Here is a 114405-nt window from a genome sequence, read left to right on the forward strand (position 1 = left end):
CATCTCCGATGTCCTCGACGCGCCCGTGGTGCGCCCCATGGTCGCCGAGACCACCTGCCTCGGTGCCGCCTACGCCGCCGGGCTCGCCGTCGGCTTCTGGCCGGACACCGACGCGCTGCGCGCCAACTGGCGTCGCGCGGCCGAATGGACCCCCCGTATGGACGCGGCCGTGCGCGACCGCGAATACAAGAACTGGCTCAAGGCCGTCGACCGGACCATGGGCTGGATCGAAGAGGAGAACTGAGCGACATGAACACCATCCCGCAGAGCGTTCCGTCCCTCGGAGCGCATCCGGCTGCCGGTGCCAACCCGCGTCGCGCCGAGACCAGAGACGTGCTCGCCCGGGCGACGTACGACCTCCTCGTGATCGGCGGCGGCATTCTGGGCACCTCGGTCGCCTGGCACGCGGCCCAGTCGGGCCTGCGGGTGGCGATGGTGGACGCCGGCGACTTCGCCGGCGCCACCTCGTCCGCGTCCTCCAAGCTCGTCCACGGCGGTCTGCGCTACCTGCAGACGGGATCGGTCAAGCTGGTCGCGGAGAACCACCACGAGCGCCGCGTCCTGGCCAAGGACGTCGCCCCGCACCTGGTCAACCCGCTGACGTTCTACCTGCCCGTGTACAAGGGCGGGCCGCACGGCGCGGCGAAGCTGGGCGCGGGCGTGTTCGCCTACTCGGCGCTCTCGGCGTTCGGCGACGGCGTGGGCCGGGTCATATCCCCCGCCCGCGCCGCCGCCGACAACCCGGGGCTGCGCACGGACGACCTCAAGGCCGTCGCCGTCTACGGCGACCACCAGATGAACGACTCCCGGGTCGCCGTCATGACGGTGCGCGCCGCCGTGGCCTCCGGGGCCGTCGTCCTCAACCACGCCGAGGTCACCGGGCTGCGCTTCACCCGCGGCCGGGTGACCGGCGCCGAGCTCAGGGACCGCCTGGACGGGACCGAGTTCGGCGTGGACGCCCGGCTGGTGCTCAACGCCACCGGCCCGTGGGTCGACCACCTGCGCCGCATGGAGGACGCCGGGGCCGAGCCGAGCATCCGGCTGTCCAAGGGCGCCCACGTCGTCCTCAGGCGCAGGGCGCCGTGGCGCGCGGCCATGGCCACGCCGATCGACAAGTACCGGATCACCTTCGCCCTCCCCTGGGAGGACCAGCTCCTGCTGGGCACGACGGACGAGTCCTTCGAGGGCGACCCGGCCGAGGTGTCGGCCACCGAGGCGGACATCGCCCAGATCCTCGACGAGGCGGCCGTCTCCGTGCGGGACGAGCACCTCTCCCGGGATCTGATCACCTACGCCTTCGCCGGTCTGCGGGTGCTGCCCGGAGGGCCCGGCGGCGTCGAGTCGGCCAAGCGGGAGACGGTCGTCACCGAGGGCCGGGGCGGCATGCTGTCGGTGGCCGGCGGCAAGTGGACGACGTACCGGCACATCGGCCGCACGGTGATGAACCGGCTGGCGCGCCTGCCCGGACGCACGCTCACCGACGACATGCAGCCCGTCTCGCTGCTGCCGCGCCGGGTGCCGCTGCCGGGTGTCGCCAACCCGAACGCGGTCGCCCACCGGCTGCTCGTGGACCGGGAGCCGGGGACGCGCATCGACCCGCTGACCGCCCGTCACCTGGCGACGCACTACGGTGCGCTGTCCTTCGACATCGCCCGGCTGGCGACCGAGGACCCCGCCCTCGGCGAGCGCATCCACCCGGACGGCCCGGAGATCTGGGCCCAGGTCGTCTACGCCCGGGACCACGAGTGGGCCGCCACCGCCGAGGACGTCCTGCGCCGCCGCACCACGCTGACGGTGCGCGGCCTGGACACCCCCGAGGTGCGGTCCCGGGTGGAGGAGCTGCTGGGGCAGCGCCCCGCCTGACGGCCACCGTTCCCGACCCGGTGGCCCCGGCCCCTGTGGCAGAGTGCGCGGAAACGTGACGCCACAGGGGTCGAGGGGGGGTCGGGGCATGAGCGCACCGGGCGGGACGGACGGATCACACGCGGCGGACCGGACGCGCGAGGCGGAGACGGGGACGACGGAGGGCGCGGACGGCCGGGGGGCGTGGTCGCGACGGCTGCGCGCCCTGCGGGCACGGGTGCCGCGACGGCCGAAGCGGCGCACGGTGGTGTGGGCGGCGGTCGTGCTCGCCATGACGCTGCTGGTGCCGCCCGGCGCCGCGGCACTGGCCCTGCGGCTGGCCTACGCCGGGGACCTCGCGCCGGGCACGCACACCCGGGACCGGGACGCGATCTGGCTCGGCCACGCCTGGGTGGACGGCCGCAAGGACGACGCGGACCTCGCCGCCTTCGCGCGCCGCGTCGAGGGCACCGGAATCCGCGAGCTGTACGTGCACACCGGGCCGCTGGAGCGGGACGGGACGCTGTCCCCGGACAAGCACCCGCGCTCGCGCTGGCTGGTGGAGGCCGTGCACCGGGAACTGCCGGGGGTGCGGGTGCACTCGTTCCTCGGCAACGCCCTCGTCTACGGCCGGGAGGACGGCGCGTCGCTGCGGCTGGCGAACGCACGCTCCCGGGACGGGATCGTGGCCAGCGCCCGCGCGGTGATGGAGCTGGGATTCGACGGCGTCCATCTGGACCTGGAGCCGCTGCGCTCGGGGGACGAGGACTATCTGCGGCTGCTGGAGCGGCTGGGCACCGTGGTGCACGGGTACGACGGAGTGCTGTCGGTGGCGGCCCACCAGATCGACCCGCTGCCCGGACTGCACCGGGCGGCCCAGGCGCTGGCCGGGCGCGGGAAGTGGTGGTCGCAGTCGTATTTCGGCCAAGTAACGCGCAGGGTCGATCAGATCGCACTGATGTCGTACGACGCCCCCACGCCGGCCGAGTCGTTGTACGGCGGCTACGTGGCCCAGCAGACCCGGCTGGCGCTGGAGGTCACACCTCAGGACACGGTGCTGCTGATGGGGCTTCCGTTCTTCCACCCAAACGACCTGCTGCACCGGGCGGAGACGGTCGACGCCGCCGTCCGGGGCGTCCGGCTGGGTCTGGGCCGCGGGGACGCGGACCGAGAGCGGTTCGGCGTCGCCCTCTACGTCGACTTCGCGGCGACGGAGGAGGACTGGGCGGCCTACCGGCGCGGCTGGGTGGCGCCCGCCCGCAGGTAGATGCACCGTCGGCGGCGGCGACTGCGCCGCGACGCCGTAGGCTGAACTCGCGCAAGGACGACGAACGGCAGCCGGGGCGGTGGAGAGTCCCCGCCCGGGCATGAAGGAGGCGCTGGGTGATCGAGCTGGAGGGTGTTCCCGAGCTGGTCGACCCGGTCATGGTGGCCGCGTTCGAGGGCTGGAACGACGCCGGCGACGCCGCATCCAGCGCGGTCGGGCACCTGCACCGCGAGTGGAAGGGCGAGGTCTTCGCCGCGCTGGACGCCGAGGACTACTACGACTTCCAGGTCAACAGACCGCAGGTGTGGCTCGACGGCGGGGTGCGGAAGATCACGTGGCCCACGACCCGGCTGTCGGTGGTGCGGACCTCCGGCGAGCGGCCCCGCGACCTGGTGCTGGTGCGCGGCATCGAGCCCAGCATGCGCTGGCGCTCGTTCTGCAACGAACTGCTCGGGTTCGCACACGAGTTGGGCGTCGAGATGGTCGTCGTCCTGGGTGCGCTGCTGGGCGACACCCCGCACACCCGGCCGGTCCCCGTCACCGGGGTGACCTCCGACGCCGATCTGGCCCGGACGATGGACCTGGAGGAGTCCCGCTACGAGGGGCCCACCGGCATCGTCGGCATCCTTCAGGAGGCGTGCACCCACGCCGGCGTCCCGGCGGTGAGCCTGTGGGCGGCCGTGCCGCACTACGTCTCCCAGCCGCCGAACCCGAAGGCCACGCTGGCCCTGCTGAACCGGCTGGAGGACCTGCTGGACCTGCGGGTCCCGCTGGGCGAACTGGCCGAAGACGCCCGGGCCTGGCAGGTGGGGGTCGACCAGCTCGCGGCCGAGGACAGCGAGGTCGCCGAGTACGTCCAGTCGCTGGAGGAGGCCCGCGACACCGCGGAGCTGCCGGAGGCCTCCGGTGAGGCCATCGCCCGCGAGTTCGAGCGGTACCTGCGGCGGCGGGACGGCCAGCCGGGGGCGCCCGGCGGGACGGCGGCCGAGGGCCAGCTCGGGGCGGAGACCGGCGGCCCGGGGCCCTACCTGCGCGACCCGGGCAGCGGCCGGACCCGCCCGCGCGGGCGCGGCCGCGGCTCCGCGGAGCCTGAGGAGGCTCACGAGCCCGAGAAACCGGACGACACCGAGGACGGCGACGAGACCCGCGACGAGAGCGGCGACCACGCCGGCCGCGATCCCGGGGCCGAGCCCGGGTTCGAGTCCGAGTCCGAGTCCGAGTCCAGGTCCGAGGACGCCGCCGCGGAGGAGGGCACGAGGAAGCCGCCGCCCTCCCCCGGAGCGGCGGGCTCGGAGGAGGACGGCGGCGGGGACGAGCGCGGCGACGGCGGTACCCGGCCGTAGGCACGGCCGGGTACCGCCCGTCACCGGGCGGCGGTCGTCACAGCGCCACGCCGAGGAGGGCGTCCACGGCTCGGGAGACGAGCCCGGGGGCGCCCTCGTCCGTCCCGCCTCCGGCGTGTTGCGCCTCGGCCCAGCGGTCGACGGCCGCCAGCGCCGCGGGGGCGTCGAGGTCGTCGGCCAGAGCGGTGCGCATCTCCTCCACCAGCGCCTCGGCGGGCGGTCCGTCGGGGCGGGACACCGCCGAGCGCCAGCGGCCGAGCCGGGCCACGGCGGCGTCGAGCACCGCGTCGGTGTACTCCCAGTCGGCCCGGTAGTGGTGGGCCAGCAGGGCGAGCCGGATCGCGGCGGGGTCGGTGCCGTCCCGGCGCAGTGTGGAGACGAAGACCAGGTTGCCCCTGGACTTCGACATCTTCTCACCGTGCAGGCCGACCATTCCGGCGTGCACGTAGGTCTGCGCGAAGGGGTGCTCGCCGGTGAGGCTCTGGGCGTGCGAGGCACCCATCTCGTGGTGCGGGAAGGCCAGGTCGGAGCCGCCTCCCTGGACGTCGAACCCCATGCCGAGGTGGTCCAGGGCGATGGCCACGCACTCGATGTGCCAGCCGGGCCGGCCGGGGCCGAGCGACTTGCCGTCCCAGTGCGGTTCGCCGTCCCGAGCGGCGACCCACAGCATGGGGTCGAGCGGGTTCTTCTTCCCCGGGCGCTCCGGGTCTCCGCCCCGCTCGGCGGACAGCGCCCGCATGGTCGCGGCGTCGAGTCCGGAGACGCCGCCGAAGTGCGGATCGGTCTCGACGGAGAAGTAGACGTCGCCGTCGAGCTCGTAGGCCGCACCGGCCTCCAGCAGCTTCTCGATCATGGGAACGATCGAGGGTATCGACTCCACCGCTCCGATGTAGTGGCGCGGCGGGAGCATGCGCAGGGCGGTCATGTCCTCACGGAAGAGGGCCGTCTCCCGCTCGGCGATCTCGGTCCAGTCCTGGCCGGTGGCGACGGCCCGCTCCAACAGCGGATCGTCGATGTCGGTGACGTTCTGTACGTAGTGGACCTGCCGCTTGGTGTCGAGCCACACGCGCTGCACGAGGTCGAACGCGTTGTAGGTCGCCGCGTGCCCCAGGTGGGTGGCGTCGTACGGTGTGATGCCGCAGACGTAGAGGCGGGCGACGGGACCGGGGGTGAGGGTCACCCGACCGCCGGTCGCGGTGTCGTGGATCCTGAGGTCGCGGCCGGTGCCGGGCAGGGCGGGGACCTCGGATGCGGGCCAGGCATGCATGGTCAAGAGCCTAACCGGACGGGTGTTCAGCCATCGAACGGGACACGATCTCTGGCCGAATCTGCCCTCTTGCCCATCGGTGCGCGAAGCGCTAGACGCGCCGCCCGAGCGGGTCAGACGGGCGGCCAGGGGATGGCCGGCCACTGTCCGGAGGGGGCGGGGTGCCGGCCGGTGGCGAGCAGGTCGGCGGTGCGGCGTCGCAGCGCCTCCAGCTCCTCCGCGTCGAGCAGCACCGCGAGCCGGGCGGCCAGCGGCTCTCCGTCCTTCAGCGCCGGACCGAGCCGCCGCAGCGGCCCGAGGGCCTCCTCCGGCAGCGGTTCCCCGGACCAGCCCCACAGCAGCGTGCGCAGCTTGTCGTCCGTGTGGAAGGTGACGCCGTGGTCGATGGCGTAGAGGCGGCCGTCGGGCAGCGGCAGCAGGTGGCCGCCCTTGCGGTCGGCGTTGTTGATCACTGCGTCGAGCACGGCCAGCCGGCGCAGCCGGGCGTCGTCGGCGTGGACCAGCAGGGCCGTGCGCCCCGGCGCCGTCTCGGCGAAGCCCACGGCCTTCCAGCCCGGCTCCGGCTCGTCGCCGTCCACCAGGGCGAGCAGTTCGTCGGCGGCGCTGGGCGGCAGCTCCCCGGCGTCGGGCGCGGGGCCGATCCACTCCTGGCACATGCCCTCGCCGAAGGGCCCGTCGCGCAGCACGGTGGGCGGCACGAGCTCCCAGCCGAGGGCGCGGCACACCTCGTAGGCGGCGACCTCCCGGGCGGCCAGCGTGCCGCGGGGGAAGTCCCACAGGGGGCGCTCCCCGGCCACCGGCTTGTAGACGCAGGGCACGCTCGCGTCGCCGTCGGCGACGGTGGCGTACAGCACCGCGTTCGAGGCGTCGGCGATCCGCCCGACGACGGTCAGCTCACCGCGCGCCAGCAGGGCGGCCGTCGCCTCCGCGGTCCGCTCGCCCTGACCGGCCGGGCTCACGCTTCCCCGCGGCGGTATCCGTTCTGGCGCGGGCATACGTGTCCCTCCGGGTCGAGCGGGAGACTGCACAGCGGGCACGGCGGGCGCCCGGCGTTGACGACCTCCATGGCGCGCTTGGCGAAGGCCCGGGCCATGGAGCCGGTGATCCGCACCCGCAGCATGGGGGGCCCGTTCTCGTCGTCGTGGAGGAGCCGCTCCTCCGCCTCGGCGAGGGACTCGTCGGACTCCGCCTCCAGGGTCACCAGCGCCTGCGCCTCGACGACCATGCGCTCACTCTCGCCGTCCCAGGCGAGCGCCATGGTGCCCACGCGGAACTCCTCCTCGACGGGGCTCGTCAGCGGCTCGGTGTCGGACAGCTCGCTGGGCGCCACGGCCGGTACGGCGGTGCTGCCGCCGCTGCGGCGGACCACCTCGTCGAGCAGCTCGTCGATCCGCTCGGCGAGCGCTTCCACCTGGGCCTTCTCCAGCGCGACGCTCGTGGTGCGACCCGCCGAGGCAGCCTGGAGATAGAAGGTCCGCCGCCCGGGCAGGCCGACCGTGCCGGCGACGAATCGGTCCGGCGGGTCGTAGAGGAACACCTGACGGGACACGTCCTGCTCCATCGGTTTCGGCAACGGGGGTCAATGGCACCCTACTGCGCGCGGTGATCTACGCGCTCACGCACCGCCCCCGACCGCGGCGTTGCCGTCCTCGCCGGGCACGGTGGAGGTCCCGGCCCGCCCCTGTGAGGCCGACGCGGACGCCGCGGCGTCCGGCTCGCGCGGGGCGAGGGAGTCGAGCCGCCCGGTGTCGCCCAGCCGGACGAGGAAGGGGCGCAGGGTGGTGTAGCGGATCGCGGTCACCGAACCGGGTTCGACGCTCACGCGCTGGAACAGGTCCAGGTGCATGCCGAGGGCGTCGGCCACGACGGACTTGATGATGTCCCCGTGCGAGCACATGAGGTAGACGGCCTCGGGCCCGTGCTCGTCGGCCACCCGCTCGTTCCACTCCCGGACGGCGTCCACCGCCCGCTGCTGCATGCCGCGCATCGTCTCGCCGCCGGGGAACGCCACGGAGCCGGGATGCTGCTGCACGGCGGCCATGAGGGGCTCGTCGAGCAGCTCGCCGAGCTTGCGGTTGGTCCAGTCCCCGTAGTCGCACTCGGCGATGCGCTCGTCCTCGGTGACGGTGAGCTCCGGCCGCGCGGCGGCCAGCGGCCCGAGTGTCTGACGGCAGCGCAGCAGGGGGCTGCGGACGGCGGCGGCCAGCGGCACCGCCGCCAGCCGGACCGGGAGCGCGGCGGCCTGCGCCTCGCCCTTCTCGTCGAGGGCGACGCCGGGCGTGCGGCCGGCCAGGAGCCCGGAGGTGTTGGCCGTCGACCGGCCGTGGCGCACGAGAAGCAGCGTGGGCATGGCGCCCAGGGTAGGCCAGGCGGACGTGGAACGGCCGGGCCGTCCTCGAATCCGGCTCGACGGGCCGGCTTCCGGCCCCGGGCCGTAACCCGCGGCGGCCTCGCGCGTTGTGCGGAGTGACGGCCGTGGCGGGGTCGACCCCGAGCCCCCACCACGGCCGCAAGCATGCTCCCCTCCGGGCCTGGTCCGGAGGGCCCTCAGGCGGCGCCGGAGCGCTCCAGGGCCTCGACGCCCGCGCGCAGCGCGGTGATGCGCTCCTCGAGCGTGAGACCGGCGGGGGCCAGGGTGAGGGTGCCGACGCCCGCCTCGGCGTAGGCCCGCATCCGGTCGGCGATGCGGTCGACGCTGCCGAGGAGGGCGGTGGAGTCGATGAGCTTCCGGGGCACGGCCGCGGCGGCTCCGTCCTTGTCGCCCGCCAGGTACTTGTCCTGGATCTCGGCCGCCTCCTTCTCGTACCCCATGCGCTGGGCCAGGCGGTTGTAGAAGTTCTGCTTCCTGCTGCCCATGCCGCCGACGTAGAGGGCGGTGTAGGGGCGGAAGAAGTCGGCGAGGGCGCCGATGTCCCCGTCGTCCCCGAGGGCCAGGGGGACCGTCGGGCAGATGTCGAAGCCCTCGAGGTCCTTGCCGGCCTTCGCGCGCCCGGCACGGACGGACCCCAGCGTGGTCTCCTCCGCGTGCTCGGGAGCGAAGAATACGAGCAGGGCGCCGTCGGCGATCTCCCCCGTCTGCTCCAGGTTCTTCGGGCCGATGGCCGCGATGTAGAGCGGGATGCGCTCGCGCACGGGGTGGACGGTGAGCTTGATCGGCTTGCCGGGGCCGTCGGGCAGCGGCAGCGTCCAGTGCTGGCCCTGATGGGTGAGGCGCTCGCGGGACATGGCCTTGCGGACGATCTCGACGTACTCGCGGGTGCGGGCGAGCGGCTTGTCGAACCTGACGCCGTACCAGCCCTCGGAGACCTGCGGGCCCGAGACGCCGAGACCCAGCCGGAACCGGCCACCGGTCAGGGTGTCGAGGGTGGCCGCGGTCATCGCCGTCATCGCGGGGGTGCGGGCGGGGATCTGGAAGATCGCCGAGCCGACCTCGATGCGCTCGGTCTGCGCGGCCACCCAGGAGAGCACGGTGGGCGCGTCCGAGCCGTAGGCCTCGGCGGCCCAGCACACGGAGTAGCCCAGCCGGTCCGCCTCCTGGGCGACGGCGAGGTTGTCCTGGTCCATCCCGGCACCCCAGTAGCCGAGGTTGATTCCGAGCCGCATGAGCACTCCCCTTACTGACGAGTAACGCGCAGGTGCCCGGGACTGTACGCGAGGTGCGGAAGTACGCTCAACGGCCATGAAGCAACGGCAGCTCGGCCGCACCGGCCTGCGCGTGTCCCGGATCGGCCTCGGCACCCTCACCTGGGCCGGACATCCAGGAGAGCAGACGGCGGCCGAACGGCGGGCCGCCGACATGCTGAAACTCTTCTGGGACGCGGGCGGCACGCTCGTGGACACCGCCGACGTGTACGCGGACGGCGGCGCCGAGTACCTGCTCGGACGGCTGCTGGACGGCCTCGTCCCCCGCCGCGACCTGGTGATCGCGACCAAGTCCGGCGGCGTCGCCGAGCCGGACCGCCGTTTCGACGGCTCCCGCGGGCACCTGCTGGCCGCCCTCGACGCCTCACTGGCACGGCTGGGCACCGACTACGTCGACCTGTGGCAGATACACGGCTTCGACCCGCTGACGCCGCTGGAGGAGACGCTGCACGCGGTGGACCTCGCGGTCAGCAGCGGCCGGGCCCGGTACGCCGGCGTGGCCGGCTACCCGGCCCTCCCCGGGTGGCAGCTCGCCAAGGCGGCCACCTGGCAACTCGCCGCACCGGCCCGGCGCGTACGGCTGGCCGGTGCCCAGCTGGAGTACTCGCTCCTCCGGCGCGGGGTCGAGCGCGAGGTGCTCCCCGCCGTGCGGGACCTCGGCCTGGGACTGCTGCCCGCCTCTCCGCTCGGCCGCGGCGTGCTCAGCGGCAAGTACCGCGGGGGCGCCGCGCCGCCGGACTCCCGGGGCGCCTCCGAGCGGCTGGCGGGCTTCGTCGAGCCGTACCTGGGCGAGCGGGCGGAGCGCATCGTCGACGCGGTCGCCACCGCCGCCGACGGACTCGCCGTCAGCCCGCTCCAGGTGGCCCTGGCCTGGGTCCGGGACCGGCCCGGCGTGGCGGCCCCGCTGGTGGGGGCGCGCACCGCCGGACAGCTGGAGGAGGCGCTGTCAGTGGAGGCGCTTACGCTTCCCGAAGAGATCGACCGGGCGCTGGACGACGTCTCGGCCCCGGTGCACCACTACCCCGATCAGGACTGGAGTGCGCTGTGAACACCGGCCAGGGCACGGGCCCGGGCGGCAAGGCCGCCGAGCTGATGGCCGCCGTCCGGGCGGTGGAGAGTGGCGAGAAGTCCGCCGCCGAGTTCTACGCGGCGCCGGAGCCGGCGCCCGCCCGCCGCCCCGCCGCACCGGGTTCCGGGCCGGGCCCGGCGGGCGGCACGCGCCCCGGGTCCCTGGCGGCGGGGCCCGTCGCGGTACCGGACGCGCTGCGCGAGGTGCTGGTGGCCGGCGGGGCGCCGGAGGCGCTGGCCGTCCCCGTCGTCCTGGTCCTGGGCCCGCAGGCGGCCGACGAGCTGCGGGAGGACCCGTGGCGGCTGCTGGCCGTGCCGGGCGTGCGCCCCGAGCAGGCCGACGCGTTCGCCGCGGCACTCGGCGCCGCGGAGGCCGGTCCGGGCGAGCCGCGACGCGCCCGCGCGCTGGCCGGATGGCTGCTGGAGGGCGCCGCCCGCGCGGGCCACACCGTGCTGCCCTTCGAGTCCGTGGCCAAGGGGCTCGCGCGGTACGGGGTGCCCGCCCCGGACGAAGCCGTGCGGGACGCGGTCGACGCCGGCGCAGTGCTGGTCTTCCAGGGCGAGCCGGAGAGCGCCGACGGCGCGGAGGGGCACGCGGGCGCCGCCGCGCCCTCCGAGCCCTCCGAGCCCGGCGCGGCGGCCGGGGAGGACGCCGGGGAGGCGGTGCCGCTGCTCCTCGGGCTGGAGCGCTGGGCCGTGGCCGAGGAGGCGCTGGCCGACGGGCTGCAGCGGCTCGTCGGCACGTTCGGGCCACCGGGTGACGAGGAGGCGGCCGCGTGGTCGGCCGCCTCCGAGGCCGCGCCCTCCCCCTCGGCGGCCGAGCTGATCCGGGCCGCCGAGGGCCACGCGGTGGTCACGCACACCGGCGCGGAGGCGGCCCGCGCCGAACCCGCCGCGCTGGTGGCGGCCGCGGCTGCCGCCGGGCTGCGGGCGTGCCTCGCCACCCACGGAGAGAGTTCCAGGCTCCAGGCGGCCGCTCTGCTCGCCACGGGCCCCACGGACGAGCCCGACGCCGGGGACGGGGCCGCCGCGGGCGAGGAGGGGCCCGCGGTGGTGACCGTGACCGGGCTGCTGAGCGGCGCCGAGGGCCCCGTCCGGGAGGCCGACGGCACCTTCGCGCTGGACGTCCTGGCCGTGGTGGACGCCCCGCTGCTGGACACCGAGACGGCCGCCGCGCTCGTCGAGTCGCTGCCGGACGGCGCCCGGCTGGTGCTCAGCGGCGATCCCCACGTCCTCGGCGCGGCCGGGCCCGGGCAGGTGCCGGCCGACGTGGCGGCCGCGGCCATCGGCCCGCGGGTGGTCTCCCGGACGCCGGACCCGGGGCCGCTGGGCGAGCTTGTCTCCGGCATCGGTGTGGGTGAGCTGAACCGGGTGGAGACGCCCGGCAAGGAACTGGTCATCGTGCCGGTGCGGGAGCCGGCCGAGGCCGTCCACCGCACGGTGCAGCTCGTGGCGGACTCGGTGCCGCGCACCTTCGGCCTCCGGCCAGAGGACGTCCAGGTCATCACCCCCGCGCATGCGGGCGGGGCCGGCACGGAGGCGCTGAACGCCGCGCTGAAGGAGCGGTTCAACCCCGGCCCCGGCCGCTTCGGCGGCTTCGACCCGGGCGATCGCGTCATCTGCTCCCCCACGCCCGGCCGGCCGGTGTTCGCCACGGTGACGGGTGCGGACGAGGAAGGCCTGCGCCTGGCCGGGCCGAAGGGCCCGTTCCCGGTGGCGCGGGAGCGCGTCGCGACCACCGTGCGGCACGCCTGGGCCGTGACGGCCCACCAGGCGGCGGGTGCGCGCTGGCCCGCGGTGGTCGTCGTCCTTCCGGGGGACGCGGCCGGGGCGCTGGACCGGCGCTGGGTCTACACGGCGTTCGGCCGGGCCGAGCGCCACCTGTCCGTGGTGCACGGCGTGGCGGACGCCCTGCCCCGAGCCGTCGCCGAGCGCCCGGGGCCCGAGCGCACGACACGGCTGCGGGCACTGCTGCGCCCCCGCCCGGACCCGACGGCGGGCGGCGGCGCGGCCGGGGGCCTCGGTTAGGTCCGGGCCGGGAGCTCGGCCAGCGCGCCGGCGGGACGGGAGTCGCTCAGCGGGTGGAGAGGGCGGCTCCGTCCTCGTCCTCTTCGCGGGCGAGGCCTTCCTCCTCCTCGTCCTCGTCGAAGACGGAGCTGATGTCGTAGCGGCAGACGACACGCTCCGGGTCGGCTGTGTCGAAGGGCGCGTCCAGCCACTCCCCCGGCTCCGCGGGTTCCTCGTCGGCCAGGACCCACACCGTGGAGTCGCCCTCCTCAAGGCCGAACTCCCGGTGCCGGGTGGCGATCTCGTCCGGCTCGAACTCGCCGAAGAGCACCCCCAGCGCGGCATGGACGCTACTCCCGGCCGTCTCCGCGTCGCCCTGGGAGGGATCGACGGCGTCCGGGTCGAGATCGGTGATCCGCTGGGCCTGTGCCAGCAGCCGCAGCGGGTCGCTCACGGTGTAGTCCCGCCGCATGTACACGCTGAGCGCGGCGGGTTCGTCGGGGCCGAGGTAGACGGGACGGCTCTCGCCGCCCGGCACCTCGAACGGGGTGACCTCGTCATAGGCGTCGTACAGGAGCGAGTCGTACGCCTCCCCCGCGGCGGCGAGCTCGTTGAACGCCGAGTAGACCTCCGCGTCGGCGTCGGCATCGGCGGCGCCGGCTCCGTCGGCCCGGCGTTCGATGGCAGCGAGGTGGCGGTCCAGAGCGGACTTCAGCGCCTCGACGGAGGCGCGTACCTCGGCAGCGGTCGGCTGCGCAGCATCAGACATACTGCAGACGCTATCCGTAGAAGGCCCCTGTCCGCACAATAGATGCGATGCCGGAATATGAATTTCGCGATGTGTACGTGCCGCGCGGCGTGTCCCGCAGCGCCGCCGTACGTCTGCTGACCGACGAAGCCGAGTACGGATACTGGGAGCTGGACCGGCTGCGCCTGTTCCCGGACGGGAGCCGCCGGGTGCGCCTGCGGCGCAGGATCATCCGCCAGGTCCGCGCGACCTGGTGACGCGGCCGGTGTGCCGGGAGGCGCGCCGGCCGCGCACGGGGAATGGCGGGGCCCGTCGCGGGTCCCGCCATTCCGGTGCGCTGTGCCGTTCCGCGCTGTGGGGTCAGTTCTGCCCGACGCGCGCACGGCGGTAGAGCACGTAGCCGCCGAGCAGCATCGCGCCACCGGCCGGAATCACCGTGGTGATCGCGGAGGGGCCGCCGGTCTGGGCGAGTTGGGGCCGCTCGCCGCCCTGCGGGGCGGTCTCGTCACCGGGGGTCTCCGCGGACGGCTGCTCGCTGTCCGGCTTCTCGGGGCTCTTCGGCCCCTGCGGCTCCTCCGGCTCCTCGGGCTGCTCCGGGTGCGGGTGCTCCGGGTGCTGCCCGGGCCCGGAGTCGTTCACGCACTCGTTGCCGATGGCCGGGTTCAGCAGACCGATCACGTTCACGCTGTTGCCGCAGGCGTTCACCGGCACGTCGACCGGCGCCTGGACGTGGTTGCCGGAACCGACTCCGGGCGAGCCGACCGCCTCGCCCTCGGCGACGGCCCCGCCGCCGCCGTGGTGGCCGCCGCCGTGGTGGCCGCCGTCGCCGTTGCCCCCGTCCTGGTGGCCCCCGTCGCCGTTGCCCCCGTCCTGGTGGCCCCCGTCGCCGTTGCCGCCGTCGCCGTTGCCGCCGTCCTGGTGACCGCCGTCGTGGTGACCGCCGTCGTGACCGCCGCCGTCGGGGCCGTGGCCGCCGGAGTCGTTGACGCAGGTGTTGCCGATGGCAGGGTTGAGGGCGCCGGCGACGTTGACCGTGTTGCCACAGGCGTTCACCGGCACATGCACCGGGACCTGGACGTTGTTCCCCGAGAGCACCCCGGGGGAGCCGGTGGCCGCACCCTCGGCCTCCGCGTCGGCGAACGCCGCGCCGCCGCTGAGGGCGAGGGCGCCACTCGCGGCCACGACGGTGATCAGGCCCTTCCTGGTGACCTGTCGCATGGTTGCTTCCTGTCTTCGTTGCTTGCGGGACGGCGAGCGGGGTCCGCGCTACGCCGTGGGGCACGTACTCGCCCGGAACTGACGACCCCGGAGCGCGAGCGGCACTCCGGGGTCTGGCATCAAACCCTCACGGGCTCGGGCACGTGTCGTCAGTCGTTGACGCAGGTGTTGCCGAAGGTGGGGTTGAGCAGCGCGATGATGTCAACGGTGTTGCCGCAGACGTTCACGGGAACGTGCACCGGGACCTGGACCACGTTGCCGGACAGGACGCCCGGGGAACCGACGGCGGCGCCCTCGGCACCCGCGTCGGCAACGGCCACGCCCGCACCCGCGAGCACCAGACCACCGGTGGCAGCCGCGGCAGCGACGACCTTCTTGATCATTATTCCTCCTTGTTGGGATGCGGCCCCAGCCACGGACCGCACCCCGTGTAACGAGGAGTGTGGGGAGGGGCTACGACTCCCCACGTGCATTCACCCTTCCTGGCCAATCCCGCACGCGTGTACGAAGATTCAGTCTCGGATCCGGCCATCGGGCGACCGGCCCGAGGGTCGGCCGCCCGGAGCTCAGCTCTGCTCGATGAAGCGGTCCAGGACCCGCACGCCGAACGTCAGCCCGTCGACCGGGACCCGCTCGTCGACGCCGTGGAACATCCCCGCGAAGTCCAGCTCCGGGGGAAGCTTGAGCGGTGCGAAGCCGAAGCAGCGGATGCCCAGGTCGTCGAACTGCTTGGCGTCGGTACCGCCGGAGAGCATGTAGGGGACGGCGCGGGCGACCGGGTCCTCGGCCCGCAGCGACGCCTGCATGGCCTCCACCAGCGCGCCGTCGAAGGTGGTCTCCAGCGCCTTGTCGGCGTGTTCGTCGGTCCGCCGCACGCGCGGACCGAGGATGCGGTCGAGGTCGGCGAGGAACTCCTCCTCGTGGCCGGGCAGGAAGCGCCCGTCCACGTGTGCGGTGGCCTGGCCGGGGATGACGTTGACCTTGTACCCGGCACCGAGCTGCGTGGGCTGCGCCGTGTTCTGCAGGGTCGCACCGATGATCTTGGCGATGCCGCCCAGCCGGGCGAGCGTCTCCTCCATGTCCTCCGGGTCCAGCTCGACCCCGAGGGCGTCCGAGAGCTCGTCCAGGAAGGCCCGCACCGTCTTGGTGACGCGGACGGGGAACTTGTGGCGCCCCAACCGCCCGACGGCCTCGCACAGTTCGGTGATCGCGTTGTCCTCGTTGGTCATCGAGCCGTGGCCCGCGGTGCCGTCCACGGTCAGCCGCATCCAGTGCATGCCCTTCTGGGCCGTCTCGATGAGGTAGAGGCGCAGGTTCTCGTTGACGGTGAAGGAGAAGCCGCCGACCTCCCCGATCGCCTCGGTGACGCCTTCGAAGAGCTCGGGCTTGTGGTCGACGAGGTAGCGGGCGCCGTGGGCGCCGCCGGCCTCCTCGTCCGCCAGGAAGGCCAGCACGATGTCCCTCGGCGGCCTGCGCCCGCTGCGCATGCGGTCGCGGATGACGGCGAGCGTCATCGCGTCCATGTCCTTCATGTCCACGGCGCCGCGACCCCACACGCAGCCGTCGGCGATCTCGCCGGAGAACGGGTGATGGGTCCAGTCGTCGGCGTTGGCGGGGACGACGTCCAGGTGGCCGTGGATGAGCAGCGCCGGACGCGTGGGGTCGGCACCGGGGACCCGGACCACGGTGGACGCCCGGCCGGGCCGGGACTCGTAGATCCGCGGCTCCAGGCCGACGTCGGCGAGCTGCTCGGCGACGTACTCGGCCGCCTTGCGCTCGCCGGGGCCCCGGTCGTCGCCGTAGTTGCTCGTGTCGATCCGGATGAGGTCACGGCACAGGTCGACGACCTCGTCCTCGCCGGTGACGCCCCCGCCTGCCCCGTCTGCACCTCGGCCGCCTGCCGTGGTCGGGCTCGACTCGCTCACACTGCCTCCTGGTCGTGGACGGACTCGGCCTCCATCCTGGCGCCTCCGCGTCGCCACCCCAAGGCCCGCCCCGGGACCGGCGTGATCAGCCGCCCTCCATCCTTTGCTATCGTTGGCTGCGCGCCGGGCGGCCGAGGCCGCGCGGTCCACCGGGTCCGGGTGGCGGAATGGCAGACGCGCTAGCTTGAGGTGCTAGTGCCCTTTATCGGGCGTGGGGGTTCAAGTCCCCCCTCGGACACTCACAGACACCCCAGCCGAGCTGGGGTCTTTCTGTTTTCCGGGCGCCTGCGCGGGCAGCCCGGCCGACGGCGACGGGGCTTCGGTGCGGGCCCGTTGCTCCAGCGGCCCTCGCGGGCTGCCGAGCGTGCCCACCCCTGCTCCCCAGAGGCCACACGCGCGGCGTCTGCAGCGTTGCGTGCGCCGGGGCCGCAGGTGACAGGGTTGAGAGCGCTCTCGTAGGCTGGGAGGCCGATATCGTTCCGGCGTGCTGGACCCAGTCCGGCCGGTCCTTCACACCGTTCCCGAGGAGTGCCCGTGTCCGAAGTCACCGCAGGGGCTCGTCCCACCCTGGAGGCCGTCGCGGCCCGCGCCGGGGTCTCCCGGGCGACGGTCTCGCGGGTGGTGAACGGCGGAACCGGGGTGCGTCCCGCCCTGGTCGAGCGGGTGCGGCTGGCCGTGGAGGAGCTCGGCTACGTGCCGAACCACGCCGCGCGTTCCCTGGTCACCCGGCGCAACGGCGCCGTGGCCGTGATCATCGCCGAGCCCGAGCTGCGCATATTCACCGACCCCTACTTCGCCCAGCAGATTCGCGGCATCAGCCGGGAGCTGGCGACGCACGACTCCCAGCTCGTGCTGCTGTGGGCCGAGGGCGCGGAGGACTTCGAGCGGATCTCGCGCTATCTCACCGGCGGGCACGTCGACGGAGCGCTGGCGTTCTCCGTGCACAACGACGACGAACTGCCCTCGGCGATCCGCAACGCGCGGGTTCCGACGGTCTTCGGCGGCCGCCCGGGCTGGCCCGGCGCGGCACACGAGCCGCCCGTGCCCTACGTCGACGCCGACAACCGGGGCGGCGCCCGCGAGGCCGTCCGCCACCTCGTCTCGCTCGGGCGCACGCGCGTCGCGCACATCGCCGGGCCCGCGGACCTGACCTCGGCCACCGACCGCTTCGACGGCTACCGGGACGTCCTGCTGGACCCGGATCCCGCGCTGCTGGCGTGGGGCGACTTCACCGAGGCCGGCGGAGCAGCCGCCATGAGTCTGCTGTTGGAGCGGGCCCCGGACCTCGACGCCGTCTTCGCCGCCAGCGACCTCATGGCCTCCGGAGCCCTGCGCGTCCTGCGCGAGAACGGCCGCAGGGTGCCGGAGGACGTCGCCCTCGTCGGCTTCGACGACATGGTGCAGGTGGCCGAGGCCACCGATCCCCCGCTCACCACCGTGCGTCAGGACATCGAGGGCATGGGGCGGCTGATGGTCCGCCTGCTGATGCGGATGCTCGACCAGGACGCCGCCGACGGGCCGGGGACCCGCGCGCCGGGCTCGGTGATCACGCCGACCGAGCTGGTCCGGCGCGCCTCGGCGTGACGCCGTCCGGCGTGCGTGCGCCGGCGGGGAGCCGCGCCCGCTCCCGCAGCCGCGTGTGCCCCGGCGGACCGGGGTCCGCCGGGGCACACACTCAGCCGTCGTGGATGCGCTCCGGTCAGTCGTAGGGAATGACCAGGACGGAGCGGTCCGTGCCGGTCTCCAGCTGCGCGCTGCCGTTGCCGATGGCGGACCACACCTCCAGGCGGATGGTGCCGTCGCGCAGGTCGCCGAGGCTGCCCGTGGCGGATTTCAGCCCCCGGGCCTGCGTGTACTCCTCCCAGCCCGGCACCGGGTCGGTGGCGAAGTAGTGGTAGGTCTCGGTGCGTTCGAAGGTGCCGTCTCCCGTCAGGTCGTAGCTCACCCGGGCCTGCTGGCCCAGGGCCACCGTGGTGCCGGCGTCCACCGGGAGGGTGAACGCGGTGCTCGATCCGGACCGCAGCGTGCCGTTCACGCCGTGGGCCTCGTAGACCAGCGGCTGATACGGGGTGCCGTCGTGGTTGCCGCCGTCGGCCGAGGCGATCGTGTCACTGCCTGCCGCGGTGTCCGTGGCGGTGGTCAGGGTTCCCCCGCCGACCAGACGGAACGTGTCCCCGGTGGCGGGGGGCGGGTCCTCGGGCCCGCCGTCACCCGTGGTGGTGGCGGTGGAACGGGCCGGGACGGCGAGCTGAACCCCGTCGGAGAAGGTGACGGTGACGGGGGACGTGCCGTGGTTGTGTGCGGCGTAGGTCCGCACCGACCCGTCGTCGAAGACCGCCGAGGTGGGCAGGTCGCCCGTCACGGCGGTGTCGGGTGCCCCGAGGGCGTCGAGGGTCGCGAGCCAGTGGTACGTGTGGGCTTTGGACTCGCCTGCCTCCGGGGTGTAGGCGGAGTGGCCCGCGTCCCATTTCGCCTTGGCGGACGCGGGATCGGCCAGGGACTCGAACTCCCACAGGATGTCGCGCCATTCGACGGCCGGGCCGCCGTTCTCGCGCTCCATCTCGTCGAGGTTGCGGCGAATGGCGTCCGGCCGGGCACCGAGGTGGAGAGACCCACCGGTCACCGGGAGGACGTTGATGCCGTGGATCTCCTCCGGGTTGGCCGTCCACCAGGTGGCGTAGGCGGCGCCGCTGCCCCACACCATCCCGGCGGTGTCATGGGTGAAGGTGTCGGGGAAGACGTCCTGGTCGGCGTCGAACCAGTACTGGGAGATCGCCTCCGACTCGGTGGTCAGCAGGTAGAGACCCAGGTCGCGCAGCGCGGTGTCACCGGTGGCCGAGCCCCACAGCACCAGGCCCGCGCTGAGGTTGGCGGACTCCGAGGAGGACTCCTGGTTGTTGCCCGCGGCGAAGCCCTGGTGGCCGGAGGCCCAGCTGTGACCGGCGTAGACGTCGAAGCCGCGCAGGAAGGGGAAGGCGGACTCCCCGCGGGCGGGGTTGGCGGCGTCGCGGACGAGCATCTCCACCATGCCGCCCCAGGCGGACTCGGCGGCCCAGGCGGGGTCGTACTGCGCGACGACCGCCGCCGCGTAGACGAAGTAGGAGTAGTGGAAGTGGTGGTCGTTCAGCTCGGTGTCGCTGCCGTAGGAGGCGGGGTAGCCGGTCAGCGTGCGCCAGGCGGAGTCGTAGGAGAACCCGGCCTCGCCGCCCGCGCTGAACCACTCCTGCAGGCGGCCCTTGAGCAGCCCCAGCAGCTCGTCGCGGATGCCCGTCTCTCCGATCTGCTCGGCGACGGGGACGAGCTGGGCGAGCCGGCCGAGTGCCTTGCCGGTCCAGTAGGTGTCGGTGGCGCCGCTGAAGGGGTCGCCAGCCCCGACGACGTCCGCCAGATAGCCGCGCAGCCGGTCGGCGTCGACGCCGGAGGACTCCGGCAGGGCGGGCAGGACACCGGCCGCCCGCTGGCTGGTGGTGAAGGAGGTGTTCTCCACGACCTTCATGGTCCCGCGTGGTGAGACGTAGGTGTACGGGGTGAGCTGGTCGGTCGTGTTGAGCCACTGATGGCGGTAGAGAGCCTGCAGGGTCCCGGTCTCGGTGCCCTCCTGCGGCTCCGTGGTCAGACTGTAGGTGGCGCGGACGGTGCCGCCGTCGTACGCCCAGTCGACGCGGGATCCGGTGACGAAGCTGTAGGCGTAGCGCTCGTAGGTGTCCAGGGCCGACTGGTCGGGGAGCACGGCGACGGAGAAGTAGTCCTGGGCGCCGAGGCCCGCGGTGACGGTGCGCCCTCTGACGTTCCAGTCGCTCCCGGTCGGGGCGAACAGCGCGTAGTGGTGCCCGGAGACGGTGAGGCCGAGGACGCTACCCCGGTCGGCGAAGACGGTCGGCGGGGCTGCCGTGGTGACCTGCGCGTCGCCTCCGCTGCCCTTGGCGTACACGAAGGGCAGGCCGTGGCCGATGGTGGTGCGCAGCGTGCGGGTGCCGTCGGCCCAGTAGGGGGTGACGGTCCAGTCGGACCAGTCGTCGGCCTTCGTGTCGGGGGAGTTCAGGCCGGTGAGGCCGAGTGTGAGGTCGCGCTGGTGGGCGTACTCGTACTGGCGGCCCTCGCCGGTGATGGCCGGGGTGGTCGGGTAGCCGATGTCCAGCCCGGCGGAGGTGGCCTGGTAGGTGAGCGGGTGACCGTACATGGGGGTGGAGTACGGGTTGTCCGGGTAGCGCTGGAAGGCCAGTGAGGACCACCAGTCGTTGGTGGGCACCGGACGGTCGGCGGCGGCCGGGGTGACCTTCGGTGTGACCGGTGCTCCGGTGTTGTCGGAGGGCCCGGAGGCGCCGGGTGGCCGGGTGTCGGAGTAGCTGCCGGAGCCGACGGGGACGACGGCTGCCGCGGCCGGGGACGCGGCGGGGCCGGCGAGTCCGAGGGTCGCGGCCAGCGCGCCGGTGGCCAGCAGCGCGCCGGCTCTGCGCGGAAGAGGACGCCGGAGGCGTGCCCGGCGCCCGGCGGGTGGGGCTGTACGGGGGGTCGACATGGGGGGACACCTTTGGTTGGAGGTGATACACCGAACGCTTGAGAGCGCTCTCAGTGAATTGCCGGGACCGTAGGCTCGCAGGCATGGCATGTCAAGACGCTGCGCACCAGGCGCCGTTGCGCCCACGCAAACCGGGTTCCCAATCCGTTATCCACGGGGTCTTGACGCACGCCGGGACAGCGGGGCAACCTCACGACATGTTTCTGAGAGCGCTCTCATAGAGCAGCGGGCCTCACCCCGTCACCCCCCAAGGACGCTCGCAGCACACTCTCGTCGCCGTCTCGAAGCCAGGGAGGCTTCCCATGCGCAACCCCTCCACCCGACGCGCCGGTCTGCGGCTCGGCGCGTTGCTGCTCAGCGGCGCCCTGCTGGCCGCCTGCGGATCGGGGACCTCCGACGACTCATCCGGCGGCGACGTCACGCTGACCGTGGACCTCTTCGGCTCCTTCGGCTACGAGGAGGCCGGGCTGTACGAGGAGTACGAGAAGCTCAATCCCGGCATCACCATCAAGCAGACCGACACCCAGGACGAGCAGGACTACTGGAAATCCCTGCAGACCCGGCTGGCCGGCGGCGGCGGGCTCGCGGACGTGCAGGCCATCGAGGTCGGCCGGATCGCCTCCGTCACCCAGCAGCAGGCCGAGCGGTTCGAGGACCTGACGCAGTACGGGGCCGACACGCTGGAGGACGAGTTCGCGCCCGCCAAGTGGTCGGCGGCCACCACGGACGACGGGGCGGTGCTCGGCCTGGGCACCGACGTCGGCCCCCAGGCCATGTGCTACCGCACCGACCTGTTCGCGAAGGCCGGGCTGCCCACCGACCGCGAGGAGCTCGCAGCCGAGTGGACCACCTGGGACGGCTACCTGGACCTCGGCCGCCGGTACCTGGCGGAGGCCCCCGAGGGCAGCGCCTGGCTGGACAGCGTCGGCAGCCTCTACGCGGTCATGATGGGCCAGCACGAGGAGCGCTACTACGACGCATCCGGGAAGCTGATCTACGAGGACAGCCCCGCCGTGCGGACCGCGTGGAAGACCGCCGCCGAGGCGGCCGACGAGGGGCTCAGCGCCAAGCTCGACCAGTGGTCGCCCCAGTGGAACCAGGCCTTCTCCACCGGCTCGTTCGCCACCCTGCCGTGCCCCGCCTGGATGCTCGGCTACATCAAGGGCCAGGCCGGTGAGCAGGGAGCGGGCACTTGGGACGTCGCCACCCTCCCGGGCGACGGCGCGGGCAACTGGGGCGGCTCCTACCTCTCCATCCCCCGCGCGGCCAAGCACAAGAAGGAGGCCTACCGGCTCATCGAGTGGCTGACGGCCCCCGAGCAGCAGGCCAAGCTCTTCAAGGCGCAGGGCAACTTCCCCTCCTCCACCGGCGCCATCGCCCAGATCTCCGACGCGACCGACCCGTACTTCTCGGACGCGCCGGTCGGCCGGATCTTCGGCGAGGCCGCCAAGGAGGCGCCCGTGCAGGTGCTCGGCGTCCATGACAAGAGCATCGCCGACCAGATCACCAACGCGCTCAGCGAGATCGAGCGCAAGGGCACCTCGCCGGACAAGGCCTGGAAGAACGCACTCAAGGCCATCGACAACGTCCTGGGCTGAGCCCCGCACACACCGCAACAGTCCATGCTGAACCACGAAGGGCCATGATGACCCTGACCGCTCCGGCCGGTGGTGCCACCCGGGCCCACCGGCCGCCGGCGGCCCGCCGCGCCTGGCGGGCAGCCTCCCCGTACGCCTACATCGCCCCGTTCTTCACCCTCTTCGCCGCCTTCGGCCTCTTCCCGCTGATCTACACCGCCTTCGTCTCCCTCCACCGTGTGGAGCTGCAGAACCCCGGGGAGATGGAGTGGTACGCCCTCGACAACTACACCGCTCTGCTCACCGACGAGTTCTTCTGGACTGCGCTGCGCAACACGTTCACCATCGGCGTGCTCTCCACCGTTCCCCAGCTGGCCATGGCCCTGGGACTGGCGCACCTGCTCAACTACAAGCTGCGCGGCCGCACCTTCTTCCGCACCGTGATGCTGCTGCCGTACGCCACGTCCGTCGCCGCCGCCACCCTGGTCTTCGCCCAGCTGTTCGGCCGCGACTACGGGCTGATCAACCAGGCGATCGGGCTCGTCGGGCTGGGGCCGGTGGACTGGCAGACCGGCACCGTCGCCTCGCAGGTCGCCGTCTCCACCATCGTCATCTGGCGCTGGACCGGCTACAACGCGCTGATCTACCTCGCGGGCATGCAGACCATCCCGGGTGAGCTGTACGAGGCCGCCGAGGTGGACGGTGCCTCGCGCTGGCGGCAGTTCCTCCACGTCACGCTGCCCGGGCTGCGGCCCACGATCCTCTTCACCGTCGTGGTGTCGACCATCGGCGCCACCCAGCTCTTCGGCGAACCGCTCCTCTTCGAGGGCTCCGTCTCCGGAGGCGTCTCGCACCAGTACCAGACCCTCGGGCTCTACCTCTACGAGCAGGGCTGGGGCTTCTTCCACCTGGGCCGGGCCGCCGCCATCGCCTGGGTGATGTTCGTCCTGATCGTGGTCGTGGTGGGCGTCAACGCGCTCGCCGTACGCCGCCGTTCCCGGAAGGAGGCCGGACGATGACCGCGCCCGCCGCTCCCGCCGAAGCCTCCGCCGCGCCGGCCCGGTCCGCACCGGGCGCCGGCCGCCCGGCGCGGACCGCGTCCCGACTCCGGCGTGGCCGCCCCCGCCGCCGCCCGAGCGGCATGCGGGCGGGGAAGATCACCTATGCGCTGCTGATCGTCGCCCTGCTCTTCTCGGCGTTCCCGTTCTACTGGACCATCGTCGCCGCCAGCCGCTCCAACGCCGACATGGCCCAGGTTCCGCCCGCCCTGACGCCCGGGCCGAACCTCTTCTCCAACTTCGAGGCGGCGATGGCCGAGGCCGACATCGGCAGGGCCCTGTTCAACTCGCTCGTCGTCTCCGGGTCCATCACCCTCGGGACGGTGCTGTGCTGCACCCTCGCCGGGTTCGCCTTCGCCAAGCTGCGCTTCCGCGGCCGGAACGCCCTGCTGGCCCTCACCGTCGGCACCATGATGATCCCGCCCCAGCTGGGCGTGATCCCGCTGTTCATGCTGATCGCCGAGCTGCAGTGGGTGAACCAGCTGCAGTCGGTGATCCTGCCCGGGCTGGTCTCCGCATTCGGGGTCTTCTTCATGCGGCAGTTCCTGGTGCAGTCGCTGCCCGACGAGCTGATCGAGGCCGCCCGGGTGGACGGCGCGTCGACCGCGCGGATCTTCTGGACGATCGTCATACCCATCGCCCGCCCGGGCATGGCCGTCCTCGGCCTGCTCACCTTCATGACCGCGTGGAACGACTTCTTCTGGCCCATCGTCGCGCTCTCCTCGCAGAACCCCACCGTGCAGGTGGCCCTGCGCCAGCTGGGCGGCGGCTACGTCCAGGACCAGTCGGTGATCATGGCCGGCACGCTGCTGGGCACCCTGCCCGTCCTGCTGGTGTTCGGGCTGCTGGGCCGCCAGATCGTCGGCGGCATCATGCGCGGCGCCGTGAAGGGCTAGCCCTGCCGGGCCGGACAGGCCGTCCGGCGCCGCGAGCCGCGGTGCCGGACGTGAGACGCGCTCTCGTGCGGCCGGACCCCGGTGCGCGGTCGACGCGCCGTCACGGCCCGGCGAACGCGGCCGTGACGGCGCACGGCGCTCGGACGCCGGCGTTCCGGGTACGCCGCGCCCCGGCCGCACCGGCCCCTCCCCCCACCGACCACTTCCACCCCGCCCCCGGGCGGGCCCATCCAGGCCGCTGACGGCCACCACGGAGGACATCGATGACCACTGTCGACACCAGCTCCCACCCCCGCTCCGCGCAGCGGCCCCGCCTCACCTTTCCGACCGGATTCCGCTGGGGCACGGCCACGGCCGCCTACCAGATCGAGGGGGCCGCGCGGGAGGACGGACGCGGCCCCTCCATCTGGGACACCTTCAGCCGCCTCCCCGGAAGGGTCCGCAACGGCGACACGGGCGACATCGCCGCCGACCACTACCACCGGGTGCCCCAGGACGTCGCCTTGATGAAGGACCTGGGCGTCACCGACTACCGGTTCTCCATCGCCTGGCCGCGGGTACAGCCCACCGGCCGCGGGCCGGGCGTGCAGGCGGGGCTGGACTTCTACCGGCGGCTGGCCGACGAGCTGCGCGACGCCGGCATCCGGCCGGTCGCCACGCTGTACCACTGGGACCTGCCGCAGGAGCTGGAGGACGCGGGCGGCTGGCCCCGGCGCGAGACCGCCGAGCGCTTCGCCGAGTACGCCGCCCTGGCCGGCGAGGCGCTGGGCGACCGGATCGCCACGTGGACCACGCTGAACGAGCCCTGGTGCGCCGCCTTCCTCGGATACGCCGAGGGCGTCCACGCTCCCGGGCGGACGGACCCGGCGGCGGCGCTGCGCGCCGCCCACCACCTCAACCTGGCGCACGGCAGCGCGGTGCAGGCGCTGCGCGCGGTGCTGCCGTCCACCGCCGAGATCTCGCTGACGCTCAATCTGCACGCCGTGCGGGCCCTCACCGACTCGGAGGCCGACCGTGACGCGGCCCGCCGCGTCGACGCCCTGGGCAACCGGCTCTTCCTGGACCCTGTCTTCCACGGCCGCCTGCCCGACGACCTGTGCGCCGACACCGCGTCCCTGACCGACTGGTCCTTCGTCCGCGAGGGCGATCTGACGGTGACCTCCAGCCCCGTCGACTCCCTGGGCATCAACTACTACGCGCCCACCGTCGTGGCGTCCGGTACCCACCCCTCGCCCTCCCCCTGGCCCGGGGCCGAGCGCTACGCCCGCTTCGTCCAGCCGTCGGGACCGCGTACCGCCATGGACTGGCCGGTCGACGCCGAGGGGCTCTACGAGCTGCTCACCCGGCTGCGGGACGAGCTTCCGGGCGTCCCGCTGGTGATCACGGAGAACGGCGCGGCGTACGACGACTACGCGGACCCCGAGGGGAACGTCCACGACCCGGAGCGCGTCGCGTACCTCCACGAGCATCTGGCCGCGGTGCACCGGGCCCTGGCCGCCGGTGCCGAGGTGCGCGGGTACTTCCTGTGGTCCCTGCTGGACAACTTCGAGTGGGCCTACGGATACGGCAAGCGCTTCGGCATCGTCCACGTGGACTTCGCCTCGCAGCGGCGCACGCCCAAGGACAGCGCCCGCTGGTACGCCGAGACGATCGCGCGGAACTCCCTGCCGCCGCGGGACTGAGCCCGCCCCGGAGCGTCCGCCGACGGCGGCACGGGGGCGGCGCGGAACGGGCGGGCGGCGGCACGACGGGCGGGGCGGGCACCCGTGTGCCCGCCCCGCCCGTCGTGCCGGCCTCAGGTGGCGGGCGGATCCGACCCGTCGCGCCGCTGCGGGTCCGTGCCACCGTCCAGGACGTGCTCGACGATCCTGGTCACCGCGGCCAGGCCCTCGGGCGGCAGCTCCAGCGCCCGGAGCGCGAGCCTGCGGACGCCGAGGTTCCGTGCGACCTGGGCGAGGGCCAGCTCGGCGTCGGTCTGCGCCGCGGTGGCCTCGTCGAGGAAGTACGACGGCGGGACGCCGAAGAAGCGGGCGAGGGCGGTGAGCAGTTCGGTGGACGGGTTCTTCTTGGTGCCGGTACGCAGGGCGGACAGGTAGGCGCCGCCGACCCTGATGTGCGGGTTCGACTCCTTGACCGCCACGGCGACCTCGTCGTTCGTGTACGCCCGCCCCCGCGGGCCGTGCGGGCGGATCGTCTCGAAGAGGCGGTTGAGCCTGCACGCCAGCGTCGGTAATCCCCTGTTGTCGGGCATCGCTCCTCACCCCTCCCGCCCTGACCGGCTGAACGCATCCTAGTCTTCGTTCAACTCCAGGCTGTCAACTGATGGTTGACACATAGACCGGATCCACGTCTAGACTCACACAGCGCACGGGATCAACTACTGGTTGAAACAAGCCAACCATCCGGCCGACCGCTCACCGCCCTGCTGTGCGACGGCTCACCGAGCTGCCGGCCCCGGCACCGCACGGCTACCCGGAGCACAGCTCAACAACCGTCACACGCCACGCCGGGTTCTGGCCCCGTCCACCAGACGGGACGTCAGTGCCCCGGCCACGGGGGGAAGAGGGGATCAATGAAGGCCGCGCCGAGGACCGTCGACGGAGCCTCGCCGCCCGCGGGCGGCGCGTCGCACCGCCCGGAGGTCTCCCCTTCCGACGAAGCCCCCGGGCTGTGCGCCGCCTGCGGCCGGCACTTCCTCGACGGCCTGACCGGCGTGCTGGACCGGCAGGCCTGGGAGCAGCGGGCCCGGGCGGAGCTTCAGGAGGCGCGCGAGGCGGGCCGCCCGGTCGCGCTCGTCCTGGCGGACCTGGACCGGTTCAAGAGCGTCAACGACGTCTACGGGCACATCGCCGGCGACGAGGTCCTGAAATCGACGGCGGACGTGCTGCGCCGCATCGAGGGCGCCGTCGTCGGGCGGTACGGCGGGCACGCGGGCGACGAGTTCCTGGTGCTGCTGCCCGGCACCGGGGCGGACGAGGCGCTGCGCGTCGCCCGGCGGGCGCTGGAGAGCGTGCGCGGCCGGACGGTCGGGGTGCGGACCAGCCGGCACGCCTCCGTCGCCCTCACCGGCCAGACCGTGTCCATGGGGGTATCCGGCCGCGTCCCGTGCCGCAGTCCGCACGAGGAGCTGTTCGAACTGCTGCTGGACTGCGACGTCGCCCTCCGGGCGGCCAAGCGCGGCGGGGGTGACCAGGCCCGGGCCTCGCTGCCCGAGCCGGTCCCCGTCGGGGAGCCGCGCGGCGAGCGTGAGCCCGGCGGCCCCGCGCGGAGGGTGGAGCGGCCGCGCCAGGTGCGCATACCCCTCGCGGCGATCGGGCACACGGCCCAGGCGGACGGCATGGAGCTCGTGCTCTCGACGGCCTCCGCCACGCACCTGCGGGAGATCCTGGAGCGGGCCCTCGGCGACGTGCCCGAGGACCGCCGACGCACCTGACGGACGGCCCGGGGCGGCGGCGTCGTGCGCCGACCGGGGGACGTGGAACGCCGATGGCCTATCGACACGCTCGTGGACGGGTGCGGACACGGCCCACTGCCTACCGTCGGTGACATGCGTGCCCGAAAGATCTTGCGGCGCCGGAAAGGCGCCCACGTGTCCCGTGCGAGACGGCGTCGGCTGACGGGCGTGGGCGCAGGCGCCGTCGCCTCGGGGCTGTTCATCGGCGCCCTGCTGCTCCCCTGGGAGAACGGCGCCGACGATCTCGCCGACGCCCGCAACGCCGCGCCGGAGCCGACGGTGGCCCCGGCCTCGCCGTCCCCGCCCGAGCCCCGCCCCGGGCCGAGGCCGTCCACCGCGCCGCCCGGGGCCCCGGCCGTCGGGGCGTTCCTCGACTCCGGCCCGCGCGGCGTGCGCCGCATCGACGGCATGGAGCGCTGGCTGGGCGGCACCGAGCTGCGGGCCGGGCACACGTACCTGCCGGGCGATCTGTGGGTCAACATCGAGGGCAGGCCGGAGTTCCTGCGTCCGTGGGCCGAGTGGCGCCGGGCCGAGCCCGGCCGGCTGCTGGTGCTCAACGTGCCCATGCTCGAGCGCAACGAGGCCGGCGTGTCCGACCACGAGGTGCGCCGACTGCTGCGCGCGGGGGCCCGCGGGGAGTTCGACGGCCACTTCCGCACCCTGGCCGAGCGGCTGGTCGGGCTGGGGGTCGGGGACACCGTCGTCGTGCTCGGCTGGGAGATGAACGGCACGACGTACACCCACCGCTGTGCCCCCGACCCCCGGTCGTGGAAGGCCTACTGGCGGCGTGTCGTCACGACCATGCGCACGGTGCCGGGGCAGGAGTTCCGTTTCGAGTTCACCCCCAGCCGGGGCCGGGACGCGGTCCCCTGGACGCGCTGCTACCCGGGTGACGACGTCGTGGACGTGATCGGCATGGACTCCTACGACCAGCCGCCCGGCGAGACCTTCGACGACTACGTGGAGCAGCCCTACGGGCTGCGGGACCACGTGGAGTTCGCCAAGGCCCACGGCAAGCCCATCGCCTACCCCGAGTGGGGGCTGTTCCGCAACGGCGACAATCCGGAGTACGTCCGCCGCATGCTGGAGTGGTTCGAACGGCACGAGCCGCTCTACCAGACGATCACCGACTACTGCCCGCACGGCGTCTGGCAGTGCCGGTCCAACCCGAGGTCGGCCGCCGTCTACCGGGAGATGCTCGGGGATGTCGGGGCGCCGCCCGCCGACCCGTCGACCCCACCGTCGCCGCCCGAGCCGCCGTTCGACCCTCCGACGTCCGAGCCGCCGCCCGCCGAGCCGGGCGAGCCCTGCGTCGTCCTGGAGTTCGGGGACTGGCTCGCCCGCTGGCTGGTCGGCCGGGACGGCTGCCTGGACCCGGACTGGCCCGGGATGGCGGCGTACCGCGAGGCCGGACGGCGATAGCGGCACCGCCCGCAGGGGCCGGCCGGCGAGGCCGGCCCCTGGCTTGTGCCGACGGGAGCGACGCGGGCCGACGGGGACGCGGGCTCCGCCCGACAGGAGGTCGGCCCGCCAGGGGCGTCAGCCCTTCGGGCCCGCGCCCGGACGGACGGCGAGCAGCCGCTCCCGCCAGATGCGGACGGCGGGGACGCGGGCCTCGGCGGCCCGGACCGCCGAGGCGGCGGACGCCCGGCCCTCCCCCGCGGCCGTCAGCAGGCGCAGTGCCGGGGCCAGGCGGGGCCGGGCCAGCAGATAGCGCTGGTTGGTGACGGTCTCGGGACGCCAGTGGCGCTTGTAGGGCTCGGTGCCGCGCAGCAGGCTGAGGACCCGCCGTCCCTTCTCCGTCACGTTCCGGGTGTCGTGGCGCAGCAGCATGGAGGTGATGTCCACCTTGCGCTCGCGCAGCTCGGGATCGGCACCGTAGAGGTATCCCCCGGCGAGCTCGCCGGACATCAGGGTGATGTCGACCGCGACGACGCGGCCGTCGAGCCGGAACTCGGTGACCACCGCGTCGCCCGAGGCCACCATGGCGGTGCCCGCCCGCGCGAGGTGCGCGGCGAATCGGGGCCGCAGGTGCTCGGGCGTCGCTCCGCGCCCGCTCCACTGCCGTGCGTGCAGCCGCAGCAGGGTGGCGACGGCCTCGGGCACCTCGGCGGCGGGGACGTCGCGCTCCCGGATGTCCAGGGCGTCCAGCTTCCGCAGCTTCGCACGGAACCGGCTCGCTGCGCGCCGTGAGAGGCGGCCGAGCAGCTCCTCCAGTCCGACGCCGGGCAGTTCCAGGCAGACGGAGTCGCACAGCCTGCTGCGCGGTCCCGGCCAGCGGCGGAAGAGTGTCTCGGCGGTGCCGCCGGGCCGCACCTCGCGCAGGTCGACGACCGCGCGCGCGGCGGCCTGGTGCAGGGCGCGCAGCAGCGCCGTCCGGGCCTGCGGGCACTCGGCGTCGAGGAGGACGTCGAAGAAGTCCGAGATGCCGGCGCCGAGCGGGACGAGCACGGGCAGGGGCCGGTACTCCAGCATCAAAGGCGCCGCCCCGACGAGCCGTTCGCCCTGGTGGACGAGCAGGACGCGCAGCCGCCCTGGGCGGCCGTAGCCGAGCCACCACGAGTGCAGCCAGGCGTGGGTCTGGAAGGGGGTCGCCGCAGGGCTGTTGCGGTGGAGCGCGTCCCACCGCGGGCGGAGGGCCGCGAACTCGGCGGGGTCCCGGCAGACGGCGGTGGTCAGCGGTGCGGCGATCTGCTGTGTGCTCATCGGACGGTGCCCCTGTCCCGCCGCACCGGCTCGCCCGGGTGTGGTGCGTCGTTCGCGGCCGGGTGCTGGGCGTCCCGCGGCCGGACGAGGAGGATCAGCGCGCCGACGAGCGCGCCCCCGGCCAGGCCGACCCCCGCGGACAGCGGTGCGGAGGGGGACGTGGGCCCGCCGGGTGGCAGCGCGTCGGCGAACCGGACCAGTTCGACGCCGGTGCGCTTGGCCGACGCGTTGCCCTCCGCGGTGAGCGCGCGGACGACCGCGTTGGCACGGTCGGCGGCGGCGCGGGCGCTGGTCGCGGTGCCGGTGACCTCGATCATGGGCGCGTCGGGCGAGGTGGCGGCGCGGACGCTGTCCCGCAGCGTCCGCACGGGGATGCCGGCCTCCTTCTGGGCCGTGGCGAGCACGGCGCCGCCGCCCGCGACCCGGCCGTAGGCCTGGGCGTAGCCCCGCGCGGAGGCCGGGTCGACGCCCTGGCCGGGGACGACGACGACATAGCCGCTGGCCTCGTACTGGGGGGCGCTCAGGGTGCCCCAGGCTCCGCCGCCGAGCAGGCCGAGGAGCGCGCACACGGCCAGGGGCCACCAGCGGGGCGGGCGGGGGCGCCGGGCGAGGACGCGCCGGGCGAGCCGGACGGCGCGGACGAACGGCCTGAGGGCGCGGTCCCGCAGCCGCGGGGGTTCGTCCGGCGACCCGGCGGGCCGGGCGCGGTCGGCTTCCGAGGGGCCGGTCTCGGTGCCGGTGCCGGTGCCGTCGGCCGTGTCGGGCCGCCCTGGCACGGTGCCGGGCGCGTGGTCGGTGTCGGGTGCGGGCACGGTCTCGGGTGCGGGCGCGGTGTCGAGCGCGGTGTCGGGCATGCCGGTTCACCTCGGTGCTGGGGCGGGCGGACAGGACGCGGGCTGGGACGGGGGGCGGGCGGCGCGCTGGGGCCGGGACGTACGGCGGAGGACCGCTTCGTAGACGGCCGTCAGCCGCTCGGCGCCGCGTGCGACGTCGTAGCGCCGGACGGCGGCGGGCACCGGCTGCCGGGGCGGGTTCGCCGCCCGCAGGGCGCGCAGTTCGGCGACGAGTTCGGGCACGCCGGGGCCGATCCGCCGGGCACCGGGTGCGGCGGTGGCGGGCAGTTCGTCGACGGCCGGGCAGGTGACGTGGCGGACGGGCAGCCCGGCGGCGAGCGCCTCCAGGACGGCGAGGCCGAAGGCCTCCTCCCGGGAGGGGGAGGCGAAGACGTCCATCGCTGCCAGGAGGGCGGGCAGGCCCGGTTCCGTTCCGGCGCCGTCGGCGACGGCTCCGTCCCGCTCGCCGGTCGCCACCACCCGGTCGGCGACGCCCAGTTCCCGGGCCAGCCGCCACAGGGCCGGGCGCTCGGGGCCGTCCCCCACGAGCAGCAGCCGCGCCTGGGGCACGGCGGCCAGGGCGCGCAGCAGAACGTCGAAGCGCTTGTCGGGCACGAGCCGTCCGACACCGCCGACGACGAACGCGTCCTGGGGCAGCCCCAGCAGGGCCCTGGCGCGGCGCCGGGCGGCGGGCTGGAAGCGGAAGCGGGCGGGCTCGATGCCGTTGGGGATGAGCTCGATCCGCGACGCGGGCACGCCCCACTCCCGCAGCCGGCGCGCCACGGTGGCGGAGACGGCGACGGTGGCACCGCCGAGGCGCTCGCTGGCGAGGTAGAGAGCGCGGGCGGAGGGGGTCAGGGGCCGGCCCTCGATGCGGGCTGCGCCCAGGGAGTGTTCGGTGGCGACGACGGCGCGCACCCCGGCCATGCGGGCGGCCGTCCTGCCGTAGACGCAGGCGCGGTAGAGGTGGGTGTGGACGAGGTCGTAGCCGCCGTCGCGGACGAGGCGCGCGAGGCGGGGCAGGGCGCCGAGGTCGCGGTTGCCCGCCATGCCGAGGTGGGCGACCCGGTGGCCGTCCCGGCGGATGCCCTCGGCGACGGCGCCGGGGTTGGTGAGGGTGACGACGTCGCCGCCCATGGGCAGATGGCGCAGGAGGAGCCGGAGTTGCTGCTCGGCTCCGCCGACGCCGAGCCCGGTGATCACGTGCAGGACTCTCATCGCGGTGCCCCGGGGAGCGGGGTGCGGCGCAGGGGGTGCAGCAGCCGCTTGGCGTGCAGCCGCAGCGCCGTGTCGCGGGCGCCGACGTGGGCGCGCGGCAGGGCGTGCGGCCCGCTGTGGTGACCCGGGTCGACGGCGCACCCGTAGGCGTACCCGGCGGCGCGGACGGAGGCGACCGCTCGGTCGTCCACGGTGCCGTAGGGGTAGCAGAACCCGGCCGGGGGCGTGCCGAGGAGCTCGTGGAGGAGCTCGCGGCTGCGGTGGGTCTCCTCGTGCAGCACGGCGTCGCCCACGGTGGTGAGGCGTTCGTGGTGGAGGCCGTGGGAGCCGATCTCCATCCCGGCGGCGGCGACGGCCCGGATGCCGTCGGCGTCCAGGAGCGGCTTGCGCGGGCCGCGGACGTCCCAGGCGTTGTCGCCGCCGAGCCGTCCGGGCAGGACGAAGACGGTGGCGGTGCAGGCGTGGCGGCGCAGCAGCGGGAGGGCGTGGTCGAGGAAGTCCGCGTAGCCGTCGTCGAAGGTGAGGCCGACGAGCCCGTCGGCCTCACCGGCCGCGTGGGCGCGCAGCAGTTCGCCGACGCTCACGCCGGTCAGGCCGCGGCGGCCGAGCCACGCGAGCTGGCGCTCCAGCCGGGCGGGCGGGACGGTGACGGCGTAGGGGTCCTCGGTGGTGTCGGCCACCGAGTGGTACATCAGGATCCAGGGGGTGCGCCGGCGGTGCGGGCGGCCGCGCGGCCCGGGTACCGGGGCGGGAGCGCCCGTGGGGACGCGGACCGGCTCCGGGACGTGGGGCGCGGCGCCTGCGGGTGCGGGCGCGGCTGCCGGGTCGGCGGACATCACTGCCTCCTTCGGGACGTGGTGCGGGACGAGTGGTTCGAGGTGCCGGGTGCGGCCGCGCGTTCCCCGGGGTCGTCGGCCCGGCCCCGGGCGGTCCGGTCCGGGGTGGTCCGGTCCGGGGTGGTCCGGTCCGGGGTGGTCCGGCCCCGGCCGATCCGGTGCCGGGCTGCGGCGACGAGCTGGGGGATCTCGGGGGCGCGCAGGGCGAGCGCCGCGCCGGTGAAGACGGCGAGCACGACCGCTCCGCCGGCCGCGGCGGCGGCCAGGGGGTGCGGACACGCGGCGGCGACGGCCCACCCGGCCAGGGCGGCCAGGGCCGCGGCGGCGAGCAGGCGGGCGAGGCCGCCGACGGTACGGCGCACGGCGATCGGGACGACGCGGGTGCCGAGGCCGTGCAGCAGCAGACCCGCGGTGAGGGTGATCCCGGCGGCGTTGGCCGCGGCGATGCCGTGCACGCCCAGCTGCTCGGCGGCGAGGGCGCCGCCGACCGCGGTGACGCCCAGTCCGGCGGCCATGGCGGTGGCCGGGTACCAGGTGGGCCGGGCGGTGGAGAAGAACGGCCGGACGAGGGCGCCGGCGAGGCTGTGGCCGAGGAGTCCGAGCGCGTACACGCGCATCACGGAGGCCGTCGCGCCGGTGTCGGCCGGGCCGAAGGCGCCACGCTGGAAGAGCAGTTCGATGATCTGCGGGGCGCAGGCGAGGACGTAGGCGGAGCCGAGCAGCACGACGGCGGCGGCGAGGTGGAGGTCGCGTTCGACACGCCGGACGGCGCGGCCTTGGGCGCCGTCGGCCAGGGCGCGGGCGACGACGGGGAAGGTGACGGTGCAGATCATCAGCGAGAGCACCATCGGCATCTGGGCGACCTTCTGCGCGTAGTTGAGGTGCGAGATGGCCCCGGCGGGCAGCCCGGAGGCGAGGTGGCGTTCGACGAGGACCTGCGACTGGCGCCCGAGACAGCACACGACGACGGGGGCGAGCAGCCCGAACCCCAGCAGCGCCTGCCGTGCCCCGCGCCGCCGCGCGCGGGGGCGGCGCTCCCGGGGGCGGCGGGGCCGGGCGGCACGCGGCAGTCGGCGCAGGACGAAGGGGAGTTGGACGAGGGCCATCAGGGCCCCGCCGAGGGCGACGCCGAGGGCCGCGGCGCGGACGCCGAGCCACGCGTGGCACAGGATGACGACGGCGATGATGGCCAGGTTGTAGACGGCGTAGATGGCGGCGGGCGGGGCGAAGCAGCGGTGGGCGCGCAGAGCGGCGCTGAGGTATCCGGCGAGGCCGAAGGCGAGCACGGTCAGGGCGGTGAGCCGGGTGCAGTCCACCGCGAGGCCGGGGTCGTCGAGCCCGGGGGCGAGGGCGTGGACGAGGGCGGGCGCGGCGACGAAGAGGAGCGCGGTGGCGGCGAGCAGGGCGAGGCAGAGCCTGGGCAGCGTGCCGGCTACCAGCTCCCGCACGGGGTCGGCCGCGCCCGGGCCGGGCTCGCCGGCCGCGGGCTCGCCGGCCGCGGGGGCACCGTCCGGCGGCGCGTCGGCGGCGGGCGCGGCGGCGGGTCCGGCGGCGGCACGGCGGGCCAGGGCCAGGCTGAAGGCGGGGACGAGGAGCAGGGCCATGGCGTCCTCGATGAGGAGGGTGGCCGCGAGCTCGGGCAGGGTCCAGGCGACGAGGAAGGCGTCGGTGCCGCTGCCCGCGCCGAAGAGGTGGGCGATGGTCTGGTCGCGGACGAGGCCGAGGAGCGCCCCGGCGGCGGTGAGGAGGGCGGTGAGGGCGGCGGCCCGGGCCAGGAACCGGCCGAGCCCGGTGTCGGGGGCCGCGGGCTCGTCCGGCGGCCGGGGGTGCCGCGGCCGGGTGGCGGTCAGGCCGGTCACCGGGCCGGCTCCGCCCGGGGGTGCGCGAGGGCCGGCGTCGGCTGCCGGGGGCCGAGGGCCCACCAGGCGGCGAGGCCGAGGACGAGGCCCGTCAGCGGGGTGGAGGGGCCGCCGATGTCGGCGTAGAGGAAGTCCACGAGCTGCCAGCAGAGCAGTCCGGCGGCGGCGAGCCCGAGGTCGCGGGGCGCACGCGAAGCTCGGGTGCCCGGGGCCCCGGTGCGGGCGGCGCGCAGCCGGCGCAGGGTGCAGACGGCGAGCGCGGCCCAGCTTCCGCCGAGGGTGAGCAGGCCGATCAGGCCCTGTTCGCTGAGGACGAGGAGGTACATGTTGTGCGGGGAGAGCAGCGGTTGGCGCTGGAACGCGCTGCCGGCCCCGGCGGTGTCGCCGCCGGAGGAGAGGGCGAGGGGGGCGTGCGTGTCGCGATGGTCCGGGAAGCCCTTGGGCCCGACTCCGGTCAGGGGGGCCTCGCGCCAGATGCCGAGGGCGGCGCCCCACAGGGCGTACCGGTCGGTGACCGACTGGTCGGGGGCGTCGCCGACGCGGGTGATGCTGCCGAGCCGCTCGCCGATCGCCTGGGTGCCCACGCCGAGCCCGCCGACGAGGACGACGGCGGCGCAGAGGACGGCGGCCAGGGTCCGCAGGGCGAGCCGGGCTCCGGCCAGGAGCAGCACGCCGGCGCAGGCGAGGGCGGTGGCGATCCAGGAGCCGCGGCTGAAGGAGAGGGCCAGCGGGATCAGGAGGAGGGCGGCGCAGCCGAGAGCGGCGGGGCGCAGCCACCGGGGGGCGCGGGCGGGCGGGGCGAGCCCGGCGGCGAGGGCGACGACGACGCCGTAGGAGACGGCGGTGGACATGCCCATCACGTCGAGGGCCCCGAAGGTGCCGACGGCCCGGATGTCCTGGCCCTGGTAGGAGGCGCCGGTGGCGGTGGCGTACTGGTGGACGCCGACGGCTCCCTGGACGAGGGCGAGCAGGACGACCGCCGCGGCCGCGAGCCGGGCGTCGCGCCGGTCGCGCAGCAGCAGGACCACGGCGGCCGGGACCAGGACGAACACCTCCAGATGGCGGACGAGGCCGGGCAGGCTCGCGGCCGGGTCGTGGGAGGTGACGGCGGCGAGGGTGACGCCGGCGGCGGGTGCGGCCAGGACGAGGGCGGCGCGGCCGGAGAGCGGCCGGGCGCGCTCCCGCAGCAGCCGGACGGCGCACCACAGCACGAGGACGGCGCAGCCCGCGTCGGCGGCCGTGGGACCGGAGCCGGAGCCGGGCGGCAGGCACAGGAGGAGCACGACGCCCGCGACCGCGAGCCCGGGGCCGTGGCGGAGGAGCCGCCGGGGCCCGGGTGGTGCGGGCACGGCGGCCGCCCCGGCGGCGTGGGCCTCCGGCGGCCGGGGAGGGGCGGTCGTCGCCGTGGCCACCCTCAGCTCCCCCCGTGCCGGAAGAGGGAGGTGGCGGTGCGCGCCATGATCCGCACGTCCTGCCACAGGGACCAGCTGGCGATGTAGTGGTTGTCGAAGCGGGCGCGGTCCTCGATGGAGGTGTCGCCGCGCAGGCCGTGCACCTGGGCGAGGCCGGTGAGCCCGGCGGGCATCCGGTGACGGCGGCTGTAGCCGGGGTAGGTGTCGCTGAACTTGGCGACGAAGTAAGGGCGTTCGGGCCGGGGCCCGACCAGGCTCATGTCCCCGCGCAGGACGTTCCACAGCTGCGGAAGCTCGTCCAGGGAGGTGCGGCGCAGCAGCCGGCCGACTCCGCTCATGCGCCCGTCCTCGGCGACGCTCCACCGGGTGGCGGACTCGTAGGCGTCGGCCGGGCGCAGGGTGCGGAACTTGAGGAGGGTGAAGGGGCGCCCGTGAAGGCCGACACGCTCCTGCCGGAAGAGGATGCCGGGGCCGTCGGCCAGGCGCACGGCCGTGGCGCAGGCCAGCAGCACGGGGGCGGCCAGGACGAGGGCCGGTGCGGCGAGGGCGAGGTCGAGGGCGCGCTTGAGGGCGGCGGCGGCACGCCCGCTGGGGGGCGGGTCCAGCCGGCGGCAGGCGAAGCCCCACAGGTGGGTGGCGGGTCCGCGGACGGTCCCGGGGCTGTGGCCGGGGTCGCGGGGTTCGGCGTCGGCGAGCCAGAGGCCGCAGCCGTGCTCGGTGAGCAGCCGCGCGACGCGGGCGGCGTCCCGGTCGGTGTCGGGGTGCCGGGTGAGGACGGCCTCCCGGACGGCGTTCTTGGCGACGGCCCGGCCGATGTCCTCACCCGACTCCAGGACGGGAAGCGCCGTCTCGGAGCGCGGGGGGCCGTCGTGGGACGGCGGACCGACCGGCACGAGCCCGACGGGACGCAGCCCGTACCGGGGCTGGGCGTGCAGCGCGGCGGCGAGCCGCGTTCCGGCCGCGAGGCCGCCGACGAGGAGCGTGGAGCGGGGACGCAGCCGGGCGGCGCGGCGGCGCAGGGCGAGGACGGCGCCCCGGCCGGCGCAGGCCAGCAGGACGTGCCCGGCGACGAGTGCGGCGAGGCCGGACAGGGGCAGGGCCCGGCCGGGGCTGACGCCCGCCCAGGCGGCGGCGGACAGGCCCCAGGCGGCGGCGGTGCGCCACAGCAGGGCGGGCAGGACGTCGGTGGCCGCGGAGGGGAGCGCGGGGCGGTAGAGCCCTCCCCGGGTGTGGAGGAGGAGCGTCAGCGCGAGCGCCGGGGCGAACACGCCGGCGGCCTCCACGACCGGTGCGCCGTGGAGCGTGTGGACCGTCGCGGTCCCGGTGGCGGCCAGGCAGTCGGCCGTTGCCAGGGGAAGGTCGTGACGGCGGGGCCGCCGCCGTGTGGACCGCGGTTCCCGGCGGGCCGGGTGCGGGGCCGGGCGGGGCGGGGGGAAGACGGTGCGGGTCTCCCGTTCCACCGCCGTCGTGGGCGCGGCGCCTGCCGCGTCGGTGCTCTCCGTGGTCATCGTTCTCCGTGGTCGCCTTCCCCGTGGTGACCGGGTCGCCGCGCGGTCATGACTCGACCCGCTCGACGGTCCGTTCGGTGGGCCGTTCACTGGGTCGTCCTGCAGGTCGTCCTGTGGGCCGTTCGGCCGTCCGCCCGGCGACCGGCTCGGGGCCGGGCCCGGTGGCCGGCTCGCCGGTGCCGCGCAGCACCGCCCGGTAGAGGTCGGTGACGGCGGCGGCCGTACGCCGCACGTCGTGGTGGTCGCGGACGTGCTCCAGGGCCCGGTCGGCCGCCGCGGCGCGTCGGCGCGGGTCGGCGAGCAGCCGGGTCAGCGCGCGGGCGAGGGCGGGCGGGTCCCGGGGCGGGACCAGGCAGGGGTGGTGCAGCGCGGCGGGGAGGCTCTCGCGGGCGCCGGTGACGTCCGTGAGGACGACGGGGCGTCCCGAGGCCATGGCCTCCAGCGGGGCGAGGGCCATGCCCTCCCAGCGCGAGGGAAGGACGACGAGGTCGGCGGCCCGGTACCAGGGCACCGGGTCGGCCGCGGCGCCCGCGAGGAGGACCTGACCGGGTGCGCCGCCGGAGAGTGCGCGCAGGAGGTGGGCGCGGTCGGGGCCGTCGCCGACGAGGACGAGATGGGCCTCGGGGCAGCGGGCCCGCACGTGGGTCCAGGCGCGCAGCAGGAGGTCCTGGCCCTTCTGGGCGCACAGCCGGGCGACGCAGACGACGAGCGGCGCGTCGGTCGGCACGCCGTCGAGGGCGGGCAGGGTGCGGCGGGCGTGCCGCTTCTCGTCGGCGGTCGCGGGGCGGAAGCGCTCCAGGTCCACTCCGTTGGGCAGCACGCTCCAGCGTGCGGGGATCCCGGCGGCGGCGCCGCGGTACCGCTCGGCGTCGCTCACGCACACCACCCGGGTGGCCCAGCGGGCGGCGGTGCGCTCCCAGGAGCGGGCCAGCCGGGCCGGGGCGCCCTCGACGGCGTCGAAGGACCAGGCGTGGGGCTGGTAGAGCGTGGGGAGGCCGCCGCGCAGGGCCAGCCGGGCCGCGAGTCCGGCCTTGGCGCTGTGGGCGTGGACGAGGTCGGGCCGCAGGCGGCGCAACAGCCGCGCGAGGCGGAGGGTCTCGGCCGGGAGGGCGGGGCCGGGGGCGCGGGACGCCGGCCAGGCGTGGACCTCGGCCCCCGCCGCGGCCGCCGCCCGGCCGAGCGTCCCGCAACCGGGCCCACCGGCCGTCTCGCCGAGCGCGTCGGCGGGCTCCGTCCCGGACACCGTGTCGGGCACCGCGCCGGGAGCACCGTCGGCCGGACAGGCGACGTGGACGCGCAGTCCCGCGGCGGTCTGGGTGTGGACGAGGTCGGTGACGACGCGGGCGACGCCCCCCTCGACGGGCTGGGCGACGTGAACCACCGTCATCTGGTGCGGCGGACGGTCGTGGTGTGGCACGGGCGGTCCTCCCCCGGCGTCGATGTGCGGTGCGGTTGGTGGCGCCCGCGGCCGTCCGTGCCGGTGGTTGTGGTGGGTGTCCGGTTCCGGGCCGGTCGGGCGGCGGCGGCCCGGACAGCACCTTGACAGACAACGTCGGGAAATCTGATGAGACGCGCTGATATGCCGCAGCAGGGAAACCTGTTCATCCGATGGACGCATGAGCAGGCCGCGCGCCTTCGTGGCAGCGCTCCCGGACCATGGCTCCGCACGGCGCATCGCGGCCGCCCCAACGGGTGACGGCGCGTATCCCCGGACTCCCCGCGTCGTTGAGCGGGTTGCCCATGCAGTGCTGTGCACAAAGGAGATAAAGATGAAGCACGTCGTCAAGGCCACGACGCTGGCCGCGGCGGGTTGCGCGCTGATCGTCGGCGGCGCGGGCTCCGCGCTGGCCCACGGGGGTCCGTCGGGCGCCAGCGCCGAGGGCGCTGCCGTGAACTCCCCCGGCGTCCTCAGCGGCAACGTCGTGCAGGTGCCGATCGCCATTCCGGTCAACGTCTGCGGCAACACCGTGAACGTCATCGGTCTGCTGAACCCGACGTTCGGGAACACCTGCATCAACAAGTGACCCGGCTCGGCCCCTAGCGGTCTGGTCGAGCCGCCGTCAGCGGCTCCCGCGGTCCGTGAGCGCCCCGCGCGCTCACGGACCGCGGCCGGTTGAGGGCCCCGGCCGGGGGAAGCGTCGCGGGCACGTCGCCGGACCCGCCGTGCGGCGGGGCGCCCCGTCAGTCTCTGGCCCGGCTGGGCTGCACCCGCTTGGGCTCCCCCGGCATCTTCGGGTGGTCGGGCGGGTAGGGCAGGTCCCCGAGCGCGTGCTCCCGCTCGTCGCGGTCGGCCAGTTCCAGCAGCCCGTCCAGCGCGAAGGCGTGGTCCTCCATGTCACCGTGCACGTCCCCGAGGTCCCGGAAGCGTGCCGGCATGGTGGCCAGGTCGAAGTCCTCGGGGTGGGCGTCCTCCAGCTCGTCCCAGCGCAGCGGCGCCGACACCCGCGCCCTCGGGTGGGGGCGGACGGAGTAGGCGGCGGCGATGGTGCGGTCACGGGCGGTCTGGTTGTAGTCCACGAAGATCCGCTCGCCGCGCTCCTCCTTCCACCAGGCCGAGGTGATGCGCCCGGGGTCGGCGCGCTCCAGCGCCCGGGCGACGGCGATCGCGGCGCGGCGCACCTGGGTGAAGGTCCAGCGGGGTTCGATGGGGACGAAGACGTGCAGCCCCCGTCCGCCGGAGGTCTTCGGCCAGCCGCGCAGCCCGAGCCCGTCCAGCAGTTCCTCCAGGCGCCGCGCCGCCCGGCAGGCGTCCCGGTAGTCGGTGCCGGGCTGCGGGTCGAGGTCGATGCGCAGTTCGTCGGGGTGCTCCGCGTCGCCACGCCGGACCGGCCAGGGGTGGAAGGACAGCGTGCCGAGGTTGGCGGCCCAGATCACGGCCGCCACCTCGGTCGGGCAGATCTCGTCCGCGTGCCGTCCGCTGGGGAAGGTGATGCGCTCGGTGGGAATCCACTCGGGCAGCCCCCTGGGCGCCCGCTTCTGGTAGAAGAACTCCCCCGTTACGCCGTCCGGGTGGCGCTGGAGGGTGGTCGGGCGGTCCCGCAGGGCGCGGAGGATGCCCGGCCCCACCGCGAGGTAGTACTCGGCCACGTCCCGCTTGGTGAACCCCCGCTCGGGGAAGTACACCTTGTCCGGGTTCGAGAGCCGTACGGCCCGCCCGTCCACGTCCAGCTCCACCGCCTGACCCATGCCGTCACGCTAGACCGCCCGGTCCGGCTCCGCCTTTCGGCGAGCGTCCGCGGGCCGGGCGGCGGACAATCGCGGCATGGATCTGCCCGTGATGCCTCCCGTGAAGCCCATGCTCGCGAAGTCGGCGGCGCGGATTCCGCCGGGGATGCACTACGAGGCGAAGTGGGACGGCTACCGGGCGATCGTCTTCCGCGACGGCGACGAGGTCGAGCTCGGCAGCCGCTCGACGAACTCGCTGACCCGCTACTTCCCCGAACTGGTCGACGCGCTGCGGGCCAACCTGCCCGCCCGGTGCGTGCTCGACGGCGAGATCGTCGTCGCCCGCGAGGGGCGGCTCGACTTCGACGCGCTCCAGCAGCGCATCCACCCCGCCGCGTCCCGGGTGCGGCTGCTCGCCGGCACCACTCCCGCGAGCTTCGTGGCCTTCGACGTACTCGCACTGGACGACGTCTCCCTGCTGGAGGCTCCGCTCACGCAGCGGCGCGAGGCGCTCCGTGAGGCGCTGCGGGACGCCGCCCCGCCGGTGCATCTGGCGCCCGCGACCCGGGACGTCGCCGTCGCCCGCGAGTGGTTCGACCGGTTCGAGGGCGCCGGGCTCGACGGCGTCATCGCCAAGCGGCTCACGCTGCCCTACCGCCCGGACCAGCGGCTCATGGTGAAGATCAAGCACGAGCGCACGGCGGACTGTGTGGTGGCGGGTTTCCGCGAGCACAAGAGCGGCCCGGTGGTGGGCTCGCTGCTGCTCGGCCTGTACGACGACACGGGCCGACTCCAGCACGTCGGCGTGTGCGGGGCCTTCCCGATGCGGCGGCGCCGGGAGCTGGTGGAGGAGCTGGCGCCGCTGAGGATGGCGGGCGCCGAGGGCCACCCGTGGGCGGCGTGGCAGAACGAGGAGGCCCAGGCGACGGGGCGGCTGCCGGGCGGGCAGAGCCGCTGGAGCGGCGGCAAGGACCTGTCGTGGGTGCCGCTGCGGCCGGAGCGGGTGTGCGAGGTGGCCTACGACCACATGCAGAGCGGCCGCTTCCGGCACACCGCCCAGTTCCGGCGCTGGCGGGACGACAAGCCGCCCCGGGAGTGCACCTACGCGCAGCTGGACGAGGTGGTGGGCTACGACCTGGCCGAGGTGCTGAGCGGGTGACCCGTCCGCGAGGCCGTGGACCGGGTCAGCGCGTCAGACGGTGTGGCAGTGGCCGGTGCCGGCGGTCTCGGCGGGCAGGTCGAGCGCAGGGTTGCGGTCGAAGAAGCCCGTGGGACGCAGGGTGAAACCGGTGCTGTCCACGGGCATGACCGGCCAGTCCTCCAGCCGGGGCAGATGGGTGGGCCCGAAGGTGTGCCAGAGGGTGAGCTCGGTGTTCTCCAGCGGCTCGTCGGCCCGGGCCCAGGCCCCCACCCCCGCCCCTCCGGGGTGCTGGTTGGGGTGGTCGCCGTCGGGGTAGCGCCGCTCGGGCCGGTGCCGGGTCACCCACAGGTGCCGCGTGGCGTACTCCACCCGCCGGGCGACCGGCGACGCGGGGTCGGCCAGCAGCGGCGGGCCGGGGCGCGGCACGAGGGTGTAGGCGACGGGGCTGCCCATCCGGTTGAACCGGGCGGGGTTGACGACGCGCCAGGTGCGGCCCACGGCCGGGTCGGCGAAGCGGCCGCCGTCGGCCCCGGAGGTGATCGGGGTGGCCCGGGCGGTGAAGGCGTTGCCGTTCGGGTTGTCCTCGCCGAGGGGGATGCGGACGGCGTCGACCTCCTCGACGGTGTTGCCCGGGCCGTCCACGGCGGCGTCGAGCCGGGCGCAGAACAGGTGCTGGTGGTAGGGGGCCTGGAGGCCGGGAGCGACCTCGGTGGCGTGCGGGGTGCTCTGGCCCGGCTCGCTCGCCGAGGTCTGGACGATGCCGGTGGACTTGGCCTCGAAGGCGAGGGTGCCGTCCTGGTAGAGGTACCAGTAGAAGCCGTAGTCGTAGTTGCCGAGCGTGGTGATGTAGGAGATCACCAGCCGACGCGAGCGGCGGCTGACGACGGAGGTCTCGCCGGTCTCGTCGAAGATGTTGGTGTGCTTCCACAGCAGGCCGGTGTCCTCCTCGTGGAGGCAGACGGCGTTGTGGAGGGTCTCGGGGTGGCCCTCGTCGTCGCTGAGGACGGCGTCGAGGTAGCGGATCTCGCCCAGGCAGTCGCAGCCGAGGCGCAGGGAGTTGGCGTTGCGGCCGAGCAGGTACTCCCCCGCGTCGAGGTAGCACACCCAGTTGCGGGCCGGGTCCGGTTCGGCGTAGGGCACGGCCATCTCCGCCAGGGAGGCCCGGTGCAGGACCGGCCGCAGCCGACCGCCGTCGTGGAAGCCGAGCTGGTGGAGGACGAGGCCCTCGCGGGCGTTGAAGTCCAGCCGGAGGTCCCAGTTCTGCCAGGTGAGGTGGTGGCCGTCGAGGGTGAAGGAGGGCCCCTCGGGCTGGGTGATCCGCAGCGGCCTGAGATCGGTGCGGGGCGGCCCGGTATGGGCCGGGTCGTAGGTGCCGCACTCGGCGGGCACCGGCACGGGCCCGGTGTCGACGAGCCGCAGGACCCGCCGCTCGGTGAGATCGACGTCGGCGACGAGCCCGGCCACGGGGTGGGCGAACGGGTTGTCGGCCGCGTCGCAGCGCAGGAAGGTGAGCGAGCGCAGCATGCGGCGCCCGGTCTCCTCGTCGCGGCCGAAGTGGCCCGCGGCGAGCGGGGTGGCGATGGCGCGTCCGATCGCCGCGTCGTCGATGCCGCGGTCGGCCATGGCCTTGCGCCAGCCGGTGTCGGCCTTGACGATCGCGTCGCAGAGTTCGTACTCCTCGAAGAGGATGGGCGGATGCCCGTCCTCTTCGGCGTCCAGTTCCCGCCAGGCGACGAGCGTGCGGGAGCCGAGGTCGACGAGGGCCTCGGCCGCCCGGCCGGTGGCGCGGTCCAGCAGCGTGACGCGGACCCGGCGCACGACCGGGTCGCCGGGGCGGTGGGCCGTGACCGTGTGCCGCTCCGGTTCGTCCAGCAGGACGAGCGGGAAGCGGGTCGTGCCGGTGACCTTCCCGGCCTCGGCGAGGACGGCGCGGGCGTCGCTGATCTCCTCGGCCGTGAGCGGTTCCAGGGGATGGCGGACCATGGTGGCGGCTCTCCTACTCGGCGGGCACGTTCAGGGCATGTTCAGGACGGGTTCGGGGGCTCGTTCGCGGACGTGCCGGCGGGCTCGCCCGGGGCGGGCGCCGGGGAAGGGGCCTCCTGGGCCGCCTCCTCCAGCCGGAAGGCCTCGTTGCCCAGCCCGATCCGGGCGTAGCGGGCGGGGCGGGCGGAGCGCAGGTAGAGGCCGACGGCAACGCCGGCCAGGGCGGCGGCCAGGATGAGGCCGGGCAGGACCCAGCGCAGGGCGGAGGAGGGGTCGGCGCCGAGAAGGACGTCGAAGTCGACGACGGCGTAGCCGAAGATGACGGTGAGTCCGAGGGCGGCGAGCCCCGAGCAGGCCAGCCGTACGCCCTGGGTTGCGGCGGCGCCGCGGCGGACGAAGAAGGCGATGACGGCGACGGAGGTCGCGGCCATCAGCGCGATGACGCCGAGCGCTCCGACGTTGCCCATCCAGGTGAACAGCCGCAGCACCGGCGTCGTCGGATCGCCGTGGCCGCCGCCGTCAAAGAGCGCGAAGGCCAGGACGACGACGAGCGCGACGCCCGTCTGGAGCAGGGAGCCGATGGCCGGCGCGCCGGTGCCCTTCGAGGCCCGGCCCACGGCGGCGGGCAGCAGGCCTTCGCGTCCCATGGCGAAGGCGTAGCGGGCGACGACGTTGTGGAAGGCGAGCATGCAGGCGAAGATGCCGGTCAGGAAGAGGACGTGCAGCGCGTCGGTGAAGGCTCCGCCGAGCCGGGGTTCGGCCAGGCCGAAGAGCAGCCCCGCGCTCTGCTCCCGCGCCGCGCCGACGATGTGGTCCGGGCCGGTGGCGACGCTCATGAGCCAGGACGTCAGGGCGAAGAAGACGGCGACGGAGCCGACGGCGAGGAACATCACGCGGCGTACGACGGTCTGCGGCCGGTGGGTCTCCTCCGCGTAGACCGGGGCCTGTTCGAAGCCGAGGAACGCGGCGACGGTGAAGCACAGGGCGGTGCCGAGCCCGGCCCCGGTGAGGGCGCCCGGGTCGAAGGACGCGAGGGACAGGCCCTGGGGGCCGGGTTCGGCGGCGAAGGCGAGGTCCAGGACAACCACGAGCGCGACCTCGACGAGCAGCAGGGAGCCGAGCACCTTGGCGTTGAGGTCCACCTTGAGGGCGCCGAGGACGCCGGTGACGGCGATGCCCAGCAGGGCGACCAGCCACCAGTCGACCTGGACGGACAGGTACTCGTCGAGCAGCAGGGAGGCCTCGAACCCGAGGAGCCCGTAGACGCCGACCTGGAGGGCGTTGTAGGCGGCGAGCGCGACGTAGGACGCCCCCGCCCCGACGGTTCCGCCCAGGCCGCGGGCTATGTAGGCGTAGAAGGCGCCGGCGTTGTGCACGTGCCGGCTCATCTCGGCGTATCCGACCCCGAACAGCGCCATGACGGCGCCGAGGACGACGAACAGCAGCGGCTGGGCGGTGATGCCCATGACGGCGTAGGTGGTGGGCATGAGACCGGCCACCACCATGAGGGGCGCGGTGGCGGCCAGGACGGACAGGAGCAGCCCCGCCGTCCCGAGCCGGCCGGCGCGCAGGGCGCGGTCCTGTCCCATGTAGGTGTTGATCTCGTCCGGTCGTGCGCTGCTGCCCGTCAGCATGACGGTTCCTCTCCTGCGGTTCGGGGGCTCAGAGGGCGGCGGAGTCGAAGGCGGCGGGGTGGGTGGCGGGGCGCGGCGTTCGCGCGGCGGGCGGCGAGGCGGGGGCGGATGGGGGCCGGTGCCGGGTTCAGGCCATCCGGAAGGCGTGTTCCCGGGCGGCGGCGAAAGCGGCGTGGGCGTCCCGGCCGGTGAACGACCAAGGCGCGGGGGTGACATGTGGTCCGATGCGCTGGAACAGCGCTGCGGCCTCCGCCATCCGTCCTTCGTGGTACTTGGCGTAGGCGAGGTAGTTCAGGTCGACCAGCCGGCGGGCGTGGTTCTCCTCGGTGCCCCACTCCAGCCACCAGTCGAAGGCTCCGCGGACGGCGGCGCGAGCCCGGCGGCTGACCCAGTGGCCGGTGGCGGCGGGGTCGGGAGGGATCTCGCCGGAGGCGGCCAGCGCCTGGAAGCGCTCGGCGTGCGCGACGACGGGCAGCAGCGCCAGCGGGGAGTCCGCGGGGGCGTGTTCGGCGGTCGTCCGGGCGAACTCGTAGACGGGGTGCGGGGTCGTGGCCGAGGTGGTGGCCAGCCGTGTCGTCATCAGGTGGTGTGCGTGGTGGTGGTCGCGGTGGCGGACGCGCAGCTCGTCGAAGGCGTCCCGGAAGTCGGCCTCGGCTCCCTGGTGGTGGGCCAGGAGCAGTCGGGCGAGCCAGGGCGTCGGGTCGTCGGGTGCCAGCCGCTCGGCGGCGGTGGCGGCTTCCTCCGCCGCGTCGGGCGAGGTCTTGCCCCGGACGGCGCGGCGCACGGTGGCGCAGGCCAGCAGCAGCGCGGCGTCGGGGCTCTCCGGTTCGGCGAGCTGCCACTCGCGGGCCCAGGTGTGGCTGCCGGTGGCCTGGGCGAGGACGAGGGCGCGGTGGCCGCGCCGGTCCCAGTCCTCCCGGGTGGCGGTCAGCAGGGTGCGGGCGTCGGCCCAGCGTCCGCGGCTCAGCGCGTCGCGGGCGGCGGCCAGCGCGGTGTCGTCGAGAGCCGGGTCGGTGCTCCGGCTCTGTCCACGTCGGCCCAGCCGGAGGGAACGGGGTGGTGGAGTCATGGTCGGGGGTCAGCCAACCGCCGGGAACCGACCGCGTCAACCCCAGAACGAGCCATGAGCGACCGGACCTGTGCGGAGTGTGTCCGGTTGCGGCAGTTCTGCCGGACGTGCCGTCAATCTCCATGCTCCCGGTGCCGGCTGACAGGCGGCGGGGCGTGTTCCGGGGGCCCGGTGTCCGGGTCCCGGCGTCCGGCATGCGGCGAGCGGAGCGCCCGCCGGGGATACGCTCTGGGGGTGATCGGACGACTGGGGAACGCGGTGCGGCTGTGGTTCAGCCCGAGCCGGGTGCGCGCGGAGGGGCACACGCCCGACTACCGCTTCTCGCTGGCCAACGAGCGCACGTTCCTCGCCTGGATCCGCACGGCGCTGGCCCTCGTCGCCGGGGGCGTCGCCGTCGACCAGTTCCTCACCCGGCTCGGCTCGGCGACGCGCACGGGCACGGCCGTCGTCCTGATGGTGGGGGGCGCGGTGTGCGCGGTCCGGGCCGTGCACCACTGGGTGCGCTGCGAGCTGGCCATGCGCCGCGGCGAGGATCTGCCGCCGTCCCGGTTCCCCGCGCTCCTCGGCGTCGGCACCGCGCTGGCTGCGGTCGTGGTGGCCGGTGCGCTCGTGCTGGACGGCGGCGGCCGGTGAACGGGGCCCGGGACCCGGGAGTCCAGCCGGAGCGGACGCGGCTGGCCTGGCGCCGCACCACCCTGGCCGCCGGGGTCGTCGGGCTGCTGCTCGTGCGGCAGGCGCTCATCCGGGACGCCGGGATCGCCGGTTACGGTGGACTGGCGGTCGCCCTGCTGACGGTGCTGCTGCTCGCCGGGCTGGCTCACCGGCGGCTGAACGGCCTCGGCGCGGCCCGCCCGGCGCCGCTCGGCCCGCCCGCCGCCGGCGCCGTGGCGGCCTGCACGCTCGTTCTCGCGGCGGTGGGAGTGGTGATGCAGTGACGGCGGCTCTCGTGGTGGTCATGGGCGTGTCGGGCTCGGGCAAGACGACGGTGGGCACGGTGCTGGCCCGGCGGCTGGGGCTCCCCTACGCGGAGGGGGACGACTTCCATCCGCCGGACAGCGTGGCGAAGATGGCCGCCGGTGCACCCCTGACCGACGAGGACCGGTGGCCCTGGCTGGACGCCGCCGCCGGATGGCTGGCCGAGCGGTCCGGCACGGGCGGGGTCGTCGCCTGCTCGGCGCTGCGGCGGCGCTACCGCGACCGCCTGCGCGCGGCGGCGCCGGGGGTGTTCTTCGTCCATCTGGACGCGCCGCGGGAGCTGGTCGCCCGCCGCCTCGCCGAGCGGCGCGGGCACTTCATGCCGCCCTCGCTCCTGCGCTCGCAGTTCGCCGCTCTGGAGCCGCTGGACGACGACGAGCCGGGTACGGACGTGCCGGTGGACACCACCCCGGAGGAGACCGTGAGCCGCGTCCTGGCGGACCTGCGGCAGTGATCGGGGCGGCTCACCCGAGCGGCAGCGGCCGGTAGACCGTCAGCCTCCACTCCTCCTTGTCGAGCAGCAGCTCCGTGGGCGCCGGGGCCGTCTCTCCGTCGAACGCGCACACCGTGCCGGGCGGGATGCCGGTGATGCGCAGCCACGGCACCCGGGCGGCGGCGTGGACGGGCGAGCGGTGGGGCAGCCCCACGGCGGTGGCGAGCAGCAGTCGCAGCCGCGCCCAGCGCCCGCCGTGGATGATGTGCGTGTCGAGCCGGCCGTCCGCGAGGTCGGGCCGCCGGGGAGTCGCGCCGCCGAAGCTGGTGTAGGCGCAGTTCCCGGCGAACAGCAGCCAGACCGAGCGGCGCCGCCCGTTGACGGTGAGCTCCACCGGCCGGGCGTGGCGCAGCACGACGGCCGCGGCCAGGACGGCGGCGGGCCAGGCTCCGATGCGGCCCCGCCACCGTTCGCGCACCTCCACCAGCTCCCCGTAGACGCCGAGGCTGAAGGTGTTCACGAAGTGCCCCGCGTGGCCCGCGCCGCCCGCCCGGCCGCCGGGACCCGCCCCGGAGGTGAAGCGGGCCAGGTCGACGGCGACGGCGTCACCGCTCTCCAGCGCGCGGCACGCGTCGGCGGGCTCGACGATGCCCAGGTCCAGGGCGAGGTGGTTGAACGTTCCACCGGGGAGCACCGCGAGGGGCACCCCGTGGCGCAGGGCGAGCGGGGCGGCGGTGTTGACGGTGCCGTCGCCGCCGAGGACGCCCAGGGCTCCGCCCGCGTCCGCCGCGCGCCGCGCCGCCTCGTCGAGCGCCTGCTCCAGCGACCCCGCCGCCCGGTCCCACACGAGGAACTCGGCCCGCGGCAGATCCGTTCGCAGGACATGGAGGGATTCCGACGTTCCGGCGACGGGGTTGACGACGGCCACGAGCCCGCGCCCGCCCGGCAGGCGCGGGGCGGGCACCGTCGGCTGGGACGGCGCGGGCAGCGGGCGCGGGGCGAGCAGCCGGCGCGTGACGACGGCCGCGCCGACGCCGATCGCCGCCCCGGCCAGGACGTCGCTCGGATAGTGGGCGCCGGTGTACACGCGCGAGAAGGCGACGGCGGCGGCGAGCGGAGCCAGCGCCGTGCCCCCGCCGCGGGACTCCAGGGCGACCCCGGTGGCGAAGGCCGCCGCGGAGGCCGAGTGCCCGGAGGGGAAGGACGTCGTCACGGGCGGCCGCCGGAGGTGACGCACCGCGGGGACGGCGTCCAGGACCGGCCGACTGCGGCCGAACGACCACTTCGCGAAGCCGTTGACCGTGGCGGAGGCCGCGCCCAGCGCGGCGACACCGCGGAGTGCGGCGCGCCGGGCCCGGCCTCCGGGCCGGCCCGAGAGCGCCGCGCCGGCCGCGAGCGCGAGCCACAGGCGGCCGTGGTCCGCGCTGTGGCTCAGCCGGGGCAGGATCCGCTCGGCGCCGGGCCAGTGGCGGCCTGCCACGGCGGCGAACAGTGCGTGGTCCAGTCGGCGCAGGCGTGCGGGCATACGCAAGGACTACCCCGGCGGCCCGTCCCTCGCACCCGGGGACGACAAGGGCGGGGACGTCCGAACGGGCGGGGGGATCCGATGCGCGAACGTCTACGTCCCATCAGCAGCCACTCGGTCGATTCAGGTCGACGCAAACGGAGGTGGAGACCTTGGCCGGCTTCAGAGCACTCGCCGCGCAGGTCCGCGACCCGGCGCGCTCGCCGTCACAGCGGCGGCAGGCCCTGCGCAAATGCCTGGAACGTTTCGCCCCCTACGGGCACCGGGCGACGTGGGCGCACCTGTGCGCCCGGGGCGGTTTCGGCCCGGAGGACCGTTCTCCCGAAGGGCACCGTCTGGTCGCCGCGCTGGAGGAGCTGGAGGAGGCGCGGGAGGTCTGGCTCGCCTACGAGGAGAAGTCCGCCCGACGCCGCCGGGAGCAGAAGCACCTGGGCATCCGGCAGCCCACGGCACTGGACGACTGGCACAGCCGCACGTGGGGCGGCCGGGCGCTCCTGCACTTCGACGACCCGGCGCACGTTCCCGGGGCACCGCTCGCGGCCGTCCTGCGCGGGCTGATCGCCACGATGGAGGCGGAGGCCGGCCACGAGGGACGGGCCCCGGCACTGGCCGCCGGGTGAGCGGCCGGGTGCCCGCACGGTGCGGGCACCCGGCCGCTCGGGACGGCTCCACGGCCGCCGTCAGCTCCCCAGCAGCAGGCGCACCCGCGGCCAGCTGTCCGCCCGGGCCCTCGCGTCGGCGGCGAGGCTGCCGCCCAGGTCCACGTAGCGGTCGGTCACCGGGTGCCGCAGGTAGGTGGCGGTCGCGGTGTAGGGGTACGTGCCGAGGGCGTGCCCGGCGTCCGGGTACACCAGGGCCCGGTGCCGCTGGCCCGAGTCGCCACGCTGCCCGCCGATCTCCTCGGCCGCCGGTCCGGACGGCGAGAGCCCGTCGGCCCCTCCGGCGATCGCCAGCACCGTGCCGCGCACCCGGTCGAGCGGGATGGGGCTGTGCTCGACCGGCCGTCCGTCCTTCGTCCAGGCCACGTCGCCCTCGGGGAAGCCGCGGTGCGTGTCGCGGCTCGGGGCGTAGACGACGACGTTTTCGACCAGGTCCGGGTAGTGGTGGCCGAGGAGCTGTGCGGCCTCGGAACCGCGGGAACGGCCGATCACGGACACCCGCTGCGGCCCCTCACCGGCCTCCCGGTCCAGCAGCCGGAGCGCGGTGGCGAAGTACTCCAGCCCGATCCTCTGCAGGGTGTCGGGGCGACCGGGGCAGTCGAAGTAGCACAGGACGAGCACGGGGTGCCCGCGGGAGGCGAGCAGGGCTGCCGAGTACCGTTCCCCGACGCCGCCGGCGGAGCCGCCGAAACTGAGCACCGGCGGGCGCGCCGGCAGGTCGGCGGGCGGCTGGTACAGGACGCCGTGCACCTCGTCCTCGCCCACGGTCAGGGGGCGGTGTCTGACGCCGTCGCGCATCCACGTGCGGGTGAGCGTGCGCCGCGCGACGGGGGTACCGTCCGACTCGACCGTGATGTCCACGTCGTAGGCGCGCTGCTGCTCGGGCCACCGCGTCTCGAAGCGCGACGCGTCGGTCGGAGCGGTCTCGGGTCTCATGGACCAGAACAGCCCCATGCCGTCGGCCTGGTCGTAGGTACCCGACCGCGGCCGGTCACGGGTCAGGTCGACCGTGCCCGTCCCGTCGGCGGTGAAGACGGCCCGCCCCTCCCAGCGCTCGCCCTCCCGGTCCGTGGCCTGAGCGGTGACCGTCGCCTCGGCGTCGGCCCGCAGGCCGGTCACGCGGATGCGCACCGGTTCGTCCGCCAGGGCCACGGGCTTGTCCACCCTGATCCGGGCGTCGGTGCCGCCCTCGGATCCGCCGGCGCACCCCGCGGTGAGCAGCAGCGCCACCCCGGCGGAGGCCGCCGCCCGCATCGTCCGTCTCATCACTCCTCCTCGGTGAAGCCGACGCCTCGTCCCCGGCCTGGCCGGCCGTGCGTCGAGCGGCTCCGGGTGCCAACCCTGGCCCGCCGCCCGGCCCACGGTCACGAGGCGGGGTACGGCAGCGTTCGGGACGTCCTCCTGCCGGGTGTCGGCAGGGCGCTTCGTCCGGGGACGGTCCTCGGCCGTTGACAGTGGCCGCGCCGCCCACGCATGCTGAGCAAGCGCTTAGCACAGGGGGGTGGCCGCGGCCGCGCCCGGAACAACGGCGAGAGAGGCGGTGCGGTATGGCGGGGCCCCGGGTCTTCGCGACGGTGGATGAGCTGCGGGAGGCGGTCGGCGTCGAACTGGGGCCGAGCGACTGGCTGGAGGTCGACCAGAAGCGGATCGACCTGTTCGCCGACGCGACGGGCGACCACCAGTGGATCCACGTCGACCCGGAGCGCGCCGCACGGGGGCCGTTCGGGACGACCATCGCGCACGGCTATCTGACCCTCTCCCTGCTGCCCGTGCTGATGCCGCGGGTGCTGCGGGTCGAGGGGGTGCGCATGGGCGTCAACTACGGCGTGAACAAGGTACGGTTCCCCGCTCCGGTACCCGTGGGCTCGCGGCTGCGGGCCCGGGTGCGGATCGCCGAGGTCTCCGAGGTGGGCGACGACGGGGTGCAGTGCGTGGCCCAGACGACGGTGGAGCGGGAGGGCGGCGAGAAACCGGTCTGCGTCGCGGAATCGGTCGTCCGCTACTACCGCTGACGCCCGCCGCTCGGCGGGGCGCAGATCCGGCCGGGCGCCTCAGCCCGGGCGGGCGCCGACCATGCGCAGGGCGAGGTCGGCGTAGAAGGCGCCGATCTCCTCGGGAGTGCGGCGTCCCCCCGGAGTGAACCAGCGGGCGACGTCCACGCACAGGGAGAGCACGGCGAGCGCCGTGCCGCGCGCGTCGGCCACCTCGAACTCGCCCGCCTCCGCGCCGGCCGCGAGGAGATCGCGGACCAGCTCCTCGGAGCGGCGCCGCAGGCCGATGATCTCCGCGTAGTGCTCCTCGCCGAGCGCGGCCAGCTCGTACTGCACCACCCGGGCGGTGGTGTGGTGTTCGGCGTGCCAGCGCACGAAGGCGCGGACGGCCGCGGCCAGCCGGTCGGCGTTGCCGCCGGGCCCGGAGGCCGCCTCCGAGAGCAGCCGCACGGAGCGCTCGTGGCCCACCCGGCTGATCTGGTAGAGCAGCTCCTCCTTCGTGCGGTAGTGGATGTACAGGGCGGCGGGGCTCATGCCGGCACGGCCGGCGATGTCACGGGTGGTGGTGGCGTGGAAGCCGCGCTCGGCGAACGCCTCGACGGCCGCGACGAGCAGCCGCCGGGCCGCCTCGGGCGCCACCCCGCTCCAGGACTCCTGGGAGTCCCCCTGGGCCTGCGCTCCCGCCCCGGCTGCCTGTGCCACTGGTTTCGCCCCGCTTCCGTCGACCGGGCGAACACCATACATCGGTGCCGCCCCCTTCGCTGAGCGCTCGCTCAGCGAAGGGGGCGGGCGCCGGGGAGCGGGCAGAGCGCGCTCAGAAGGCGGAGACCCCGGTCAGGGCGCGGCCGATGACGAGCTTCTGGATCTGGCTGGTGCCCTCGTAGAGCGTCATGACGCGGGCGTCGCGCAGGAGTTTGCCGACCGGGAACTCGTCGATGAAGCCGTAACCGCCGAAGACCTGCAGCGCGTTGTTGGCCGAGCGCACGGCGGCCTCGGAGGCGTGGAGCTTGGCGACGGAGGACTGGGTGGCGAAGGGCTGCCCGCGGTCGATCAGGTCGGCTACCCGCCAGGTGAGCAGACGCGCCGCGTCCACGTCCACGGCGATGTCGGCGATCAGCTCCTGGACGAGCTGGTGGTGCGCGATGGACCGGCCGAACTGCTCGCGGGCACCGGCGTACCCGACCGCCGCGTCCAGCGCCGCCTGGGCGATGCCGACGCAGCCCGCCGCGACGGACATCCTCCCCTTGGCGAGCGCGGACATGGCCACGGAGAAGCCCTTGCCGAGGGGCCCGAGCCGGGCCGAGTCCGGCACCCGGACACTGTCGAGCACCAGCTCCGCGGTGGCCTGCCCGCGCAGCCCCAGCTTGCCGTGGATCTCCCGCCGGGTCAGGCCGGCCGCGTCCGCCGGGACCAGGAAGGCGGTGACCCCGCGGTGCCCCGGCTCGTCCCCGGTGCGCGCGAACAACAGGACGACGTCGGCCCAGGTGCCGTTCGTGATGAACATCTTGCCGCCGTCGATGATCCAGTCGCCCCCGGGCTCAGCACGGCGGGCCCGGGTGGTGAGGCTGCCCGCGTCGGACCCCGTGCCCGGTTCCGTCAGCCCGAAGCAGCCGAGCGCCTCGCCGGAGGTGAGGACGGGCAGCCACCGCCGCTTCTGCTCCTCGCTCCCCCAGGCGGCGATGGTCTTGGCGACCAGGCCGAGCGACACGGACACCACGCCGCGCACGGAGGAGTCCCCGCGCCCCAGCTCCTCGGTGACCAGGCAGTAGGCCAGGTGGTCCCCCGCGGAGCCGCCGTACTCCTCGGGAATCGTCAGCCCCAGGAATCCGAGGTCGCCCAGGCGCCGCACGATGCCCGGGTCGATCGACTCCGCGCGGTCCCACTCGGCGGCGTGCGGCGCGACCTCCCGGACGACGAAGTCCCGGGCCAGGGCACGCACGGCCCGCTGCTCCTCGGAGAGCTCCAGATCCACGGCGGTACCTCGCAGTCGTCCGGTCGTTGCCGTACAGGGCCGCACCGGTGGGTCCGGCTGGGCCGCCCACTAAACCTATCACCGATAGGTTTAGTGCGGTCAGCTCTACTATGGGGCGCATGGCCCGCCCCCGCAAGCCCCTCCTCAGCCGCGACCGCATCGTCGAGACGGCACTCGCCCTCGTGGACACCGAAGGGCTGGAAGCCGTCTCCACCCGGCGGCTGGCGACCGAACTCGGCGTCAGCGGGCCATCGCTGTACCACCACTTCCGCACCAAGGACGAGATCCTCGACGCGGTCGCCGACCGGGTCTGCGCCGACGTCGACCTGGCGATGTTCGAGGACGGCACCCCCTGGCGGGAGGCGCTGGAGGGCTGGGCCCGCTCCTACCGGGCGGCGCTGAGGGCGCACCCCAACATCGTCCCGTTCCTGGCCCGCGGACCGGGGCGGCGGCCCAGCCAGCTACGCATGGCCGACGCCGTGTTCGGCGCCATGACGGCCGCGGGCTGGCCCCGCGCCCACGCCACCCACATCGGCGCGCTCATGCGGTACTTCGTCGCCGGCTCCGCTCTCGGCTCCTTCGCCCGCGGGTTCGTGGACGACGCCGCGCTCTACGCCCGCGACTACCCACACCTCGACCAGGCCCACCTGCTGGCGGAGCACCAGCAGCAGGTGGACGAGGGCGCCTTCGAGACGGGCCTGCGGGCCCTCGTCGACGGGCTCGCCCTGCGCTTCACCGCCGCCGGCACCCCCTGAAGGGCGGGGGAACCGCGCGGACGGCCACCACGCACGGGCGCACCGCAGGGAACGGAGCGGGCCCTGCACCCGGGGGCGCACCCCGCGCCGGGGGCCGCGCTCGCCGGCCCCGCACCCCGGCGCAGACCTCCCCGGAGCGCGGAACGGCCTAGAACACCACCAGTGCCCGGCCGCCGCGCCCGGCCAGCATCGCGGAGAAGGCGTCCGGGATGCCGTCCAGCCCGATCCGGTCCGTGACGAGCCCGCCCAGGTCCAGCCGTCCCGCGCGCACGTGCTCGGCCAGCACCGGCACGTCCCTCGCCGGGTCGCTGTTGCCGAAGACGCAGCCCGAGAGGGTGCGGGCGAAGTGGAAGATCTCCAGCGCCGAGAAGGACACCTGCTCGGCCTTGCCGCCGATGCCCACGACCGTCGTCCGCCCGCCGCGCCGGGTGGACGCCCAGGCCGTGCGGATGGTCCGCGCCCGGCCGACGCACTCCACGGCGACGTCGGCCCCGTCACCCCCGGTCAGCGCGCGGATCTCCTTGGCCGTGGCCTCCCCGGCGAGCAGGAAGTCGCTCGCTCCGGCCGCCCGGGCCAGCTCCTCCTTGGCCGGGGACACGTCCACGGCCACGATCGGCCCGGCACCGGCGATCCGGGCCGACTGCAGGACGGCGAGCCCCACCCCGCCCACGCCGAAGACGGCCACCGACTCCCCGGAAGCGACCCGGGCACTGTGGTGGACGGCGCCCCAGCCGGTCAGCACGGCGCAGCCCAGCAGGGCGGCGTCGGTGAGCGGGATGCCGTCGGGCAGCGGCAGCACGGCCCGCTCGGGAACGAGCGTCTCCTCGGCGAAGGCCGCCGCGCTCAGCCCGGGATACAGCTCCCGGCCGTCGGCGGTCCGGGCGTAGGGCACGGTGGTGGCCGCGTTGGCGGTCGGGCACAGCCACGGCTCGGCCCGCTCGGCGCAGAAGCGGCACCGGCCGCAGGAGGGCGCCCAGTTGAGGATCACGCGGTCGCCGGGGGCGACGGCGGTGACGCCCTCCCCCACCGCCGTCACGGTTCCGGCGCCCTCGTGGCCGAGGACGGCCGGGACGGGCTGGCGGAGCGTGCCGTTGGACAGGGAGAGGTCCGAGTGGCACACCCCGGCCGCGGCCACGGCGACCCGCACCTGGCCCGGCCCGGGATCGGGCAGTGCGATCTCGGTGATCTCCAGCGGTGCGTCGACGGCGGGCAGGACGGCGGCTCGGACCACGGCGTTCGGCTCCTCGGTTGCGGGTTCACGGTTGCGGCTTCCCGGTTCACGGGCGGTACGGCTTCGAAGGGGCCGCGGGGTCGCCGGGGGCGGCCGGCGGTCGCCTTCTAGAACTGCAGGGACTTGGTCTGGAGGTACTCGGTGAGCCCGTGCGGGCCCAGCTCCCGGCCCACTCCGGAGCGCTTGTGGCCGCCGAAGGGGGCCAGGGGGTTGAACCGGCCGCCGTTGATGTCGACCTGCCCGGTGTCCAGCCGGCGGGCGAAGGCGACGGCCTCGGCCTCCTCGGCCGCCCAGACGGCCCCGGCCAGCCCGTAGTCGGTGTCGTTGGCGATCCGGGCGGCGTCGTCGACGTCCCGGTAGCGCAGGACGCTCAGGACCGGTCCGAAGATCTCCTCGCGCGCGACCGTCATCTCCGGTGTGACGTCGGCGAGCACGGTGGGCCGCACGTACCAGCCGCGGCCGAGGCCCTCGGGGGCCTCCGCGCCGCCGGCCACCAGCCGCGCGCCCTCCTCCACGCCCCGGGCGATGTACCCGGTGACGCGCTCCTGCTGGCGGGCGCTGACGACGGGACCGAGGCGGGTGGCCTCGTCGGCCGGGTCGCCGGGCACGTACTTCGCGGCGGCGCGGGCGGCCAGCTCGACGGCCTCCTCGTAGCGGTCGCCGTCGACCAGCAGCCGGGTCCAGGCGCTGCACGTCTGCCCGGAGTTGGCCATCACGTTGGCCACGCCCGCCTTGACGGCGCGCGTCAGGTCGGCCCCGGGCAGGACGACGTTGGCCGACTTGCCGCCCAGCTCCAGGGCGACCGGCTTGACGGCGGCCCCGGCGGTGGCGCCGATGCGGCGACCGACGGCGGTCGAGCCCGTGAAGGAGACGAGGTCCACGCCCGGATGCCCGGCCAGCGCCTCCCCGGCCTCGGGTCCGTACCCGGTCACCAGGTTGAACGTGCCCGGGGGGAGGCCGGCCTCGGCCACGGCCTCGGCGAAGAGCTGGGCCACCAGCGGGGTGTTCTCGGCGGGCTTGAGGACGACGGTGCAGCCCGCGGCGAGGGCGGGTGCGGCCTTGGCCACGATCTGGTGGAGCGGGTAGTTCCACGGTGTGATGGCGCCGACGACGCCGACGGGCTCGTGCAGCACCCGGGAGTTGCCGATGCGCTCCTCGAAGGGGAACTCGGCGGCCAGGGCGGCGTAGGAGCCGGCGACGGTGACGGGCAGTGCGGCGTGGACGGCGCGGGAGAAGGAGAGGGGCGCGCCCAGTTCGGCGGTGACGGTCGTGGCGATCTCCTCGCGGCGCGCGTCGAGGGCGCCGGTCAGCGCGGTGAGGCGGGCGGCACGCTCCGCGGGCGCGATGGCGGCCCAGCCGGGCAGGGCGGTCCTGGCCGCGCGGACGGCCGCGTCCACCTCGGGTGCGCCGCCTGCGGGGACGCGGGCGATGACCTCTTCGGTCGCCGGGTTGTGGACGTCGATCCCGTCGCCCCGGGCCGGTACCCAGGCGCCGCCGATGTAGTGAGCGTCGTGTGCCATGACCTCAACCTATCGCCGCTAGGTTACGACTGTCAGCCACCCGCCGCCGTGCCGTGGCTCACCCACCCGACACGCCGCACCACCGGGCGATCCGCGCCAGGGTGTTGCGCACGGCGAACGGATTCCTATGATTCAGCATAGGAATCGAGCGCGGCAGGAGCGAGAGCGACATGAGCGACGGGGACCAGACCCGCACGGCGGGGGACGAACTGTCCTATCTCTCCGGATTCGGCAACGAGCACAGCAGCGAGGCCGTACCCGGCGCGCTGCCCGTGGGGCGCAACTCGCCCCAGCGCGCTCCCCTCGGGCTGTACGCCGAGCAGCTGAGCGGCACCGCCTTCACCGAGCCCCGGGCGCACAACCGGCGCTCCTGGCTCTACCGCATCCGACCCTCGGCCGCGCACCCCGCCTTCACCCGGCTGGCGGGGCCCCGCGCGAACCCGGCCCTGCGCACGGCGCCGTTCACCGAGGTCCCGGACCCGAACCGGCTGCGCTGGGGCCCGCCGCCCCGCGCGGCCGAAGGCACCGACTTCGTCGACGGTCTGTGGACGGTGGGCGGCAACGGGGACGCCGCCCAGCGCACCGGCATGGCCGTCCACCTCTACTCCGCGACCGCCTCGATGACCGACCGGGTCTTCAGCGACGCGGACGGCGAGCTGCTGATCGTGCCGCAGGACGGCGGACTGCTGCTGCACACCGAGTTCGGCGCGCTGCGGGCCGAACCCGGCCACTGCGCGCTCATCCCGCGCGGCGTGCGCTTCCGCGCCGAGCTGCTGGACGCCCACGCGGGCGGCTACGTCTGCGAGAACTACGGCCAGCCGTTCACCCTCCCCGACCTGGGCCCCATCGGCGCCAACGGGCTCGCCAACCCGCGCGACTTCCTGGCCCCCACCGCCGCCTACGACGCCGCCGACCGGCCCGTCGAGGTCGTCAACAAGTTCTGCGGACACCTGTGGGCCGCGGAGTACGACCACTCGCCGCTGGACGTCGTGGCCTGGCACGGCAACAACGTGCCCTACGTCTACGACCTGCGCCGCTTCAACGTGCTCGGCACGATCAGCTACGACCACCCGGACCCGTCCCTGTTCACCGTGCTGACCTCCCCGACGGACACCCCGGGCCTGGCCAACGTGGACTTCGTCGTCTTCGCGCCGCGCTGGCTGGTCGGCGAGGACACCTTCCGCCCGCCCTACTTCCACCGCAACGTGATGAGCGAGTACATGGGGCTGGTCGAGGGCGCCTACGACGCGAAGGCCGAGGGCTTCGTGCCCGGCGGCGGCTCCCTGCACAACATGATGTCGGCGCACGGTCCGGACCGGGAGACCTTCGAGGCCGCCAGCGCGGCCGAGCTGCGCCCGCAGAAGATCGACGACGGGCTGGCCTTCATGTTCGAGACCCGCTGGCCGGTGGTGGTGACCGGGCAGGCGATGGACGCCGGACACCGGCAGCACGCCTACGACGAAGTGTGGCAGGGTCTGGAACGACACTTCCGCAACTGAACGTTTCGGCCCTGAGCGGCCGGGAGGCACGGTGACCCTCTTCGCCCCCGACTCCGTCGAGCTCAACCGCAAGCTGCCACTGTGGTACCAGGTCTCGCAGTCCCTGCGGGCCTCCATACTCGGGCGCCCGCCCGAGGCACCGCTGCGGCTGCCGACGGAGGAGGCCCTGGCCGAGCACTACGGCGTCAGCGTGCTCACGATGCGCCAGGCGCTCAAGGAGCTGGAGACGGAGGGGCTCATCTCCCGGCACCGGCGGCGGGGCACGTTCATCGAGCCCGAGGCCCGGCGGGGCCGACCGGTGCGGCTGCTGGGCTCGGTGGACGCCATCGTGGCCCAGCAGTCCGGCGAGGACACCACGCTGCTGGGCCACGGCCCCGCCCCGGTGCCGGCGGAGCTGGCCGAGTACTTCCCGGGCTGCGCGGAGGCCGTGTCCTACCGGCGGCTGCGCCGTGACCGGGCGAGCGGGGAGCCGACGAACTGGGCGGAGAACCTCATCCCTCCGGCCACGGCGGCACGCATCGACCCGCAGGCGCTGCGACGCATGCCGATGACCAAGCTGCTGCGGGACGAGGTGGGGATCCGCATCAGCCGCATCACGGACACGGTGGAGGCCAGGCTGGCCGACCCGGAGACGGCCAGGCTGCTGGAGGTTCCCCTGCTGAGCCCGATCCTGCACTACACGGGCGTCACGCTCGACGAACGCGGGCGGGTGGTGGACGTGGCCCGGATTCACTACCGGGGGGACCGGTTCTCCTTCTCGGTCACCGTGGAGAACGTCGTCGACTGAGCTGACGTCAGCTGAGCGGACGTCAGCCAGGGTCCGCCGGGCGAGCGCCGTCGGGCGCCGGGTGCGGGCGCTCGGCGCCGGGCCCACGCGGGCCCGGCCGGGCCGGGAGGCTCAGCCCCGGCCGCCGAACAGCGTGCGACGCAGCCGTCGCAGCGGCGCGAACAGGGAGACCCGCCCGCCACGGCTGCTGCGGCTGCTGCCGGCGTCGTGCGTGGTCAACTCCCGCATCAGCGTCAGGGCCTCGTCGGCCTTGCCCGGCGGCACGGCCGGGCCGCCGATGACGCTGAGATGCCGGTCCAGACGCGAACCGGAAGCGCTCGTACGGCAGTTGATCGCGGGCACCCGAGCCCTGCTGCGCGCTGTTATCTGCTCCATGACACTCCCCACCCGTACGACGGCACCTGGCCCGGGCAGGCCCAAGCCTATCGCCCGGAGTGGACCGGCGGGTATCCCGGCCATGGGAACCACCTGCCCCGCAAGGGCGTCGGCGAAGCTTTTCACACGTCGTCACCTGATGTCGCGCACACTCGGACGTGATGCTTCGCGCCCGCGCATGAGCCCACGCGCCGGGCGCGGGCTCCAGTGAGCCGGTTCCCCACCCCCTCCCCACCCGGCCACCATGGTCCGAACGCCCGTGACGAGGCCACCAGGTGCGGCCGGATCGTGGGGCCTGAACATCCGGCGCTTCGGGGGGCACAGCCGACCATGCACACCACGTCACACCAGAGCCCGCACGCGCGCCCCGGCCCGAGCGCGCACGCCCGTCCGAGCCCGCACCACCGTCCGAGCGTGCGCCGGGGCCCGCGCGGGCCGAGCTCGGGCGCCGGGGCCGCGCTCCTGGCCGGGGTGGCCGTCGGCGTGACCGGCGCCGTGCTGACGTTCGCCGAACCCGGTCCGCCGCTGCGCGCCCCGCTCACCTCCTTCTTCCTGCTGGCCGCCCCCGGCGCGGCGCTCGCCGTCGCGCTGCGCGGGCTGGACCCGCTGAGCCGGTCGGCAGTCGCGCTCGCCGGCTCGATCGCCGTCAACCTGCTGGTCGCCCAGGTGATGCTGGCCACCAGGAGCTGGTCGGTGCGCGGCGGCGTGACCGCGATCGCCGTCCTCAGCACCCTGGCGCTGCTGACCACCGCCCTGGGGGCCCGCGCCCGGCGGCGCGGCGCGGGCGGTGCCACCGCCGCGGACTCCGGCCCCGCCCGAGAGAGGACCGATGGACACCGACGTCTGCAGACCCGGCGAGCTGACCCAGGCTGACCGGGAGGCCTGGAGCGCGCTCCAGGCCTCGGCCGCCGGGAGCGGCCAGCCCGAGCTGGCGAACCCCTTCCTGGCCCCCGAGTTCACGGTCGCCGTGGGCCAGGTGCGGCGGGACACGCGGGTGGCCGTGATACGCGGCGGGGGCTCCTCCGCCACCGGGAGTCCGGCGGCGTTCCTGCCCTTCCAGCGCTCGCGGTCGGGCGTCGGACGCGCCGTCGGACTCGGCCTGTCGGACTGCCAGGGCATGGTGGCCGCACCCGGCTTCCACTGCGACGCCCCCGGGCTGCTGCGGGCCTGCGGGCTCGCGGTGTGGGAGTTCGACCATCTCGTCTCGGGGCCGCAACCGTTCGCCGGGTACGCCTCGGGCGCGTTCGCCTCCCCGGTCATCGACGTCGCGGACGGCCCGGAGGCGTTCTGGTCGGCGCTGCGTGCCCGTTCTCCCAACTTCACGCGCCGCACGCTCGCCAAAGGGCGCAAGCTGGGCCGCGAGGCCGGTGAGGTCGTCTACGTCCACGACGAGCGCGATCCGCGCATGCTCGAGGTGCTGCGGGGGTGGAAGTCGGCGCAGTACCGGCGCACGGGCCGCGGCGACCGCTTCGCGCGGCCGTGGATCGTCGAGCTGGTGGACCGTCTCTTCCACACCCGCACGGCCCGCTTCGCCGGTCAGCTCTCGGTGCTGTACGCGGGCGGGCGGCCGGTCGCGGCGCACTTCGGGCTGCGCTCAGACCGGGTGCTGTCCACCTGGTTCCCGGCCTACGACCCCGCCTACGGCAGGTACTCCCCCGGGCTGCTGCTGCATCTGCGCATGGCGGAGGCCTCCGCGGCCCAGGGGCTGGCCTCGGTGGACATGGGCCGTGGCACCAAGGCCTACAAGGACGCGCTGAAGTCCCGGGAGCTGACGGTGCACGAGGGCTGGGTGACACGGCGGCACCCCGTGGCCCTCGGCCGTCGGATGCACCGTGCACCGGTCCGCGCTCTGCGCAATGCCGTCGTCTCGCGACCGGAACTGTTCGGTCCTGCCGACAGGTTGCTCAAGCAGATCGGTAGTTTTCGCTCGAAAGGGCGAAAATAAGCATATTTACACTGAGCCATGGGTGGATGCCGCATGTGGTGTTCTACACTCCAAGCCGCCACAGAACGTCAGCTTCTGCCACACGCTCGGTTCGTCACACGGCCGCGCCCAACGGCCGCAGCGAAGCGTTCAACTCCCATCACCAGCCACACAGCCACCATCCGTTCCAGCCACCACACACCACAGAGGACCGCCGTCCGCGCGGCGCGATGCGGTGCCGCCCCAGGGAGGGGGCGTGTGCCGCGGGTCCACGCAGCGCGGACGGCGGTCGGGGGGTCAGGTCCGGGGTCCCAGCACAGCACCCGGGCCGCGGCGGCCCAGCCACGCCGCCCACCCGTGCCGGCGCCGCCCGGCGCCCGCCCCCTTCGCCTCGGGTAACCGCTCGGACCGGCCACGACGGCCGGTCCACCGGACGAGAGGGCCACACCGCTCATGAGTGTCTCCGTACTTCCGCCCACCGATCCGCCGCTGGCGCACTATCGGCCCGTCAGCTCGCATCTGGCCATCGCACCGCCCGTCAGCGTCGTCATCCCGGCCATGAACGAGGCCGAGAACCTTCCCTACGTCTTCAAGTCCCTGCCCGACTGGGTGCACGAGGTCGTCCTCGTCGACGGCAACTCCACCGACGACACGGTCGCCGTCGCCCGCGAGCTGCGCCCCGACATCGTCGTCGTACCCCAGCGCGGCAAGGGCAAGGGCAACGCGCTGATCAGCGGATTCGCCGCCTGCACCGGCGAGATCATCGTGATGGTCGACGCGGACGGCTCGGCCGACGGCGCAGAGATCGTCACCTACGTCTCCGCCCTCGTCGGCGGGGCCGACTTCGCCAAGGGCTCGCGCTTCGCCAACGGCGGCGGCACCGACGACATGACACCGCTGCGCAGACTGGGCAACCGTGCGCTCACCGCCGCCGTGAACGCCACGTTCGGCGCCCGCTACACCGACCTGTGCTACGGCTACAACGCCTTCTGGCGCCGCTGCCTGGACGACATCGCCCTGGACTGCTCGGGCTTCGAGGTCGAGACGCTCATGAACATCCGCGTCGTCAAGGCGGGGCTGCGGGTCCAGGAAGTGCCCAGCCACGAGTACGCCCGCATCCACGGCGCCAGCAACCTGCGCGCCGTCCGCGACGGGCTGCGGGTGCTCTCGGTCATCCTGCGCGAGCGCGGCGCGCGGCCGCGCGTCGGCCGGGCGGTCCGCCCCCGGGAGCGCCGCGGGTGAGCAGACCGGTGAACCGATTCGCCCACGCCTCGGCCACCGGCGGGTTCTCGGTGGTGATCTGCGTCTACACCGAGGAGCGCTGGAGCGACATCCTGGCCGCCGTCGCCTCCGTGCGGGCCCAGGAACTACCCGCCCACGAGCTGGTCCTCGTCGTCGACCACAACAGGCCGCTCCTGGAACGCCTCGTCCTGCACTACGCGGCCACGGCCGCCGTGCGGGTCCTGGCCAACACCGGACCGCGCGGCCTGTCCGCCGGACGCAACACCGGGATCGCCGCCGCCGTCGGCGAGTTCGTCGCCTTCCTCGACGACGACGCCGTGGCCGAGCCCGCCTGGCTCCGTCACTTCGCCGCCGCCTACACGGACCCCGCCGTCCTGGCGGTGGGCGGCCGCACCGAACCGCTGTGGTCCTCCGGCCGCCGGCCGCCCTGGTTCCCCGAGGAGCTGGACTGGACGGTCGGCTGCACCTACCGCGGCCACCCGCCGGGCCTGGTGCGGGTCCGCAACGTCCTGGGGGGCAACGCCTCGTTCCGCCGCGCCGCCCTCACCGCCGCGGGCGGCTTCACCACGGGCATCGGCCGGGACGGACGGCGGCTGCCGCTCGGCTGCGAGGAGACGGAACTGTGCATCCGGCTGGCCCGCGCCCACCCGGAGGCCGTGCTCCTCGTCGACGACCGGGCCGTCATCCGGCACCGCGTGCCCGCCGCCCGGCAGCGCCTGGGCTATGTGCGCACCCGCGCCTACGCCGAGGGCCTGTCCAAGGCGCTCGTCGCCCGCAGCGTCGGGGCCCGGGACGGGCTGGCCACCGAACGCCGCTACACCACCCGGGTGTTGCCGGCGGCCCTGGGCCGCGGGGTGCGGGACTTCGTGGCCGCCCGGCCGGGCGGGGCGGGCCGCGCCGTGGCCCTGCTCACCGGCCTCGGAGCCGCCGCGGCCGGCTACGCCGTGGGCACCCTGCGGGCCCACGGCGTAGCCGGGCCGCCGGACGCGGACCGGGCCGCACGGGAGGAGGAGCCACGGTGAACGGCCCGGTGCCGATCCTCATGTACCACAACGTGGCCCGCTTCCCCACCGCCGAGACGCTGCGGCTCTCGGTGTCTCCGGAGGCGTTCGCGGCACAGGTCGAGGCGCTCGCCGGCCGCGGGCACACCCCCCTCACGGCGGCCGGACTGGCGGCGGCGTGGCGCTCCGGCCGTCCGCTGCCCGAACGGCCGGTGCTGATCACGTTCGACGACGGCTACGCGGGCGTGCACCGCTACGCCCTGCCCGCCCTGCGCCGCCACGGCTTCCCCGCGACGCTCTTCGCCGCCACCGGATGGCTGCGCGGCCCCCGGCAGGACCAGGCGGCGCCGGACGCGATGCTGAGCTGGCCGCAGCTGCGGGAACTGGCCGCCGGCGGGGTGGAGATCGGCGGCCACAGCCACTCCCATCCACAACTCGACCAGCTCCCCGACGCCCGGCTGCGCCACGAGGTGCGGCACTGCCGCGCCCTGCTGGCCGACGCCCTGGGCCAGCCGCCGGTCTCCTTCGCCTACCCCTTCGGGTACTCCAGCCGCCGGGTGCGGGAGGCGGTGCGCTCCGCCGGCTTCGGCCAGGCGCTGGCCGTGCGGAACGCGCTGGCCGACCCGCGGCGGCAGGGCCCGTACGCGCTCGCCCGGCTCACCGTCCGACGCACCACGACACTCGCGGAGTTCACCCGCATGGTGGACGGCGTCGGCCTCGGCCGCGACTTCGCCCGGGACCGGCTGCTGACCCGCGGCTACGCGGTCGTGCGGCGGACCCGCGCGGCGGCGGGAAGGGCACGGCTCACCGGTGGCTGACGCCGCGACGAAGACCGCCCGGGAACCCGGGCCGCCCTCCCCGCAGGACGGACCGGGCCCGCCGCCGCAGGGCGCGGCGGAGCCCGGACGCCACCTCTTCCGCAACGCCTACGCCCTGATGCTCAACACCGGGGTCAGCGCGGTGCTCGGCCTGGGCTACTGGCTGGTGGCCGCCCGCTACTACACGGACGCGGCCGTCGGCCAGGGTTCGGCGGCCATCGCCGCGATGAAGCTGCTCGCCGGGCTGACCGCCGTCACCCTCCTGGGCGGCTTGGCCCGCTTCGTCCCGGTCGCGGGCCGCACGACCCGCGCCCTGGTGGTGCGCGTCTACGCGGGCAGCGCGGCGGTGGTCGCGGCCGCGGCCGTGCTCTTCGTCCTCACCCTGGGCCTGTGGGGGCCGTCCTTCCGGCTCCTGGACGGCTGGCTGCCCGGGCTCGGGTTCGTCCTCGCCGTCGTGGCCTGGTCGCTGCTCACCCTCCAGGACGGGGTGCTGACCGGGTTACGCAGCGCCGCCTGGGTGCCGGTGGGCAACACGGCCTTCTCCGTGACGAAGCTGGTCCTGCTGGTGGTGCTCGCGACCGCGGTCCCCACAGCGGGAGTGTTCGTCTCCTGGGCGGCGGCCATCGCCGTCTCCGTCCTCCCCCTCGGCTGGCTGGTGCTGCGTCGGCTCGTGCCCCGGCACATGGCCGCCACGGCGGCCGGCGCCCGCCCGTCCTCCTGGCGGGAGATGGGGCGCTTCCTGGCCGGGGACTCCACGGGCGCGCTGTTCTCGCTGGCCGTCGTCTACCTGGTGCCGGTGCTCGTCGCCGCGCGGGTCGACGCGGCGCAGAACGCGTACTTCTACATCACCGTCACCATCGCCGGCACGGTGAACCTCCTGGCCGTCAACATGGGTGCCTCACTGACCGTGGAGGGCGCGCACGACCCGGCGCTGCTCGCCGCCCACTGCCGGGCCGCGCTGCGCCGCATGCTGCGCGTCATGGTCCCGGTCTGCGCGGGGCTGTTCGTCTTCGCGCCGCAGATCCTCGGCGTCTTCGGCCCCGGCTACGCGGCCGAGGCCACCGGGCTGCTGCGCTGCTACGCCGTCGGAGCCCTGCTGCGGGTGGTGATCGAGGTGTACTTCGCGGTCCTGCGGGCCCGTAGCCGCACAGCCGGGCTCGCCTGGCTGCAGGGGGCGCTGTGCGCGCTGGTGCTGGTGCTGACGGTGGCGCTGCTGCCCCCGCTGGGGCTGGTCGGAGCGGGCCTGGCCGAGCTGGTCAGCCTCGGCGCCGTCGCACTGGTGGCGCTGGTACGGCTCCGGAGCGCGCTCGCCTCGGGTCCCGGTTCCGGTTCCGGTTCCCGTTCCGGCCCGCGTGTCCGCGGCCGCGCGAGGCCGCACCCCACGACGCCCGCGCCGGACGGTGACCTGGCCGACCTCCCCACCTCCCTGCTGCCGCACGGTCACCGGTGGCGGCTCCCGGGGCGCGGCCGCGTGCCCACCCCCGGCCCGCGGACGGCGCTGCTGTGGGCGGCGCCGGTCGCGGCGGCCGGCCTCTACTGGCTCCCGCTGCGCGGGCTGGGCGACCCCGAGCTGGACGCCATGGGCGGGCTCGGCCTCGTCTCGGTCCTGCCCGGGGCGACGCTGCTGGGGGCCGCGGCGCTCGTCGCCTGCTTCGCCCTCGCGCTGGCCCAGCCGCGCCAGCACCGTGCCCTCCTCACCGTCGTCCTGCTGCTCACCGTCGTCTGCCTGCACGCCGTTCCCGCTGTGGTGGAGGCGGAGCCCCGCTTCGCGACGGCGTGGCAGCACCTGGGCTTCCTCGACCTCATCGACCGGACGGGCGCCGCCGCCCCGGAGCTGGACGCCCGGTGGAGCTGGCCCGGCTTCTTCGCGCTGACGGCCTTCCTCGCCCAGGCCTGCGGCGTCGACGACCTGAGCGGGGTGCTGCGCTGGTGGCCGACCGCCGTGCAACTCCTGTGTCTCGTGCCCTTCGCGCTGCTGCTCCGCGCGGTGCGCGCGCACTGGCGGGCGAAGTGGTGCGCGGTCTGGTTCTTCGTGCTGACCGGCTGGGTGGGGCAGGACTACTTCTCGCCGCAGAGCCTGACCTACCTGCTCTACCTCGGGTTCGCCGCCGTCCTGCTGGTGTGGTTCCGGCCCGGCGCGGGGGAAGGGCGGAACGGGGCGCGCACGCCGGACCCGGGCCGGACGGGCCCGGCGGGCCGGAGGCCGGGCGAGGCGACGGTCCCGGCCCTTCCCGGCCCGACCCGGGCCGTGCTGCTGTGCGTGCTCCTCGTCCTGTTCGCGGCCGCCGTCTCGGCTCACCAGCTCACGCCGTTCGTGATGCTGGGACTCCTGTGCGGGCTGCTGGCGGCGCGGCGGCTCGCGCCCCGCGGGCTGCCGCTCGTCGCAGCGGTGCTGGTGGTGAGCTGGGTCGGCTTCCTCGCCGAGCCGTACTGGGTCGGCCACTTCGACGAACTCTTCGGCGGCCTGGGAGGTTTCGGCGGCAACGTGTCCTCCTCCGTCGCCGGGCGGATCGAGGGCGGCAGCGACGTCCACCGGCTCGTCCTGCACACCCGGGTGGGCCTGGCCGCCGGGCTGCTGGCCCTGGCCGCGGCGGGGCTGCTGCGCCGCCGCCGGGCGGGCTGGGCCGACCGCTGCCTGCCGGTGCTCACGGCGGTGCCGTTCCTGGCCTTCGCCCTCCAGTCCTACGGCGGCGAGATCGCGCTGCGGGTCTTCCTCTTCGCCGCCCCCGGCGCGTGCGTGCTGGCGGCGCTGGCGCTCTTCCCGCACCCGGAGGCCAAGCGGCCCGAAGCAGGGCGGCCCGAAGCAGGGCGGCCCGGAGCCGGGCGGCCCGGAGCCGGGCGATGGGCGGCTCCCGGAGCGGTGCTGCTGTGCGGACTGCTGCTCATGGGCGGCTTCCTGGTGGCCCGGTGGGGCAACGAGAGCTTCGAGCGGGTCCGTCCGGGCGAGGTCGCTGCCATGGAGCACGTGTACGCGCACGACCGGCCGTCGGCCGCGCTGCTGTGGCTGAGCACGGACCCGGAGGTCAACGTCACCCCGGCGCTGCCGTGGGGCGCGAAGGACATGGAACGGGTGCGCTACGTGCCGGTGCTCGCGCCCCGGGACCCGGAGCGCACGGACGCGCTCGTGACCGCTCTGCGGGCGGCCGGGCCGCGCGCCCGGCTGGTGGTGAACGCGGGCCAGTCGGCGTATCTGCGGCTGGACGCGGGTTACCCGGCGGGCTGGTCGGCCGCGTTGCGCGCCGCGCTGGACGGACGGCCCGAGCTGCGCCGGGTGTTCAGCGACCCCGACGCCGTCCTCTACGCGCTGCGCGAGCCGCCCCGGGATACACCGGCCGCCGTGGCCGGGACGGGGGCGGGCGCCCCGGGCCCGCTGGTGACCTGGGACAACGGGTCGGTGACGGGCGCGCTGTGCGCCGTGCTGGCTCTGGGTCTGCTGGCCTGGCGGGAGATGCTGCGGGCCGTCCTGCCGCCCGGTCCGCTGCGCTCGGCCCGGCTGTCGGCCCTGTGGTGGTTCACCATGCCGCTGCTCGTGGTGGCCCTCGGCTCGCTGCTGCTGCGGCTCGTGACGCTGGTGTGAGCCGCGGACCGGGCCGTCAGCTCTCCAGCCAGCGCACCTCGTAGCCGTCGAGGGTCAGCGACCGCCCCTCGACCCGGACCCGTACCGGGCCGGGCCGCTGGTTGACGGCGAGGACGGCCCGCTCGCTCGCGAGCAGCAGGACGCCCTCGGGCGGCTCGTCCGGCAGGCCGCGCAGCTCGGCCCCCGGACCGAAGGCGGCGGAGAACCGGGTGAGCAGGTCGAACAGGGACAGGGTGCCGCCGCCGTCCGCGTCGGCCGTCCCCGCCCACAGGCAGCCGGGGCAGCGGCCGCGCCGCGTCTGCGGGTTCCAGTAGAAGCCGGTGGTGGCTCCGCCGCGCACCATCGCGACGAGGGCGGAGGCGTGGGCGGCGACGCGCCGGGGTTCGCTCCAGCCGTCGCGACGGTCGCGCTCGTCCCCCCGCTCGACGTACCACTCGGCCCACCACACCGGCAGCCCCGTCTCCCGGCGCACCCAGCGCGTCACGTCCGTGAACATCTCCGTGGCGCCGAAGACGTCGGGGAGGAAGCGGCCGTCCTTGGTGTAGGCGGAGCCGTCCACGACGACGAAGTCGGCGCCGCGCTTGTGCGTGTTCCAGTAGCTGAGCGCGGCCGTCGACCGCCGGTCGACGCTGCCCCACGGGCCCCGCAGCGGGGAGGCGTACGGGCTGTCGTCCGGGTCCACGTTGTCCAGGACGACGTAGGGCCCGCCGACCAGCGCGTCGGGGCGGGCCCGCTTCACCGCCTCGTACACCAGGTTGTACAGCTGGGTGTAACCCTCGTGGTCCCAGCGGCCCTTGGCGTCGTCGAAGAAACCCTTCAGCTCGTTCCAGACCAGGAAGTGCCGCACCCGCGGATAGCGCCTGGCCACCGTGGCGGCGAGGCGGGCGAAGTCGGCGTAGTGCTCAGGCTTCGGGGCCTCCTCCAGGCGGCTCCAGTCCGTCTCTCCGGGGCGGCCGCCCTTCATCCAGTCGGGGGCGCAGCACAGGGTGAGGACCGGCACGCCGCGGGACTCCTCGACGAAGGCCATACGGCTGTCCAGCGCCTCGAAGTCGTAACGTCCCGGCGAGGGTTCGGGATTCTCCGCGCCCCAGCCCATCAGGTGCTGGGCCTGCGGCAGCCGGTGCGGGGCGAGGGCCTCGGCGACCCGGCCGACGGCCTCCTCCTCACCGGCGTCCGCGCTGTACCGGGTGTGGGTGAAGCCCCAGCCGAGCTCCGGCCGGGCGGGCCCCGGGGCGCCGGACTTCACGCCCGGCGGTCTGCCGTCGTCACGCCGGCCCGGCTGCGCGGCGCACAGGGCCAGCAGCAGGGCGAGGACGACGGCTCCCGCCGCAACGGCCCCGAACAGCCTTCCGCGGACCAACTGGCGTACCGCTGCGTGTTCTGTCACTCCCTCAGCGTAACGACGCGCCGGCGGGCCGGGGCGGGGAACGCTGCGGAAACACGCGTGCGCGGGACGGCCCGGTGCCGGATCATGGGCGGCATGCCCAACGCGCCTGAGGAGTCCCACGCCGCACCGACCGACGTCCGCCCGCCCGCACCCCGGCCCGGGGGAGCCGGGCTGCCCGCGGCCCGACCGCCGGAGGCGGGCCTGCCCGTCCGGCTCACCATGGACGACGCCGACTCCCCCGCCGACGTGATCGACGCGCTGTTCCTGACCCGTTTCGTCACCGGGGCCCAGCCCTTCGCCCAGGGCCGTTCGGTCGAGCGCACGAAGAAGACGAGCACCCTGATGCCGCCGGACGCCCGGGTGCTGCGGTCCTCCCGGGAGGGCGACCGCCGCTGCACGCTGGCCGAGGGCGAGGGGTGGACGGTGCTCGTCTCCCGCTGGCCCCGGCGCGCCGACGTGACCGTCACGGCCGTCAGCCAGGAACTCGCCGACGAGCGGCTGCGCCAGGCGCTCGACGGCGCCGAGGACGAGCCGGAGCCGCAACCCGACGACGTGGCCATGGGCTTCTGGTACGTCTCACCACTGCGCGGCGCCCACCGCACGACCCGCCGGATCTCGGCCGGTCCCTGGGAGGAGGTGCGCGGCAACTACACCGCGCCCGTCGCCGACGCGCTCGGCGACCTCATGAAGCTCACCCCCGACGACATCAGCGGGCGGCTGCTGCTGTTGCACGGCCCGCCGGGCACCGGGAAGACCTCGGCCCTGCGCACCCTCTCCCGCGCCTGGCGCGACTGGTGCCAGGTGGACTGCGTCCTGGATCCGGAGCGGCTGTTCAACGACATCGGCTACCTGATGGACATCGCCATCGGCGAGGACGACGGCGAGGGCGGCCCGGGGCGCTGGCGGCTGCTGCTCCTGGAGGACTGCGACGAGCTGATCCGCGGCGAGGCCAAGCACGCGGCCGGGCAGGCGCTGTCCCGGCTGCTGAACCTGACGGACGGTCTGCTCGGGCAGGGCCGCAACGTCCTGGTGGGCATCACCACCAACGAGGACCTGGAGCGGCTGCACCCCGCCGTCGTCCGGCCGGGACGCTGTCTCGCACGGGTCGAGGTCGGCCCGCTGACCCGCGCCGAGGCCGTGGGGTGGCTGGGTACCGCCGAGGGGATCGGCCCGGAGGGCGCCACGCTCGCGGAGCTGTACGCCCTGCGCCGCGGCTCGACGCCGGCCGGTGTCCCCGTGCAGAGCGGCCCCGCGGGGGAGGGGCTGTACCTGTGAGCCGCCGGCCGGTGGGTCAGTCGGCGTCGTAGACGGCGCGGAGCGCGTCGCGGACGGCGGTGAGCGCGGCGTCGTGGTCCAGCCCGAGGCGGTGGGCGTCGTGGGCGTACCGCTGGGCCGCGCTCGCGGCGCCCCGGGCGGCGGCGTCCGCGGCGGCGGCCACGAAGGTGCCCGCCCGGCCGCGGGTCTCGATCACGCCGTCGCTCTCCAGGACGCGGTAGGCCTTGGCCACCGTGTTGGCCGCGAGTTCGAGCTCGGCGGCCAGGCCGCGCACGGTCGGCAGCCGGTAGCCGACGGGCAGCCGTCCCGAGCGGGCCTGCTCGGCGATCTGGGCACGCAGCTGCTCGTAGGGGGCGGCGGCCGACGACGGGTCGATGGTGACGTGCAGGGCCAAGGGGCTCTCCAGCGGGCGGTGTTCGGGGACGGCGGTCCGGGGCGGCGCCGGGTCGCGGTGCCTGGGCTCCCGCCCATGACCTTAACTCCCGTCCGTGACACCGGGGATACGCGCATGCCTCCCGGCAGGGTGCCGGGGCCGGCGCCGGGGCGGGACGGCGACGGGCCCGGGAGGCGCGGCACCGCGTCTCCCGGGCCCGTCGGCCGGAGTGCCCACCGGTCAGTGGCGGCACCAGGGGATGTAGTTGAGGTTCTTCACGTAGCGGGCGGTCACCCAGCCCTTGTGGTGAGCGAGCTTGTACCAGCGCGGGTTGCCCTTGATGGTCTGGCCGTTCACCTTGCAGATGATCTTGACCTTGGCGCCGTAGGGGAGGCCGCCGACGATCTTGGAGTGGGTGGTGGGCTTCTTGCGGATGTTCAGGCCGGTCCGGGCGATGACCTTGCCCCAGCGGGCGTGGGCCGCGGCCTCGGCGGTGTGGTCGGCGGTCTCCTCGACCACACCGGCGGCCGCCGGAGCGGTCTGGGTGGTCGTCGCCTTCGCCTCCTCGTCACCGGCCAGGGCGGGCGCGGCACCGAGCACGCTGAGCGTCAGGGCGCCGGCCGTCAGCGCGACGGTCGTCTTCACGGATTTCAGCACGGTCTCTCCTCCGATGTGAGCGGTCATCGGCGCACGGCTCCGGGAGCGGGCCTGGGGAAAGCCGTCGCCGGTCACCCCGGGCTCATGCGCCGCAACGAGCATGGGCGGACGACGGCGCGCGCTTCCGGTCGCCATTCCGACACCTCACCCGCCCGAGCGAGCCCGGCAGACCCGATGGAGTATCCGGCGGCCCCGTGGTGACCCGGTCAGCCTTGGGCGAGGGAGAGCAGCCTGGTCGCCGTGTTCCAGTTGCGGGCCGTGGCGACGACGCCGGCGCGCTCCACCGTCCGCGTCACCTTGGGGGCGAGCCGGGAGCGGCCGATCCCGTCCGGGCAGTGCAGGTAGACGGTGCGGCCGAGGAGCCGGAAGGAGTCGGGGGCGTGAGCGGACTCGTCGAGGTCGGCGAGGGGCGCGGGGCCGGGCGGGGCGGCGGAGAGGAAGAGGCAGTGCAGCGAGGCGGGACGGGCCACGGCCTCGGGGTACGGGTTGGCCGCGAGTTCGTCGGCCAGCTCCTTGGGGGTGCGCATGACCACGGGGACGTCGGTGCCGAACTCGGCCTCGATCGCGGCCGTCAGCTCCTCGGCGACCCGGGCGGGGGTGTGCTCGTCGGAGGCGGACAGAACGATGTTCCCGGTCTGGAGGTGGACCCGGACATCGGTGTAGCCGAGGGTCTCCGCGAGTTCACGCTGCCGGGCGGCGGAGATCCGGCGGTGGCCGCCGACGTTGACGCCGCGGAGCAGGGCGATGTGCCTGGTCGTCATGGGGGCAGCCTCGCACACCGCGCCCCGTCCGGCGGGGCCCCGACGGGCGGAGGGCGCGGTACCGGGAAGACGGGGAAGGTTCGCGCAACGGCCTTCTTCCGTTGGGGCACAGGGCTGTGGGCCCCTTCCTAGGGTGAGGCCACCGCCCCCCCGGCAGACCCACCGCGCGACCCTAGGAGACGATCTCTCATGACGGACCACCTCGACCGGCAGCCCGCCGGAGACGGCATCGAGCGGCGCGGCTTCCTGCGCGGCGCGGCGGGGGCGGCCGCGGCCGGCGTCGCGTTCTCGGCGCTCTCCGCCCGCACGGCCTCGGCCGCTCCGGCGACGTTCGCGCTCGACCCCGGCTACGGCCCGCTGCGGCCCGTCAGGGACCAGGCCACCGGCCTGGAGCTGCTCATGCTGCCGCGCGGCTTCGAGTACATCTCCTACGGGTGGACCAACGACCTGATGGACGACGGGGTGCGCACCCCGGGTTCGCACGACGGCATGGCGGCGTTCCGGCGCGGCGACCGCGTGCACCTGGTGCGCAACCACGAGCGGCGCGACGGCACGGCGTTCACCTCCCCGGCCTACAACCCGGAGGCCGGAGGCGGCACCTCGAACCTGGTCTTCGACCCGGACGCGGGCCGGTGGCTGGAGTCCTACGGCAGCCTCGGCAGCACGGTCCGCAACTGCGCGGGCGGTCCGACCCCGTGGGGCACCTGGCTGACCTGCGAGGAGACCTTCGAGACCCGGGCCGGCAAGCGGCACGGGTACGTCTTCGAGGTGCCCTGCGAGGGCAAGGGCGACCCGCGGCCGTTCACCGCGATGGGCCGGTTCAACCACGAGGCCGTCGCCGTCGACCCCGCGACGGGCCACGTCTACGAGACCGAGGACCGCGGCGACGCCTGCCTGTACCGCTTCGTTCCCACCGTGCCGGGCGACCTGGCCAAGGGCGGCCGGCTGGAGGCCCTGCGGATCGGTGAGGCCGCCTACGACACCCGCCGGGACGGCGAGCGCTCCTACGGCACGGTCTCCTGGGTGCCGGTCGACGAGGCCGACCCGGCCGAGGACACCGTGCGCAAGCAGGCGCAGGCCCGCGGTGCGGCGGTGTTCGGCCGGCTGGAGGGCGCCTGGTACGGCAACGACCGCATCTACGTCATCTCCACCAACGGCGGCCCGGCGGGCCAGGGCCAGGTGTTCGAGCTCGACCCGGCCACCGGCCGGTTCCGGGTGCTGTTCGCGTCGCCCGGTGCCGAGGTGCTGAACGCCCCCGACAACATGTGCGTCAGCCCGCGCGGCGGCCTGGTGCTGTGCGAGGACGGCGGCGGCACGGAGTACGTCCACGGCCTGACCACCGAGGGCGGGATCTTCCGTTTCGCGGCCAACGCCGTGGACCTGCGCGGTGGCACGGCGGGCAAGGACGTCCGGCCGGACGACTACCGGGGTTCGGAGTGGGCCGGTTCGTGCTTCGAGCCGAAGAACGGCAACTGGCTGTTCGTCAACGTCCAGAGCCCCGGCATCACGCTGGCCATCACCGGCCCCTGGCGCCAGGGCGCCCTGTAGGGAGCCCTGGCTAGGTGCCCTGCACGGGCCCGCACGGCGGGTGCGTCGGCGGCACCGCTCACGCCGCGTCGCCCAGCCGGTTCGCCGGGTGGGCGGCGGTGGCGCCGAAACGGTGCCGGGCCCGGTCGGCGGCGGCTTCGGCCCGGTGCGCCTTCTCCTCCCGCGGATCGAGGGAGAGCTGCCGGGAGGCGAGGTCGGCCGCCGTCAGGTCCTCGGCGCGCAGGGACAGGGCCCGCACCCGGGCCCGCTGGAGGCCGAGCGCGTCGTGCAGCGCGTAGGCCGGGGCCGTCAGCGCGGGGGTGTGGGCGGTCGGTTCGGGCAGGGCGCGGGTGCGGGTCGTCGTGGAGCGGTCGGCGTACCGGACGGTGAGGGTGAGCGCCCGCGCCACCTGACCGTCGGTGCGCATCCGGTAGCCGAGGTCGTCGGCGAGGGTCAGCAGCGCGCGGCGGCGGACGTCGGCGTCCAGCTCGTCGCGGCCGAAGCGGTGTTCGGCCGAGGCCGAGCGGGCGGGGGCGCTCGGGACGACGGGGACGGGGTCCTCGCCCCGGGCGCGGGCCCGCAGCCGGCGCGCTGGGGACGCGCCGAGGATGCGCTGGAGGGTGGCGGGGGACGCGGCGGCGACGCGGCCCACCGTGTCCAGGCCGTAGGCGCCGAGGCTCCGGGCCGTCGCGGGGCCGACGCCGTAGAGGGCGGCGACGGGCTTGACCGCCAGGAAGTCGGCGACGGCGGCGGGGTCGTCGGGGACCGACCGGACCCGGCCGGGCTCTCCGTCGTACGCCGCCATCCGGGCCAGCAGCGGGTTTCCGGCCACCCCGACGGTGCACGGGACGGCGTGGAGGGCGAGGGCGCGGACGCGGATCAGCTCGGCCAGTTCCGTCGCCGTGCGGCCGAAGTAGCGCAGGGCACCGCGCACGTCGGCGAGCGCGGCGTCCGGGGGGAGCGCCTGCACGACGGGGGTGATGTCGGCGAGCAGGTCGAGGAGGAGGGGGTAGCGCTCCTCGGTGCAGCCGGGGCCGAAGTGGACGTACAGCACGTCGCCCATGGCGGATCACCCCGCGCTTCCGGGGCTGGAGTGCCACAGCTTGCGGCCGGGGCCCGCGGGGGTGCCGGGGCCCGCGTGCTTGGGAGACTCGCCGGCCGGCTGGAGGTCGGCCCAGGGGTGCAGCTCGTACCCGGTCGCCAGACGGATGCGGCGCTGGGGCGCGGCGTTTGCGGGGACGTCCCGGTCCGCCGCGTCCTGGTCCGCCGCCTGCTCCGGCGCGCCCTGCTCCGGGGCGGTGGGTCGGTCGCCGGGGGCGGTCCGGGTACCGGGCTGTTCGGCGAGCCGGGCGGCGACGGCGTCCAGACCGCCCGTGCGGCGCAGTTCGACCAGCTCGGCCAGGTCCCAGGCGGCGGCGCCGACGACACTGAGGCTGCGCGGTCCGCGCCGCTGGACGACGCCGCGCACCAGCAGCAGCCAGGAATGGAAGACGGTGTGGGCGCAGGCGGCGTGACTGTCCTCGAAGAAGGCGAGGTCGGTCAGGCCGGTGCCGTCGTCGAGGGTGACGAAGATGACGCGCTTCCCGGAACGGATGGGCGGGGTCTGGGTGGCGACCTTGGCCCCGGCGACCAGCACCGTCTCCCCGTGCCGGGCGGCGGTGAGCCGCTGGGCGGGGCGGACGCCGAGCTCGCCGAGGAAGGCGTGGTGGTCGCTCATGAGGTGGCGGGAGGCGTCCAGGCCGAGCACCCCGAGTTCGGCGCCGAGGCGTTCGTCGCGGTCCAGGTCGGGCAGTCCGGCGGGGGGCGGGCCCGCCTCGTGCGGGCTGCCGTCCCGGCCGTCCTCGCCCCGGACGTCCAGGGCGAGGGGCAGCTGCCCGGCGCCGCTCCCCCGGCGGCGGCCGCCCCGGTGCAGTTCGGCGATGTGCAGGAGCAGATCGCGCCGGTTGGGCCCGAAGGCGTCCAGCGCACCGACCCTGGCCAGGTTCTCGGCCACGGGGCGGGGCGGGTGGGCGCGTTCCAGCAGGTCGTGCAGGGAGCGGTAGGGCCGTCCCGCGGCGATGCGGGCGGCGTCCGCCTCGCTGATGCCGCGCACCTCGCCGAGCGCGAGGCGCACGCCCCAACGCCGGGATTCGGACTCCAGTTCGATCCGATAGGTGACGTCGGAGCGGTTCACGTCCAGCGGGAGGACGGGGACGCCGTGCCGCCGGGCATCCGCGAGCAGCAGCCGCTTGGGGTACATGCCCGGGTCGTGGGTGAGCAGCCCGGCGTAGAACGCGGCCGGGTGATGGGCCTTCAGCCAGGCGGACTGGTAGGTCGGGACGGCGAACGCGACGGCGTGCGCCTTGCAGAAGCCGTAGGCACCGAACGCCTCGACGATCTCCCAGGTGCGCGCGATGACGTCCGGGGGGTAGCCGTTCCCGGCCGCCTCCCGTTCGAACCAGGCCCGGATGCGCGGCTGGAGGTCCGGGTCGGCCAGGGCCCGCCGGGTCTCGTCGGCGAAGGACTTCCCGCAGCCCGTCATCCGGTCGACGATCCGGATGATCTGCTCGTGGAAGACCACCACGCCGTAGGTCTCGCGCAGCGCGTCCGCCAGGTCCGGGTGCGGGTACCTCGGCGGGGTGCGGCCGTGCCGGGCGGCGATGAAGGGCCGGACCATGTCGGCGGCGACGGGGCCGGGACGGAACAGGCTGATGTCGACGACCAGGTCGTGGAAGGTGGACGGCTGGAGGCGGCCGATGAGGTCGCGCTGGCCCGGTGACTCGATCTGGAAGCAGCCCAGCGTCTCGGCGGCGGCGATCAGCCGGTAGGTCCGCTCGTCGCCGGGCCCGGCGACGTCGAGCGCGTCCAGGTCGGGACGGCGGCCCGTGGCCCGCTCGACCTCCGAGACGGCGTAGGCCAGCGTGGACTGCATCCGCACCCCGAGCACGTCCAGCTTGAGCAGCCCGAGCCGCTCGACGTCGTCCTTGTCGAACTGGGACATGGCGAAGCCCTCGCCGCTGGTGGGCACCACCGGGGTGCGGGCGCGCAGCCCGGCGTCGGACAGGAGCACGCCGCACGGGTGCATGGCCATCCCGCGCGCGAGCCCGTCCAGCGCCTCGACCAGCCCCCAGAACCGGGCCCCGTGACGCCCGGCGTCCAGGCCGCGCAGCTCCGGCAGTTCGGCGAGTGCGCCGCGGGCGTCGCGGGCCCGGATGTGCGGGAACGCCTTGGCGAGCCGGTCCACCTCGGCCGGGTCCATGCCGAGCGCCGCTCCGACGTCCCGGATCGCGTGCCGGACCCGGTAGGTCTCGGGCATGGCGACGGTGGCCACCCGCTGGTCGCCGAACCGCTCGAAGATCGCCCGGTAGACCTCCAGCCGCCGGGCCGACTCGACGTCGACGTCGATGTCCGGGAGGGCCGCCCGGTGCTCGGAGAGGAAACGTTCCATCAGCAGGCCGTGCTCCACCGGGTCGGCGGCGGCGATGCCCAGCAGGTGGTTGACCAGCGAACCCGCGCCCGAGCCCCGGGCCGCCACCCGGATGCCCAGGGCCCGGACGTCGTCCACGACCTGCGCGACGGTGAGGAAGTAGGTGGCGAAACCGTGGTGTCCGATGATCCGCAGCTCCTCCTCCAGCCGGTCCCAGCGGCGGCGGTCCCGGTCATAGCGGCGGGCCACCATCCCCGCCGCGCAGCGCGAGCGCAGCACCCGGTCGGCGGTGCGGGCGCCGGCCCCGACGAGGTGCGGCTCGGGGAAGTGGGCACTGCCGATGCCCAGGTCGTCGCCGGAGTCGACGCGGCACCGCGCGGCGGTCTCCTCGGTGTGGGCCAGCAGCCGGTGCGCAAGGCCGCGGCGGAAGCCCGCGGCCTCGGCGATCTCCTCCGCGAGCCGCGCCATCTCCCGCGGCCCCTTCAGCCAGCGCTCGCCGCCGTCCAGCCCGCGGGCGGGGTCGACGGGCACCAGGGTGCGGGCCGCGTCGAGCACGTCGGCGACGGGGCCGAGGCCGGGGTCGGCGTACCGGACGGCGTTGGTCAGGACCGGGACGACGCCCCGCTCGGCGGCGAGCCCCAGCATGCGGGCCGCCTCGCGGCGCGGCGCCGAGCCGTCCACCGCCAGCCGCAGGGCGTCCCCGAAGACGTCCCGCCAGGGTGTGAGCAGCCGGGCCGCACGGTCCGGCCGGCCGGCGGCCAGGGCCCGGCCGACGTCCGACCCCGGGCCGAGCAGGACCGTCACGCCACGGGCAGGGAGGTCCGCCGGGCCCAGCACGGGACGCTCACCCGCGCCCGCGTGAGCGCCCGCCGTGGTGCCCGTGTGGGCGGCGCTCACCAGCCGGCACAGCTCGGCCCAGCCGGCGGCGCCGTCGCGGGCCAGGAACACCACGCGGTGCGCCGGCTCGGCCACGAAGGCCCCGCCCCGCACCGGGGAGCGCCGCCGGACCGCACCGGGCACCGGCGCGCCCTCGGCACCGCCGGGCGGACCGGCGACGGCCAGCTCGACGCCGAACAGCGGGCGCACCCCGGCGCGCTCGCAGGCGTCGGCGAACCGCACGGCCCCGGCGAGGGTGTCCCGGTCGGTCAGGGCCAGCGCGTCCATACCCCGCTCGGCGGCCCGCTCGGCCAGCCGCTCGGGGTGTGAGGCGCCGTACCGGACGGAGAGACCGGACACGGCGTGCAGATGCGTAAACCCAGACATCCGCGTCTCCTCGCCACACCAGCCACCCCCTGCCTACGACTCTCGCCGGCTCTCTCCCTCCACCTTAACCCCGTTTTCGAATGGACGTTCGAACAGTCGGGCGAAGAGAACCCCGGGCCGTGCAGCACGGCCCGGGGCGCGGGTCTGGTCGGCTCCGGCAGGCCCGGGGGCCTGGTCAGCCCCCGGCGTCGCGGGCGCGGCGCTCCGCGACGACCTGCTCGACGTCGAACGGGGTGAGGTTCAGCGGAGGGCCGGAGAGCGGCCGGCGCAGGGCGGCCTCGATCGTGACGTTGATCTCCCGCAGGATGCGCCGCGCCTCGGCGTCGGAACGGGCCGCGCGGGCGGCGGCGAGTGCGCCCTCGGCCTCCTTGCGCAGGGCGAGCGCCGGCGGCAGGACGGACACCCCCTCGTCATGGAGCTTCCGCTTGATCCACCAGTTCTCGTCATAGGGCTCGTCGGCACCGGGCAGCGGCTTGCCCGCGCCCGTGAGGCCGGTGAACGCGCCGCGCTCGGCGGCCTCGCGGATCTGCTTGTCGACAAAGGACTCGAAGGAGACACCGGGGGGCTTGCGCTCGGTCATCGTTCGTCCTCCCTCTCGGAGGCGTCATTCCTGGGGGCCGAGGAACTCCAGGCGGTTGCCGTGGCAGTCGTCGGCGTAGAAACGGCTGCGGCCGGGGAAGGCGTCGTCCCAGGCGACGACGACGCCCTTGTCGGTGAGGCGGGCGGCCAGCGCGTCCAGGTCGGCGACGAGGATTCCGGGATGGCCCTTGCGCGCGGGGCGGAAGTCGTCCTCGACGCCGAGGTGGATCTCCAGGCCGTCGGCGCGCACCCACAGCCCGCCTCGCGCGGCGAGCTCCGCGGGCTTGCGGACCTCCGTCATGCCGAGCACGTCCACGTAGAACGTGCGGCACAGCTCCTCGTCCCCCGGGGGCAGCGTGAGCTGGACGTGGTGGAGGCCCAGCCCGAAGTCGGAGCGGGGGACGGCGTCGTACGGCTGGGGCTGGCTGCGTTCCCTCACGGCGTGGCCCTTCGTCGGCCCTGCATTCCAGCGGTCACCGTCGATCCTATGTCGGCGTCATGCCGCCGAACACCCGCCCCGAGGGGGGCAGTACGGCGCCACCACCGGATTCCCGCGGCCGCTGACTACCATGGAGGAGGTGTGTGCCCGCACCGCGGCCTGCCGGATGTTCACCCGATGTGACGCACGTCAAACGATTGGCAGGCCGTAGGACGCCTCGGGCAGGGTAGGGGCCAGCGTCGGGACACGAGTCGAGAACGAAGGAGCCCCATGAGGATCGGCATCGTCGGAGCCACGGGCCAGGTCGGCAGCGTTATGCGCGACATCCTGGCGGAGCGGAACTTCCCGGTGGAGGAGCTGCGCCTGTTCGCGTCCGCCCGCTCGGCGGGTCGCACGCTGCCCTGGAAGGACGGCGAGGTCACCGTCGAGGACGCCACGACGGCCGACTACTCGGGCCTGGACATCGTCCTGTTCTCCGCCGGCGGCGCCACCTCCAGGGAGCTGGCCCCCAAGGTCGCGGCGGCCGGCCCCGTGGTGATCGACAACTCCTCCGCCTGGCGGCTGGACCCGCAGGTCCCGCTCGTCGTCTCCGAGGTGAACCCGCAGGCCGCCGTGGACCGGCCGAAGGGCATCATCGCCAACCCGAACTGCACCACCATGGCGGCCATGCCGGTGCTGCGCCCGCTGCACGACGAGGCCGGGCTCACCGCCCTCGTCGTCGCCACCTACCAGGCGGTGTCCGGCAGCGGTCTGGCCGGGGTGGCGGAGCTGGACGGCCAGGTCCGCAAGGCGGTCGAGACGGACGCCGCCCAGCTGACCTTCGACGGCTCCTCCGTGGACTTCCCGGCGCCGGACAAGTTCAAGCGCCCGATCGCCTTCAACGTGCTCCCGCTCGCGGGTTCCATCGTGGACGACGGCCTGGAGGAGACCGACGAGGAGCAGAAGCTCCGCAACGAGAGCCGCAAGATCCTCGACGTCCCCGGGCTGAAGGTGTCCGGAACCTGCGTGCGCGTTCCCGTCTTCACCGGTCACTCGCTCCAGGTGAACGCCCGCTTCGAGCGGCCGATCAGCCCCGAGCGCGCCCGTGAGGTGCTCTCCGCGGCTCCGGGCGTCGCCCTGTCGGAGATCCCCACCCCGCTGCAGGCCGCGGGCCAGGACCCGAGCTTCGTGGGCCGCATCCGCCGGGACGAGACGGTCGAGAACGGGCTGTCCCTGTTCCTGTCCAACGACAACCTGCGCAAGGGCGCGGCCCTGAACGCCGTGCAGATCGCCGAGCTGGTCGCCGCCGAGCTGAGCTGAGGCCTGGCCGGCGGCCGCGTCTCCGCGCGCCCGGGAGGTCTGCGCGCCGCGGCGCAGGGTCGGCGAGCGCAACGCCACGGCACGGCGGCGGGCCCGGGCGGCATGCCCCTTTCCCGCATGTCGTGGCGCTGCGGGTGCGTCACGGCCGATCGCGCAGGTCGCCGCGCCCTGCCCGGGCGCGGCCCGTCAGCGGTCGGCCTCTGACCCACCCACCGGCCTCTCGGGCGGCGGCGCCTCCGGCACCCCGGGCACCCCCGGCGCGCCCGGCAGTTCCGAGACCCCGGGCACCTCCGGCAGCTGTGGCTCGTCGGAATCGTCCGACGGCGCCTCCGGCTCCCGCGTCACCTCCGCGGACCCGCCCGGCGCGGCGCCCCGGCCCGCCGCCTCGGCCTGCGGCGGCCCGCCGTGCGCACGCTCCAGGAAGCGCAGCAGTTCGACGGGGAAGGGGAGGACGAGCGTCGAGTTCTTCTCGGCGGCCACCGCCACCACCGTCTGGAGCAGACGCAGCTGCAGGGCCGCCGGGGTGGCCGACATCTGCTGAGCCGCCTCCGCGAGCTTCTTGGACGCCTCCAGTTCCGCGTCCGCGTTGATGACCCGGGCCCGGCGGTCGCGGGCGGCCTCCGCCTGCCGGGCCATGGAGCGCTTCATCGCCTCGGGCAGCGAGACGTCCTTGATCTCCACCCGGTCGACGTTGACGCCCCACTCCACGGCCGGGCTGTCGATCATGATCGCCAGCCCCTGGTTCAGCTTCTCGCGGTTGGACAGCAGGTCGTCCAGGTCGCTCTTGCCGATGATGGAGCGCAGCGAGGTCTGGGCCATCTGGGAGACCGCGAAGCGGTAGTCCTCGACGCGGATGATGGCGTCGGCCGGGTCCACGACCTTGAAGTAGACGACCGCGTCCACCCGGACGGTGACGTTGTCGCGGGTGATGCCCTCCTGGGCGGGGACGGGCAGGGTGACGATCTGGAGGTTCACCTTCTGCATCCGGTCCACCACGGGAACGATGATCCGGAAGCCGGGCTCCCGGACCTCCGGGCGGAGGCGCCCGAGCCGGAAGACCAGCCCGCGCTCGTACTGCCTGATGACCCGCGCGGCGGCCAGGAAGTAGATCGCGCAGACGGCGGCCACCACCGCCGCCACCTCGACGACCATCGCTGCCTCCCGTCAGGAGAAGTACGGCGATATCGGGCGACAACGCCAATTCCACCGTAATCCGGTCCGCGACCCGAGGTCGAGGGTGTCAGGAGACCAGGTCGCGCTCCCCTGCCGCCACGTCGAGGCCGAGCGTGTTCCCCGGGGGCGGGAACGGGCACAGGAAGTGCTCGGAGAACGCCGAGGGCGGCAGCGTCGTGCGGTTGAGGTCGACCGTGACGGAGTGGTCGGGCGCGGGTGCCCCGGTGCGCAGGAAGCGGAAGCGGAAGCTGCCGTGCCCGCTGGTGCCGTCGGCGAAGACCGCCCATAGCGCTCCGCTGCCCACGACCGACACCCGCAGGCCGTACTCACCGCCGTCCGGTCCGGTGAACCGGATCTCCCCGCCGAGATCCAGGCCGCGCTCCCGGCCGTCCGCGTTGGGCACGATCACGCGCCGCGTCTCCGCGTAGCGCTCGAAGACGCCGGGCAGGACCCAGCGGGCGTCGTACGGGCTCGTTCTGATACCGGTGAACTCCCGCCGGGCGGGCGCGCCGGGGTCGTGCACCCGCACCGCCCACTGGCCCTCCCGCCGCAGCAGCTCCAGACGGCGGTCCCCCCAGGTGATCCGGGCGTGCTCGGCACCGCCGGCGCTCGTGCCGAGGGTTCGCTCGCCCATCAGCGCCTCCCCGGCGACCGACAGGTCGTCCAGGACGTCGCCGTGCAGCACGACCCCGGAGCCGTCGGGTGTCTCGCGCCACTGCCCCGGCAGCCCCTCGATCCAGCCCGTGTCGTCCGCCTGCGCGAGCCAGTACGTGCCGGTCACCGAGAGCGGCCCGTAAGGGGCCACGACCGTCTCCAGACGCTGCTGGTGCCACTCCTGCCACTGCTGCACGGCGGAGGATCCGGGGGCCATGGGATTCGCGACGTTCGCGGGGTCCGGGTCGGTGTTGTACGGGTTCGATGACATGTCGGCGTTCATGCGTTCAACTTGCCACAGACCGGGCCGCGCGGCGGTGAGCCACCGCGCGTGCTCCACGCGGCTACCGCCCCCGCACAACGGCCTTGGGCGGCCGGGGCCCCGGTCCGACGCGGCGTCAGGATCCTGTCCGCACCGCGACCGGAAGAGTTGACGTGCCGTCATTCCGTGGGCGAAGCCGGGCCGGGGCGCCCCCGGCCCGGCGAAGGGCGTGCCATGGTCCTTCCGGCATGTGCCACCGTCCCCATGACGGCGCATCAACTCTGCGGCGGCCCCGGCGCTCACCCGCCCGGCGGGCGGCTCACCCGCCCGGCGGCCGTCGGTGATCTTTCTGTCTTTCACCACCCGTATACCGCGCAACCGCAGCTCCACAAGGCATGATGTGTGCAGCAGAACTGTCACGAAACATGCTCGCGACGTATATCCGCTTGGCGCACCATCCGCATCATGGACGACGATAGGCGTGCGGACGGTACGACCGCATGCGAGAGGAGGCGTCCATGGGATCGGTGCGCAAGGCGAGTGCCTGGCTGGGCCTCGTCGACGACAGCGAGATGCGGTACTACGACGACTACGCCGAAGAGGCGGGGCAGGAACCGGAACCCGGTGACGCCGTGCGGGACGCGTGGGCCACGGACCCGCGGATCAGGGCGACGGCGGCGGACGCCCAGGACGCGGGCACCCGGATCGCGACCATCACCCCCGACGGCTTCCGGGACGCCCGCCATATCGGCGAGCTGTTCCGGGAGGGCGTTCCGGTGATCGTCAATCTGACGACGATGGAGTCGGGCGACGCCAAGCGCGTGATCGACTTCGCCGCGGGACTGACGTTCGGGCTGCGCGGTTCCATCGAGCGCGTCGCCAACCGGGTGTTCCTGCTCACCCCGAACGCCTACCAGATCCTCAGCGGGCAGGACCGCCGTCCCACCGAGGGCGGCTTCTTCAACCAGAGCTGACGACGCGGCTGAGGGCGGGCGCGAACGCCCTCAGCCGCGTCGGAGCCGGGCGCGACGGGCGGCGCGTCACGGCGAGCCACCGTTCTCCGTCTGTTCCCGCGCCCCACCGCGCGCCTCTCCGAACACTCAGCCGAATTCCGCTCGGTTCCCGGTGCGTTCTGACTCGAGGCCGGACGAAACGGATGTCACCAGATACCGAGATCCGGTCGAACGCCACTCGCGAGCGACTCGTACCCCACGGGAAGAACCAGCTTCTCTCGACGCTCGCTGGACGTCTGATTCACCATGGTCCCACCCCTTGCTGAGACGGTCTGAGCAGCCTCGGAGCATGGCCGCCATGAGCGGATCACCGGCAGGAGAATCCGAGGTCATCGGCTGGAACAAGCAGATGTACGGCGATCCGAAGACGTTCGCCAAGCGCGCCCCGCGGGACAGGGGAGAGCCGCAGCCCGAGGTGGTCGGCCTGGTGAAGTCCCGGGCGATTCGGAGAGAGGGTCTCTACATCGGTTGCGGGACCGGTGAAATCCTCTTCCACCTCGCCTTCGGGGGATTCTCCGTCACCGGCCTCGACGCCGTTCCGGAGGCGATCCAACAGGCGAAGGAGCGGGCCGCGGAAGGCGGTGTCACCACCACCACCTTCCCCGTCGCCGACGCCACCGACCTGTCCGCGTACGCGGGCCGGTTCGACAGCGTCGACGGCGGGCTGCTCCACGTGCTGGACGACCACCTCCGGCCTGCCTGCCATCTTCGCCGTCCTCCGGCGTCGGTGAGCCGGGACGTCACCCCCGTGCGGGGGCCGCTGCCGCGGCGGCCCCGGCACGTCGAACACGCGGGAGCCGTGACGCCGCGTCAGCCGGCCGGGTCCCAGGCGCGCACGCGCGGCACCCAGCGGGGGACGTGCCGCCGGTAGCGGTCGTAGGCGTCACCGAAGCGGTCCTGCAGCCGCCGCTCCTCACTCAGCGGCAGGTAGACCGCGTTGACCAGGAAGAACAGCCCGAACCACAAGCCGAGCCACGGCGAGCGCAGCGCGACGGCCTCGCCGAACTGGATCGCGAGCACCCCGCTGATCATCGGGTTGCGCACGTGCCGGTAAGGGCCGGTGACGACGAGGTGCCGCGGCGGATCCAGCGGTGAGAGCGTGCCCTCGCCCTTGCGGTGGAACAGGCTCACCGTCCAGGTCAGGAAGGCCACTCCACCGAGGACGAGCGCGATGCCAGCGCCCGCGCACAGGACGCGCACGGTCAGGGGCACGTCCAGCCCTCGCGTACCACTTCCCGTCCACACCAGCGCCGGGATCACCACGCCCATCGTGACCGGGCCGATCAGCACCGGGGCCACGTGGCGCCGCAGCCGCACCGCGCCGCCGCCCGGAGTCGCTTTATTTCGCATGCTGGTGAATTTAGTGCCGTCCCGAGCGGCCTTCGAGTCACCCCTCATCCCCGTGTGGTGTCTTTCGGCCATACGTCACGCGGTTTACCTGAGGGAGGGACCGCAGCCGCCCGCCCCACGGTTCACCCGATCGATACCGCACGCCCGCGATCGCAGGAGGAACACCTATGGGGCAATCCCGCGCCCGTCACCGGAGGGCGGCCCTCGCCGACCCGCCCACGGGCGCGACGACCGGGCTCGTGCGACACCCCGTCCGCCCGCCCTCTCCCTGTCGACGACCGGGAACGCAGCTCAACTCCGTTCCGCATCACCTCTGGAGGCACTGATGCCCCGCGCAACCACACCCCGCCAGAAGTCGGGGAAGAAGTCCGAGCGTCCGGACACCGACGTCATCATCCTCGGCTCGGGGCTCGCCGGCGCCGCCATGGCCGCCGTTTTGGCCCGCGGCGGCGCCAACGTCCTCGTCCTGGACGCGGGCAGCCATCCGCGCTTCGCCATCGGCGAGTCCACCATCCCGTACACGTCGATGCTCATGCGGCTGGTCAGCGAGCGGTACGACGTCCCGGAGATCAAGTACCTCACCACGTTCGAGAACGTGCAGGGGAAGATATCGTCGACCTCCGGCATCAAGAAGAACTTCGGGTTCCTGTACCACCGCGAGGGCGAGCGGCAGAACACCCGCGAGACCCACCAGTTCCCGATCCCGCGGATCACGCACATCGAGAACCACTTCTTCCGCCAGGACGTCGACTCCTGGATGCTCAACGTCGCCGTCAAGTACGGGGCGAAGGTCCAGCAGCGGACGCGGATCGTCGACGTCGACTTCGACGACGAGGGCGGCACCCTCACCGACGACAAGGGCACGACCTACCGCACCCGGTACGTCGTGGACGCGAGCGGCTTCCGCTCCCCGCTGGCCACGAAGTTCGGCCTCCGCGAGGAGCCCACGCGGCTGCGCCACCACTCGCGCTCGTTGTTCACCCACATGCTGGGCGTCACGCCCTACGACGACCTCCTGCCGCGCAGCTCGAAGGACGCCCCGACCCCGTGGCACCAGGGCACCCTGCACCACCTGTTCGAGGGTGGCTGGGCCTGGGTCATCCCGTTCGACAACCACGCCCGTGCGACGAACCCCCTGGTCAGCGTCGGGCTGAACCTCGACCCGCGGGTCCACCCGGAGTTCGACGGGACCGCCGAGGAGGAGTTCCGGGCCTTCATCGACCGCTTCCCGGACATCCGGCGCCAGTTCGGCGACGCCACCGCCGTCCGCCCGTGGGTGCGCACCGGGCGGCTGCAGTACTCGTCCAAGACGACGATCGGTGCGCGCTGGTGCCTGACCTCGCACGCGGCCGGCTTCGTCGACGCCCTCTTCTCCCGCGGGCTCAGCAACTCGTTCGAGATCATCAACGCCCTGGCGTGGCGGGTGCTGGAGGCGCTCAAGGACGACGACTTCACCGTCGAGCGCTTCAAGTACGTCGAGCAGCTGGAACAGGGGCTGCTCGACTTCAACGACAACCTGGTGGCGAACGCCTACACCTCCTTCTCCCACTACGGCCTGTGGGACACCTGGTTCCGGGTGTGGTCGCTCGGCCAGATCCTCGCCACCTTCGAGATCAACCGCACCTACGCCCGGTACCTCGACTCCCATGACGCGGCCGACCTGGCGCATCTGGAGAGCATCGCCCCCGAGGGCTCCATCTCCGACTACGGCCCCGCCCGCGAGCTGCTGGCCTTCGTCAGCGACCAGGTGCAGGACGTCGCCGAGCGTCGCACCAACCCCGGCGCGGCGGCCGCGTCGGTCATGAACGCCCTGATGAAGGCCGACTTCGTACCGCCCGCCTTCGGGCTGGCCGACCCCACCAACCGGTGGTTCAACGCCAGCCCGCTGAAGGTCATGGACACCATCAAGTGGGCCCGCAACGAGGCTCCCCCGGAGATCGGCAGGCTCGTGGACGACGGCCTGACGCTCTTCATCAAGAAGCGCCTGTCGCCGGACGAGTTCGACCTCCGGGAAGAGCTCAAGCACGTGGTCGCCGGGTTGCCGCTGGTGGGACGGCCGCTGCGTTCGTCGATCGCCCGCTGAGCCCGATCACGCACTCGAGGAGCAACAGACATGACTGTGAAGGCCAACCGGTACGACGTCGCGATCATCGGGGCCGGCATGGGCGGTTCCGTGCTGGGCGCCGCACTCTCGCGCAACGGGGTGCGCGTCCTGCTGATCGACCACGGGGTGCATCCGCGGTTCGCCGTCGGTGAGGCGGCTACCCCCTACACCAACGTCAGCCAGCGCATCATCGCCGCCCGGTACAACCTGCCGGAGCTCACGACGCTGTGCACACTCAAGGACTGTGCGAAGAACGTCAGCCCGGCCTTCGGCGCCCAGGCGCACTCCGGCTTCCTGCGCCACGAGGAGGGCAAGCCGCAGGACCCGCGGGAGACCAACCAGTTCCACACCCCCGGCCCGCTGCACGAGGCCCACCACCTCTACCGCCAGGACGTGGACGCCTGGGTGTTCCACCTCGCGGTGAAGACGGGCTGCACGCCGCTGCAGAACTACCGGATCGCGGATCTCGACTTCGGCGACTCCGGCGTCACGGTGCACGGCGAGGACGGTTCCGCGTACCGGGCGCGGTACGTCGTGGACGCCAGCGGCCAGCGCTCGCCGCTGGCCGAGAAGTTCGGCCTGCGCGAGGAGATCCCGCGGTACAAGCACCAGTCGCGGTCGATGTACACGCACGTCATGGGCATCACGCACACCGACAAGCTGTGGGACCGCAAGCCGGAACACACCCCGCCGGTGCCGTGGTACGAGGGCACGGTGCACCACACGTTCAACCGCGGCTGGGCGTGGGCGATCGGCTTCGACAACACCCCGCTGTCCCGGAACCCCCTGTGCTCCATCGGTCTGACCGTCGACCCGCGGGTCTACCCGAAGAACCCGAACCTGTCCGCCGAGGACGACTTCGCGGACATCACCTCGCGCTTCCCGGACATCGAGCGGCAGTACGCGGGGGTCGCCCCGGTGCGCGAGTGGGTGTCGACGGACCGCCTGCAGTACTCGTCCACGCAGACCGTCGGCGACCGCTGGTGCCTGCTGTCCGACGCCGCGGCGTTCATCGACCCGCTGTTCAGCTACGGCCTGGCCAACACCGGGGACGCCATCAACCGGCTGGCCTGGCGGCTCATCCGGGCCTGCCAGGACGACGACTTCTCCGCGGAGCGTTTCGACGAGTTCGAGCAGTGGCAGCAGGCCCGCTTCCACTACAACGACGAGATCGTCAACGCCGGCTTCACCGCGTTTGACCACTTCGACTTCTGGAAGGCCGTCTTCCGGGTCTGGGTCTGGGGCAACAGCTACGGCACCGTCCGGGCGCGGGCCGGGCTCACCGAGTACCAGAAGGACGCTCGGGACAGCCACTTCCAGGACCTGGAGAAGGGCCAGTACGTCGGCTTCGACTGGCCGGACCACGAGGGCTTCAAGCACCTGTTCGACACCATGGTGACCCAGGTGGACGCCTTCCAGGCGGGCAAGATCGCCGCGCACGACGCCTCCGAGGCGCTGTGGGCGGAGCTGGAGGCGGCCGACGTCTTCCCCAAGCCCTTCGGCTTCCAGGACCGCTCCGTCCACTTCATGAGCCCGAAGCCCCCGGTCATCGCCAAGTCGGCGCTGTGGCTGTCGCGTCACGGCGACCCGCAGGTGCGCAGGATGCTCATGAAGAGCGGCCGCCAGGCCATCCGGCAGCGGCTGTCCGGCTCGAAGATCTTCTGAGCTCCGCCCCAGGACCTCAGGCGGGTGCCGGCCCACGCGACCTCCGGAGCCGGCACCCGCACCCCGTGACGCCCGTGACGCCCGTGACGCCCGCGGGCGAAACGAGGAGTTGCTCGTGCACGTCTCCCACACACGCACGGGCGCGATGGTCGTCACCGGCACATCGTCGGCAAGTCGGCGCGCCCGCTGGCCGGCCTCGTCAAGTACGCACCCGACCGCGTCTACGACACGATCCGGACGAAGGTCTTCCAGCTGCCGAACGAGTTCGGAGCGCGCGCCGGCGAGCCGGTGGACCGACCCCCTTCGCCGCGCACGCGCTGGAGGGTCCCCGCCCGGCCGGGCGGGGACTCCCCCGGCCTCAGCGGAAGGCGTCGACGCCCGTCAGCGCCTTGCCGAGCACGAGCTGGTGCATCTCCACCGTGCCCTCGTAGGTGAGGACGGACTCGAGGTTGGTGGCGTGCCGCATCACCGGGTACTCCAGGGAGATGCCGTTGGCGCCCAGGATCGTGCGGGAGGTCCGGCAGATCTCGATGGCCTCGCGCACGTTGTTGAGCTTGCCGAAGCTGATCTGCTCCGGGCGCAGCGTCCCGGCGTCCATCCGGCGGCCGAGGTGGTGGGCGAGCAGCACGCCCTTGTGCAGTTCGAGCGCCATGTCGGCCAGCTTGGCCTGGGTGAGCTGGAACCCGGCGAGGGGACGGCCGAACTGCTCGCGGCTGCCCGCGTAGTCCAGGGCGGCGTGGAGGCAGCTGCGCGCCGCGCCCATCGAGCCCCACACGATGCCGTAGCGGGCGTGGCTGAGGCAGCTGAGCGGGCCGCGCAGGCCCGTGACCCCGGGCAGGACGGCGTCGGCCGGGAGCCGGACGTCGTCCATGACGAGCTCGCTGGTGACCGAGGCCCGCAGGGACCACTTGTGCTTGATCTCGGGCGCCGAGAAGCCGGGGCTGTCGGTGGGCACGACGAAGCCGCGGATACCGTCCTCGGTGGCGGCCCACACGACGGCCACCGCGGCGACGGAGCCGTTGGTGATCCACATCTTGCGGCCGTTCAGCACCCAGTCGCCGCCGTCGCGCTTGGCGTGGGTGCGCATGGCGGCCGGATCGGAGCCGACGTCGGGCTCGGTGAGGCCGAAGCAGCCGATGAGCTCACCGGCGGCCATGCCGGGCAGCCAGCGCTCCTTCTGCTCCGTCGAGCCGTAGCGGTGGATGGCGTACATGGCCAGGGAGCCCTGGACGGAGACGAGCGAGCGGATGCCGGAGTCGGCCGCCTCCAGCTCCAGACAGGCGAGGCCGTACTGCACGGCGGAGGCCCCGGCGCAGCCGTAGCCCTCCAGCGACATGCCGAGGGCGCCGATGCGTCCCAGCTCGCGGGCCAGCTCACGGATGCCGGGCAGTTCCCCGTTCTCGTACCACTCGGCGACGTGGGGCACCACCCGGTCCGCCGCCCAGGACCGTACGGTGTCGCGCACCGCCAGCTCCTCCGGGCTGAGCAGGTCGTCGAGGCCGAGCGGGTCGGCGGGGTCGAACGGCGGCAGGGAACGGCTGGACATGCGCGGCCTCCGGATCACCAGGTGGTCGAAACCGCCAGATGCTACCGATTGGTAACACTCTGGGGCAAGAGGGGCTCCTCCGTGGGGCCCGGCTGCGCGGGGACGTACCCGGCCCGGTCCTCGGACCGGTGCACGGCGCGCGGCAGCCGCAGGGCGGCCAGCGCCCCGGCGAGCAGCAGGCCGGCGCTCACCAGCAGCGTCACGTGCATCCCCTGGACGAAGGCGAGCCGCGCGGACTCGCGCAGCACCTCCCCGGTGACACCGCCCAGGGAGTCGGCCACCGCGAGCGCCTCGCCCAGTGAGTGCCCGGCGGCCTCCGCGGCCCGTTCCGGTATCCCCGGGGCGGACTCGACGGCGGAGCCGTACGTCCCGTTCATGACGGTGCCGAGCAGGGCGATGCCCAGCCCCGCGCCGAGCTGGTAGGCCGTCTCCCCGATGGCCGCCGCGCTGCCCGCCTGTTCGGGCGGGGCGTCGGCGAGCATGGACTCGTAGCAGCCGAAGAGCACCGTCTGCAGGCCGAAGCCCAGGAGGAGGAAGGCACCGACACACACGGCCGGATCGTCCCGCTCGCCGAGCGCGGTGAGGCTGAGCACGGCCACGGCCGTGAGGAGGAAACCTCCGACGACCATGGCGCGCGGGCCGAGGGCCCGCAGCAGCCGCGGCCCGGCGAGCCCGGCGGCGATGGCCGCGAGGGACAGCGGGAGGAGGCGCAGCCCGGTCTGCAGCGGCGAGAGCCCGAGGATGAGCTGGAGGTACTGGGCGGCCAGCAGCGCCAGGCCGACGAGGGACAGCACGGTGAGGACGATGCAGCTCACCGCGGTACCGAAGGCGGGCCGGGCGAAGGCGGTGAAGTCCACCAGCGGGCACCGGCGGCGGCGCTGGCGGTGGGCGAACCAGCCGAGGAGCACCGCACCGGCCGCCAGCAGGGCCCCGGTGCCGGGATGCAGCACCCGCCCGTCGCCCATCTGCTTGACGGCCAGGATGGCGCAGCAGAGGCCGGTGGCGGCGAGCAGCGCGCCGAGCACGTCCCAGGGGCCGCTGCCCCCGCCGGTGGACTCCGGCACGAGCAGCCGCCCGACCGGGACCGCCACCACCATCAGCGGGATGTTGAGCAGGAAGACCGAGCCCCACCAGAAGTGCTCGAGCAGCAGCCCGCCCACCAGGGGCCCGGCCGCCGCTCCGACGGCGGCCACGGCGCTCCAGACGCCGATGGCCAGCGCCCGCTCGCGCCGGTCGGGGAAGACGTGCCGCAGCAGCGAGAGCGTCGCGGGCATGATCATGGCGCCGCCGACGCCCAGCAGCGCCCGGGCGGCGATGAGCACCCCGGGCGTGTGGGCCAGGACGGCGAGGACCGAGGCGAGCCCGAAGATCGCGTAGCCGAACAGCAGGACGCGGCGCCGCCCGACCCGGTCGCCCAGGGTTCCGAAGAGGATGAGGAGGGAGGCGCAGACCAGCGGGTAGGCGTCGACGATCCACAGCAGCTCGACCGGCCCGGGGCGCAGGTCCGCCGTGACGGCCGGTACGGCGACGTGCAGCACCGTCGCGTCCAGCGCGACCAGCAGGAGACTGGCGCAGAGGACGACGAGCACGGTCCAGCGTCCGGCTCCGGGAGCCGGGGGGCGGGTCCGCTGCGCGGGGACGTCGGATCCGGTGGGGTCCGGACTCGTCCCTGGCATGTACTACCTCCTCGTGCTGCCCGCCGAAGGCGCTGACGTGACGCGGTCAGTGCGGGCCACCGGCGTGGCCGGGCCCGGACGGAGCGGTGGCGGTGCCCCGTAGCGTACGCCAGTCCGCCGATCGGTCATGTGTCGCGGTTCACCCGGCACGGCGCCGCGTGGCCCGGCGCCCCGCGGCGCCGCCCCGCGGGAAGATGAAGCCGAGGTGGACACGAGCGGAAGTCCGATGCAACAGGCCCACGGATTCGCGGAAAAGGCCGTGGATATGAAAAACCGGGCCCAGGATTTCCACGAAATCCACCCCGGACCGCCGATGTGGGGAGGGAATCCACATCACATCGCCATTACGAAGGCGGGTGCGGGAGCGCCCCTTCAGATGACCCGCTGTAATGTCGACCGAGTGCGTACCGACCGAATCCTCGCCCGCCTGGAACAGGAGCCCGCGCGGCGACCGAACCCGGCCCCGGCGATGAGTGTCGCCCGCACGTCGCTTCTCGCCGCCACGCTGGTCGTCTACGCGGCGATCGTCGCCGCGGTGGTGCAGACCTCCTACCTGGTCCGGCTGGACTGGCAGCTCATGCTGTTCCGCCCGTACAAGCAGTGGCCCGAGCTGCACGCGTTCCTCGACTACTTCGTCGTGCTCGGCCAGCGCGGGCCCACCGCCGTGCTGGTGGCCGCCTGGCTGGGCTGGCGCTCCTGGCGGCAGCGCACGCTCCGCCCGCTCCTGATGCTCGGGGCGGCCCTGCTCCTGCTGAACGTGAGCGTGGGGGCGGCCAAGCTCGGCATGGCCCGGGAGGGCCCGCACTACGCGACGACCCTCGGCTCGAACGAGATGTGGCTCACCGGGGATATATTTCCCTCCGGGCACACCGCGAACGCGGTGGTGACCTGGGGAATCCTCGCCTACCTGGCCAGCACCGAGCGCGCCCGGCGCCGGCTGTCCGTCGTCGCCGCCGTCTTCGCGCTCGGGGTCGGCGCCACCACCGTCTACCTGGGCACGCACTGGGTCAGCGACGTGCTGCTCGGCTGGGTGGCGGGGCTGCTGATCCTGCTGGCGCTGCCGTGGTGCGAGCCGTTGGCCGCTCGCGTCGAGGGGCACGTGCTGGCGTACTGGACGCGGCTGCGGGCCGCGGGAAGGCTGGTCACGGCGGGCGCGGCCGGGGAGGAGACGGCGCCAGCCGCCGCGCCAGGCGGCTCGGCGACGCCGGGCTCCGAGACGGCGTCGGGCTCCGAGACGGCGTCGGGCAGGACGCCGGCCGGGGCGGCCGGGGGCGCCATACGCCATGCCCACGCGGCGCATCCGGGGCACGCCGGTCACACCTCCCGGCCACACGCCGTGCGCTCGGAGCGGACTCCCGTCACGCCCGCGGGAAGCCGCAGACCGGCCGCCGAACGCCCCGGGGGCCGTACGACGTCCCTCGGGCCGCGGGCTTAGCGGGCACAGGGCACCCTGCCCCGCGGCGACGCCGGATGCCCGCGGGCGGGGACGGCGGGCACGACGCCAGGCGGGCCCCGCACCGCGGCCGACGGCCGGGTGCGGGGCCCGCGGACGGAACGCTGCCGGCGCTCAGCCCTTCCAGCCGCGGACGACCGTGTCGTCCTCGGCGGTGAGGTTGAGGCGACCCGCCACGTACTCCATGGTGATGACGGCGTCCGGCGGCAGGACACGCACGGTGGTCCAGCCTCGGCTGCGCGCCCGCTCCTCGGCGGCCGTCACCGGCATCCCGGCGTAGGCCTCGGGGTCGTCGTCCGGCTCGGTGGACTCGAAGGGTATGGGTGCCATGCCGGCCACCGTACGTCACGGCCCGGTGCACCAGGAAGTCCCGGCGAGGTCATGCGCGTGCCACACTTCTGTCACAGTCGCTCCCCCGTTCGGCCCTCTCCGCTACCACCCCTCCGGGCCTTCTCCGGCTCTTTTCCACGGATCCGGAATTTCCCCGGAGGCAGCCGCGCCGAAAGACTGTTCAGCGGTGCGGGAATTCCCGGTGGAGGGGTTCGTAAAGGCGGGCGGAGTTCCGGTGCGGGCCGCTTCAGCGACCGGTTCGCCCGGCACCGCGACGCGCGGGTTCGAACCGCAGCAGCAGTTCGTTGGCCCCCGTGTAGCAGGGGCGGACGAGGCGGTCCCCGTCGCTCAGCGGGACCGCGGGGTGCCGCAGCCGGTACTGCTTGTCCGCGACGTCGTCGAGGATGCGGGCGACGCGCACGGCGGCCTCGCCGGCCCCCGGCCGCAGCCACAGCGCACAGCCGTCGCGCGCGGGCGGGCGCAGTCCCGCGAGCGGAAGAACGCAGTGGAAGCCGTCCCCCTCCGGGCGCACCGCGGCGCTCGCCACGGGGCCGCGGCCCTGCCGGGGTGTCACCTCCAGCGTGGCAGCGGGAGTCAGCTCGGCCCCGTACAGGCGGCCGCGCAGCGTCAGCGCACCGTCGGCGACCAGCAGCTCCGCGGCCTCGGCGTGCGGCCAGCGCTGCCAGGCCCGCAGGGCGAGGTTGCCCTTCTGGGTGGTGAAGGGGACGCGCACCCCGAGCCACGTCCGCCCGGGCTGGGGGCTGTGTGCCGTCAGGGAGTGCAGGTCGTGGGTGCCGGGGAGCAGGCGGGCGCGCTCCCCGTCACCGAGGCAGAGGTAGGCGTTCCACACCCCCTCCGCGAGTGTCATGGTGCTCGGCAGTGCCGCCCGGAGCACCCCGGCCCCGACGGGCACGAGCGGCAGCCGCACCTCCTCCGTGGCGGCTCCGGGCCCCACCGTGCGGCGGCACAGCAGCAGCGCGGCGTCCCAGGACTCCCCGACCCCTTCGGGCCGGAGGACGTCGAAGGTGAGCCCACCCGCCGTGTCGGCGGTGCAGTGGGCCCGCACCCGCACCCGGTCGGGCAGGGGCTCCGCAGTGGTCATCATCCGCGGCGCCCTCCCGTCGGCACGCCGTCGGCGCCGTGCCCGCCTCGCGGGAGGGTGGGTATGTGCATGCGTCCCCGGTTCCGTCTCTGGGCGCGGGCCGCCACCGCCGGCTGGCAGCCGCCCGCCTTACGTCCAGTAAGACCGGGATGCGGCGTCCCAGGTTGGTTCGTTCACCCGATTTCTTCGGAGAAACGTCACATCGACCGACAGTTCGCCCCACCCCGGAAGGAGCCCGGGGCGGGGCGGAGCTGGGGGCGGATCAGACGTGCAGCCGCTGCCCCGGGAGGATCACGTCCGGGTCAGCGCCGATGACCTCGGCGTTGTCCCGGTGGATGCGGCGCCAGGCGGTGTCGTGCTCGGCGGCGATGGCGCTGAGCGTGTCACCGGGCTCGACGGTGTAGTTGGCCCGGGAGTGGCCGCGGTCGGCGTGCGGCCGGGGGGCCCGCTCCGGCACCGAGGAACCGCGGGCCGACGCGTCGGGCCCGCTGTGCGACCCCGCCTCGGGCGCCGGGGAGGCCGGCTGCCCCGGCGGGGCGGGACGGGTCGGCCGAGGGTCGCTGCCGTACAGGCCCAGCTTCGCGGAGCAGGCGGGCCACGCCCCCCAGCCCTGGGCCGCCTGGACCTTCCCGGCGATCTCGATCTGCTGAGCCCGGCTGGCCGTGTCGGCGGTGGCCGCGTAGGCCGTGCCGCCGTAGGCGGCCCAGGTGGAGGCGGAGAACTGCAGGCCGCCGTAGTAGCCGTTGCCGGTGTTGATCCGCCAGTTGCCACCGCTTTCGCACTGCGCGAGGCGGTCCCAGGTTCCACCGTCCGCCGCCTTGGCGGGGCCGGCCGTCAAGGTGAGCAGCGCCACCGGGGCCAGGACGGCCAGCGAGACCGCGCCCGCACGTGCTGCTATCCCACGACGCATGGACAAATCTCATCCCTCTCGAACGCCCCGGTGCTCCCCTGTACCGCTTCGGCCGTCCGGCGCCTGCTGCGCCGTCGGGCCGGGCGGGTGTCCGTCGCGGGTCCTGCTCGGTGGTGCGGCACCCGTGTCGCGCGGTCGTGCTGCGCGGCGCCGGTGCGGCGGCGGACTGCCCCGGGTGGTGCTCTCTGCACCACCCGGGAATGTAGGGACTACCGGGAGCCGGGGACAACCAACCAGCCCCTTGCGCAGGTCAGTTGAACGTTACCGTAAGTAATAGGCAGTTTTCCCTGTCTTCACTTGTTAGATTTTGTCTTGATATAGAAGATCCCTGGCACCCTGGGCGGGTGACACACCTCACCGCCGCAACTTCACCAGTATGCACATCAATTGACTGTCCGTGACCGTTTTCGGCGTTCTGTTCACCAAGCGCATTCGCCCGGACGACTCGGCACCACCAGTTGCGTGACTGTGACCACAGGTGACCCGTTGTCCAGACGAACCAGTACCGAACGCCAGGAGCCTTCTGTGTCCCCCATGCTCGACGTCAGTGACGAGGTCCGCGCCGAGATCGGCGAAGCCGAAGCCGCCAAGCTGATCGCCGGCGACACCGTGCCCGACCGCTACGACTGCACCTCGTGCCGCACGCCCGGCAGCACCGACGAACGCACGAGCACCGTGCTGTTCGTCGGCAGCGAGACCGCCGTGCTGGCCTTCGCCCACGCCGCCTGCGTCCCCTCCCAGATCGTCCGGGTCTCCGAGGAACAGATCCAGAGCGCCGTGCGCACCATCTCCGGTGAGGCGGCCGGGGGTTCGGCCCCCGCCGAGCCCGGGTCCCCGTCCGTTCCCGCCGACGGCCGACAGGCCGTCCTGGGCGTGACCTGCGGCCAGGTCCTCGTCGGTGAGACGCTGCACCCGGCCGTCGTCGTGGAGCCCACCGGCCCCATCGCCCGCCCCGGCACGACGGGCGGCGGCGACGAGTTCCTCCCGCTCCTCATCGAGGCCGGCTTCATGCCGGTCACGGAGCTGGACAAGAAGCCCGGGCCGCTGCCCGGCTGGTCGGTGCTCATGGCCATGGGCAAGCTGCACGCGGTGCTGCAGCCCGCCGAGGAGGGCCAGCAGCCCACGTCCTGGTGGCAGGCGCACCAGCCGCTGCCCGTCACCGACGAGTGGCGGACCACGGCCAACAGGACCAACTCCGTCCTCGTGTACGCCGCTCCGGCCGGTTCCATCGGCCAGCAGCCGCGCGAGGACCTGATGCGCGACGCCCTGGAGCGGGCCGCCGAGCGCGGTGTCCTGGTGGCGGCGACCATGCCGCTCGCCGGTACCTGAGCCCGGCACCGGGCACTGCCCGCCGATTCCCCCGCACGGCCCCGCATCCAGCGGGGCCGTGCGGTCGTTGGGCAGACGTGCACGCCTACGAACCTCACCTCGACGCCCGCTACCCACAGCCGGACTCCGGCTCGATCCCGGCCATGCGCCCGCCGCACGAAGCCGCGGCCGGCCGCACCGGACGGTCGGCCACACCGATCTTCGACGCGCTGTACGCGGAGTACCGCCGGCTCTTCCGGGCGCTGCCCGGGGACCGATCCGGTGAGGAGCAGTTGCGGTTCGGCGGCTTCGACGGCCTCGGTTCCCGCTACGGCACGGGCTTCACGCCGGTGCCCCAGGAGCGGCGCCGGGGCGGCGCCCACCGCGCCCCCGCCCTCCCCGCGCTGCCCCCGGGCAGCTAGGCGGTGTTATGCGGCCGGTGACGTCCGTGGGGCCGGCACCGCGTCGGCGGCACCGACCCCACGGACGGTCGACGAGGGCTCACTTGCGCTTCCTGCGCTTCTCCCGCACCCGCACGGACATGTGGATCGGCGTCCCCTCGAAGCCGAACTCCTCCCGCAGCCGCCGCTCGATGAAGCGCCGGTAGCCGGCCTCCAGGAAGCCGGAGGCGAACAGGACGAAGCGCGGCGGGCGCGTCCCGGCCTGGGTGCCGAAGAGGATGCGGGGCTGCTTGCCGCCGCGCACGGGGTGCGGGTGGGAGGCCACCAGCTCGCCGAGGAAGGCGTTCAGCCGCCCGGTGGGAACCCGGGTCTCCCAGCCCGCGAGCGCCGTCTCGATCGCCGGGACGAGCTTCTCCGTGTGCCGTCCGGTGCGGGCCGAGATGTTGACGCGGGGCGCCCACCGCACCTGGACCAGGTCGCGCTCGATCTCGCGCTCCAGGTAGAAGCGGCGTTCGTCGTCGAGCGTGTCCCACTTGTTGTAGGCGAGCACGAGTGCGCGCCCCGCCTCCACCGCCATGGTGATGATGCGCAGGTCCTGGACGCTGATGGACTCGCTGACGTCGACGAGGACGACGGCGACCTCCGCCTTCTCCAGGGCCGCGGCGGTCCGCAGCGAGGCGTAGTAGTCGGCGCCCTCGGTGAGGTGGACGCGGCGGCGGATGCCGGCGGTGTCCACGAACTTCCAGGTCCTCCCACCGAGTTCGACGAGCTCGTCCACCGGGTCGCGGGTGGTTCCGGCGAGCGGGTCGACGACGACGCGCTCCTCCCCCGCCACCTTGTTGAGCAGCGAGGACTTGCCGACGTTGGGCCGGCCGATGAGGGCGACGCGGCGCGGCCCGCCGAGCGCTGCGCCGAAGGTCTGGGCGGGGGCCCGCGGCAGCACCTTGAGCACCTCGTCCAGCATGTCGCCGGTGCCGCGCCCGTGCAGCGCGGAGACGGGGTACGGCTCGCCGAGACCGAGGGACCACAACATCGCGGCGTCGGCCTCGCCGGAGGGCCCGTCCACCTTGTTGGCGCACAGCACCACCGGCTTGCCCGCGCGGCGCAGCAGTTTGACCACGGCCTCGTCGGTGTCGGTGGCGCCGACCGCTGCGTCGACGACGAACACCACGGCGTCGGCCGCCTCGACGGCGAACTCGGCCTGCGCCGCGACGGAGGCGTCGATGCCCAGGACGTCCTGCTCCCAGCCGCCGGTGTCCACGACCTTGAAACGGCGGCCGGCCCACTCCGCCTCGTAGGTCACGCGGTCCCGCGTCACCCCCGGGCGGTCCTCCACGACGGCTTCCCGACGCCCGATGATGCGGTTCACCAGGGTCGACTTGCCGACGTTGGGCCGGCCGACGACGGCGAGCACCGGCAGCGGTCCGTGGCCGGCCTCGTCGAGGGCGCCCTCGACGTCCTCGGTGTCGAAGCCCTCCTGCGCGGCAAGCTCCATGAACTCCGCGTACTCGGCGTCGCCGAGCTCACCGTGCCCGTGCGCGTCGCCGGAGTTGATCTGCTCGTTCATCGGTCCTGTCCTTGCTGAAGGCTGAAGTGGCTTGCGGGGCCGGACGCGGGCGTCCAGCCGGTGGGGTCAGCGGCCGGTCAGACGTCTCGCCGCGGCGAGGTGCGCCGTCAGCCGCTCCTGCAGCCGTCGCGTCGCCTCGTCCATGACCTGCCGGGTACGGCGTCCGCCGCCGCCCACGGTGACCGGGTCCCCGAAGACGACGTCGACCCGGCCGCGCAGCGGGGGCAGGGCCGGTATGACGCGGCTGCGCCGTCCGGAGCTGCCGAGCACGGCCACCGGCACCACCGGGGCCCCGGAGCGGACCGCGAAGTAGGCCAGCCCGGAGCGCAGGGCCGCGAAGTCCCCGGCGCCGCGGCTACCCTCGGGGAAGATCCCGAGCACGCCCCCGCGGTCGAGGACGCCGAGCGCCGCCGTGACGGCGGACCGGTCGGCGGTGGAACGGTCCACCGGCACCTGGCCGATGGACCGCAGGAACCAGTCCAGCGGGCCGACGAACGCCTCCTGCTTGATCAGGAAGTGCACGGGCCGCGGACAGGTGCCCATGAGCATGGGTCCGTCGATGTTGTGCGCGTGGTTGACGGCGAGGATGACCGGCCCGCTCGCGGGCATCCGCCAGGAACCCAGCACCCGGGGCCGGAACAGGCCGTTCATGAGGCCGATGCCCAGGCGCCGGCCCGTCGCCGCGCCGTCCGCGCTGGGCAGCGCTCCGGTCGTCGTGCTCACGCCGCGCGCTGCCTGTCCTCGACGAGGGTGACGACGCACTCGACGACCTGCTCCAGGGTCAGCTCGGTGGTGTCCACCTCGACCGCGTCCTCCGCCTTGGCCAGCGGGGAGGTGGCCCGGCTGGAGTCGGCGGCGTCCCGGCGCAGCAGTGCCTCGCGGGTCGCGTTCAGGTCCACGGCGGCGTCGCCGGGGCGGGCCTTCAGCTCGCCGCCGCGCCGGGCGGCCCGGGCCTCCGGGGAGGCGGTGAGGAAGATCTTCAGGTCAGCGTCGGGGAGCACCGTCGTCCCGATGTCGCGACCCTCCACGACGATGCCGGCGCCCTCGCGGGCCGCGTCGGCGGCGATGGAGCGCTGCAGCTCGGTGATCCGGGCCCGCACCTCGGGCACCGCGCTGACCGCGCTGACCGCGGCCGTCACCTCGGCACCGCGGATCGGCCCGGAGGCGTCCTGGCCGTCGACGGTGATCGTCGGAGCGGACGGGTCAGTGCCGGAGACGATGCCGGGCTTGCCGCAGGCGGCGGCCACGGCCCCCGCCTCCGCGACGTCCACCCCGTTGGTCAGCATCCACCACGTGATGGCCCGGTACTGCGCCCCCGTGTCGAGGTAGCTGAGCCCCAGCTTCGCGGCGACGGCCTTGGAGGTGCTGGACTTGCCCGTTCCGGAGGGGCCGTCGATGGCGACGACGACGGACGCCGGGGCGCCGGAAGGAACGGGGGTCGCGCCCTGAAGGGTTGCAGCCACGGTGAAGAGGGCCTTTCTAGCCAGGAGGGTGCGGGGCGGGACCTGCCCCGCACCCAGGCTACCGGTAAGTGAACGGCCGGATCATCCGGCTTGACGCCCGCCCCGCCTCACGGGCGGATCGCCCAGCCCCGGCCGCGCAGCACGTCGGTGAGCCGGGCGGCGGACTGGGGCTCGACCATGAGCTGGACGTGGCCGGCCTGCTGGCCGGTGGCGTGCTCGATGCGGACGTCCTCGATGTTGACGCCCGCCTGCCCGGCGTCGGCGAAGATCCCCGCCAGTTCGCCCGGCCGGTCGCTGATGAGCACCGCCACGGTGGCGTAGGCGGTCGGCGTCTGGCCGTGCTTGCCGGGGATGCGGGCCCGGCCGGAGTTGCCCCGGCGCAGGACGTCCTCGATGCCGCTCGCCCCCTCGCCCCGCTTGGCGTCGTCCGCCGACTCCAGCGCCCGCAGCGAGCGCACCGTCTCCTCCAGGTCCCCGGCCACGGCGGCCAGCACGTCGGCGACGGGCCCGGGGTTGGCGGAGAGGATGTCGATCCACATGCGGGGCTCGGAGGCCGCGATGCGGGTCACGTCCCGGATGCCCTGCCCGCACAGCCGCACCGCCGTGTCGTCCGCGTCCGCCAGCCGGGCGGCGACCAGGCTGGACAGCAGCTGCGGCGTGTGCGAGACGAGCGCGACGGCCCGGTCGTGCGCGTCCGCGTCCATGACGACGGGCACGGCCCGGCACAGGGCGATCAGCTCCAGCGCCTGGTTGAGCACCTCGGTGTCCGTCTCCGGCGTGGGCGTGAGGACCCAGGGACGCCCCTCGAACAGGTCCGCCGTGGCCGCCAGCGGCCCGGACTGCTCGCGGCCCGCCATGGGGTGGGTGCCCAGGTAGCTGCGCGGGTCGCAGCCGAGGCCGGCCAGCTCCCGGCGCGGGCCGCCCTTGACGCTGCCGACGTCCAGATAGCCGCCGGCCACGCCGCGCCGCTGCGCGGAGGCAAGCACCCCGGCGATCCGGGCCGGCGGTACGGCGACCACCGCGAGGTCCACGGGGCCGGGGGACGGCTCCGCCGTCCCGGCGCCGAGCGAGGCGGCCGTCGCGGCCTGCTCAGCGTCCCGGTCCTCCAGGTGCACGGTGACGCCGCGGGCGGTCAGGGCGAGGGCGATCGAGGTGCCGATCAGTCCGGTGCCGATGACGAGTGCACTGCGCATGCTCAGAGACCGACCTCGTTCATCAGCATGCCGACCTCCGTGTTCGTCATCCGGCGCAGCCAGCCCGACTTCTGGTCGCCCAGGGCAATGGGGCCGAACTTCGTGCGGACCAGCTTGTCGACCGGGAAGCCGGCCTCGGCGAGCATCCGGCGCACGATGTGCTTGCGGCCCTCGTGCAGCGACACCTCGACCAGGTAGTTCTTGCCGGTGTTCTCGACCACCCGGAAGTGGTCGGCGCGGGCGTAGCCGTCGTCCAGCTTGACGCCGTCCTTGAGCCGCTTGCCCAGGTCGCGCGGGATGGGGCCCTGAATGGCGGCCAGGTAGGTCTTGCGGACGCCGTAGCGCGGGTGGGTCAGGCGGTGCGCGAGCTCCCCGTGGTTGGTGAGCAGGATCAGACCCTCGGTCTCGGTGTCCAGCCGGCCGACGTGGAAGAGCCGCGTCTCGCGGTTCTGCACGTAGTCCCCGAGGCACTGGCGGCCCTCCGGGTCCTCCATGGAGGAGACGACGCCGGCCGGCTTGTTCAGCGCGAAGAAGAGGTAGGACTGGGTCGCGATCGTCAGCCCGTCGACCTTGATCTCGTCCTTCCCCGGGTCGACGCGCAGGCCCTGCTCCAGCACGATGCGGCCGTTGACCTCCACCCGGGCCTGGTCGACCAGCTCCTCGCAGGCGCGGCGCGAGCCCAGGCCCGCGCGGGCCAGCACCTTCTGCAGCCGCTCGCCCTCCGGCTCGTCGAACGTCTTCGGCAGCCGCAGGGCCGGCTTGTCGTGCCGGGCCCGGTTGCGCTCCTCGATCTGGGCGTCGTACTCGCGGGACCGGGCGGGCGCGGTGCGCTTCGGGCCCTTCGCACCGCCCTTGCCGCCGCCCGCGGCCTTGGGGCCCTTCGCGCCCTTGGCGCCCTGTGCTCCCCGGCCGCCGCCGGGCTTGCCCTGCTGGCCGCCGGCGGGCTTTCCGCCCGAGGTCGGGTAGCGGCGCTCCTCGGGGCGGGGACGTCCGGAGGAGCGCCGCTGCCCGCCGTCCCGGCTGCCGCCCGCGCCCCGGGGGTTCCGGTTGCTGTTCCTGCCACTGCTTCGCATTGAAGAATCCGTCTTACGTCCGAGCGTCGCCGCTGTCGTCTGCATCCACTGCATCTGCCTCGAACGACGGCACGCCCTCCTGGCTCTCGCCCTCCACCGCGTCCGCCTCCGGGAGGAAGGGCGCGAGTTCCGGCAGCTCGTCCAGGCCCCGCAGGCCCATCCGCTCCAGGAAGTAGTGCGTCGTCACGTACAGGATCGCACCTGTTTCCGGTTCGGTGCCCGCCTCCTCCAGCAGACCGCGCTGGAGGAGGGTGCGCATCACGCCGTCGCAGTTGACGCCGCGCACGGCGGAGACCCGTGAGCGGCTGACGGGCTGCCGGTAGGCGACCACGGCCAGCGTCTCCAGGGCGGCCTGCGTCAGCCGGGCCTGCTGGCCGTCCAGGACGAAGCCCTCGACGGCCTCGGCGAACTCGGCCCGGGTCGAGTAGCGCCACCCCCCGGCGACGTAGCGCAGCTCGAAGCCGCGCCCCTCGCGGGTGTAGTCGTCGGCCAGCTCGTGCAGCGCCTCGGCGATCCGGCGCCGGGGCCGCTTCAGGATCCGGGCCAGGTGTTCCTCCGTCGCCGGTTCGTCGACGACCATGAGGACGGCCTCCAGCGCGGGCTTCAGCTCCAGCTCCGCGACCCGGTCGGCCCCGGCGGGAACGTCCCCCTCCTCCGGGCGGGCGGTCTGCTCAGTCATGGCGCCTCTCCTCGGTCTCCTGCCCCGCGTCCCGGCCGGCCGGCTCCGGGGCCCGGTCGAACTCGTCGGTCACCCGGGGCGCCGCGTCCTCCCCGCCGCTCCAGCGCACCGTGAGGGCGCCCAGGGCCTCGTCCTGCTCCAGGGTGACGGCCCGCTCCCGGTACAGCTCCAGCAGGGCCAGGAAGCGGGCGACGACGGTGAGGGTGTCGGGGGCGTCCGCGGTGAGGGCGGCGAAGTCGGCCGCGCCGAGCTCCCGGAGCCGCGCCACGACGACGTCCGCCTGCTCGCGCACACTGACCAGCGGCGCGTGGATGTGGTCGACGTAGACCTGTGGCCTGGGCTTCGGCTGCATCGCCTTGACGGCGAGCCGGGCGAACCCCTCGGGGCCGATCCGGATGACGACGTCGGGGAGCAGCTCGGCGTGGTGCGGCTCCAGCCCGACGCTGCGCGCGTGGCGGCGCGCCTCTTTCGCCAGCCGGTCGGCGAAGATCCCGGCGACCCGCTTGTAGGCCCGGTACTGCAGCAGCCGGGCGAAGAGCAGGTCGCGGGCCTCCAGCAGCGCGAGGTCGGCCTCGTCCTCGACCTCGGCGGACGGCAGCAGCCGGGCGGCCTTGAGGTCGAGCAGCGTCGCGGCAACGACCAGGAACTCCGTCGTCTGGTCCAGGTCCCACTCCGGTCCCATGGCCCGGATGTGTGCCATGAACTCGTCCGTGACCCGGGAGAGGGCGACCTCGGTGACGTCCATCTTGTGCTTGGAGATGAGCTGGAGCAGCAGGTCGAAGGGACCTTCGAAGTTGTCCAGGACGACGGTGAAGCGGCGGTCGTCCGCCGGGTCGCCCTCACCCGGTCCGGGTTCGCCGGCGGTGCCGTCCCCGTCCGGGTTCCCACTCCCGTCCCCGCCCGCGGCGGCGGGCGCCGCGGGTGCGGGTGCGGCGGGTGCGGGTGCGGCGGGTGCGGGTGCGGCGGGTGCGGGTGCGGCGGGTGCGGGTGCGGCGGGTGCGGGTGCGGCGGGTGCGGGTGCGGCGGGTGCGGGTGCGGCGGGTGCGGACGGCACGGCTCGCGGGGGCTCGACCGGCGCGGTGGGCGCGGGGAGCTCGACCCGCGCGGCGGGCTCGGCGGGCGCAAGGGGTTCCGTGGGTGCCGCGGCCGGATCGGCGGGCGCCGGAGCCGGGGCCGAGGCCGGGCCGGACTCCCCCGCGGGCTCCGCCGTTCCTCCGCGCCCGAGGGCACGGCGGCGGGGCCGTGGTGTCGTGGCGGAGGGGTCGGACGTGGTCATCGCGATGGCACCCTACCGCTGCGCCTGGCGGCGGACGGCCTGCCACGCGCCCGGCCGGGCGCACCCGGGACGGCGGCCGTCAGTTGCCGCTCAGCCGCCGGACGAGGATGCTGGCGTCCCCGCGGGCCTCCAGGTCGGCCAGGACGACGGCCACGGCCTCGCGGACGATGCGTCCGCGGTCGACGGCCAGGCCGTGCTCGCCGCGCAGCACGAGACGGGCGTGCTCCAGGTCCATGAGCTCCTCGGCGGAGACGTAGACCGTGATCTTCTCGTCGTGGCGTTCCCGGCCACTGGGCCTGCGCGGTGCCCGCGCACGGCGGGGCGTACCGGCCGTCGCACTCCTGCTCCGCGGGGCCGGAGGCTGTCGCCGGGGGGCCGCAGGCGGCACGTGCGGCTGCTCGCCGGCAGGCGCCGTGGGGCCGGCGGTGTCGCGTCCGCTGTGCTCCTCGGACGACTCGCCCGCCGGGCGCGGTTCGGCGGGCGCAGCCCGCCCCGCCCCGCGCTGGGTGGTGCTCTCGGCACCCGGCGGCTGCGACTGCTGGGGCGGTCCGGCGGGCTGTTGCGCCGGCTGGGGCGCGGACGGCTGGACGCCGCCGCCCCCGGTGGTGCGGAACAGCTCGTCGGCCGCCGGGAGACTCACTCGGCGTGGCACCGGGCGAGCACCTCCCTGGCGAGCTGTCGGTAGGCGGCGGCGCCGACGGAGTTCGAGGCGTAGGTCGTGATGGGTTCACCGGCCACCGTGGTCTCCGGGAAGCGCACGGTGCGCCCGATGACCGTGTGGTACACGCTGTCGTCGAACGCCTCGACGACGCGGGCCAGGACCTCGCGGCTGTGCACGGTGCGCGAGTCGTACATCGTGGCCAGGATGCCGTCGAGCTCCAGCTGCGGGTTGAGCCGCTCCTGCACCTTCTCGATGGTCTCGGTGAGCAGCGCGACGCCGCGCAGCGCGAAGAACTCGCACTCCAGCGGCACGATCACCTTGTGGGCCGCGGTGAGCGCGTTGACCGTGAGCAGACCGAGCGAGGGCTGGCAGTCGATGACGACGAAGTCGTAGTCCGGCAGGAGGGGTTCGAGGGCGCGCTGGAGCGTCGATTCCCGGGCCACCTCGCTCACGAGCTGGACCTCCGCCGCCGACAGGTCGATGTTGCTGGGCAGCAGGTCCATTCCGGCGACGGCCGTCTTGAGCAGGACCTCGTCGCTCGTCATGCCCCGCTCCATGAGCAGGTTGTAGACGGTGAGGTCGAGCTCCATCGGGTTGACGCCCAGGCCGACGGACAGGGCGCCCTGCGGGTCGAAGTCGACGAGGAGGACGCGGCGTCCGTACTCGGCGAGCGCGGCGCCGAGGTTGATGGTCGACGTCGTCTTGCCGACGCCGCCCTTCTGGTTGCACATCGCGATGATCTTCGCCGGGCCGTGCTCGTTGACCGGGCCGGGGATCGGGAAGTACGGCAGCGGGCGGCCGGTGGGACCGATGCGTTCCCGGCGCTGGCGGGCGGCGTCGGGGGCGAGGGTGGCGGCGTACTCCGGGTCGGGCTCGAACTCCGCGTCCGGGTCGTAGAAGTGACCGTCCGGCATGTCCGCCTCGTATTCCGGGAAACCGTGCGCCGCGTGGCCGGACATGGTGTCCCCGAGGTTCTGGTCCGTGCTGCTCTGCTGGCTCTGATGGGCTGTCATGCGCGTGGAGTCCTGGTGTGCGGTGAAGGTGCGGACAGCGACGGAGCCGACAGCCTGCCGCCCGGCGGGCTCCGGGCCCGGCGCAGGTGTTCCTGGTTGGCCACCCCCTGGAGTAAATGTCGACTCATTCACAAGTCGTCTTACCTCCTTGGCGACCAGGGAATTTCTAGACAGGTCAGCGTGGCACCATGCCGACGTTTGGTGACTCTATGGCGAGTCGGCAGTCCTCAGCAACACAAACGGCCCAGTGGGCACGATGTGTCGGGAACCGAACACCCGGTTGTCAAGGGTGTGCGACGCCGGGGAGGAAGGTGCCGGGGGCGCCCGGACGCACACTTCGGCCGAAACCGCCTCGTTCGGCGTGAGTTGCCACGCGCGGAGGCGCGCGCGGGGTGGCGACACGCCGCGGCCCCGGCCGGATCGCGGGGGAACGATCCGGCCGGGGCCGTGCGGTTGGCCGTCTTCGGCGTTCGCTCAGCCGAGCAGGTCGGCCAGCTCCACCCGGGGCAGTCCGTGGGCCTCGGCGACCGGGCCGTACACGACCTTGCCGTCGTGGGTGTTGAGGCCCTTGGCCAGCGCGGCGTCGCGGCGCAGGGCCTCGGCCCAGCCGCGGTTGGCCAGCTCCAGGATGTAGGGGAGCGTGGCGTTCGTCAGCGCGTAGGTGGAGGTGTTGGGCACCGCGCCGGGCATGTTGGCGACGCAGTAGAACACCGAGTCGTGCACGCGGAAGGTCGGTTCGGCGTGCGTGGTGGGACGGGAGTCCTCGAAGCAGCCGCCCTGGTCGATGGCGATGTCGACAAGGACACTTCCGGGCTTCATCCGGGACACCAGCTCGTTGGTGACCAGCTTCGGCGCCTTCGCGCCGGGGATGAGCACGGCGCCGATGACGAGGTCGGCCTCCAGGACCGCCTTCTCCAGCTCCAGGGAGTTGGAGGAGATCGCGCGCACCCTGGTGCCGAAGATCTTGTCGGCCTCGCGCAGCTTGGTGATGTCCTTGTCCAGCAGCGTCACGTGGAAGCCCAGGCCCACGGCGATCTGGGTGGCGTTCCAGCCGGAGACGCCGCCGCCGATGACGACGGCCTTCCCCGCGTGGACACCGGGGACGCCGCCGGGCAGCACGCCGCGGCCGCCGGCCGAGCGCATCAGGTGGTAGGCGCCCACCTGCGGGGCGATCCGGCCGGCCACCTCCGACATCGGGGCCAGGAGCGGCAGGGCGCGGTTCGCCGTCTCGACGGTCTCGTAGGCGATGGCCGTCGTGCCGGACTGGAGCAGCGCGTCGGTGCACTCGCGGGACGCGGCGAGGTGCAGGTAGGTGAAGAGCGTCTGGTCCTTGCGGAGCCGGTGGTACTCCTCCGCGATCGGCTCCTTGACCTTCAGCAGCAGATCGGCGGTGGCCCACACCTCGTCCGCGGTGTCCAGGATGGTGGCACCTGCGGCGATGTACTCCTCGTCGGAGATGGAGGAGCCGACACCGGCGTTCCGCTCCACGTAGACCTGATGCCCGCCTCGGACGAGCTCGTGCACGCCGGCCGGCGTGATGGCCACGCGGAACTCGTTGTTCTTGACCTCGCGGGGGATACCGACCTTCACGTCGATCACGGTTCCTTGGAATCTGGGGGCTGGAGACAGGCCGGGCACATCCGACGCCACCTCCCCGTACAGCAGCATATGCGGACGAACGCCTTCGCGTCCGGCCATGCCGGTCATGCCGGAAGTAGCCGTGTAGCGGTCGTGATGACCACGGCTCTGCCAGTTTAATGAAGGACGCCGTGGTGTCTAGCCTTACAAACAAGGAAACTTTTCCGTGATGACTATGGAATTCGTAGGTCGGTCGCTCAGTGGATGGGCCGGCGGGGCGGTTCATCGGCCGTAACTCCCCCCGTCGGCTCCGCTTCCTCGTCCGCCTCTCCCCCAGCATCCCGCCCGACCGGCGCTCCAGCGCCGGAGCACTCCTCTCCACGGGATTCCGCTTCGGCGCCGGGCGGCGCCTCCGCCCCGGCGGGACGCGGCTCCTGGCGCGGCGGCACGACCGTCGCGGCCGGGCCCGCCGACGGCTCCGGCCTCTCCAGCAACCGTTGGGCGGCCGCCCGATGGGCCGCCGCGCCCGCGGCGTCGCCCACCCGGGCCCAGGCCTCCGCCAGCCGCAGGCCGAGGGTCGCCTCCAGCCGCGCGTCCCGCGCCCCCCGAGCCAGCTCCAGCGCCTGGTGGCAGGTCCGCAGCGCGTCGTGCGCGTGGCCGGCCTCCTCCTGTACACGGGCCACCTCGCCCAGCGCCCGCGCCTGGGCCTGCGGATTCCGCAGCCTGCGGTGGATTCCGGCCGCGGATTTCCAGGCGCGCAGGGCCTCCCCCCACCGGCCCGCCAGCCGGTGGACGGTGCCGAGGCGGCCGTGCAGCCGGGCCGCTCCCTCCTGGTCGTCCGTGTTCAGGCACAGGGCGAGAGCCCGCCCGTACCAGTCCTCGGCCCGCGCGGGGTCGGACTGCTCGGCATAGGTGTCCCCGAGGGAGCCCATGGCCCGCACGGCCGCCTCCACGTCACCGCCACCGTCGGCGCGGACGGCGGCCAGCGCCGCCCGGTAGCGCTCGGCGGCGAGCGTGAGGCGTCCCGTCCACGCGTCGAGGTCGCCGAGGTTGAGCAGTGCGGCGGCCCGCTCCCGGTGCAGGGCGCGGCGCTCGGCGACCGCGAGGACCAGCTCGTGCAGCCGGTAGTGCTCGGCGGCCGTGCGCTCCGGGGCACGGTGCGCGTTCAGGGCCCGGGCCAGGGCCGCGACGAAGCGGCGCGCCAGGGTGTCCAGCCCGCCGTCGGCGACCGCCAGCCGGGCCCCGGCGAGCAGCGCGGGCAACCGGGAGTCGAGCCAGGCGGCGGCCTCGCGCCGGGTCTCGAACCGCAGGGGACGCGGTTCCCGGCCCAGCTCCCGGCGCGGCGGGGAACCCGCCGGTTCGGTCACGGCCCAGCAGGAGCGCAGTTGCCGCACCGACCGTTCCAGCATCCGGGCCCGGGCGAGCTGGACCTCGGCGGGGCGTTCCCGAACGTCGAGCTCCCGGCGCAGCAGGGCGTTCAGGCAGGGCGGCACCCGGCAGGCTCCTCCGGGAAGCGGGTGGAGCAGGCCGAGCCGGAGGAAGTCGGCCAGGGCGGCGTCGGCGGCCGGGACGTCCCAGCCGGCCAGGGCGGCGGCGAGCGGGGCGTCGACGAAGCCGTCCGGGGCCAGGCACAGCAGCCGCAGCAGCCGGACGTGCCGTGTGGGCAGTGCGCTGTGCACGAGGTCGAAGGCGCGCTCCAGCGGCGAGTCGCCGCGGGCCTCGGCCAGTCGCCGCCCGGCGTCGAGCATCGAGGTGTGCGGGTGGGCGGACAGCCAGCCGCCGACCAGCACCAGGGAGGCGGGGTGGTGCGCGCAGGCGGCGGCGAGCCGCTCGGCGGCCCGGGGGTCGACGGTGAACCGCAGGTCGGACCCGGCCCGGGCGGCGAGCAGGGCGACGGCGGCGGCCGGGTCCAGCCCGCCCAGGGTGCAGGGCCGCACGTCGGCGACCCCGCTCAGCGGTCCCTCGGCGGTGGCCAGCACCAGGCAGCCGCGCTCGTCGGGCAGCAGCTCGGTGAGCTGCTCGGCGGCGGCGACGTCGTCGAGGAGCAGCAGGGTCCGCCGGTCGCGCAGGGCGCCTCGGAGCGCCTCGGTGAGCTCGTCGGGGCCGTCGCCCGGCCGCGTGGGGACCCCGAGTCCGTCCAGCAGTTCGCGTGCGGTGCGCTCCACCGGTACGGGTGCCCCGGCGGGCTCGGTGAGCCGGGCGCGCAGGAGGCCGTCGGGGTAGTCGGGCGCGAGGCCGCGGAGGAACTCCTCGGCCAGCGCGGTGCGGCCGGAGCCGGGCGGGCCCGCGACGAGGAGGACCCGCGCGCGGGGGGCTGGGCGCCCCGCCAGGGTCTCCAGACCGGCCCGGTCGACGTCCGCGCGCAGGGCCGCGAGCTCCGGCGCCCGGCCGACGAGGGGGGCTTCGTGGACACCGCTGTGCACCGCCTGATCCATCACGCCGCGAGCGTAGTGCAGACGCGATCACATCCGGTGATGGACAGGCTGTCATATCACCGCATCGGAGCCGTACGTCCGCCCCGGCGACGCGCACCGGGGCGGGGGCCTGCTCCGTACGGGGGAAGCGGAACCGCGCGAGCGCGGCTCAGGCGGGGTACGGCCGGGCCGGCCAGGGCGCGTCGGCCGGACGCAGCCCGGCCACGCCCCCGCCCGCCCGCGCCGCGCTCAGCGCGAGCACGCCGAGCGCCAGGATGCCGTTGTGCAGCTCACCCTCCAGGACACCGCGGACCAGCGTGGTCAGCGGCACGCGGGCCAGCTCCATGTCGGCCTCCTCCTCCAGCGCCTCGTAGCGCTCGCCCTCGGCCGCCGACAGCTCCCGCGCCAGGAAGATCCGCACCGCCTCGTCGGAGCCGCCGGGGCTGGTGTAGACGTCGGTGAGGACGTGCCAGTCCTCCGCCTTGACGTGCGCCTCCTCGTACAGCTCGCGCTGGGCGGCGTGCAGCGGGTTCTCGCCCGGGACGTCCAGCAGCCCGGCCGGGAGCTCCCAGAGGCGGTGCCGCACCGGGTGCCGGTACTGCTTCAGCACCAGCACCCGGTCCGTCTCGTCCAGCGCCAGCACGGCGACGGAGCCGGGGTGCGTCTGGTAGTCGCGCCCCGTGGTGCCGCCGTCGGGCATGACGACCTCGTCCGTGCGGACACCCGTCTTGTGCCCGGTGAACGGCACCGAGGTGGCGGTGACCCGCCACTGCTCGGGGCTGTCGCACAGCGGGCCGGCGGGACCGGCCGGAACGCCGGTCACCGGGACCCCTGCTGCCGCTCGACGGCGGCCTTGACCAGGCCGGCGAAGAGCGGGTGCGGCCGAGTCGGACGCGACCGCAGCTCGGGGTGGGCCTGGGTGGCGACGAGGTACGGGTGGACCTCGCGCGGGTACTCGACGTACTCGACGAGCTTGTTGTCGGGCGAGGTGCCGGAGAACACCACCTGCGCCTTCTCCAGCTCACCGCGGTAGGCGTTGTTGACCTCGTAGCGGTGGCGGTGGCGTTCCTCGACGTAGGGCTCCCCGCCGTAGACCTCGCGCACGATCGAGCCCTCGGCGAGCTTCGCCGGGTAGAGGCCCAGCCGCATCGTCCCGCCCATGTCGCCCTCACCGGCGACGATGTCGAGTTGCTCGGCCATCGTGGAGATCACCGGGTGAGGAGTCCCGGAGTCGAACTCGGTGGAGTTGGCGCCCTCGATCCCGGCCAGGTTGCGGGCGGCCTCGATGACGATGCACTGCAGGCCCAGGCACAGACCGAGCAGCGGGATGCGGTTCTCACGGGCGTAGCGGATCGCCGTCAGCTTGCCCTCCACCCCGCGCTCGCCGAAGCCGCCGGGGATGCAGACGGCGTCCACGTCGCCCAGGAGCCGCTCGGCGCCGCCGGGCGCGCCGCACTCGTCGGAGGTGACCCACTTGATCTTGACCCGGGTGCGGTTGGCGAAGCCGCCCGCCCGCAGCGCCTCCGTCACGGAGAGGTAGGCGTCGGGCAGGTCGATGTACTTGCCGACGAGGGCGACCGTCACCTCGTGGTCGGGCTCGTGGACGCGGCCGAGCAGGTCGTCCCACTGCGTCCAGTCCACGTCGCGGAACGGCAGGTCGAGGCGGCGGACGACGTAGGCGTCCAGCCCCTCGGCGTGCAGCACCTTGGGGATGTCGTAGATCGACTTGGCGTCCATGGCGGCGACGACGGCGGCCTCGTCCACGTCGCACATCAGCGAGATCTTGCGTTTGATCGCCGTGGGCACCTCGCGGTCGGCGCGCAGGACGATCGCGTCGGGCTGGATGCCGATGTTGCGCAGGGCGGCCACGGAGTGCTGCGTCGGCTTGGTCTTCAGCTCGCCGGAGGGCCCGATGTAGGGCAGCAGCGAGATGTGGACGACGAAGACGTTGTCCCGGCCGACCTCGTGCCGGACCTGGCGCACGGCCTCCAGGAACGGCAGCGACTCGATGTCGCCGACGGTCCCGCCGACCTCGGTGATGACGACGTCGACGTCCTCGGTGGCCAGGCGGCGGATGCGGTGCTTGATCTCGTTCG

99 protein-coding genes and 1 tRNA gene (2 of these 100 only partly in view) are annotated in these 114405 nt (G+C 74.5%); 41 read left to right on the forward strand and 59 right to left on the reverse strand.

What is annotated here, in order from left to right:
• The 4 genes from glpK to O7609_RS01745 form a co-directional block, all read left to right on the forward strand.
• On the forward strand, positions 1-244 hold the 3' end of the coding sequence (glpK, locus tag O7609_RS01730; RefSeq protein WP_269733134.1) for a glycerol kinase GlpK. 1286 nt of this gene lie to the left of the window's left edge; 244 of the gene's 1530 nt are visible here — the last part of the coding sequence; its start codon lies beyond the left edge, outside the window; the stop codon is at positions 242-244.
• A gap of 5 nt (positions 245-249) precedes the next feature.
• On the forward strand, positions 250-1863 hold the full coding sequence (locus tag O7609_RS01735) for a glycerol-3-phosphate dehydrogenase/oxidase (RefSeq protein WP_269733135.1): 1614 nt from the start codon (positions 250-252) through the stop codon (positions 1861-1863).
• An 88-nt stretch (positions 1864-1951) separates the two neighbouring features.
• Positions 1952-3109: a hypothetical protein gene (locus tag O7609_RS01740; protein WP_443072009.1), complete on the forward strand. Its 1158-nt coding sequence runs from the start codon at positions 1952-1954 to the stop codon at positions 3107-3109.
• A gap of 116 nt (positions 3110-3225) precedes the next feature.
• A complete protein-coding gene (locus O7609_RS01745) occupies positions 3226-4452 on the forward strand; it encodes a PAC2 family protein (protein ID WP_269742973.1) in 1227 nt (408 codons plus the stop codon).
• Between the two features lie 37 nt (positions 4453-4489).
• On the opposite strand, the gene mshC is transcribed toward O7609_RS01745, so the two are convergent.
• From mshC to O7609_RS01770, 5 genes are all read right to left on the reverse strand, one after another.
• On the reverse strand, positions 4490-5719 hold the full coding sequence (gene mshC / locus O7609_RS01750) for a cysteine--1-D-myo-inosityl 2-amino-2-deoxy-alpha-D-glucopyranoside ligase (RefSeq protein ID WP_269742974.1): 1230 nt from the start codon (positions 5717-5719) through the stop codon (positions 4490-4492).
• 113 nt (positions 5720-5832) lie between these two features.
• Complete coding sequence (locus tag O7609_RS01755; protein WP_269733138.1) at positions 5833-6714, reverse strand: SCO1664 family protein; 882 nt, start codon at positions 6712-6714, stop codon at positions 5833-5835.
• On the reverse strand, positions 6675-7268 hold the full coding sequence (locus tag O7609_RS01760; protein ID WP_269733139.1) for a DUF3090 domain-containing protein: 594 nt from the start codon (positions 7266-7268) through the stop codon (positions 6675-6677). The genes O7609_RS01755 and O7609_RS01760 overlap by 40 nt, the downstream gene beginning before the upstream one ends.
• A gap of 66 nt (positions 7269-7334) precedes the next feature.
• Complete coding sequence (locus tag O7609_RS01765; RefSeq protein WP_269733140.1) at positions 7335-8069, reverse strand: MSMEG_4193 family putative phosphomutase; 735 nt, start codon at positions 8067-8069, stop codon at positions 7335-7337.
• Between the two features lie 197 nt (positions 8070-8266).
• Positions 8267-9322, reverse strand: a complete 1056-nt coding sequence (locus O7609_RS01770) for an LLM class F420-dependent oxidoreductase (protein ID WP_269733141.1) — start codon at positions 9320-9322, stop codon at positions 8267-8269.
• A gap of 76 nt (positions 9323-9398) precedes the next feature.
• Here O7609_RS01770 and O7609_RS01775 point away from each other — a divergent pair, with 76 nt between their 5' ends.
• Positions 9399-10409, forward strand: a complete 1011-nt coding sequence (locus O7609_RS01775) for an aldo/keto reductase (RefSeq protein ID WP_269733142.1) — start codon at positions 9399-9401, stop codon at positions 10407-10409.
• 44 nt (positions 10410-10453) lie between these two features.
• A complete protein-coding gene (locus O7609_RS01780; RefSeq protein WP_269744297.1) occupies positions 10454-12457 on the forward strand; it encodes an ATP-binding domain-containing protein in 2004 nt (667 codons plus the stop codon).
• Positions 12458-12503: 46 nt separating this feature from the next.
• Here O7609_RS01780 and O7609_RS01785 read toward each other — a convergent pair whose 3' ends face one another.
• Complete coding sequence (locus O7609_RS01785) at positions 12504-13205, reverse strand: hypothetical protein (protein WP_269742975.1); 702 nt, start codon at positions 13203-13205, stop codon at positions 12504-12506.
• Positions 13206-13252: 47 nt separating this feature from the next.
• Here O7609_RS01785 and O7609_RS01790 point away from each other — a divergent pair, with 47 nt between their 5' ends.
• Positions 13253-13441: a DUF5703 family protein gene (locus tag O7609_RS01790; protein WP_219092661.1), complete on the forward strand. Its 189-nt coding sequence runs from the start codon at positions 13253-13255 to the stop codon at positions 13439-13441.
• A gap of 103 nt (positions 13442-13544) precedes the next feature.
• On the opposite strand, the gene O7609_RS01795 is transcribed toward O7609_RS01790, so the two are convergent.
• The 3 genes from O7609_RS01795 to O7609_RS01805 form a co-directional block, all read right to left on the reverse strand.
• The gene (locus O7609_RS01795) at positions 13545-14402 is read right to left on the reverse strand and encodes a chaplin (RefSeq protein ID WP_269733144.1); all 858 of its coding nucleotides are present in this window, start codon (positions 14400-14402) and stop codon (positions 13545-13547) included.
• Positions 14403-14551: 149 nt separating this feature from the next.
• On the reverse strand, positions 14552-14785 hold the full coding sequence (locus tag O7609_RS01800) for a chaplin (protein WP_269733145.1): 234 nt from the start codon (positions 14783-14785) through the stop codon (positions 14552-14554).
• A 183-nt stretch (positions 14786-14968) separates the two neighbouring features.
• Positions 14969-16327 (reverse strand): M20/M25/M40 family metallo-hydrolase, encoded by a 1359-nt coding sequence (locus O7609_RS01805; RefSeq protein ID WP_269733146.1) that lies wholly within the window; start codon positions 16325-16327, stop codon positions 14969-14971.
• Positions 16328-16480: 153 nt separating this feature from the next.
• On the opposite strand from O7609_RS01805, the gene O7609_RS01810 reads away from it, so the two are divergent.
• Both O7609_RS01810 and O7609_RS01815 read left to right on the forward strand, forming a co-directional pair.
• A tRNA-Leu gene (locus O7609_RS01810) sits at positions 16481-16565 on the forward strand.
• Positions 16566-16861: 296 nt separating this feature from the next.
• Positions 16862-17911 (forward strand): LacI family DNA-binding transcriptional regulator, encoded by a 1050-nt coding sequence (locus O7609_RS01815; RefSeq protein ID WP_269733147.1) that lies wholly within the window; start codon positions 16862-16864, stop codon positions 17909-17911.
• A 115-nt stretch (positions 17912-18026) separates the two neighbouring features.
• Here the strand turns inward: O7609_RS01815 and O7609_RS01820 are convergent, their stop codons facing one another.
• Positions 18027-20846 carry a glycosyl hydrolase gene (locus O7609_RS01820; protein WP_269733148.1) on the reverse strand — a complete coding sequence of 940 codons (2820 nt, stop codon included), beginning with the start codon at positions 20844-20846 and terminating at the stop codon, positions 18027-18029.
• A 302-nt stretch (positions 20847-21148) separates the two neighbouring features.
• On the opposite strand from O7609_RS01820, the gene O7609_RS01825 reads away from it, so the two are divergent.
• From O7609_RS01825 to O7609_RS01840, 4 genes are all read left to right on the forward strand, one after another.
• The gene (locus tag O7609_RS01825) at positions 21149-22444 is read left to right on the forward strand and encodes an ABC transporter substrate-binding protein (protein WP_269733149.1); all 1296 of its coding nucleotides are present in this window, start codon (positions 21149-21151) and stop codon (positions 22442-22444) included.
• Positions 22445-22491: 47 nt separating this feature from the next.
• Positions 22492-23442: a carbohydrate ABC transporter permease gene (locus O7609_RS01830; protein ID WP_269736972.1), complete on the forward strand. Its 951-nt coding sequence runs from the start codon at positions 22492-22494 to the stop codon at positions 23440-23442.
• The gene (locus tag O7609_RS01835; RefSeq protein ID WP_269733150.1) at positions 23439-24377 is read left to right on the forward strand and encodes a carbohydrate ABC transporter permease; all 939 of its coding nucleotides are present in this window, start codon (positions 23439-23441) and stop codon (positions 24375-24377) included. The genes O7609_RS01830 and O7609_RS01835 overlap by 4 nt, the downstream gene beginning before the upstream one ends.
• Before the next feature lie 263 nt (positions 24378-24640).
• Entirely contained in the window at positions 24641-26059 is a 1419-nt protein-coding gene (locus O7609_RS01840) for a GH1 family beta-glucosidase (RefSeq protein ID WP_269733151.1), read from the forward strand.
• Between the two features lie 113 nt (positions 26060-26172).
• On the opposite strand, the gene O7609_RS01845 is transcribed toward O7609_RS01840, so the two are convergent.
• Entirely contained in the window at positions 26173-26628 is a 456-nt protein-coding gene (locus O7609_RS01845; RefSeq protein ID WP_269733152.1) for an XRE family transcriptional regulator, read from the reverse strand.
• 321 nt (positions 26629-26949) lie between these two features.
• Here O7609_RS01845 and O7609_RS01850 point away from each other — a divergent pair, with 321 nt between their 5' ends.
• Together O7609_RS01850 and O7609_RS01855 are read left to right on the forward strand one after the other, a co-directional pair.
• Entirely contained in the window at positions 26950-27810 is an 861-nt protein-coding gene (locus O7609_RS01850) for a GGDEF domain-containing protein (protein WP_269733153.1), read from the forward strand.
• 156 nt (positions 27811-27966) lie between these two features.
• Positions 27967-29253: a glycoside hydrolase family 26 protein gene (locus tag O7609_RS01855; protein ID WP_269733154.1), complete on the forward strand. Its 1287-nt coding sequence runs from the start codon at positions 27967-27969 to the stop codon at positions 29251-29253.
• 117 nt (positions 29254-29370) lie between these two features.
• Here the strand turns inward: O7609_RS01855 and O7609_RS01860 are convergent, their stop codons facing one another.
• From O7609_RS01860 to O7609_RS01895, 8 genes are read right to left on the reverse strand one after another with little or no spacing between them, the layout of a single operon-like run.
• Complete coding sequence (locus tag O7609_RS01860) at positions 29371-30537, reverse strand: GNAT family N-acetyltransferase (protein WP_269733155.1); 1167 nt, start codon at positions 30535-30537, stop codon at positions 29371-29373.
• On the reverse strand, positions 30534-31391 hold the full coding sequence (locus O7609_RS01865) for a hypothetical protein (protein ID WP_269742976.1): 858 nt from the start codon (positions 31389-31391) through the stop codon (positions 30534-30536). The genes O7609_RS01860 and O7609_RS01865 overlap by 4 nt, the downstream gene beginning before the upstream one ends.
• Before the next feature lie 6 nt (positions 31392-31397).
• The gene (locus tag O7609_RS01870) at positions 31398-32588 is read right to left on the reverse strand and encodes a glycosyltransferase (RefSeq protein WP_269733157.1); all 1191 of its coding nucleotides are present in this window, start codon (positions 32586-32588) and stop codon (positions 31398-31400) included.
• Positions 32585-33424: a polysaccharide deacetylase family protein gene (locus O7609_RS01875; RefSeq protein ID WP_443072016.1), complete on the reverse strand. Its 840-nt coding sequence runs from the start codon at positions 33422-33424 to the stop codon at positions 32585-32587. Before O7609_RS01875 ends, O7609_RS01870 begins: the two co-directional genes overlap by 4 nt.
• Positions 33424-35283, reverse strand: a complete 1860-nt coding sequence (locus O7609_RS01880) for a lipid II flippase MurJ (protein WP_443072017.1) — start codon at positions 35281-35283, stop codon at positions 33424-33426. The genes O7609_RS01875 and O7609_RS01880 overlap by 1 nt, the downstream gene beginning before the upstream one ends.
• Positions 35280-36701 carry an O-antigen ligase family protein gene (locus tag O7609_RS01885; RefSeq protein WP_269736975.1) on the reverse strand — a complete coding sequence of 474 codons (1422 nt, stop codon included), beginning with the start codon at positions 36699-36701 and terminating at the stop codon, positions 35280-35282. Before O7609_RS01885 ends, O7609_RS01880 begins: the two co-directional genes overlap by 4 nt.
• Positions 36698-38203 (reverse strand): exopolysaccharide biosynthesis polyprenyl glycosylphosphotransferase, encoded by a 1506-nt coding sequence (locus tag O7609_RS01890; RefSeq protein ID WP_269733158.1) that lies wholly within the window; start codon positions 38201-38203, stop codon positions 36698-36700. The genes O7609_RS01885 and O7609_RS01890 overlap by 4 nt, the downstream gene beginning before the upstream one ends.
• A 46-nt stretch (positions 38204-38249) precedes the next feature.
• Complete coding sequence (locus O7609_RS01895) at positions 38250-39590, reverse strand: glycosyltransferase (protein WP_269744298.1); 1341 nt, start codon at positions 39588-39590, stop codon at positions 38250-38252.
• 382 nt (positions 39591-39972) lie between these two features.
• Between O7609_RS01895 and O7609_RS01900 the strand changes: the two genes are divergently transcribed.
• Entirely contained in the window at positions 39973-40227 is a 255-nt protein-coding gene (locus O7609_RS01900; RefSeq protein ID WP_269733159.1) for a chaplin, read from the forward strand.
• A 157-nt stretch (positions 40228-40384) separates the two neighbouring features.
• On the opposite strand, the gene ligD is transcribed toward O7609_RS01900, so the two are convergent.
• Positions 40385-41389, reverse strand: a complete 1005-nt coding sequence (ligD, locus tag O7609_RS01905) for a non-homologous end-joining DNA ligase (RefSeq protein WP_269733160.1) — start codon at positions 41387-41389, stop codon at positions 40385-40387.
• 76 nt (positions 41390-41465) lie between these two features.
• Here ligD and O7609_RS01910 point away from each other — a divergent pair, with 76 nt between their 5' ends.
• The gene (locus O7609_RS01910) at positions 41466-42527 is read left to right on the forward strand and encodes an ATP-dependent DNA ligase (RefSeq protein WP_269733161.1); all 1062 of its coding nucleotides are present in this window, start codon (positions 41466-41468) and stop codon (positions 42525-42527) included.
• 33 nt (positions 42528-42560) lie between these two features.
• Here O7609_RS01910 and O7609_RS01915 read toward each other — a convergent pair whose 3' ends face one another.
• The 3 genes from O7609_RS01915 to O7609_RS01925 all read right to left on the reverse strand — a co-directional run bounded on the left by O7609_RS01915 (position 42561) and on the right by O7609_RS01925 (position 47195).
• Positions 42561-44492, reverse strand: coding sequence for a primary-amine oxidase (locus O7609_RS01915; protein WP_269742977.1), 1932 nt, complete (start codon positions 44490-44492; stop codon positions 42561-42563).
• A 41-nt stretch (positions 44493-44533) separates the two neighbouring features.
• A complete protein-coding gene (locus O7609_RS01920; protein WP_269742978.1) occupies positions 44534-46126 on the reverse strand; it encodes an APC family permease in 1593 nt (530 codons plus the stop codon).
• A gap of 127 nt (positions 46127-46253) precedes the next feature.
• On the reverse strand, positions 46254-47195 hold the full coding sequence (locus O7609_RS01925) for a hypothetical protein (protein WP_269742979.1): 942 nt from the start codon (positions 47193-47195) through the stop codon (positions 46254-46256).
• A 234-nt stretch (positions 47196-47429) separates the two neighbouring features.
• Between O7609_RS01925 and O7609_RS01930 the strand changes: the two genes are divergently transcribed.
• The 3 genes from O7609_RS01930 to O7609_RS01940 are packed head-to-tail and all read left to right on the forward strand — an operon-like array spanning position 47430 to position 48624.
• Complete coding sequence (locus O7609_RS01930; RefSeq protein ID WP_269733165.1) at positions 47430-47828, forward strand: YidH family protein; 399 nt, start codon at positions 47430-47432, stop codon at positions 47826-47828.
• Complete coding sequence (locus O7609_RS01935; RefSeq protein ID WP_269742980.1) at positions 47825-48130, forward strand: DUF202 domain-containing protein; 306 nt, start codon at positions 47825-47827, stop codon at positions 48128-48130. The genes O7609_RS01930 and O7609_RS01935 overlap by 4 nt, the downstream gene beginning before the upstream one ends.
• Positions 48131-48150: 20 nt before the next feature.
• On the forward strand, positions 48151-48624 hold the full coding sequence (locus tag O7609_RS01940) for a gluconokinase (RefSeq protein WP_269744299.1): 474 nt from the start codon (positions 48151-48153) through the stop codon (positions 48622-48624).
• A gap of 10 nt (positions 48625-48634) precedes the next feature.
• Here the strand turns inward: O7609_RS01940 and O7609_RS01945 are convergent, their stop codons facing one another.
• Entirely contained in the window at positions 48635-50128 is a 1494-nt protein-coding gene (locus O7609_RS01945; RefSeq protein WP_269742981.1) for a bifunctional phosphatase PAP2/diacylglycerol kinase family protein, read from the reverse strand.
• Positions 50129-50280: 152 nt separating this feature from the next.
• Between O7609_RS01945 and O7609_RS01950 the strand changes: the two genes are divergently transcribed.
• A complete protein-coding gene (locus tag O7609_RS01950; RefSeq protein WP_269742982.1) occupies positions 50281-50748 on the forward strand; it encodes a hypothetical protein in 468 nt (155 codons plus the stop codon).
• Positions 50749-50808: 60 nt separating this feature from the next.
• Here the strand turns inward: O7609_RS01950 and O7609_RS01955 are convergent, their stop codons facing one another.
• Positions 50809-52053, reverse strand: a complete 1245-nt coding sequence (locus O7609_RS01955; protein ID WP_269742983.1) for an acyl-CoA thioesterase/bile acid-CoA:amino acid N-acyltransferase family protein — start codon at positions 52051-52053, stop codon at positions 50809-50811.
• 281 nt (positions 52054-52334) lie between these two features.
• Here O7609_RS01955 and O7609_RS01960 point away from each other — a divergent pair, with 281 nt between their 5' ends.
• Positions 52335-52799, forward strand: a complete 465-nt coding sequence (locus tag O7609_RS01960) for a MaoC family dehydratase (protein ID WP_269733170.1) — start codon at positions 52335-52337, stop codon at positions 52797-52799.
• Between the two features lie 39 nt (positions 52800-52838).
• Here the strand turns inward: O7609_RS01960 and O7609_RS01965 are convergent, their stop codons facing one another.
• The gene (locus O7609_RS01965; RefSeq protein WP_443072021.1) at positions 52839-53480 is read right to left on the reverse strand and encodes a TetR/AcrR family transcriptional regulator; all 642 of its coding nucleotides are present in this window, start codon (positions 53478-53480) and stop codon (positions 52839-52841) included.
• 112 nt (positions 53481-53592) lie between these two features.
• A complete protein-coding gene (locus tag O7609_RS01970) occupies positions 53593-54750 on the reverse strand; it encodes an acyl-CoA dehydrogenase family protein (RefSeq protein WP_269742984.1) in 1158 nt (385 codons plus the stop codon).
• 119 nt (positions 54751-54869) lie between these two features.
• Here O7609_RS01970 and O7609_RS01975 point away from each other — a divergent pair, with 119 nt between their 5' ends.
• Positions 54870-55505, forward strand: coding sequence for a TetR/AcrR family transcriptional regulator (locus O7609_RS01975; RefSeq protein ID WP_269733172.1), 636 nt, complete (start codon positions 54870-54872; stop codon positions 55503-55505).
• 148 nt (positions 55506-55653) lie between these two features.
• Here O7609_RS01975 and O7609_RS01980 read toward each other — a convergent pair whose 3' ends face one another.
• Positions 55654-56736 carry a zinc-binding dehydrogenase gene (locus O7609_RS01980; protein ID WP_269733173.1) on the reverse strand — a complete coding sequence of 361 codons (1083 nt, stop codon included), beginning with the start codon at positions 56734-56736 and terminating at the stop codon, positions 55654-55656.
• Between the two features lie 107 nt (positions 56737-56843).
• Positions 56844-58256, reverse strand: coding sequence for an aldehyde dehydrogenase family protein (locus O7609_RS01985; protein WP_269733174.1), 1413 nt, complete (start codon positions 58254-58256; stop codon positions 56844-56846).
• 170 nt (positions 58257-58426) lie between these two features.
• Between O7609_RS01985 and hmgA the strand changes: the two genes are divergently transcribed.
• On the forward strand, positions 58427-59755 hold the full coding sequence (hmgA, locus tag O7609_RS01990; RefSeq protein ID WP_269733175.1) for a homogentisate 1,2-dioxygenase: 1329 nt from the start codon (positions 58427-58429) through the stop codon (positions 59753-59755).
• A gap of 31 nt (positions 59756-59786) precedes the next feature.
• The gene (locus O7609_RS01995) at positions 59787-60542 is read left to right on the forward strand and encodes a GntR family transcriptional regulator (RefSeq protein WP_269733176.1); all 756 of its coding nucleotides are present in this window, start codon (positions 59787-59789) and stop codon (positions 60540-60542) included.
• A 111-nt stretch (positions 60543-60653) separates the two neighbouring features.
• Here O7609_RS01995 and O7609_RS02000 read toward each other — a convergent pair whose 3' ends face one another.
• The gene (locus O7609_RS02000) at positions 60654-60917 is read right to left on the reverse strand and encodes a hypothetical protein (RefSeq protein WP_269733177.1); all 264 of its coding nucleotides are present in this window, start codon (positions 60915-60917) and stop codon (positions 60654-60656) included.
• 414 nt (positions 60918-61331) lie between these two features.
• Between O7609_RS02000 and O7609_RS02005 the strand changes: the two genes are divergently transcribed.
• The 6 genes from O7609_RS02005 (at position 61332) to O7609_RS02030 (ending at position 69479) form a co-directional block, all read left to right on the forward strand.
• The gene (locus O7609_RS02005; protein WP_269742985.1) at positions 61332-61790 is read left to right on the forward strand and encodes a hypothetical protein; all 459 of its coding nucleotides are present in this window, start codon (positions 61332-61334) and stop codon (positions 61788-61790) included.
• Complete coding sequence (locus tag O7609_RS02010) at positions 61747-62862, forward strand: GNAT family N-acetyltransferase (RefSeq protein WP_269742986.1); 1116 nt, start codon at positions 61747-61749, stop codon at positions 62860-62862. Before O7609_RS02005 ends, O7609_RS02010 begins: the two co-directional genes overlap by 44 nt.
• Before the next feature lie 432 nt (positions 62863-63294).
• The gene (locus O7609_RS02015) at positions 63295-64083 is read left to right on the forward strand and encodes a glycosyltransferase family 2 protein (protein WP_269733180.1); all 789 of its coding nucleotides are present in this window, start codon (positions 63295-63297) and stop codon (positions 64081-64083) included.
• A gap of 8 nt (positions 64084-64091) precedes the next feature.
• On the forward strand, positions 64092-65105 hold the full coding sequence (locus O7609_RS02020; protein ID WP_269742987.1) for a glycosyltransferase family 2 protein: 1014 nt from the start codon (positions 64092-64094) through the stop codon (positions 65103-65105).
• A 20-nt stretch (positions 65106-65125) separates the two neighbouring features.
• Complete coding sequence (locus O7609_RS02025; RefSeq protein ID WP_269736979.1) at positions 65126-65902, forward strand: polysaccharide deacetylase family protein; 777 nt, start codon at positions 65126-65128, stop codon at positions 65900-65902.
• Positions 65895-69479 (forward strand): lipopolysaccharide biosynthesis protein, encoded by a 3585-nt coding sequence (locus O7609_RS02030; protein ID WP_443072024.1) that lies wholly within the window; start codon positions 65895-65897, stop codon positions 69477-69479. The genes O7609_RS02025 and O7609_RS02030 overlap by 8 nt, the downstream gene beginning before the upstream one ends.
• Positions 69480-69495: 16 nt before the next feature.
• Here the strand turns inward: O7609_RS02030 and O7609_RS02035 are convergent, their stop codons facing one another.
• Positions 69496-70866, reverse strand: a complete 1371-nt coding sequence (locus O7609_RS02035) for a xylan 1,4-beta-xylosidase (protein WP_269742988.1) — start codon at positions 70864-70866, stop codon at positions 69496-69498.
• Between the two features lie 93 nt (positions 70867-70959).
• Between O7609_RS02035 and O7609_RS02040 the strand changes: the two genes are divergently transcribed.
• Positions 70960-72141, forward strand: a complete 1182-nt coding sequence (locus O7609_RS02040; protein ID WP_269733183.1) for a DUF5925 domain-containing protein — start codon at positions 70960-70962, stop codon at positions 72139-72141.
• Between the two features lie 16 nt (positions 72142-72157).
• Here O7609_RS02040 and O7609_RS02045 read toward each other — a convergent pair whose 3' ends face one another.
• From O7609_RS02045 to O7609_RS02055, 3 genes are all read right to left on the reverse strand, one after another.
• Positions 72158-72535, reverse strand: coding sequence for a GntR family transcriptional regulator (locus tag O7609_RS02045; RefSeq protein ID WP_269733184.1), 378 nt, complete (start codon positions 72533-72535; stop codon positions 72158-72160).
• Positions 72536-72754: 219 nt separating this feature from the next.
• On the reverse strand, positions 72755-73171 hold the full coding sequence (locus O7609_RS02050; protein ID WP_269733185.1) for an SH3 domain-containing protein: 417 nt from the start codon (positions 73169-73171) through the stop codon (positions 72755-72757).
• 206 nt (positions 73172-73377) lie between these two features.
• Positions 73378-73932: a DUF1697 domain-containing protein gene (locus O7609_RS02055; RefSeq protein ID WP_269733186.1), complete on the reverse strand. Its 555-nt coding sequence runs from the start codon at positions 73930-73932 to the stop codon at positions 73378-73380.
• A gap of 189 nt (positions 73933-74121) precedes the next feature.
• Between O7609_RS02055 and O7609_RS02060 the strand changes: the two genes are divergently transcribed.
• Entirely contained in the window at positions 74122-75480 is a 1359-nt protein-coding gene (locus O7609_RS02060; protein ID WP_269742989.1) for an alkaline phosphatase PhoX, read from the forward strand.
• 58 nt (positions 75481-75538) lie between these two features.
• Here the strand turns inward: O7609_RS02060 and O7609_RS02065 are convergent, their stop codons facing one another.
• The 4 genes from O7609_RS02065 to O7609_RS02080 form a co-directional block, all read right to left on the reverse strand.
• Positions 75539-76522 carry a DNA polymerase Y family protein gene (locus O7609_RS02065; RefSeq protein ID WP_269742990.1) on the reverse strand — a complete coding sequence of 328 codons (984 nt, stop codon included), beginning with the start codon at positions 76520-76522 and terminating at the stop codon, positions 75539-75541.
• 6 nt (positions 76523-76528) lie between these two features.
• Positions 76529-80128 (reverse strand): DNA polymerase III subunit alpha, encoded by a 3600-nt coding sequence (locus tag O7609_RS02070; RefSeq protein WP_269742991.1) that lies wholly within the window; start codon positions 80126-80128, stop codon positions 76529-76531.
• Positions 80129-80303: 175 nt separating this feature from the next.
• Positions 80304-80708 carry a J-domain-containing protein gene (locus O7609_RS02075; protein ID WP_269733190.1) on the reverse strand — a complete coding sequence of 135 codons (405 nt, stop codon included), beginning with the start codon at positions 80706-80708 and terminating at the stop codon, positions 80304-80306.
• A gap of 24 nt (positions 80709-80732) precedes the next feature.
• Positions 80733-81089: a VOC family protein gene (locus tag O7609_RS02080; protein WP_269744301.1), complete on the reverse strand. Its 357-nt coding sequence runs from the start codon at positions 81087-81089 to the stop codon at positions 80733-80735.
• A 327-nt stretch (positions 81090-81416) separates the two neighbouring features.
• On the opposite strand from O7609_RS02080, the gene O7609_RS02085 reads away from it, so the two are divergent.
• On the forward strand, positions 81417-82445 hold the full coding sequence (locus tag O7609_RS02085) for an aspartate-semialdehyde dehydrogenase (protein ID WP_269733191.1): 1029 nt from the start codon (positions 81417-81419) through the stop codon (positions 82443-82445).
• A gap of 186 nt (positions 82446-82631) precedes the next feature.
• Here O7609_RS02085 and O7609_RS02090 read toward each other — a convergent pair whose 3' ends face one another.
• Together O7609_RS02090 and O7609_RS02095 are read right to left on the reverse strand one after the other, a co-directional pair.
• Positions 82632-83597: a slipin family protein gene (locus O7609_RS02090; protein ID WP_269742992.1), complete on the reverse strand. Its 966-nt coding sequence runs from the start codon at positions 83595-83597 to the stop codon at positions 82632-82634.
• Between the two features lie 88 nt (positions 83598-83685).
• Positions 83686-84489, reverse strand: a complete 804-nt coding sequence (locus tag O7609_RS02095; protein ID WP_269744302.1) for a DUF1684 domain-containing protein — start codon at positions 84487-84489, stop codon at positions 83686-83688.
• Positions 84490-85052: 563 nt separating this feature from the next.
• On the opposite strand from O7609_RS02095, the gene O7609_RS02100 reads away from it, so the two are divergent.
• Entirely contained in the window at positions 85053-85508 is a 456-nt protein-coding gene (locus tag O7609_RS02100; protein ID WP_269733193.1) for a cell division protein SepF, read from the forward strand.
• 337 nt (positions 85509-85845) lie between these two features.
• Positions 85846-86418: a class I SAM-dependent methyltransferase gene (locus O7609_RS02105; protein ID WP_269733194.1), complete on the forward strand. Its 573-nt coding sequence runs from the start codon at positions 85846-85848 to the stop codon at positions 86416-86418.
• Here the strand turns inward: O7609_RS02105 and O7609_RS02110 are convergent.
• On the reverse strand, positions 86358-86897 hold the full coding sequence (locus tag O7609_RS02110; protein ID WP_269733195.1) for a methyltransferase family protein: 540 nt from the start codon (positions 86895-86897) through the stop codon (positions 86358-86360). The genes O7609_RS02105 and O7609_RS02110 overlap by 61 nt on opposite strands.
• 325 nt (positions 86898-87222) lie before the next feature.
• Here O7609_RS02110 and O7609_RS02115 point away from each other — a divergent pair, with 325 nt between their 5' ends.
• Together O7609_RS02115 and O7609_RS02120 are read left to right on the forward strand one after the other, a co-directional pair.
• Complete coding sequence (locus O7609_RS02115; protein WP_269733196.1) at positions 87223-88980, forward strand: NAD(P)/FAD-dependent oxidoreductase; 1758 nt, start codon at positions 87223-87225, stop codon at positions 88978-88980.
• 30 nt (positions 88981-89010) lie between these two features.
• Complete coding sequence (locus O7609_RS02120; RefSeq protein ID WP_269733197.1) at positions 89011-90666, forward strand: NAD(P)/FAD-dependent oxidoreductase; 1656 nt, start codon at positions 89011-89013, stop codon at positions 90664-90666.
• A 358-nt stretch (positions 90667-91024) separates the two neighbouring features.
• Here the strand turns inward: O7609_RS02120 and O7609_RS02125 are convergent, their stop codons facing one another.
• Both O7609_RS02125 and O7609_RS02130 read right to left on the reverse strand, forming a co-directional pair.
• Positions 91025-92212 (reverse strand): acyl-CoA dehydrogenase family protein, encoded by a 1188-nt coding sequence (locus O7609_RS02125; RefSeq protein WP_269733198.1) that lies wholly within the window; start codon positions 92210-92212, stop codon positions 91025-91027.
• Positions 92213-92253: 41 nt separating this feature from the next.
• Positions 92254-93888, reverse strand: coding sequence for an MFS transporter (locus tag O7609_RS02130; protein WP_269742993.1), 1635 nt, complete (start codon positions 93886-93888; stop codon positions 92254-92256).
• Positions 93889-94264: 376 nt separating this feature from the next.
• Between O7609_RS02130 and O7609_RS02135 the strand changes: the two genes are divergently transcribed.
• Positions 94265-95323, forward strand: coding sequence for a phosphatase PAP2 family protein (locus O7609_RS02135; protein WP_269742994.1), 1059 nt, complete (start codon positions 94265-94267; stop codon positions 95321-95323).
• A gap of 132 nt (positions 95324-95455) precedes the next feature.
• On the opposite strand, the gene O7609_RS02140 is transcribed toward O7609_RS02135, so the two are convergent.
• The 3 genes from O7609_RS02140 to O7609_RS02150 all read right to left on the reverse strand — a co-directional run bounded on the left by O7609_RS02140 (position 95456) and on the right by O7609_RS02150 (position 97683).
• Complete coding sequence (locus O7609_RS02140; protein ID WP_269733201.1) at positions 95456-95671, reverse strand: I78 family peptidase inhibitor; 216 nt, start codon at positions 95669-95671, stop codon at positions 95456-95458.
• Between the two features lie 247 nt (positions 95672-95918).
• Entirely contained in the window at positions 95919-96776 is an 858-nt protein-coding gene (locus O7609_RS02145; protein ID WP_269742995.1) for a hypothetical protein, read from the reverse strand.
• A gap of 259 nt (positions 96777-97035) precedes the next feature.
• Positions 97036-97683 (reverse strand): LysM peptidoglycan-binding domain-containing protein, encoded by a 648-nt coding sequence (locus O7609_RS02150; RefSeq protein WP_269742996.1) that lies wholly within the window; start codon positions 97681-97683, stop codon positions 97036-97038.
• A 525-nt stretch (positions 97684-98208) separates the two neighbouring features.
• Between O7609_RS02150 and O7609_RS02155 the strand changes: the two genes are divergently transcribed.
• Together O7609_RS02155 and O7609_RS02160 are read left to right on the forward strand one after the other, a co-directional pair.
• Positions 98209-99012: a hypothetical protein gene (locus O7609_RS02155; protein WP_269733204.1), complete on the forward strand. Its 804-nt coding sequence runs from the start codon at positions 98209-98211 to the stop codon at positions 99010-99012.
• A 77-nt stretch (positions 99013-99089) separates the two neighbouring features.
• On the forward strand, positions 99090-99413 hold the full coding sequence (locus O7609_RS02160; RefSeq protein ID WP_269742997.1) for a hypothetical protein: 324 nt from the start codon (positions 99090-99092) through the stop codon (positions 99411-99413).
• A gap of 79 nt (positions 99414-99492) precedes the next feature.
• Here the strand turns inward: O7609_RS02160 and der are convergent, their stop codons facing one another.
• From der to O7609_RS02225, 13 genes are all read right to left on the reverse strand, one after another.
• The gene (gene der / locus O7609_RS02165) at positions 99493-100959 is read right to left on the reverse strand and encodes a ribosome biogenesis GTPase Der (RefSeq protein WP_269733206.1); all 1467 of its coding nucleotides are present in this window, start codon (positions 100957-100959) and stop codon (positions 99493-99495) included.
• 66 nt (positions 100960-101025) lie between these two features.
• Positions 101026-101682, reverse strand: coding sequence for a lysophospholipid acyltransferase family protein (locus tag O7609_RS02170; RefSeq protein ID WP_269733207.1), 657 nt, complete (start codon positions 101680-101682; stop codon positions 101026-101028).
• Entirely contained in the window at positions 101679-102422 is a 744-nt protein-coding gene (gene cmk, locus O7609_RS02175) for a (d)CMP kinase (RefSeq protein ID WP_269733208.1), read from the reverse strand. The genes O7609_RS02170 and cmk overlap by 4 nt, the downstream gene beginning before the upstream one ends.
• 107 nt (positions 102423-102529) lie before the next feature.
• On the reverse strand, positions 102530-103615 hold the full coding sequence (locus O7609_RS02180; protein WP_269733209.1) for a prephenate dehydrogenase: 1086 nt from the start codon (positions 103613-103615) through the stop codon (positions 102530-102532).
• Positions 103616-103617: 2 nt separating this feature from the next.
• The gene (locus O7609_RS02185; protein ID WP_269742998.1) at positions 103618-104688 is read right to left on the reverse strand and encodes a pseudouridine synthase; all 1071 of its coding nucleotides are present in this window, start codon (positions 104686-104688) and stop codon (positions 103618-103620) included.
• A gap of 13 nt (positions 104689-104701) precedes the next feature.
• Positions 104702-105367, reverse strand: a complete 666-nt coding sequence (gene scpB / locus O7609_RS02190; protein WP_269733211.1) for an SMC-Scp complex subunit ScpB — start codon at positions 105365-105367, stop codon at positions 104702-104704.
• On the reverse strand, positions 105360-106643 hold the full coding sequence (locus tag O7609_RS02195) for a segregation and condensation protein A (RefSeq protein WP_269742999.1): 1284 nt from the start codon (positions 106641-106643) through the stop codon (positions 105360-105362). Before O7609_RS02195 ends, scpB begins: the two co-directional genes overlap by 8 nt.
• Before the next feature lie 79 nt (positions 106644-106722).
• A complete protein-coding gene (locus O7609_RS02200; RefSeq protein WP_269733213.1) occupies positions 106723-107295 on the reverse strand; it encodes a hypothetical protein in 573 nt (190 codons plus the stop codon).
• Positions 107280-108263 carry a ParA family protein gene (locus O7609_RS02205; RefSeq protein ID WP_443072223.1) on the reverse strand — a complete coding sequence of 328 codons (984 nt, stop codon included), beginning with the start codon at positions 108261-108263 and terminating at the stop codon, positions 107280-107282. Before O7609_RS02205 ends, O7609_RS02200 begins: the two co-directional genes overlap by 16 nt.
• A gap of 528 nt (positions 108264-108791) precedes the next feature.
• Positions 108792-109907 carry an alanine dehydrogenase gene (gene ald / locus O7609_RS02210; RefSeq protein ID WP_269736983.1) on the reverse strand — a complete coding sequence of 372 codons (1116 nt, stop codon included), beginning with the start codon at positions 109905-109907 and terminating at the stop codon, positions 108792-108794.
• 245 nt (positions 109908-110152) lie between these two features.
• Positions 110153-112330, reverse strand: coding sequence for a tetratricopeptide repeat protein (locus O7609_RS02215; RefSeq protein WP_269736984.1), 2178 nt, complete (start codon positions 112328-112330; stop codon positions 110153-110155).
• 148 nt (positions 112331-112478) lie between these two features.
• On the reverse strand, positions 112479-113132 hold the full coding sequence (locus O7609_RS02220; protein ID WP_269743000.1) for an NUDIX domain-containing protein: 654 nt from the start codon (positions 113130-113132) through the stop codon (positions 112479-112481).
• Positions 113129-114405, reverse strand: the 3' portion of a protein-coding gene (locus tag O7609_RS02225) for a CTP synthase (protein ID WP_269733216.1). It continues 373 nt past the right edge of the window; 1277 of the gene's 1650 nt are visible here — the last part of the coding sequence; its start codon lies beyond the right edge, outside the window — the gene reads right to left on this strand; it ends in the stop codon at positions 113129-113131. The genes O7609_RS02220 and O7609_RS02225 overlap by 4 nt, the downstream gene beginning before the upstream one ends.

The sequence above is a fragment of the Streptomyces sp. WMMC1477 genome, assembly GCF_027460245.1.
GTDB lineage: Bacteria > Actinomycetota > Actinomycetes > Streptomycetales > Streptomycetaceae > Streptomyces.

Excerpts from the sequence above, each read along its gene's own strand:
- O7609_RS01735 (WP_269733135.1), top strand. The coding sequence starts at position 250 with ATGAACACCATCCCGCAGAGCGTTCCGTCCCTCGGAGCGCATCCGGCT.
- O7609_RS01740 (WP_443072009.1), top strand. The coding sequence starts at position 1,952 with ATGAGCGCACCGGGCGGGACGGACGGATCACACGCGGCGGACCGGACG.
- mshC (WP_269742974.1), bottom strand. The coding sequence starts at position 5,719 with ATGCATGCCTGGCCCGCATCCGAGGTCCCCGCCCTGCCCGGCACCGGC.
- O7609_RS01755 (WP_269733138.1), bottom strand. The coding sequence starts at position 6,714 with ATGCCCGCGCCAGAACGGATACCGCCGCGGGGAAGCGTGAGCCCGGCC.
- O7609_RS01765 (WP_269733140.1), bottom strand. The coding sequence starts at position 8,069 with ATGCCCACGCTGCTTCTCGTGCGCCACGGCCGGTCGACGGCCAACACC.
- O7609_RS01770 (WP_269733141.1), bottom strand. The coding sequence starts at position 9,322 with ATGCGGCTCGGAATCAACCTCGGCTACTGGGGTGCCGGGATGGACCAG.
- O7609_RS01775 (WP_269733142.1), top strand. The coding sequence starts at position 9,399 with ATGAAGCAACGGCAGCTCGGCCGCACCGGCCTGCGCGTGTCCCGGATC.
- O7609_RS01780 (WP_269744297.1), top strand. The coding sequence starts at position 10,454 with ATGGCCGCCGTCCGGGCGGTGGAGAGTGGCGAGAAGTCCGCCGCCGAG.
- O7609_RS01785 (WP_269742975.1), bottom strand. The coding sequence starts at position 13,205 with ATGTCTGATGCTGCGCAGCCGACCGCTGCCGAGGTACGCGCCTCCGTC.
- O7609_RS01790 (WP_219092661.1), top strand. The coding sequence starts at position 13,253 with ATGCCGGAATATGAATTTCGCGATGTGTACGTGCCGCGCGGCGTGTCC.
- O7609_RS01795 (WP_269733144.1), bottom strand. The coding sequence starts at position 14,402 with ATGCGACAGGTCACCAGGAAGGGCCTGATCACCGTCGTGGCCGCGAGT.
- O7609_RS01800 (WP_269733145.1), bottom strand. The coding sequence starts at position 14,785 with ATGATCAAGAAGGTCGTCGCTGCCGCGGCTGCCACCGGTGGTCTGGTG.
- O7609_RS01820 (WP_269733148.1), bottom strand. The coding sequence starts at position 20,846 with ATGTCGACCCCCCGTACAGCCCCACCCGCCGGGCGCCGGGCACGCCTC.
- O7609_RS01825 (WP_269733149.1), top strand. The coding sequence starts at position 21,149 with ATGCGCAACCCCTCCACCCGACGCGCCGGTCTGCGGCTCGGCGCGTTG.
- O7609_RS01830 (WP_269736972.1), top strand. The coding sequence starts at position 22,492 with ATGACCCTGACCGCTCCGGCCGGTGGTGCCACCCGGGCCCACCGGCCG.
- O7609_RS01835 (WP_269733150.1), top strand. The coding sequence starts at position 23,439 with ATGACCGCGCCCGCCGCTCCCGCCGAAGCCTCCGCCGCGCCGGCCCGG.
- O7609_RS01840 (WP_269733151.1), top strand. The coding sequence starts at position 24,641 with ATGACCACTGTCGACACCAGCTCCCACCCCCGCTCCGCGCAGCGGCCC.
- O7609_RS01845 (WP_269733152.1), bottom strand. The coding sequence starts at position 26,628 with ATGCCCGACAACAGGGGATTACCGACGCTGGCGTGCAGGCTCAACCGC.
- O7609_RS01850 (WP_269733153.1), top strand. The coding sequence starts at position 26,950 with ATGAAGGCCGCGCCGAGGACCGTCGACGGAGCCTCGCCGCCCGCGGGC.
- O7609_RS01860 (WP_269733155.1), bottom strand. The coding sequence starts at position 30,537 with ATGAGCACACAGCAGATCGCCGCACCGCTGACCACCGCCGTCTGCCGG.
- O7609_RS01865 (WP_269742976.1), bottom strand. The coding sequence starts at position 31,391 with ATGCCCGACACCGCGCTCGACACCGCGCCCGCACCCGAGACCGTGCCC.
- O7609_RS01870 (WP_269733157.1), bottom strand. The coding sequence starts at position 32,588 with ATGAGAGTCCTGCACGTGATCACCGGGCTCGGCGTCGGCGGAGCCGAG.
- O7609_RS01875 (WP_443072016.1), bottom strand. The coding sequence starts at position 33,424 with ATGTCCGCCGACCCGGCAGCCGCGCCCGCACCCGCAGGCGCCGCGCCC.
- O7609_RS01890 (WP_269733158.1), bottom strand. The coding sequence starts at position 38,203 with ATGACCACGGAGAGCACCGACGCGGCAGGCGCCGCGCCCACGACGGCG.
- O7609_RS01895 (WP_269744298.1), bottom strand. The coding sequence starts at position 39,590 with ATGACGGTGGTTCACGTCGCCCAGCCCGTCGAGGGGGGCGTCGCCCGC.
- O7609_RS01900 (WP_269733159.1), top strand. The coding sequence starts at position 39,973 with ATGAAGCACGTCGTCAAGGCCACGACGCTGGCCGCGGCGGGTTGCGCG.
- ligD (WP_269733160.1), bottom strand. The coding sequence starts at position 41,389 with ATGGGTCAGGCGGTGGAGCTGGACGTGGACGGGCGGGCCGTACGGCTC.
- O7609_RS01910 (WP_269733161.1), top strand. The coding sequence starts at position 41,466 with ATGGATCTGCCCGTGATGCCTCCCGTGAAGCCCATGCTCGCGAAGTCG.
- O7609_RS01915 (WP_269742977.1), bottom strand. The coding sequence starts at position 44,492 with ATGGTCCGCCATCCCCTGGAACCGCTCACGGCCGAGGAGATCAGCGAC.
- O7609_RS01920 (WP_269742978.1), bottom strand. The coding sequence starts at position 46,126 with ATGCTGACGGGCAGCAGCGCACGACCGGACGAGATCAACACCTACATG.
- O7609_RS01925 (WP_269742979.1), bottom strand. The coding sequence starts at position 47,195 with ATGACTCCACCACCCCGTTCCCTCCGGCTGGGCCGACGTGGACAGAGC.
- O7609_RS01940 (WP_269744299.1), top strand. The coding sequence starts at position 48,151 with ATGGGCGTGTCGGGCTCGGGCAAGACGACGGTGGGCACGGTGCTGGCC.
- O7609_RS01945 (WP_269742981.1), bottom strand. The coding sequence starts at position 50,128 with ATGCCCGCACGCCTGCGCCGACTGGACCACGCACTGTTCGCCGCCGTG.
- O7609_RS01955 (WP_269742983.1), bottom strand. The coding sequence starts at position 52,053 with ATGAGACGGACGATGCGGGCGGCGGCCTCCGCCGGGGTGGCGCTGCTG.
- O7609_RS01960 (WP_269733170.1), top strand. The coding sequence starts at position 52,335 with ATGGCGGGGCCCCGGGTCTTCGCGACGGTGGATGAGCTGCGGGAGGCG.
- O7609_RS01975 (WP_269733172.1), top strand. The coding sequence starts at position 54,870 with ATGGCCCGCCCCCGCAAGCCCCTCCTCAGCCGCGACCGCATCGTCGAG.
- O7609_RS01985 (WP_269733174.1), bottom strand. The coding sequence starts at position 58,256 with ATGGCACACGACGCTCACTACATCGGCGGCGCCTGGGTACCGGCCCGG.
- hmgA (WP_269733175.1), top strand. The coding sequence starts at position 58,427 with ATGAGCGACGGGGACCAGACCCGCACGGCGGGGGACGAACTGTCCTAT.
- O7609_RS02000 (WP_269733177.1), bottom strand. The coding sequence starts at position 60,917 with ATGGAGCAGATAACAGCGCGCAGCAGGGCTCGGGTGCCCGCGATCAAC.
- O7609_RS02010 (WP_269742986.1), top strand. The coding sequence starts at position 61,747 with ATGGACACCGACGTCTGCAGACCCGGCGAGCTGACCCAGGCTGACCGG.
- O7609_RS02015 (WP_269733180.1), top strand. The coding sequence starts at position 63,295 with ATGAGTGTCTCCGTACTTCCGCCCACCGATCCGCCGCTGGCGCACTAT.
- O7609_RS02025 (WP_269736979.1), top strand. The coding sequence starts at position 65,126 with ATGTACCACAACGTGGCCCGCTTCCCCACCGCCGAGACGCTGCGGCTC.
- O7609_RS02040 (WP_269733183.1), top strand. The coding sequence starts at position 70,960 with ATGCCCAACGCGCCTGAGGAGTCCCACGCCGCACCGACCGACGTCCGC.
- O7609_RS02055 (WP_269733186.1), bottom strand. The coding sequence starts at position 73,932 with ATGACGACCAGGCACATCGCCCTGCTCCGCGGCGTCAACGTCGGCGGC.
- O7609_RS02060 (WP_269742989.1), top strand. The coding sequence starts at position 74,122 with ATGACGGACCACCTCGACCGGCAGCCCGCCGGAGACGGCATCGAGCGG.
- O7609_RS02065 (WP_269742990.1), bottom strand. The coding sequence starts at position 76,522 with ATGGGCGACGTGCTGTACGTCCACTTCGGCCCCGGCTGCACCGAGGAG.
- O7609_RS02070 (WP_269742991.1), bottom strand. The coding sequence starts at position 80,128 with ATGTCTGGGTTTACGCATCTGCACGCCGTGTCCGGTCTCTCCGTCCGG.
- O7609_RS02075 (WP_269733190.1), bottom strand. The coding sequence starts at position 80,708 with ATGACCGAGCGCAAGCCCCCCGGTGTCTCCTTCGAGTCCTTTGTCGAC.
- O7609_RS02085 (WP_269733191.1), top strand. The coding sequence starts at position 81,417 with ATGAGGATCGGCATCGTCGGAGCCACGGGCCAGGTCGGCAGCGTTATG.
- O7609_RS02090 (WP_269742992.1), bottom strand. The coding sequence starts at position 83,597 with ATGGTCGTCGAGGTGGCGGCGGTGGTGGCCGCCGTCTGCGCGATCTAC.
- O7609_RS02095 (WP_269744302.1), bottom strand. The coding sequence starts at position 84,489 with ATGGCCCCCGGATCCTCCGCCGTGCAGCAGTGGCAGGAGTGGCACCAG.
- O7609_RS02100 (WP_269733193.1), top strand. The coding sequence starts at position 85,053 with ATGGGATCGGTGCGCAAGGCGAGTGCCTGGCTGGGCCTCGTCGACGAC.
- O7609_RS02105 (WP_269733194.1), top strand. The coding sequence starts at position 85,846 with ATGAGCGGATCACCGGCAGGAGAATCCGAGGTCATCGGCTGGAACAAG.
- O7609_RS02110 (WP_269733195.1), bottom strand. The coding sequence starts at position 86,897 with ATGCGAAATAAAGCGACTCCGGGCGGCGGCGCGGTGCGGCTGCGGCGC.
- O7609_RS02115 (WP_269733196.1), top strand. The coding sequence starts at position 87,223 with ATGCCCCGCGCAACCACACCCCGCCAGAAGTCGGGGAAGAAGTCCGAG.
- O7609_RS02120 (WP_269733197.1), top strand. The coding sequence starts at position 89,011 with ATGACTGTGAAGGCCAACCGGTACGACGTCGCGATCATCGGGGCCGGC.
- O7609_RS02125 (WP_269733198.1), bottom strand. The coding sequence starts at position 92,212 with ATGTCCAGCCGTTCCCTGCCGCCGTTCGACCCCGCCGACCCGCTCGGC.
- O7609_RS02130 (WP_269742993.1), bottom strand. The coding sequence starts at position 93,888 with ATGCCAGGGACGAGTCCGGACCCCACCGGATCCGACGTCCCCGCGCAG.
- O7609_RS02135 (WP_269742994.1), top strand. The coding sequence starts at position 94,265 with ATGACCCGCTGTAATGTCGACCGAGTGCGTACCGACCGAATCCTCGCC.
- O7609_RS02140 (WP_269733201.1), bottom strand. The coding sequence starts at position 95,671 with ATGGCACCCATACCCTTCGAGTCCACCGAGCCGGACGACGACCCCGAG.
- O7609_RS02145 (WP_269742995.1), bottom strand. The coding sequence starts at position 96,776 with ATGATGACCACTGCGGAGCCCCTGCCCGACCGGGTGCGGGTGCGGGCC.
- O7609_RS02150 (WP_269742996.1), bottom strand. The coding sequence starts at position 97,683 with ATGCGTCGTGGGATAGCAGCACGTGCGGGCGCGGTCTCGCTGGCCGTC.
- der (WP_269733206.1), bottom strand. The coding sequence starts at position 100,959 with ATGAACGAGCAGATCAACTCCGGCGACGCGCACGGGCACGGTGAGCTC.
- O7609_RS02180 (WP_269733209.1), bottom strand. The coding sequence starts at position 103,615 with ATGCGCAGTGCACTCGTCATCGGCACCGGACTGATCGGCACCTCGATC.
- O7609_RS02185 (WP_269742998.1), bottom strand. The coding sequence starts at position 104,688 with ATGCGAAGCAGTGGCAGGAACAGCAACCGGAACCCCCGGGGCGCGGGC.
- scpB (WP_269733211.1), bottom strand. The coding sequence starts at position 105,367 with ATGACTGAGCAGACCGCCCGCCCGGAGGAGGGGGACGTTCCCGCCGGG.
- O7609_RS02195 (WP_269742999.1), bottom strand. The coding sequence starts at position 106,643 with ATGACCACGTCCGACCCCTCCGCCACGACACCACGGCCCCGCCGCCGT.
- O7609_RS02205 (WP_443072223.1), bottom strand. The coding sequence starts at position 108,263 with ATGTCCGGCCACGCGGCGCACGGTTTCCCGGAATACGAGGCGGACATG.
- O7609_RS02215 (WP_269736984.1), bottom strand. The coding sequence starts at position 112,330 with ATGGATCAGGCGGTGCACAGCGGTGTCCACGAAGCCCCCCTCGTCGGC.